The organism is Brevundimonas sp. Marseille-Q4549 (genome assembly GCF_976940555.1).
This window is the reverse complement of record NZ_CDRHXG010000001.1, coordinates 2,009,041-2,120,505: the sequence shown is the minus strand read 5'-3', so window position 1 is coordinate 2,120,505 and position 111,465 is coordinate 2,009,041. Positions and strand designations below refer to the sequence as shown.

At 65.2% G+C, this 111,465-nt stretch carries 111 protein-coding genes, 4 tRNA genes and 2 pseudogenes (2 of these 117 cut by a window edge); 33 read left to right on the top strand and 84 right to left on the bottom strand.

The genetic code is table 11. The features are described from left to right. Together trpC and lexA are read left to right on the top strand one after the other, a co-directional pair. Positions 1–21: the 3' end of an indole-3-glycerol phosphate synthase TrpC gene (gene trpC, locus ACWPV3_RS10385; RefSeq protein ID WP_453977809.1), read on the top strand. It extends 774 nt beyond the left edge of the window; the window shows 21 of its 795 coding nt (coding positions 775–795); its start codon lies off the left edge, out of view; it ends in the stop codon at positions 19–21. A gap of 121 nt (positions 22–142) precedes the next feature. Then, positions 143–841, top strand: coding sequence for a transcriptional repressor LexA (gene lexA, locus ACWPV3_RS10380; protein WP_292176535.1), 699 nt, complete (start codon positions 143–145; stop codon positions 839–841). Here the strand turns inward: lexA and ACWPV3_RS10375 are convergent. Beyond that, complete coding sequence (locus tag ACWPV3_RS10375) at positions 822–2,996, bottom strand: ComEC/Rec2 family competence protein (RefSeq protein WP_453978523.1); 2,175 nt, start codon at positions 2,994–2,996, stop codon at positions 822–824. The two genes, lexA and ACWPV3_RS10375, sit on opposite strands and share 20 nt — an antisense overlap. Here ACWPV3_RS10375 and gltX point away from each other — a divergent pair. Both gltX and gltA read left to right on the top strand, forming a co-directional pair. Continuing rightward, entirely contained in the window at positions 2,995–4,410 is a 1,416-nt protein-coding gene (gltX, locus tag ACWPV3_RS10370; RefSeq protein WP_453977808.1) for a glutamate--tRNA ligase, read from the top strand. The two genes, ACWPV3_RS10375 and gltX, sit on opposite strands and share 2 nt — an antisense overlap. A 67-nt stretch (positions 4,411–4,477) precedes the next feature. Further along, positions 4,478–5,779 carry a citrate synthase gene (gene gltA / locus ACWPV3_RS10365; protein WP_292087801.1) on the top strand — a complete coding sequence of 434 codons (1,302 nt, stop codon included), beginning with the start codon at positions 4,478–4,480 and terminating at the stop codon, positions 5,777–5,779. A gap of 64 nt (positions 5,780–5,843) precedes the next feature. Here the strand turns inward: gltA and ACWPV3_RS10360 are convergent, their stop codons facing one another. From ACWPV3_RS10360 to ACWPV3_RS10145, 44 genes are all read right to left on the bottom strand, one after another. After that, positions 5,844–6,836 carry an FUSC family protein gene (locus ACWPV3_RS10360; protein ID WP_453977807.1) on the bottom strand — a complete coding sequence of 331 codons (993 nt, stop codon included), beginning with the start codon at positions 6,834–6,836 and terminating at the stop codon, positions 5,844–5,846. A 4-nt stretch (positions 6,837–6,840) separates the two neighbouring features. Further along, complete coding sequence (gene lpxB, locus ACWPV3_RS10355; protein WP_453977806.1) at positions 6,841–8,010, bottom strand: lipid-A-disaccharide synthase; 1,170 nt, start codon at positions 8,008–8,010, stop codon at positions 6,841–6,843. Next, positions 8,007–8,849 carry a UDP-2,3-diacylglucosamine diphosphatase gene (gene lpxI / locus ACWPV3_RS10350; protein WP_453977805.1) on the bottom strand — a complete coding sequence of 281 codons (843 nt, stop codon included), beginning with the start codon at positions 8,847–8,849 and terminating at the stop codon, positions 8,007–8,009. Before lpxI ends, lpxB begins: the two co-directional genes overlap by 4 nt. Beyond that, positions 8,846–9,634 carry an acyl-ACP--UDP-N-acetylglucosamine O-acyltransferase gene (gene lpxA, locus ACWPV3_RS10345; RefSeq protein ID WP_453977804.1) on the bottom strand — a complete coding sequence of 263 codons (789 nt, stop codon included), beginning with the start codon at positions 9,632–9,634 and terminating at the stop codon, positions 8,846–8,848. Before lpxA ends, lpxI begins: the two co-directional genes overlap by 4 nt. After that, the gene (gene fabZ, locus ACWPV3_RS10340) at positions 9,634–10,116 is read right to left on the bottom strand and encodes a 3-hydroxyacyl-ACP dehydratase FabZ (RefSeq protein ID WP_409411733.1); all 483 of its coding nucleotides are present in this window, start codon (positions 10,114–10,116) and stop codon (positions 9,634–9,636) included. Before fabZ ends, lpxA begins: the two co-directional genes overlap by 1 nt. Next, on the bottom strand, positions 10,113–11,126 hold the full coding sequence (lpxD, locus tag ACWPV3_RS10335; protein WP_453977803.1) for a UDP-3-O-(3-hydroxymyristoyl)glucosamine N-acyltransferase: 1,014 nt from the start codon (positions 11,124–11,126) through the stop codon (positions 10,113–10,115). The genes fabZ and lpxD overlap by 4 nt, the downstream gene beginning before the upstream one ends. 7 nt (positions 11,127–11,133) lie before the next feature. Continuing rightward, positions 11,134–11,742 (bottom strand): OmpH family outer membrane protein, encoded by a 609-nt coding sequence (locus ACWPV3_RS10330; RefSeq protein ID WP_292087793.1) that lies wholly within the window; start codon positions 11,740–11,742, stop codon positions 11,134–11,136. A 39-nt stretch (positions 11,743–11,781) separates the two neighbouring features. After that, entirely contained in the window at positions 11,782–14,202 is a 2,421-nt protein-coding gene (gene bamA, locus ACWPV3_RS10325) for an outer membrane protein assembly factor BamA (RefSeq protein WP_453977802.1), read from the bottom strand. A 29-nt stretch (positions 14,203–14,231) separates the two neighbouring features. Next, positions 14,232–15,449, bottom strand: a complete 1,218-nt coding sequence (locus tag ACWPV3_RS10320; RefSeq protein ID WP_453977801.1) for a M50 family metallopeptidase — start codon at positions 15,447–15,449, stop codon at positions 14,232–14,234. Positions 15,450–15,473: 24 nt separating this feature from the next. Next, positions 15,474–16,670 (bottom strand): 1-deoxy-D-xylulose-5-phosphate reductoisomerase, encoded by a 1,197-nt coding sequence (gene dxr / locus ACWPV3_RS10315; protein WP_453977800.1) that lies wholly within the window; start codon positions 16,668–16,670, stop codon positions 15,474–15,476. Next, positions 16,667–17,485 carry a phosphatidate cytidylyltransferase gene (locus tag ACWPV3_RS10310; protein ID WP_292087789.1) on the bottom strand — a complete coding sequence of 273 codons (819 nt, stop codon included), beginning with the start codon at positions 17,483–17,485 and terminating at the stop codon, positions 16,667–16,669. Before ACWPV3_RS10310 ends, dxr begins: the two co-directional genes overlap by 4 nt. Next, positions 17,485–18,249: a polyprenyl diphosphate synthase gene (gene uppS, locus ACWPV3_RS10305; RefSeq protein ID WP_453977799.1), complete on the bottom strand. Its 765-nt coding sequence runs from the start codon at positions 18,247–18,249 to the stop codon at positions 17,485–17,487. The genes ACWPV3_RS10310 and uppS overlap by 1 nt, the downstream gene beginning before the upstream one ends. A gap of 37 nt (positions 18,250–18,286) precedes the next feature. After that, the gene (gene frr / locus ACWPV3_RS10300) at positions 18,287–18,844 is read right to left on the bottom strand and encodes a ribosome recycling factor (protein ID WP_292087787.1); all 558 of its coding nucleotides are present in this window, start codon (positions 18,842–18,844) and stop codon (positions 18,287–18,289) included. Between the two features lie 39 nt (positions 18,845–18,883). Next, the gene (gene pyrH / locus ACWPV3_RS10295) at positions 18,884–19,615 is read right to left on the bottom strand and encodes a UMP kinase (protein WP_292087786.1); all 732 of its coding nucleotides are present in this window, start codon (positions 19,613–19,615) and stop codon (positions 18,884–18,886) included. 127 nt (positions 19,616–19,742) lie between these two features. Beyond that, the gene (gene tsf, locus ACWPV3_RS10290) at positions 19,743–20,684 is read right to left on the bottom strand and encodes a translation elongation factor Ts (protein WP_292087785.1); all 942 of its coding nucleotides are present in this window, start codon (positions 20,682–20,684) and stop codon (positions 19,743–19,745) included. Between the two features lie 103 nt (positions 20,685–20,787). Then, entirely contained in the window at positions 20,788–21,639 is an 852-nt protein-coding gene (gene rpsB / locus ACWPV3_RS10285) for a 30S ribosomal protein S2 (protein WP_312735561.1), read from the bottom strand. A gap of 223 nt (positions 21,640–21,862) precedes the next feature. Then, the gene (locus ACWPV3_RS10280) at positions 21,863–22,459 is read right to left on the bottom strand and encodes a DUF4142 domain-containing protein (protein ID WP_313454591.1); all 597 of its coding nucleotides are present in this window, start codon (positions 22,457–22,459) and stop codon (positions 21,863–21,865) included. 95 nt (positions 22,460–22,554) lie between these two features. Next, positions 22,555–26,016 carry a DNA polymerase III subunit alpha gene (gene dnaE, locus ACWPV3_RS10275; protein ID WP_453977798.1) on the bottom strand — a complete coding sequence of 1,154 codons (3,462 nt, stop codon included), beginning with the start codon at positions 26,014–26,016 and terminating at the stop codon, positions 22,555–22,557. 229 nt (positions 26,017–26,245) lie between these two features. Further along, positions 26,246–26,899, bottom strand: coding sequence for a response regulator transcription factor (locus tag ACWPV3_RS10270; RefSeq protein WP_292176517.1), 654 nt, complete (start codon positions 26,897–26,899; stop codon positions 26,246–26,248). Positions 26,900–27,035: 136 nt separating this feature from the next. Continuing rightward, positions 27,036–27,743, bottom strand: coding sequence for an ABC transporter ATP-binding protein (locus ACWPV3_RS10265; protein WP_453977797.1), 708 nt, complete (start codon positions 27,741–27,743; stop codon positions 27,036–27,038). Beyond that, on the bottom strand, positions 27,736–29,022 hold the full coding sequence (locus ACWPV3_RS10260) for a lipoprotein-releasing ABC transporter permease subunit (protein ID WP_409411731.1): 1,287 nt from the start codon (positions 29,020–29,022) through the stop codon (positions 27,736–27,738). The genes ACWPV3_RS10265 and ACWPV3_RS10260 overlap by 8 nt, the downstream gene beginning before the upstream one ends. Beyond that, the gene (proS, locus tag ACWPV3_RS10255) at positions 29,019–30,335 is read right to left on the bottom strand and encodes a proline--tRNA ligase (RefSeq protein WP_453977796.1); all 1,317 of its coding nucleotides are present in this window, start codon (positions 30,333–30,335) and stop codon (positions 29,019–29,021) included. The genes ACWPV3_RS10260 and proS overlap by 4 nt, the downstream gene beginning before the upstream one ends. 78 nt (positions 30,336–30,413) lie before the next feature. Further along, positions 30,414–30,680 carry a DUF1467 family protein gene (locus tag ACWPV3_RS10250; RefSeq protein ID WP_453977795.1) on the bottom strand — a complete coding sequence of 89 codons (267 nt, stop codon included), beginning with the start codon at positions 30,678–30,680 and terminating at the stop codon, positions 30,414–30,416. Positions 30,681–30,689: 9 nt separating this feature from the next. Beyond that, entirely contained in the window at positions 30,690–31,028 is a 339-nt protein-coding gene (locus ACWPV3_RS10245) for a DUF3088 family protein (RefSeq protein WP_453977794.1), read from the bottom strand. Positions 31,029–31,037: 9 nt separating this feature from the next. Continuing rightward, positions 31,038–32,708, bottom strand: coding sequence for a ribonuclease J (locus ACWPV3_RS10240; RefSeq protein WP_453977793.1), 1,671 nt, complete (start codon positions 32,706–32,708; stop codon positions 31,038–31,040). Positions 32,709–32,954: 246 nt separating this feature from the next. Next, positions 32,955–33,743: a type III pantothenate kinase gene (locus ACWPV3_RS10235; protein ID WP_453978522.1), complete on the bottom strand. Its 789-nt coding sequence runs from the start codon at positions 33,741–33,743 to the stop codon at positions 32,955–32,957. Beyond that, positions 33,740–34,504 carry a biotin--[acetyl-CoA-carboxylase] ligase gene (locus ACWPV3_RS10230; RefSeq protein ID WP_453977792.1) on the bottom strand — a complete coding sequence of 255 codons (765 nt, stop codon included), beginning with the start codon at positions 34,502–34,504 and terminating at the stop codon, positions 33,740–33,742. The genes ACWPV3_RS10235 and ACWPV3_RS10230 overlap by 4 nt, the downstream gene beginning before the upstream one ends. A 4-nt stretch (positions 34,505–34,508) precedes the next feature. After that, complete coding sequence (nuoN, locus tag ACWPV3_RS10225; RefSeq protein ID WP_313454503.1) at positions 34,509–35,951, bottom strand: NADH-quinone oxidoreductase subunit NuoN; 1,443 nt, start codon at positions 35,949–35,951, stop codon at positions 34,509–34,511. Positions 35,952–35,959: 8 nt separating this feature from the next. After that, the gene (locus ACWPV3_RS10220) at positions 35,960–37,444 is read right to left on the bottom strand and encodes an NADH-quinone oxidoreductase subunit M (protein ID WP_453977791.1); all 1,485 of its coding nucleotides are present in this window, start codon (positions 37,442–37,444) and stop codon (positions 35,960–35,962) included. Between the two features lie 4 nt (positions 37,445–37,448). Beyond that, positions 37,449–39,554: an NADH-quinone oxidoreductase subunit L gene (nuoL, locus tag ACWPV3_RS10215; RefSeq protein ID WP_453977790.1), complete on the bottom strand. Its 2,106-nt coding sequence runs from the start codon at positions 39,552–39,554 to the stop codon at positions 37,449–37,451. Positions 39,555–39,556: 2 nt separating this feature from the next. Then, on the bottom strand, positions 39,557–39,865 hold the full coding sequence (gene nuoK / locus ACWPV3_RS10210; protein WP_292087768.1) for an NADH-quinone oxidoreductase subunit NuoK: 309 nt from the start codon (positions 39,863–39,865) through the stop codon (positions 39,557–39,559). Then, the gene (locus tag ACWPV3_RS10205; RefSeq protein ID WP_292087767.1) at positions 39,865–40,491 is read right to left on the bottom strand and encodes an NADH-quinone oxidoreductase subunit J; all 627 of its coding nucleotides are present in this window, start codon (positions 40,489–40,491) and stop codon (positions 39,865–39,867) included. Before ACWPV3_RS10205 ends, nuoK begins: the two co-directional genes overlap by 1 nt. Positions 40,492–40,562: 71 nt before the next feature. Next, positions 40,563–41,054: an NADH-quinone oxidoreductase subunit NuoI gene (gene nuoI / locus ACWPV3_RS10200; protein WP_292087766.1), complete on the bottom strand. Its 492-nt coding sequence runs from the start codon at positions 41,052–41,054 to the stop codon at positions 40,563–40,565. Beyond that, positions 41,054–41,242, bottom strand: a complete 189-nt coding sequence (locus ACWPV3_RS10195; protein ID WP_292087765.1) for a hypothetical protein — start codon at positions 41,240–41,242, stop codon at positions 41,054–41,056. Before ACWPV3_RS10195 ends, nuoI begins: the two co-directional genes overlap by 1 nt. After that, positions 41,242–42,315 carry an NADH-quinone oxidoreductase subunit NuoH gene (nuoH, locus tag ACWPV3_RS10190; protein WP_292087764.1) on the bottom strand — a complete coding sequence of 358 codons (1,074 nt, stop codon included), beginning with the start codon at positions 42,313–42,315 and terminating at the stop codon, positions 41,242–41,244. The genes ACWPV3_RS10195 and nuoH overlap by 1 nt, the downstream gene beginning before the upstream one ends. A 3-nt stretch (positions 42,316–42,318) precedes the next feature. Then, on the bottom strand, positions 42,319–44,364 hold the full coding sequence (nuoG, locus tag ACWPV3_RS10185) for an NADH-quinone oxidoreductase subunit NuoG (protein ID WP_453977789.1): 2,046 nt from the start codon (positions 44,362–44,364) through the stop codon (positions 42,319–42,321). Continuing rightward, positions 44,364–44,741 carry a hypothetical protein gene (locus ACWPV3_RS10180; protein ID WP_453977788.1) on the bottom strand — a complete coding sequence of 126 codons (378 nt, stop codon included), beginning with the start codon at positions 44,739–44,741 and terminating at the stop codon, positions 44,364–44,366. The genes nuoG and ACWPV3_RS10180 overlap by 1 nt, the downstream gene beginning before the upstream one ends. Before the next feature lie 2 nt (positions 44,742–44,743). After that, positions 44,744–46,057: an NADH-quinone oxidoreductase subunit NuoF gene (nuoF, locus tag ACWPV3_RS10175; protein WP_292087759.1), complete on the bottom strand. Its 1,314-nt coding sequence runs from the start codon at positions 46,055–46,057 to the stop codon at positions 44,744–44,746. A 5-nt stretch (positions 46,058–46,062) separates the two neighbouring features. After that, positions 46,063–46,326 (bottom strand): hypothetical protein, encoded by a 264-nt coding sequence (locus tag ACWPV3_RS10170; RefSeq protein WP_292087758.1) that lies wholly within the window; start codon positions 46,324–46,326, stop codon positions 46,063–46,065. Further along, positions 46,326–47,003, bottom strand: coding sequence for an NADH-quinone oxidoreductase subunit NuoE (gene nuoE / locus ACWPV3_RS10165; RefSeq protein WP_292087757.1), 678 nt, complete (start codon positions 47,001–47,003; stop codon positions 46,326–46,328). Before nuoE ends, ACWPV3_RS10170 begins: the two co-directional genes overlap by 1 nt. Then, the gene (locus tag ACWPV3_RS10160; protein ID WP_453977787.1) at positions 47,000–48,274 is read right to left on the bottom strand and encodes an NADH-quinone oxidoreductase subunit D; all 1,275 of its coding nucleotides are present in this window, start codon (positions 48,272–48,274) and stop codon (positions 47,000–47,002) included. The genes nuoE and ACWPV3_RS10160 overlap by 4 nt, the downstream gene beginning before the upstream one ends. Then, positions 48,274–48,903 (bottom strand): NADH-quinone oxidoreductase subunit C, encoded by a 630-nt coding sequence (locus ACWPV3_RS10155; protein ID WP_453977786.1) that lies wholly within the window; start codon positions 48,901–48,903, stop codon positions 48,274–48,276. The genes ACWPV3_RS10160 and ACWPV3_RS10155 overlap by 1 nt, the downstream gene beginning before the upstream one ends. Further along, a complete protein-coding gene (locus ACWPV3_RS10150; RefSeq protein WP_453977785.1) occupies positions 48,900–49,511 on the bottom strand; it encodes a NuoB/complex I 20 kDa subunit family protein in 612 nt (203 codons plus the stop codon). The genes ACWPV3_RS10155 and ACWPV3_RS10150 overlap by 4 nt, the downstream gene beginning before the upstream one ends. Beyond that, positions 49,481–49,858, bottom strand: coding sequence for an NADH-quinone oxidoreductase subunit A (locus ACWPV3_RS10145; protein ID WP_292087753.1), 378 nt, complete (start codon positions 49,856–49,858; stop codon positions 49,481–49,483). Before ACWPV3_RS10145 ends, ACWPV3_RS10150 begins: the two co-directional genes overlap by 31 nt. Positions 49,859–50,061: 203 nt before the next feature. Between ACWPV3_RS10145 and ACWPV3_RS10140 the strand changes: the two genes are divergently transcribed. The 3 genes from ACWPV3_RS10140 (at position 50,062) to ACWPV3_RS10130 (ending at position 52,023) form a co-directional block, all read left to right on the top strand. Then, positions 50,062–51,693: an AbgT family transporter gene (locus tag ACWPV3_RS10140; protein WP_453977784.1), complete on the top strand. Its 1,632-nt coding sequence runs from the start codon at positions 50,062–50,064 to the stop codon at positions 51,691–51,693. Between the two features lie 96 nt (positions 51,694–51,789). After that, a tRNA-Asp gene (locus ACWPV3_RS10135) sits at positions 51,790–51,866 on the top strand. An 80-nt stretch (positions 51,867–51,946) separates the two neighbouring features. Beyond that, positions 51,947–52,023 (top strand) — tRNA-Asp (locus ACWPV3_RS10130). A gap of 65 nt (positions 52,024–52,088) precedes the next feature. Here ACWPV3_RS10130 and ACWPV3_RS10125 read toward each other — a convergent pair. Next, positions 52,089–53,339, bottom strand: a complete 1,251-nt coding sequence (locus tag ACWPV3_RS10125; RefSeq protein ID WP_292087750.1) for a glycosyltransferase — start codon at positions 53,337–53,339, stop codon at positions 52,089–52,091. A 326-nt stretch (positions 53,340–53,665) separates the two neighbouring features. Here ACWPV3_RS10125 and ACWPV3_RS10120 point away from each other — a divergent pair, with 326 nt between their 5' ends. Further along, a complete protein-coding gene (locus tag ACWPV3_RS10120; RefSeq protein WP_453977783.1) occupies positions 53,666–56,965 on the top strand; it encodes an autotransporter outer membrane beta-barrel domain-containing protein in 3,300 nt (1,099 codons plus the stop codon). Between the two features lie 57 nt (positions 56,966–57,022). Here ACWPV3_RS10120 and ACWPV3_RS10115 read toward each other — a convergent pair. The 4 genes from ACWPV3_RS10115 to clpX all read right to left on the bottom strand — a co-directional run bounded on the left by ACWPV3_RS10115 (position 57,023) and on the right by clpX (position 61,425). Continuing rightward, positions 57,023–57,098: transfer RNA gene (locus ACWPV3_RS10115), tRNA-Val, on the bottom strand. Positions 57,099–57,129: 31 nt separating this feature from the next. Next, positions 57,130–57,405, bottom strand: a complete 276-nt coding sequence (locus ACWPV3_RS10110; RefSeq protein WP_292087676.1) for an HU family DNA-binding protein — start codon at positions 57,403–57,405, stop codon at positions 57,130–57,132. A 99-nt stretch (positions 57,406–57,504) separates the two neighbouring features. Beyond that, the gene (lon, locus tag ACWPV3_RS10105; protein WP_312735600.1) at positions 57,505–59,901 is read right to left on the bottom strand and encodes an endopeptidase La; all 2,397 of its coding nucleotides are present in this window, start codon (positions 59,899–59,901) and stop codon (positions 57,505–57,507) included. 255 nt (positions 59,902–60,156) lie between these two features. Beyond that, positions 60,157–61,425 carry an ATP-dependent Clp protease ATP-binding subunit ClpX gene (gene clpX, locus ACWPV3_RS10100; RefSeq protein WP_312735601.1) on the bottom strand — a complete coding sequence of 423 codons (1,269 nt, stop codon included), beginning with the start codon at positions 61,423–61,425 and terminating at the stop codon, positions 60,157–60,159. A gap of 194 nt (positions 61,426–61,619) precedes the next feature. Here clpX and ACWPV3_RS10095 point away from each other — a divergent pair, with 194 nt between their 5' ends. Beyond that, positions 61,620–62,267: an HAD-IB family hydrolase gene (locus ACWPV3_RS10095; RefSeq protein ID WP_453977782.1), complete on the top strand. Its 648-nt coding sequence runs from the start codon at positions 61,620–61,622 to the stop codon at positions 62,265–62,267. 3 nt (positions 62,268–62,270) lie between these two features. Here ACWPV3_RS10095 and ACWPV3_RS10090 read toward each other — a convergent pair whose 3' ends face one another. The 4 genes from ACWPV3_RS10090 to tig form a co-directional block, all read right to left on the bottom strand. Continuing rightward, the gene (locus tag ACWPV3_RS10090) at positions 62,271–62,591 is read right to left on the bottom strand and encodes a hypothetical protein (protein ID WP_292087671.1); all 321 of its coding nucleotides are present in this window, start codon (positions 62,589–62,591) and stop codon (positions 62,271–62,273) included. Between the two features lie 75 nt (positions 62,592–62,666). Next, a complete protein-coding gene (locus tag ACWPV3_RS10085; RefSeq protein ID WP_292176492.1) occupies positions 62,667–63,314 on the bottom strand; it encodes an ATP-dependent Clp protease proteolytic subunit in 648 nt (215 codons plus the stop codon). Between the two features lie 102 nt (positions 63,315–63,416). After that, entirely contained in the window at positions 63,417–64,370 is a 954-nt protein-coding gene (locus ACWPV3_RS10080; RefSeq protein ID WP_453977781.1) for a hypothetical protein, read from the bottom strand. A gap of 414 nt (positions 64,371–64,784) precedes the next feature. Continuing rightward, positions 64,785–66,128, bottom strand: coding sequence for a trigger factor (gene tig / locus ACWPV3_RS10075; RefSeq protein ID WP_453977780.1), 1,344 nt, complete (start codon positions 66,126–66,128; stop codon positions 64,785–64,787). 191 nt (positions 66,129–66,319) lie between these two features. On the opposite strand from tig, the gene ACWPV3_RS10070 reads away from it, so the two are divergent. Continuing rightward, positions 66,320–67,021 carry an MBL fold metallo-hydrolase gene (locus ACWPV3_RS10070; RefSeq protein ID WP_453977779.1) on the top strand — a complete coding sequence of 234 codons (702 nt, stop codon included), beginning with the start codon at positions 66,320–66,322 and terminating at the stop codon, positions 67,019–67,021. 3 nt (positions 67,022–67,024) lie between these two features. Here the strand turns inward: ACWPV3_RS10070 and ACWPV3_RS10065 are convergent, their stop codons facing one another. Then, complete coding sequence (locus ACWPV3_RS10065) at positions 67,025–67,315, bottom strand: hypothetical protein (protein WP_292087665.1); 291 nt, start codon at positions 67,313–67,315, stop codon at positions 67,025–67,027. 114 nt (positions 67,316–67,429) lie between these two features. Between ACWPV3_RS10065 and ACWPV3_RS10060 the strand changes: the two genes are divergently transcribed. After that, on the top strand, positions 67,430–67,585 hold the full coding sequence (locus ACWPV3_RS10060; protein ID WP_312735612.1) for a hypothetical protein: 156 nt from the start codon (positions 67,430–67,432) through the stop codon (positions 67,583–67,585). Between the two features lie 119 nt (positions 67,586–67,704). After that, positions 67,705–67,929: a con-10 family general stress protein gene (locus ACWPV3_RS10055; RefSeq protein WP_292087662.1), complete on the top strand. Its 225-nt coding sequence runs from the start codon at positions 67,705–67,707 to the stop codon at positions 67,927–67,929. 79 nt (positions 67,930–68,008) lie between these two features. Here ACWPV3_RS10055 and egtB read toward each other — a convergent pair whose 3' ends face one another. From egtB to ACWPV3_RS10035, 4 genes are all read right to left on the bottom strand, one after another. Further along, positions 68,009–70,189: an ergothioneine biosynthesis protein EgtB gene (gene egtB, locus ACWPV3_RS10050; RefSeq protein WP_453977778.1), complete on the bottom strand. Its 2,181-nt coding sequence runs from the start codon at positions 70,187–70,189 to the stop codon at positions 68,009–68,011. A 78-nt stretch (positions 70,190–70,267) separates the two neighbouring features. Further along, positions 70,268–71,479: an acyl-CoA dehydrogenase family protein gene (locus ACWPV3_RS10045; RefSeq protein ID WP_453977777.1), complete on the bottom strand. Its 1,212-nt coding sequence runs from the start codon at positions 71,477–71,479 to the stop codon at positions 70,268–70,270. Positions 71,480–71,583: 104 nt separating this feature from the next. Continuing rightward, positions 71,584–71,889, bottom strand: a complete 306-nt coding sequence (locus ACWPV3_RS10040; RefSeq protein WP_292176484.1) for an SCP2 sterol-binding domain-containing protein — start codon at positions 71,887–71,889, stop codon at positions 71,584–71,586. 259 nt (positions 71,890–72,148) lie between these two features. Further along, a complete protein-coding gene (locus ACWPV3_RS10035; RefSeq protein ID WP_453977776.1) occupies positions 72,149–74,386 on the bottom strand; it encodes a S9 family peptidase in 2,238 nt (745 codons plus the stop codon). 106 nt (positions 74,387–74,492) lie between these two features. Here ACWPV3_RS10035 and ACWPV3_RS10030 point away from each other — a divergent pair, with 106 nt between their 5' ends. Then, a complete protein-coding gene (locus tag ACWPV3_RS10030) occupies positions 74,493–75,308 on the top strand; it encodes a ferredoxin--NADP reductase (RefSeq protein WP_453977775.1) in 816 nt (271 codons plus the stop codon). A gap of 41 nt (positions 75,309–75,349) precedes the next feature. Beyond that, a complete protein-coding gene (locus tag ACWPV3_RS10025; protein ID WP_292087656.1) occupies positions 75,350–75,682 on the top strand; it encodes a chorismate mutase in 333 nt (110 codons plus the stop codon). Between the two features lie 532 nt (positions 75,683–76,214). Here ACWPV3_RS10025 and ACWPV3_RS10020 read toward each other — a convergent pair. Both ACWPV3_RS10020 and ACWPV3_RS10015 read right to left on the bottom strand, forming a co-directional pair. Continuing rightward, on the bottom strand, positions 76,215–76,568 hold the full coding sequence (locus tag ACWPV3_RS10020) for an Hpt domain-containing protein (protein WP_453977774.1): 354 nt from the start codon (positions 76,566–76,568) through the stop codon (positions 76,215–76,217). Then, entirely contained in the window at positions 76,568–77,980 is a 1,413-nt protein-coding gene (locus ACWPV3_RS10015; RefSeq protein WP_453977773.1) for an amino acid permease, read from the bottom strand. Before ACWPV3_RS10015 ends, ACWPV3_RS10020 begins: the two co-directional genes overlap by 1 nt. 160 nt (positions 77,981–78,140) lie before the next feature. On the opposite strand from ACWPV3_RS10015, the gene ACWPV3_RS10010 reads away from it, so the two are divergent. Both ACWPV3_RS10010 and ACWPV3_RS10005 read left to right on the top strand, forming a co-directional pair. Further along, a tRNA-Lys gene (locus ACWPV3_RS10010) sits at positions 78,141–78,216 on the top strand. Between the two features lie 307 nt (positions 78,217–78,523). After that, positions 78,524–78,784 (top strand): helix-turn-helix transcriptional regulator, encoded by a 261-nt coding sequence (locus tag ACWPV3_RS10005; RefSeq protein WP_248116238.1) that lies wholly within the window; start codon positions 78,524–78,526, stop codon positions 78,782–78,784. Positions 78,785–78,832: 48 nt separating this feature from the next. On the opposite strand, the gene ACWPV3_RS10000 is transcribed toward ACWPV3_RS10005, so the two are convergent. Both ACWPV3_RS10000 and ACWPV3_RS09995 read right to left on the bottom strand, forming a co-directional pair. Then, positions 78,833–79,141, bottom strand: coding sequence for a hypothetical protein (locus ACWPV3_RS10000; RefSeq protein WP_453977772.1), 309 nt, complete (start codon positions 79,139–79,141; stop codon positions 78,833–78,835). Then, a complete protein-coding gene (locus tag ACWPV3_RS09995; RefSeq protein WP_453977771.1) occupies positions 79,113–79,748 on the bottom strand; it encodes a LysR family transcriptional regulator in 636 nt (211 codons plus the stop codon). The genes ACWPV3_RS10000 and ACWPV3_RS09995 overlap by 29 nt, the downstream gene beginning before the upstream one ends. Before the next feature lie 107 nt (positions 79,749–79,855). On the opposite strand from ACWPV3_RS09995, the gene ACWPV3_RS09990 reads away from it, so the two are divergent. The 6 genes from ACWPV3_RS09990 to ACWPV3_RS09965 all read left to right on the top strand — a co-directional run bounded on the left by ACWPV3_RS09990 (position 79,856) and on the right by ACWPV3_RS09965 (position 86,040). Continuing rightward, entirely contained in the window at positions 79,856–81,046 is a 1,191-nt protein-coding gene (locus ACWPV3_RS09990) for an MFS transporter (RefSeq protein WP_191558962.1), read from the top strand. A gap of 23 nt (positions 81,047–81,069) precedes the next feature. Then, a complete protein-coding gene (locus tag ACWPV3_RS09985) occupies positions 81,070–82,134 on the top strand; it encodes an alpha/beta hydrolase (protein ID WP_453977770.1) in 1,065 nt (354 codons plus the stop codon). A 114-nt stretch (positions 82,135–82,248) separates the two neighbouring features. After that, positions 82,249–82,671: a (R)-mandelonitrile lyase gene (locus ACWPV3_RS09980; protein ID WP_191558967.1), complete on the top strand. Its 423-nt coding sequence runs from the start codon at positions 82,249–82,251 to the stop codon at positions 82,669–82,671. Between the two features lie 31 nt (positions 82,672–82,702). Further along, a complete protein-coding gene (locus ACWPV3_RS09975) occupies positions 82,703–83,158 on the top strand; it encodes a cyclophilin-like fold protein (protein WP_248116171.1) in 456 nt (151 codons plus the stop codon). Positions 83,159–83,174: 16 nt separating this feature from the next. Further along, positions 83,175–84,236 carry a zinc-dependent alcohol dehydrogenase family protein gene (locus ACWPV3_RS09970; RefSeq protein ID WP_248116169.1) on the top strand — a complete coding sequence of 354 codons (1,062 nt, stop codon included), beginning with the start codon at positions 83,175–83,177 and terminating at the stop codon, positions 84,234–84,236. Then, on the top strand, positions 84,169–86,040 hold the full coding sequence (locus tag ACWPV3_RS09965) for an ATP-binding protein (protein WP_453977769.1): 1,872 nt from the start codon (positions 84,169–84,171) through the stop codon (positions 86,038–86,040). The genes ACWPV3_RS09970 and ACWPV3_RS09965 overlap by 68 nt, the downstream gene beginning before the upstream one ends. Before the next feature lie 195 nt (positions 86,041–86,235). Here ACWPV3_RS09965 and ACWPV3_RS09960 read toward each other — a convergent pair whose 3' ends face one another. Continuing rightward, entirely contained in the window at positions 86,236–86,697 is a 462-nt protein-coding gene (locus ACWPV3_RS09960; protein ID WP_191558957.1) for a MarR family winged helix-turn-helix transcriptional regulator, read from the bottom strand. Between the two features lie 162 nt (positions 86,698–86,859). Between ACWPV3_RS09960 and ACWPV3_RS09955 the strand changes: the two genes are divergently transcribed. After that, a complete protein-coding gene (locus ACWPV3_RS09955) occupies positions 86,860–88,338 on the top strand; it encodes a methyl-accepting chemotaxis protein (RefSeq protein ID WP_224762270.1) in 1,479 nt (492 codons plus the stop codon). A 545-nt stretch (positions 88,339–88,883) separates the two neighbouring features. On the opposite strand, the gene ACWPV3_RS09950 is transcribed toward ACWPV3_RS09955, so the two are convergent. The 12 genes from ACWPV3_RS09950 to ACWPV3_RS09895 all read right to left on the bottom strand — a co-directional run bounded on the left by ACWPV3_RS09950 (position 88,884) and on the right by ACWPV3_RS09895 (position 99,195). Continuing rightward, positions 88,884–89,510, bottom strand: coding sequence for a tyrosine-type recombinase/integrase (locus tag ACWPV3_RS09950; RefSeq protein ID WP_191558956.1), 627 nt, complete (start codon positions 89,508–89,510; stop codon positions 88,884–88,886). Positions 89,511–89,655: 145 nt separating this feature from the next. Next, positions 89,656–90,845, bottom strand: a protein-coding gene (locus ACWPV3_RS09945) for an IS3 family transposase (protein ID WP_248116165.1) whose coding sequence is annotated in 2 segments (ribosomal slippage) — positions 89,656–90,593 and positions 90,593–90,845 — 1,191 coding nt in all. Because the reading frame shifts where the segments join, the coding sequence is not laid out codon by codon here. Between the two features lie 56 nt (positions 90,846–90,901). Then, entirely contained in the window at positions 90,902–91,456 is a 555-nt protein-coding gene (locus ACWPV3_RS09940; RefSeq protein ID WP_191559094.1) for an NADH dehydrogenase ubiquinone Fe-S protein 4, read from the bottom strand. 1 nt (position 91,457) lies between these two features. Further along, positions 91,458–92,078: a hypothetical protein gene (locus ACWPV3_RS09935; RefSeq protein ID WP_191559095.1), complete on the bottom strand. Its 621-nt coding sequence runs from the start codon at positions 92,076–92,078 to the stop codon at positions 91,458–91,460. Beyond that, a complete protein-coding gene (locus ACWPV3_RS09930) occupies positions 92,078–92,278 on the bottom strand; it encodes a hypothetical protein (protein ID WP_313454702.1) in 201 nt (66 codons plus the stop codon). Before ACWPV3_RS09930 ends, ACWPV3_RS09935 begins: the two co-directional genes overlap by 1 nt. 11 nt (positions 92,279–92,289) lie before the next feature. Continuing rightward, positions 92,290–92,937 carry an HdeD family acid-resistance protein gene (locus ACWPV3_RS09925; RefSeq protein ID WP_453977768.1) on the bottom strand — a complete coding sequence of 216 codons (648 nt, stop codon included), beginning with the start codon at positions 92,935–92,937 and terminating at the stop codon, positions 92,290–92,292. Positions 92,938–92,964: 27 nt separating this feature from the next. Next, on the bottom strand, positions 92,965–94,107 hold the full coding sequence (locus ACWPV3_RS09920; protein WP_453977767.1) for a sigma-70 family RNA polymerase sigma factor: 1,143 nt from the start codon (positions 94,105–94,107) through the stop codon (positions 92,965–92,967). 77 nt (positions 94,108–94,184) lie between these two features. Next, positions 94,185–96,998 (bottom strand): ATP-dependent Clp protease ATP-binding subunit, encoded by a 2,814-nt coding sequence (locus ACWPV3_RS09915; RefSeq protein WP_453977766.1) that lies wholly within the window; start codon positions 96,996–96,998, stop codon positions 94,185–94,187. After that, positions 96,901–98,055: an AAA family ATPase gene (locus ACWPV3_RS09910; protein ID WP_282438758.1), complete on the bottom strand. Its 1,155-nt coding sequence runs from the start codon at positions 98,053–98,055 to the stop codon at positions 96,901–96,903. Before ACWPV3_RS09910 ends, ACWPV3_RS09915 begins: the two co-directional genes overlap by 98 nt. An 8-nt stretch (positions 98,056–98,063) precedes the next feature. Beyond that, a complete protein-coding gene (locus ACWPV3_RS09905) occupies positions 98,064–98,279 on the bottom strand; it encodes an AAA family ATPase (RefSeq protein WP_263596091.1) in 216 nt (71 codons plus the stop codon). Then, a complete protein-coding gene (locus ACWPV3_RS09900) occupies positions 98,258–98,701 on the bottom strand; it encodes an ATP-dependent metallopeptidase FtsH/Yme1/Tma family protein (RefSeq protein WP_248116155.1) in 444 nt (147 codons plus the stop codon). The genes ACWPV3_RS09905 and ACWPV3_RS09900 overlap by 22 nt, the downstream gene beginning before the upstream one ends. A 65-nt stretch (positions 98,702–98,766) precedes the next feature. Next, complete coding sequence (locus tag ACWPV3_RS09895) at positions 98,767–99,195, bottom strand: MarR family winged helix-turn-helix transcriptional regulator (protein WP_191559099.1); 429 nt, start codon at positions 99,193–99,195, stop codon at positions 98,767–98,769. 107 nt (positions 99,196–99,302) lie between these two features. Between ACWPV3_RS09895 and ACWPV3_RS09890 the strand changes: the two genes are divergently transcribed. From ACWPV3_RS09890 to ACWPV3_RS09875, 4 genes and pseudogenes are all read left to right on the top strand, one after another. Beyond that, a complete protein-coding gene (locus tag ACWPV3_RS09890; protein WP_248117236.1) occupies positions 99,303–99,821 on the top strand; it encodes an Hsp20/alpha crystallin family protein in 519 nt (172 codons plus the stop codon). Between the two features lie 14 nt (positions 99,822–99,835). Beyond that, positions 99,836–100,233 (top strand): annotated as a pseudogene (locus ACWPV3_RS09885) (Hsp20/alpha crystallin family protein). A 20-nt stretch (positions 100,234–100,253) separates the two neighbouring features. After that, the gene (locus ACWPV3_RS09880) at positions 100,254–100,745 is read left to right on the top strand and encodes an Hsp20/alpha crystallin family protein (protein WP_191559100.1); all 492 of its coding nucleotides are present in this window, start codon (positions 100,254–100,256) and stop codon (positions 100,743–100,745) included. A gap of 115 nt (positions 100,746–100,860) precedes the next feature. After that, positions 100,861–101,340: a phosphate-starvation-inducible PsiE family protein gene (locus ACWPV3_RS09875; protein WP_453977765.1), complete on the top strand. Its 480-nt coding sequence runs from the start codon at positions 100,861–100,863 to the stop codon at positions 101,338–101,340. Positions 101,341–101,371: 31 nt separating this feature from the next. Here ACWPV3_RS09875 and ACWPV3_RS09870 read toward each other — a convergent pair whose 3' ends face one another. Beyond that, positions 101,372–101,632: a site-specific integrase gene (locus ACWPV3_RS09870; protein ID WP_191559104.1), complete on the bottom strand. Its 261-nt coding sequence runs from the start codon at positions 101,630–101,632 to the stop codon at positions 101,372–101,374. Between the two features lie 9 nt (positions 101,633–101,641). On the opposite strand from ACWPV3_RS09870, the gene ACWPV3_RS09865 reads away from it, so the two are divergent. Continuing rightward, complete coding sequence (locus ACWPV3_RS09865) at positions 101,642–101,830, top strand: hypothetical protein (protein ID WP_191559102.1); 189 nt, start codon at positions 101,642–101,644, stop codon at positions 101,828–101,830. A 489-nt stretch (positions 101,831–102,319) separates the two neighbouring features. Here ACWPV3_RS09865 and ACWPV3_RS09860 read toward each other — a convergent pair. From ACWPV3_RS09860 to ACWPV3_RS09840, 5 genes and pseudogenes are all read right to left on the bottom strand, one after another. Then, positions 102,320–102,544 (bottom strand): annotated as a pseudogene (locus tag ACWPV3_RS09860) (hypothetical protein); the annotation flags it as partial. 114 nt (positions 102,545–102,658) lie between these two features. Then, positions 102,659–103,222 carry a lipocalin family protein gene (locus ACWPV3_RS09855; RefSeq protein WP_312735628.1) on the bottom strand — a complete coding sequence of 188 codons (564 nt, stop codon included), beginning with the start codon at positions 103,220–103,222 and terminating at the stop codon, positions 102,659–102,661. A gap of 45 nt (positions 103,223–103,267) precedes the next feature. After that, positions 103,268–104,452 carry a class I SAM-dependent methyltransferase gene (locus tag ACWPV3_RS09850; RefSeq protein WP_453978521.1) on the bottom strand — a complete coding sequence of 395 codons (1,185 nt, stop codon included), beginning with the start codon at positions 104,450–104,452 and terminating at the stop codon, positions 103,268–103,270. 76 nt (positions 104,453–104,528) lie between these two features. Continuing rightward, on the bottom strand, positions 104,529–105,332 hold the full coding sequence (locus tag ACWPV3_RS09845; RefSeq protein ID WP_453977764.1) for a DUF1365 domain-containing protein: 804 nt from the start codon (positions 105,330–105,332) through the stop codon (positions 104,529–104,531). Beyond that, positions 105,329–106,666 (bottom strand): NAD(P)/FAD-dependent oxidoreductase, encoded by a 1,338-nt coding sequence (locus ACWPV3_RS09840; protein ID WP_453977763.1) that lies wholly within the window; start codon positions 106,664–106,666, stop codon positions 105,329–105,331. The genes ACWPV3_RS09845 and ACWPV3_RS09840 overlap by 4 nt, the downstream gene beginning before the upstream one ends. 163 nt (positions 106,667–106,829) lie before the next feature. On the opposite strand from ACWPV3_RS09840, the gene ACWPV3_RS09835 reads away from it, so the two are divergent. Genes ACWPV3_RS09835 through ACWPV3_RS09825 form a run of 3 tightly spaced genes read left to right on the top strand, consistent with a single transcriptional unit; the run spans position 106,830 to position 108,840 of the window. After that, on the top strand, positions 106,830–107,408 hold the full coding sequence (locus tag ACWPV3_RS09835; RefSeq protein WP_453977762.1) for a sigma-70 family RNA polymerase sigma factor: 579 nt from the start codon (positions 106,830–106,832) through the stop codon (positions 107,406–107,408). Then, complete coding sequence (gene chrR / locus ACWPV3_RS09830; protein ID WP_312735635.1) at positions 107,405–108,043, top strand: cadmium/peroxide/UV radiation responsive anti-sigma factor ChrR; 639 nt, start codon at positions 107,405–107,407, stop codon at positions 108,041–108,043. Before ACWPV3_RS09835 ends, chrR begins: the two co-directional genes overlap by 4 nt. After that, complete coding sequence (locus ACWPV3_RS09825; protein WP_292087645.1) at positions 108,040–108,840, top strand: DUF1295 domain-containing protein; 801 nt, start codon at positions 108,040–108,042, stop codon at positions 108,838–108,840. The genes chrR and ACWPV3_RS09825 overlap by 4 nt, the downstream gene beginning before the upstream one ends. On the opposite strand, the gene ACWPV3_RS09820 is transcribed toward ACWPV3_RS09825, so the two are convergent. Next, on the bottom strand, positions 108,837–109,244 hold the full coding sequence (locus ACWPV3_RS09820; protein WP_087139026.1) for a DUF2177 family protein: 408 nt from the start codon (positions 109,242–109,244) through the stop codon (positions 108,837–108,839). The genes ACWPV3_RS09825 and ACWPV3_RS09820 overlap by 4 nt on opposite strands. 223 nt (positions 109,245–109,467) lie before the next feature. On the opposite strand from ACWPV3_RS09820, the gene ACWPV3_RS09815 reads away from it, so the two are divergent. Together ACWPV3_RS09815 and ACWPV3_RS09810 are read left to right on the top strand one after the other, a co-directional pair. Next, a complete protein-coding gene (locus tag ACWPV3_RS09815; protein WP_319078794.1) occupies positions 109,468–110,022 on the top strand; it encodes a dihydrofolate reductase family protein in 555 nt (184 codons plus the stop codon). An 83-nt stretch (positions 110,023–110,105) separates the two neighbouring features. Further along, positions 110,106–110,348 (top strand): hypothetical protein, encoded by a 243-nt coding sequence (locus tag ACWPV3_RS09810; protein WP_319078793.1) that lies wholly within the window; start codon positions 110,106–110,108, stop codon positions 110,346–110,348. 53 nt (positions 110,349–110,401) lie between these two features. On the opposite strand, the gene ACWPV3_RS09805 is transcribed toward ACWPV3_RS09810, so the two are convergent. Continuing rightward, on the bottom strand, positions 110,402–111,465 hold the 3' portion of the coding sequence (locus ACWPV3_RS09805) for a cation:proton antiporter (RefSeq protein ID WP_185225699.1). 232 nt of this gene lie beyond the right edge of the window; 1,064 of the gene's 1,296 nt are visible here — the last part of the coding sequence; its start codon lies beyond the right edge, outside the window; it ends in the stop codon at positions 110,402–110,404.

Below are 111,465 nucleotides of genomic sequence, written 5' to 3'. Positions count from 1 at the left end.
CGCCGACTGCTGGCCGCCTGACATCCGCCTCGGCGGAGATCAGGGCCGCCGTTAAGTTGACATTAGGAAGGAACACTTACAGAACATCGTCAATGTTCACGGCTCGTTCCGATTCGTCGGTCGGGCGCATGAGGGGCCGGCGATGCTCACGCGCAAGCAGCACGAACTGCTGATGTTCATCCACGAACGAATTCAGGAAACGGGTGTTTCCCCGTCGTTCGACGAGATGAAGGAGGCGCTGGACCTGGCGTCCAAGTCGGGCATTCACCGGCTGATCACGGCGCTGGAGGAGCGCGGCTTCATCCGTCGCCTGGCCCACCGCGCCCGCGCGCTGGAAGTCACCAAACTGCCTGAACAGGCCACCGCCGGCGCCCCGCGGGGCCGGGCGGGCTTCAAACCCGACGTGATCGAAGGCGGCGGCGGCCTGTCGGCGTCCGTTTCCGCCCCCGCCAACGACACCCGCGAACTGCCGCTTCTGGGCAAGATCGCCGCCGGCACCCCCATCGCCGCCATCCAGCACGAGCAGGACCGTCTCCCCGTGCCGGAATCCCTGCTGGGCAAGGGCGATCACTATCTGCTGGAGATCGAAGGCGACTCCATGATCGAAGCGGGCATTCTGAACGGCGACCTGGTGGTCATCCGACGCGGCGACACGGCCAACAACGGCGAGATCGTCGTGGCCCTGGTCGAGGGCGAGGAAGCCACGCTGAAGCGTCTGCGCCGCAAGGGCGCCTCCATCGCGCTGGAGCCCGCCAATCGGCTGTATGAAACGCGCATTTTCGGACCGGATCAGGTCCAGGTTCAGGGCCGTCTGGTCGGCCTCATGCGGCGCTATCACTGACGTCGGGATCGGGCTGGCGGGTCCAGGGGCGCCGACCCCGGACCTGGATCGTCCAGACGGCGCGCCAGCCCTGCCCCTCCTGCCACAGTTCAACCGCCCCGCCCCGTGCATAATCGACGCCGTCCAGCACCAGCCGTCCCTCGCAGGCCGGCGGTAGAACTGGAACCGCCGCCCGCACGCTGACGATCGGCGCCGAACGGCACAGGGTTTCCATCTGATCGGCGTCCGGGCTGCGTTTGCCCCACCACAACGCCACAGGCCCTGACACAGGCGTGTCCGGCAGACAGGAGAAGCGCTTGCAGGTCCAGCCGTCTTGCGGCCGACCCGTCATCTCCAGACCCCTTCGGCGGGACCAGAGATCGACCGCGAATTCGCGTACGCCGGGCCGGACCACGACGGCCTGATCCGCCCGACGGAAGGCCGCATTGGTCCCGCCGTCTCCGATCCATAGATCCGGCGGGGCGGGCCGGGGCCACAGCAGAACCGCCGCCGCGAACGGCGCTCCCAGCCATCGGAGTCGACCGCGCCACAGACAGATGAACAGCACGCCCAGAAAGGCGATGGGCAGAACATAGTCTGGCGCACTGGCGATGGTGCGGACCGCGCCGGGCAGACCGGCCGCCCAACCGCCGATCCTCAGCATCACCTCCACGCCCCATCCCGCGACGGTCAGAAAAGGCGCGCCCAGGCCCAAGGGCTCCAGCGCCGCGCCCAGGGCCAGGGCCGGCATCAGGATGAAGTCCGCCACCGGCGCCGTGCCCAGATTTGCCAGCAGGCCGTACATGGCGGTGCGATTGAAATGCTGCATGGCGAAAGGACCTGTCGCCAGTCCGGCGACCAGACTGGCCGTCACCGCCGCGGTCAACCAGCCGCCGAAACGCTGAACGGCCGCGACCGGCCAGGGCACGGAAATCTCTCGCGTCCGTTTCGGCCAGGCCTCGACCAGCGCCACGAGAGCAGCGGTCGCCGCGAACGACATCTGAAACCCTGGCGTCACAACGGCCTCCGGCTGCAAGGCCAGGACCACAAAGGCCGCGACCGCCAGACCGTGCATCGTCACCGCCTGCCGATCCAGAAGGATGGCCAGGAAGGCGATGGCGGCGGTGATGGCCGCCCGTTCCGCCGGCGGCGGCGCGCCCGATACGACCAGATAGACCGCCAGCGCCGCCAGTCCCGCCGTCGCGGCGATCTTCTTGCCCGACACCCTCAGGGCCAGCCAAGGCCAGGCGGCAACGCCCAACCGCACGACGAAGAAGACGAAGCCGCCGACAATCGCCATGTGCAGGCCCGATACCGACAGGATATGCGCCAGTCCGGAATCGCGCATCAGGTCCAGATCCCTCTGGCTGATCCAGGTTTCGTGACTGGTGGTCATGGCGGCGGCGACCCCGCCGTTGCGCGGCCCCAACCGAGCCACGATCCGCTGGGCCAGGGCATAGCGCGCGCCGTTCACAGCCATGGTCAGCCGTAGTCGCCAGGGCGGCGGCGACAGTTCGGTGCGCCGTGTTTCGCCCAGGGCGAAGGCCACTCCGCCCATGCTCTGGAAGAAGGCGTTGCGGCCGAAGTCGTAGGCGCCAGGGCTGGCGGGCGCGGGCGGCGGGTTCAGAATGGCGAATAGTCTGATCGCATCGCCGGGACGCGGCGGCTGGCCGCGCACCGTGGCTCTCAGCCTGACCGGCGTCTGATCCGGCGCCAGTCCGCGAATCCGCACCGGCGCGATCACGACCCGCGCCCCGCGTTGGCCTGGACTATCCACGTCAACGACCCAGGCCTCGATGACAGTGGGACGGTTCAGCGCCGGGGCGATCGGAGCGGCGACCATCTCGGTCCGCATCTTGGCCGCCGCCAAACCGCCCGTCAGACAGGCGGCGATCAGCAACGACCAGGTCCAAACCCGCGCCACGCCCCGATGCCGCGCCCATAACCACGCAACGACTGTCGCAAGGGCCAGGATCAGCAGGGGCCACAACGGCGGCTCGAGCCGCAGTCCAAAATAGATCGCCGCACCGCCGCCAAAGGCCACCGGCGCCCATAACCGCCAGCGCGACGATTGGGCCGCGATCTCGCCCGTCCACCAGGCGTGCAAACGCGCGGCGGGGGTAGGTTTTGCCGTCCCGGGAGGTATAAGGGCCTCCCTCACGGACCCTTCCCCCATGACCTTGCCTTCCTCGACCGTCGTCACCCGCTTCGCTCCCTCGCCCACAGGCTATCTGCATATCGGCGGCGCGAGAACCGCCTTGTTCAACTGGCTGTACGCAAAGAGACACGCTGGACGTTTTCTGATCCGCATCGAGGACACCGATCGCGAGCGATCCACGGACGAAGCCGTGAAGGCGATCTTCGACGGTCTGAGCTGGCTGGAGCTGTTCGCCGACGAGGAACCAGTCTTCCAGTTCAGCCGCGCCGACCGGCACCGCGAGGTGGTCGACCAACTGCTGGAGAGCGGTCACGCCTACCGCGACTTCACCACGGCCGAGGAAACCGGCCGCCTGAGGGACGCGGCCAAGGCCGAGAGGCGTCCGTTCGAATCGCCTTGGCGTGACCGGGAACCGACGGTGGACGATCTGGCTCTGCCGCACGTCGTTCGCTTCCGGCGGCCGCAAGGAACGACCGTCACCGTGCCTGACGAAGTGCAGGGCGCCGTCAGCTGGTCAACCGACGATCTGGACGATCTGGTCCTGCTGCGCTCGGACGGCGCGCCGACCTACAATCTGGCGGTCGTCGTGGACGATCACGACATGGGCGTCACCCATGTCATTCGCGGCGACGACCACCTGAACAACGCCGCGCGCCAGAGTTTGATCTACGACGCCCTGGGTTGGACGCGGCCGATCTTCGCCCATATCCCGCTGATCCACGGCCCCGACGGCGCCAAGCTGTCCAAGCGTCACGGCGCCCAGGCGGTGCACGAATACGCCGAGATGGGCTATCTGCCCGAAGCCATGCGCAACTATCTGACCCGCCTGGGCTGGGCGCACGGCGACGACGAACTGTTCAGCGACGCCCAGGCCATCGAATGGTTCGATCTGGCCGGTATCGGCAAGGCGCCGGCGCGGCTGGACTTCGACAAGCTGGCCCACGTCAACGCCCACTGGCTGCGCCTGGCCGACGACGATCGCCTGGCCAAGATGGCGCTGGACGCACACCTTCAGCGCGGCCGCCTGCTCCAGCCGGACGATGAAGATCGGCTGCGTCGCGCCATGCCCTTTGTGAAGGATCGCGCCAAGACCATCCTGGAACTGGCGGATCAGACGCAGTTTGTGCTGAAGGCGCGTCCGCTGACGCTGGACGACAAGGCGCGCGCCCTGCTGTCCGGTGAAACCCTGGAACGACTGGGCCGTCTGCGCGATCGTCTGGCCCTGTTCCAATCCTGGGACGTCTTCGCCCTGGAAGCGGAGTTGAAAACCTTCGCCGAAGACGAAGGCGTCGGCTTCGGAAAGATCGGTCCCACCGCCCGCGCCGCCCTTACCGCAGGGTCAACTTCGCCCGATATCGCACGAATTTTGTCGGCCTTGGGCCGCGAGGAAAGCTTGGGGCGCTTGGATGATGCGCTGCAACAGACTAAGTGATCACCCACACACCCAAAAGCGCCCGACGCCTCTCCGCGACCGGACGTAACATGCGAAGGGGCAATTCATGACTGAACAACCCAAACCCGCCGGCTCGGCGAGCCTGTCCTTCGAGGGCAAGACCGTCGATCTGCCCGTCCTGTCGGGCTCTACCGGTCCTGACGTGATCGACATCCGCAAGCTTTACGGCGCCACCGGCGCCTTCACCTTCGACCCCGGCTTCACCTCGACCGCCGCCTGCGAGTCGGCCCTGACCTATATCGACGGCGACGCCGGCGTCTTGCTGCACCGCGGCTATCCGATCGATCAGTTGGCCTCAAAGTCCAACTTCGTCGAGGTCTGCTATCTCCTGCTGCACGGCGAACTGCCGACTGCGGCCCAGTACGAAAAGTTCGAGGAGAGCATCACGCGGCACACGATGCTGCACGCTCAGTTCGACCGCTTCTTCGAAGGCTTCCGCCGCGACGCCCACCCCATGTCGATCATGGTCGGCACGGTCGGCGCCCTGTCGGCCTTCTATCACGACAGCCTGGACATCCATGATCCGGTGCAGCGCGACATCTCGGCCATTCGCCTGATCGCCAAGATGCCGACCATTGCTGCCCGCGCGTACAAGTATCACATCGGCCAGCCCTTCATCTCGCCGCGCAACGACCTGTCGTACGCCGAGAACTTCCTGCGCATGTGCTTCGCCGTGCCGGCCGAGGATTATCACGTCGATCCGGCGCTGGTGCGCGCCATGGACCGCATCTTCATCCTGCACGCCGACCACGAGCAGAACGCCTCGACCTCGACCGTGCGTCTGGCCGGTTCGTCGGGCGCCAATCCGTTCGCCTGCATCGCCGCCGGCATCGCCTGCCTGTGGGGCCCGTCGCACGGCGGCGCCAACGAAGAGGCGCTGAACATGCTCAAGGAAATCGGCACACCCGACAAGATTCCCGAGTTCATTCAGGGCGTGAAGGACCGCAAGTACAAGCTGATGGGCTTTGGCCACCGCGTGTACAAGAACTACGATCCGCGCGCCAAGGTCATGCAGCAGTCGGCCTACGAAGTGCTGGCCGCCACGGGCCGCGAGAACGATCCGCTGTTCCAGGTCGCCAAGGAGCTGGAGAAGGTCGCCCTGTCGGACGAATACTTCACCTCGCGCAAGCTGTTCCCGAACGTGGACTTCTATTCGGGCATCACCCTGTCGGCGATGGGCTTCCCCACCACCATGTTCACCGTCCTGTTCGCCCTGGCCCGCACCGTGGGCTGGATCGCCCAGTGGCAGGAAATGATGGCCGATCCGTCGCAGAAGATCGGCCGCCCGCGTCAGCTGTACACCGGCCCGACCGAGCGCGACTATGTCGGGATCGATCAGCGCGGCTGATCGTTCACACGACGACGAGACGCCAAACGCCGGGGAGCCATCCCCGGCGTTTTCGTTTGGATGATCAAACCAGACGCAGATCCTGGAACCGACCGGCCAGGTCGTCCAGGTCGCGGTGCATGTGCGCCAGACCGATGGCCGCCGCGCCCAGGGCCATGTCGTCGCCCTCCACGGCCCGCGAAAGCGCCAGTGTCGCGTCGATGGGCCCCAGAGGTTCGACCGGTTTCCCGCGCGACAGGGCCTCTAGCCGCTGAACCGCACGCGACGCATCCTCGGCCCAGGGCGTCAGCCGCGCGGAGGCGCCTTCGGCCTGAAAGCCGCGCCCCAGAATGACGATGTCGCTGCGAACCCGCCAGAAGGCGCGCGTCAGCGCCTGCCGATCGGCTGTCTCGCGTTGCGGCCCAGGCAGATCGATGACGTTCTTCGCCGCCTTTCCCAGGTCGTCGAGCCGTCGCTTCAGGTCGGTATGGCGACGAGAAATCTCCGCCGCATTGGCTGGATCGCCCTGGCAGACAAGGGCCAGCAGCACCGCCGCCTCACCCGCCGCATCACGGGCCTGAAGACGAAACGCCTGACGCGCGTGGCGAGGAAACAGCGCAAGAATGGCGATCACGCCCACGCCGCTACCGACCAGGATCTCCATCAGGCGGTCGATCGCCAGGGACGCCGGCCCGTCGGCGCCCGATCCGCCGGCGATGACGATGGTCGCCGTTACAGGCGCGATCTTCAACCAGGGACGACCGGCGCCCAGAAACGCCAGCGTCGCCGTCGCCACCGCCACGGCAAGGGCCAGGCTCTCCAGCCCCGGCGGCCGAACGAAGGCGACCAGGGCTCCGACAAGGGCGCCCGTGGCCGTGCCGATGGCCCGATCCCGCGCCACCGTCAGAACTCCGCCGCCTACGCTGGTCTGAATGACCACGATGGCCGAGATCACGCTCCAATAGGGATGGGGCAGCCGCAACCAAGTCGCAAGATAAAGCGCCGCCGTCGCACCGGCCGCCATCTGCAGGGCTGCGCGAACCTCCGCCGCGCGTCTGGGGCTCAGAGCGCGCGCCATAGGCTCAATGTTCGGACGTTTCGGCGATGACGCGCAGCACCGCATCCGCCGCCAGCTCGGACGGATCGGGTCCTGCGCGTCCCATCAGATCCAGCGCCGCCGTCTGTCGATGCGCCTGGTCCGCCGCCGCCGCCGGGTCGTTCAGCAACCGCCCGACCGCCGCCGCCAGCAGGGTGGGCGTCGCCTCATTCTGAATGAACTCGGGCGCAATACGATCGTCGGCGGCGACGTTGAACAGGGTGATGTGCTTGGCCGTGACCATCCGCTTCATCAACTGATACGACAGGCTGTCGATCTTGTAGGCGATGACCATGGGCGCGCCGGCCAAAGCCAGTTCGGTCGAAACCGTGCCGCTGGTCGCCAGGGCGGCGGTCGCCGCGCGCATGGCGTCGTACTTCTCGGATTCCTCCACCAGATGAACGCGAAAAGGCCAGGCGGCGACCCGGCCGGCCACATCCTGAGCGACCGTGCCGGCGGCGACCACGGCGACCTCCAGTGTGGGATCGACGGCCTTCAGCTTGCGGATCGCCGCCTCGTAAACGGGCGTCATCCGGCGGATTTCACTGGGTCGGCTGCCGGGCAGAACCAGGAGCAGCCGGGCGTCCTGCGCGATGCCGCGTCGCGCCCGAAAGGCTGCGCCGTCCGCATGATCCATGTCCACATGCAGGGCCGAGGACCCGACCACGGTCGTCGCCAGACCTTCCTTTTCGAACCAAGGCGCGTCGAAGGCGTAGAGGGCCAGCAGGTGATCGACCGCTCCCGCCAGCGTTCGCGCCCGTCCAGGGCGAGAGGCCCAGACCTGGGGCCCCACATATTTGATCAGCGGCACGCTCGTACGCGCCGCTCGAATGGCCTTGGCCACACGAATGGTGAAGCCCCAGCTGTCGATCAGGACTACGGCGTCCGGCTGCTCGCGCTCGGCCAGGGCGGCCGTTTCCTGCACCCGCCGCTTGACCTTGCCATAGGCTTTCAGACCCTCGATCCAGCCCAGGATCGACAGTTCGGCGATGTCGAAGGGGCTGACCACGCCCTCGGCCGCCATGCGCGGGCCGCCCACGCCGACGAAAACGACCTGATCGCCCAGACGGCTCTTGAGCGCGCGGGCCAAGCCGGCGCCCAGGGCGTCGCCCGATGCTTCAGCCGCCACCAGCATGATCTTCAACGGGCGGCTCATGCGGTCGCTTCGCCCCAGACGAACAGCCCCAGGCGGTCAGCCGCCGCGATGATCGCGGGCCGGTCGATCAGAATCAGCCGGCCGGCCACGCCGCCGACGCCCGCCAGGCCCGCCTCTGCCGCCAGTTCCACCGTGCGTGGTCCGATCACGGGCATGTCGACCCTCAGGTCCTGGATCGGCTTGGGCGCCTTGCCCAGCGCGCCCTTGGGCGCCCCCGGTTCGCCCCTGAGATCGCCGGGCAGAGCCGCCACGCGCCGCAGCATGGCGTCGGTGCCTTCCTGCGCCTCGACCGCCAGGACCAGTCCGTCGCAGACGACGGCGCCCTGACCTATGTCCAGTTCACCTGACTTTTCCGCCACATGCAGCGCCTTTTTCAGGTCGTTCAGCTGCTCCGCCGTCGGCTCGACCGCCCCCAGCGCCCTCGCCGGCAGGGTCTCTCCGCCCAGGATGTCGTCCGCACCTTCGACCGCGAACCCCTCCCCCTCGAACACCGACAGAATTTTCCGCAGAAGGGCGTCGTCGCCCTTGGACGCGGCCGCGACGATGCCCGGCAGCAGGGTCGCACCCTTGAAATCGGGTTTCAACGTCTTGAAATCGGGGCGGTTGACGATGCCAGCCAGACAGACCGCCCGGCATCCGTTCGCCTTCAACGCTTTCAGGATGGCGCCGATCTGGGCCATGCCGAAGTCGTCGCCGGGCCACCGCGTTAGATGCGGATCGGCGAACCCACTCAGTCGCACGACATAGACAGGTCGCCCCTCAGCGTCGCACCGGCTGGCCACCGCCGCCGGCAGATCGCCGCCTCCGGCGATCAGGCCCAGCTTGGCGACCGGGCTCATTCCGCGTTCGGCAGGCACAGCGGCCGCCGCCCGCCGTCGCGGATGAAGGCGATGATTTCCACGATCTCTGGCAGGTCGGCGTACCGTTCGGCCACGCCATCGACACGCCCTGCGAACTCACCCTCGCCTTCGAAAAGCTCGCGATAGGCGGCCAGCAGGCGACGCACCTGATCCTTGCCGTAACCCTTGCGCTTCAGCCCGATCAGGTTCAGTCCGCGCAGTCGCGCATGATTGCCCCAGGCCGAGCCGTAAGGAATGACGTCGCGCGTCACCGCAGCCAGACCGCCGATGATGGCGCCCTGCCCCACGCGGCCGTTCTGATGCACGGCGCACAGCCCGCCCAGAAAGACCCTGTCGCCGATCCGGGCATGGCCGCCCAGGGTGGCGTTGTTGGCCATCACTACCTGATCGCCGACCACGCAGTCATGGCCGACGTGTGCGCCGGTCATGAAAAGGCTGTTCGAGCCTACGACGGTGACGCCCGCCCCCTGCGGCGTACCTCTGTTGAAGGTGCAGTGTTCGCGGATCACGTTGTTCGACCCGATCTCCAGCCGCACGCGCTCGCCCTTGTAGCCGTTGTGCTGAGGGTCGCCGCCGATGACCGCGAAAGGGTGGATGATCGTGCCTGCGCCGACCGTGGTGTCCTGCTGGACGACGACGTGGCTGACCAGGCGAACGCCCTGGCCCAGAACGACGTTCGGCCCGACCACGCACCACGGCCCGACCTCGACGTCCGCGTCCAGAACGGCGGTCGGATCGACGACGGCTGTGGAGTGAACAGCCATCAGGCGGCCGGGTCCGGCACGGTGACGACCATGGCCATGAACTCGGCCTCGGCCGCCAGCTTGCCGTCGATGAAGGTCTCGCCCCGGAACTTGTAGGCGTCGCCGCGCGCCCGGATCACCTTGACCTCCATGCGCAGTTGGTCGCCAGGCCGGGCCGGCTTTCTGAAGCGCACCCCGTCGATGGACATGAACATGATGACCTTGTCGGCCACCGCCACGTCCAACGTCTTGGACATCAGCAAGGCGCCCGTCTGGGCCATGGCCTCGACGATCAGCACGCCCGGCATGACCGGATCGATGGGGAAATGTCCGGGGAAGAAGGGTTCGTTGTGGGTGACGTTCTTGACGCCCACGATGGACGTCGCCGGCACGAAGGCCTCGGCCTTGTCCACCAGAAGGAAGGGATAGCGGTGCGGCAGCCGCCGCATCACCTCGGCGTAATCGATCTTGTCCTCGACGGCCGTCGTGTCGCTCATCCCTATGATTCCTTCGGAGCCTTCTTCGAAGAGGCCTGTTTGGCGAGCCAGACCGTCTCGCGCAAGAACTGTCGGATGGGACGGGCCGGATAACCCGACCAGGTCTCGCCGGCTGGAATGTCCGCCAGAACGCCGGCGCCGGCCGCGACACGCGCGCCCTCGCCGATGGTGATGTGGTCGCCGATTCCCGCCTTGCCGCCGAAAATGACGTTATCGCCCACCGTGACCGAGCCTGAGATGCCTGTATTCGCGACAAGCAGGCAGTTGCGGCCGATAACGCAGTTGTGGCCAACCATGACCAGATTATCGATCTTGGTGTTCTCGCCGATGACCGTGTCATCATAGGCGCCGCGGTCGATGCAACTGTTGGCGCCCACCGTCACCCCGTCCTGCAAGATGACACGGCCCAGCTGCGGAATGTCCATGACGCCTGCTGCGGTTCCAGTGGCGCCGAAACCAGCCTCGCCGATCCGCGCACCGGCGTACAACTTCACCCGGTCGCCGATCAGGGCGAAGCCGACGCTGACGTTCGGGCCGATGACGCAATCGCGGCCGATCTGGACGCCCGGCCCGACCACCGCATTGGCGCAGATGCGCGTTCCGCGCCCGATCCGGACGCCTTCGCCCAGGACCACGCCGGGTTCCACGACCACGCTTTCGTCTTCCGCGACCAGAGCCCGATCAACCGCCTTATCCAGCGTCAAGGGGCGGTGCAGGCGCAACGAAACCTTGGCCCAGGCGGCTTGGGGCGTGCGTGACACGATGACGGCTGCGGCGGCGGGCGCTGTCTGAACCGCTTCCGGCGGCACGATCACACAGCCTGCCTGGGTCTCCGCCAGGGCGTCGGCGAACTTGCGATCGCCCAGAAACGCGATCGCGCCACCGTCCGCAGAGGACAGGGGCGCGACCGATGCGATCAGCCGATCCCCGCCTCTCTCGACCTCGCCGCCGATCTCGACCGCCAGGGCGGCGACGGTCAGGGGTGACAGGGTCTCGAAGAAGCGGGCGTCGGGCATGTCGGCCTTAGTTGGCGGCGGCGGGCTGCTGACCTTGCTGGGCCGGAACCGGCATGCGGTTGAAGCTCAGGGTCGGCAGGGCCGTGTTCAGACGCTGGATGACCAGGTCGGTCACGTCCATGGCGGGGTTCATCATGAAGACGCTTTCGCGGTCCAGAAGCAGGCCGCAGCCCTTTTCCTGATAGATGGCGGTCAGGATCGGCGAGACGGCCGTGGTGATCGCCTGGCGCTGCATGGCCAGGGTGTAACGCAGTTCGTTCTCGCGCGTGGCTTCCAGCTGTTGGGCCTCCTGTACGCGCTGCTGCAGGGCCTGACGGCGTTGGTTGGCCTGGTCGGCCGGCAGGCTGGCGCCGGCCGATTGCAGTTGCTGAGCCTCGGTCTGGATGGCGGTGGCGTAGGGCTGCAGCTCGCCCTGAACTTCCTGGGCCAGTTGCTGCATGCGCGTTTCGACGGCCTGACCGGCCGAAGATTGGGCCAGCAGGCGGGCGTTGTAGTAGACGCAGACGCCGGGGATGACCGGACCGGGGTTGGCCGGAGCAGCGGCGGCTTGCTGGGCGTTGGCGCCCGTGGCCAGAAGCGAAGCGGCGGCCGCGGCCGCGATGATCAGAGCTTTCATTGGGTATTCCTCTGCGAGCGCCTTTTTTGCGTCGCTTCCTTAGAACTGAGTTGAGGTCGAGAAACGGAATGATTCCGTCTTGTCGTAGTCTTCCTTGGACAGGACCTTGGAGATGTCGAAACGGATCGGCCCCATCGGCGACTTCCAGTGGATGCTGACGCCGGCCGAGGCGCGCAGCGACAATTCGTCGGCGATATTGGTGTTGGGCGTACCGGTCGCCGTCAGCTTGTAGCGGTCGTCCAACACGCCCAGAGTGCCCACGTCGGCGAAGAGCGAGGTCTTGATGCCGTACTGCTCGGGCAGATAGTTCGGCACCGTCAGCTCCACCGTGCCGATGGCGTAGAAGTTGCCGCCCAGGGCGTCGGTCGTCGTCAGATCGCGCGGCCCCATGCCGGCGGTCTCGAAGCCACGGAAGCTGTTGCCGCCCTTGAAGAAGCGATCGTTGATGCGGATCGGATCGCCGTTCCAGCCGCTGACATAACCCGTGGAGCCCTGCAGGCTGACGACCCAGTCGGGCGTGATGCCGTAGTACCAACTGGCGTCCGCTTCGGTCTTCACATAGTGCACGTCGCCGCCAAGACCGGCCAGATCCTGACGTATCGACCCGGCCCAGCCCCTCGTCGGGCGGATCGGATCGTTGGTGTAGTTCATCTGCAGCGTATAGCCGATCGACGAGTTGATATAGCTGCCGATCTGATCGCACAGGGCCGACGACCCAGCGCCGGTTCCGCTGCAGTAGCCCGACGGCACGATGATCTCGTCCGACTTCAGGAAGTAGCGCGTGCTGAGCAGCATGTTGCCGTTCAGCGGGTAGGACAGGCGTAAACCGCCGCCGGTCGAACGGTAGTCGTAGGACGAATATTTGCTGAGGTCGTAGCGTGAGTGGAACAGGTCGAAGCCTGCGCGCAGGTCGCGCCCCAGGAACTTCGGCTCGGTGAAGCGGAAATCGACCTGCTGGCGCAACGAACCCCATTCCAGACGGGCGACGACGTTCTGGCCGCGTCCCCGGAAGTTCCGCTCCGAAATGCCCAGGTTAACGGTGAAGGAATCGACCGAGCTGAATCCCGCACCGACGGACAGTTCGCCGGTCGGCTGTTCCTGGACGTTGACGTTGATGACCGAACGGTCGGGCGCGCTGCCGCGCTCCTCTTCCACCTTCACATCCTTGAAGAAGCCCAGCGCCCGAAGGTTGTTGCGCGACCGCTCCATCAGGGCGCGGTTGTAGGCGTCGCCTTCCGTCAGCAGCAGTTCGCGGCGGATGACCGGGTCGATGGTGCGGGTGTTGCCGACCACATTGATGCGGTCGATGTAGACGCGCTGGCCTTCCGACACGTTGAAGGTCACATCGACCGTGTCCGTTTCAGGATTGGCGCGATAGGTCGGATTGATCTCGACGAATGCATAGCCGGCCGAACCGGCCGCGAACGTCAAGGCGTCGACCGCCTGCTCGATCTTGTCGCTCTCGTACAACTGACCTTCGCGGATCGGCACCAGCGCCTTCAGGAAATCGGCGTTCAGCCGGTCGTTCTGGGTGACGACGTTGATCTTGCCGAAGTTGTACTTGTCACCTTCGTTCAACGTCAGGGTGATCTCGAACGCCTGATTATCGGGTTGAAGCTCGGCCACCGACGAAATGATGCGGAAGTCGTAATAGCCGCGGTTGGTGTAGAACTTCCGCAGCTGTTCCTGATCGTATTCCAGCCGGTTGGGGTCGTAGTTGTCGTTGTTCGAGAAGAACTTCCACCACTGGGACTTCTCCGTGACCATCACGCCCCGCACGTCGCGATCCGAGAAGGCCTTGTTGCCCAGCACATTGATGGCGCTGATGCCGGTCTGCGGGCCTTCGTTGATCTCGAAGACCACGTCCACGCGGTTCTGTTCCAACTGGACCAGCTTGGGCGTGACCGTGGCCGAGATGCGACCCTGCAGACGATACAGTTCGATGATGGAGCCGACGTCTTCCTGAACCTTGGCGCGGGTGTAGATGCCGCGCGGCTTCAGCGTCACTTCCTTGTTCAGCTTGTCCTGCGACAGGGCGTGATTACCCTCGAACACCACCTGGTTGATGATCGGATTTTCCACGATCTGGACGACCAGGTCGCCGTTCTGCACGCCCAGTTGCACATCGGCGAACAGGCCCGTGCGCGACAGGGTGCGGACGGCGACGTCCAGGACAGAGGCGTCCACGGCGTCGCCCGGCCGGATCGGCAGGTAGGACAGGACCGTCGTCTGGTCGATACGCTGTGCGCCCTGCACGATGATGCGGTTGATGGTGATGGGCTGCGGCGCGGCCATCTGAACATGAGGCGTCGCCTCGGCCGGGGCCGCAGGCGCGGCGGTCGGCTGCGCGGGCGCGCTCTGCGCCAGGGCCGGGGCGGTGAAGCCCGCCGCGACGGCGAGGGCGAGCAGGCTGGAACGGGCGCCCAGTCGGACGGCGGCGCGAGAGGTCATGTCGTTCATTCTGAAAACCATCGGGGGCTGGCGTCGGCTCACGAGACGAGCCCGCCGAGGAATTGGAAGAGGTTGAGCTTCTGTAGGTCGTTCCACGTCGCGAACAACATAAATCCCGCCAGAAGCGCAAGACCTGCGCGATAGCCCATCTCCTGATACCGGGCCGACACGGGTCGTCTCGCCACGGCCTCGAAGCCGTAGAAAAGCAGATGGCCGCCGTCCAGCACCGGAATGGGCAACAGGTTTAGAAAGCCGATTCCGATCGAAAGTATGGCGGCAAGGCGGATCATTGTCACCGACAGGTTCAGCGCGAACGCACCGGCGTCCGGACTGGCCTCGGCCACCGCATTGGTCAGGGAGCCGCTGACCTTGGCGATGCCCAGGGGACCGCTGAGTTGATCGCCCGACTCCCGCCCCGTGATCATACGGCCCAGATAGGTCAGGGTCGCGCCGATCGTGTCCTTCACCTGCACGACCGCGCCGCCCACCGCATCGACGGGTCCGTAGCGGACATGGCGAATATCGCTGGCGGCGGGGCGCATCATCAGGCCGATCTGCGCCACCTTGATCCGACCCGCGATGGGGTCGTCCTGGATTCGCCGCTGGGGCGTGGCCGTCAGCACCACGGTCTCGGCTCCGCGCTCGACCGTGAAATGCAGGGGATCGCCCGCGCTCAGCATCACGGCGCGGCTGACTTCGGACCCATCCTCGATCATGCGGCCGTCGATGGCGATGATCAGGTCGCCGGGTCGAAAGCCCGCCGCGGCCGCCGGGGTGTTGGGCTGAACCTCGAACACCCGCGCGGGCAGGACCACCTTGCCCAGGGCCATCAGGCTGATCGAGAAGATGACGACGGCCAGGATGAAGTTCGCCGCCGGCCCCGCGACCACGATCAGGGCGCGCTGCCACACCGGCTTGAAATGGAAATAGTCGCGCTCGGCGCCCGGCCCATGTTCGGCGACGACGCGCTGTCGCAGTTCGGCCAAACCCGCCTGATCCGGCACGCTGGAAGCGTCCAGGTCGCCCGAGAATTTGACGTAGCCGCCCAAAGGCAACCAGCCCAGCCGCCATTCGATGCCGTGCCGGTCCGTGCGGCTGAACAGCGCCCTGCCGAAGCCGACGGCGAAACGATCGACCTTCACCCCGAAGGCGCGCGCGACCAGGAAGTGGCCCAGTTCATGTATGGTGACGATGAAGGTCAGCACCAGCAGGAACGGTACGATATAGATCAGGACCTGACCCAGGACGCCCAGCATTCGAAAGTCGTCTCCCCTGGCCGATCAGGCCGCGTTTGCGAGATTGGCGATGACGGCCCGGGCCATCCGGCGGGCCTCCGCATCGACCGACAGGGCCGCGTTGCAGGCGTCTCCGGAGCCGAAAGCCGTCTCCGCTTTCGTCGCACACTCAAGGGTTTCGGCGACGACTGCGGCAATATTGAGAAACGCCAGCTTGCGGTCAAGGAAGGCGAAGGCCGCCGTCTCGTTGGCGGCGTTGAACACCGCTGGCGCCGCCCCGCCCGCTGTCAGGGCCTGACGCGCCAGATCCAGCGCGGGAAAGCGATGCGCGTCCGGCGCCTCGAACGTCAGTCGCCCCAGAGCCGCCAGGTCCAGCTTGGGCGCAGGCCAGGCGATACGATCGGGCCAGGCCAGGGCGCAGGCGATGGGCGTACGCATGTCCGGCGGCCCCATCTGGGCCAGGGTCGAACCATCCACATATTCCACAAGGCTGTGGATGATCGATTCCGGATGAACCACGACATCGATCCGTTCTGCCGGCATGGTGAACAGATAGGCCGCCTCGATCATCTCGAGGCCCTTGTTGGCCATGGTGGCGCTGTCGACGGAAATCTTGGCCCCCATGCTCCAGTTCGGGTGGGCCACCGCCTGTTCGGGCGTGATGGCAGTCATCTGATCGCGGGGCGTCCGCCGGAACGGCCCGCCCGAGGCCGTCAGCACCAGTTTGGCCACACGCTCGGGGGCCTCGGCCGGAAACACCTGGAAAATGGCGGAATGCTCGGAATCGACGGGGATCAGCCGCCCGCCCGCCTGCGACACCCGGTCGATCAGGGCTGCGCCGCAGCACACCAGGCTTTCCTTGTTCGCCAGGGCCAGGATCGCACCGGTTCCAGCGGCCGCCCAGGCCGATTTCAGTCCGGCGGCGCCGACGATGGAGGCCATGATCCAGTCCGCCGGGCGCAGCGCGGCCTCGACTACGGCGTCCTCTCCCGCCGCCACGGCGATGTCGGTTCCCGCCAGGGCGTCGCGCAGATCGTCCAGACGCGCCGGGTCGGCCGTCACCGCCAGTCGAGGTTTCCAGCGCCGCGCCTGCTCGGCCAGTTTGGCGATGTTGGCCCCGCCTGTCAGGGCCTCGACCTCGAACACCCCCGTGCCCGTGGCCTCGGCCTGAGCCATCAGGTCAAGCGTCGAGGAGCCGACCGAGCCGGTCGATCCCAGAACCGTGACACGCCGACGGATCAAGCCGCCCGCTCCAGAATCAGAACGACCAGGCGGCCGGCCGCCACGACGACCACGGCGAACATCAGTCCGTCCACCCGGTCCAGAAGGCCGCCATGACCTGGAATGGTGTTGCCCGCGTCCTTGACCCCGAAACGGCGCTTCAGGCCCGATTCCCACAGGTCGCCGCCCATGGTCGCCAGCGCCCCGGCCAGGCCCATGACCGCGCCCCAGAATACGGTCAGCCGCCCCATATCCACCAAGACGGTCATGACCGCGCCGGCGACCGCGCCGGCCAGAATGCCGCCAATGAAACCCGACCAGGTCTTGTTCGGCGAAAAGCGCGGCCACAGCTTGGGTCCGCCCAGCGTCGATCCGACCAGATAGGCCAGGATGTCCGCCGACCAGGCCACCGCGAACACCAGCACCGTCCAGTGTAGGCCGACGGGATCGACACCATCGCGCAACCAGATCAGCAGCACCGACGGCCAGCCCAGGTAGAGCACCCCATAGGCGGCGTCCAACGCCTCCTGTCCTCGGCTTCGGGCGTAAACGCCAGCGGCGGCGGCCCCGAACACCAGCATGACGAAGGCCACGGACATGGCGCCGAAATAGGCGCTGAACACGGCCGCAACGATGCCGAAGGTGACGGCTCCGCCCATGACGCGCCGGGCGTGGGGCGCGCTCATCGCCGCCCATTCGAAGGCCAGGACCACGCTGGCGACCGTCATCAGGGCCAGAAACCAGACGCCCCCGACCCAGGTCGCGGCGACCGCCGCCGGCGCCAGCACGACCGCGGAAGCAGCCCGCAGAGCGATGTCGCGCGGCTTGACGGGCATCAGGCCGACACCGCCGACACCGTTGACTGACGGCCGCCATAACGCCGGTCGCGCTGGCGGAACGTCTCGACCGCCTCGGCCAGCGCCCTGGGGCCATAGTCGGGCCACAGGATGTCCTGGAACACCAGTTCGGCGTAGGCGGCTTCCCACAGCAGGAAATTGGAAAGCCGTTGCTCTCCCGAGGTGCGTACGATCAGGTCCAGCGGCGGCGATCCCGCCGTGGCCAGACCCGCCTCCAGCGCGGCCTCCGTCAGAGGGGCGTCGGTCTCGCCCGCCAGCATCCGGGCCATGTGGCGCTGCGCGGCGTCCACCAGATCGGCCCGACCGCCGTAGTTGAAGGCGACCTGAAGCAGAAACCGGTCATTGTGGGCCGTTTGCGCCTCGGCCTTGTCGATGATCCTGGCGATGTCGGCGGGCAGGCCTTCGCGGCGGCCCAGGATGCGCAGACGGACGCCGGCCTTCTCCAGTCGCGCCAGATCGCTGGCGACATAGGTCCGGACCAGGCCCATCAAGTCCGAGACTTCGTCCTCGGGCCGGCTCCAGTTCTCGGTCGAGAAGCCGAACACCGTCAGGCAGTCTATCCCCAGGTCCGGCGCAGCCTGAATGGTGCGTTTCAAGGCCTGAACGCCTTCACGGTGGCCCAGGGCGCGGGGCAGCCCCCTCGCCTTCGCCCAGCGGCCGTTGCCGTCCATGATGATGGCGACATGGCGCGGCCCCGCGACGCCCGAAGCGGGGCTGTCCGGGCTTGGGGCCGCGGCCGTCATCTGCTGGAATGTCCGTTCAGCGCCAAGCCGTTCCGCCTCAGACCTGCATGATTTCTTGTTCCTTGGTCTTCAAGGTCTCATCGATACGCTTGATGGCGGCGTCCGTTTCCTTCTGGACGTCGGTCTCCAGCCTCTTCTGTTCGTCCTGGCTGATGTCGCCGGCCTTTTCGGCCTTCTTGAAGTCGTCGTTGGCGTCACGGCGCACATTGCGCACGGCGATCTTCTGCTGCTCGGCGTATTTGCCGGCCAGTTTGACCAGATCCTTGCGGCGTTCTTCCGTCAGCGGCGGGATGGGAATGCGCAGGGTCTGGCCGTCCACGATGGGGTTCAGGCCCAGGTTTGCGTTGCGAATGGCTTTCTCGACCGAGACGACCATGCCCTTGTCCCAGACATTGACCGTGATCATGCGCGGCTCGGGCACGCTGATGGCCGCCACCGCCGTCAGGGGCGAGGTCGAGCCATACGCCTCGACACGCACGGGCTCCAGGAGGCCGGCGTTGGCGCGCCCGGTGCGCAGGCCGCTGAACTCTTCCTTCAAGGCGCCGACCGCCTTGTCCATGCGGTCGCGATAGGTGGTCACGTCAGGTTTCGCCATGGTCTCGTCTCTCTTGTCTTTCGGATCACATGAACGCGCTCAGGCGTCCTTGATGACCGTGAAGGTGCCTTCGCCTGTCAGGGTCCGGCGCAGTGAATTGTCTTCCCGGATGGAGAAGACCACGATCGGTATGCCCGTGTCGCGCATCATGGCGATGGCCGAGGCGTCCATGACGCGCAGATCCTTGGCCAGAACGTCCTGATAGGTCAGGGTCTCGTAGCGGGTCGCGGTCGGATCCTTCTTGGGGTCGGCGGTGTAGACGCCGTCGACGCTGGTGCCCTTCAGCAGGGCGTCGCAGCCCATTTCGGCGGCGCGCAGTGCGGCGCCCGAGTCCGTCGTGAAGAACGGTGCGCCCACGCCGGCGGCGAAGATCACCACCCGCCCCTTTTCCAGATGACGCAGCGCGCGACGCCGGATGTAGGGTTCGGCGATGGCGGCCATCGGAATGGCGCTCTGCACCCGGGTCGAGACGCCGATCTTCTCCAGCGCCGACTGCATGGCCAGGGCGTTCATGATGGTGGCCAGCATGCCCATATAGTCGGCCTGGGCGCGCTCCATGCCCGCCGCCGCCTTGGACAGGCCGCGGAAGATGTTGCCGCCGCCGATCACCAGGCAGATCTCGACGCCCTCGGCCGCCACGTCCGCGACCGCCTTGGCGACGGTGTCCACCGTCTTCATGTCCACGCCGAAGGCCTGATCGCCCATCAGCACCTCGCCGGAAACCTTCAGCAGCACGCGTTTGTAGCGGAAGTTCGAAGGGGCGTCGGGCATGGGCGGAGGGTCCGTTGGCTGCTGCGCCCTTGAATCAGGCGGCTTCTTATAGACGAAGGGCGCGCCGACCATCAAAGCCGAACGCGCCCTTCCGATACAAAACCCTCACGAATGAGGGGATAGGGTCTTAGTTGCCACCCATCATGGAGGCGACTTCCGACGCGAAGTCGGGGCCTTCGACCTTCTCGACGCCTTCACCCAGCGCCAGGCGGACGAAGCCGGCCAGATGCAGGTTGGAGGAGCCCAGTTCCTTGGCCGAGTTGGCGACCAGTTGTTCGATGGTCACGTCCGGATCCATGACGAACGGCTGCTTGGACAGCACCACGTCCTTTTGGAACTTGTTGATCTGACCTTCCACGATCTTTTCGATCATGTTTTCCGGACGGCCTTCTTCCTTGGCCTTTTCGATCAGAACGGTGCGTTCCTTCTCGATGGCGGCCGGATCCAGGTCGTCGGTGTTCAGCGACAGCGGCGCGGTGGCGGCGACGTGCATGGCGATCTTGCGACCCAGTTCGCGAAGCGCGGTCTTGTCGCCTTCGCCTTCCAGGGCCACCAGCACGCCGATGCGGCCCACGCCCGGCGAAACCGCGTTGTGGACGTAGGTCGAAACGACGCCTTCCGACACCGACAGGCGGGCGGCGCGGCGCAGCTGCATGTTCTCGCCGATGGTGGCGATCATGTTGGTCACTTCGTCCTGGACCGTCTTGCCGGATTCCAGTTCGGCGCCGTGCAGGGCCTCGACCGTGTGGTGCTCCAGGCCCAGTTGGGCGAACGACTTGGCGGCGTTCTGGAACAGCTCGTTACGGGCGACAAAGTCGGTTTCCGCATTGAACTCGATGGCGGCGGCGACTTCACCCTTGCCGTCTTCCTTGGACGCCACGGCGACCAGGCCTTCGGCGGCGACGCGGTCGGCCTTCTTGGCGGCCTTGGACAGGCCCTTGGCGCGCAGCCAGTCGATGGCGGCGTCGATGTCGCCGTTGTTCTCAACCAGCGCCTTCTTGCAGTCCATCATGCCGACGCCCGAACGCTCGCGAAGTTCCTTCACGAGGGCGGCAGTGATCTCGGCCATGTTCTTCTCCTTGGGGGATTCGTATGTGGGAACGGCCGGGCTGATTTAGCCCGGCCGTGTGTCAGTTCAACGCACGGCCCTCGACCTGAAGGCCGTCAGGCGATCAGCCTTCGGTCTTCTCGGCTTCGACAGCTTCCAGCTCGGCGGCGACGCCTTCGGCGCCGGCCGGAACGACTTCGACCTCGGCTTCGACGACGACCGGGGCTTCACGCAGCATCGGCTCGACCGGAGCTTCCGAAGCGCCCAGATCCACGCCCGAGGCCGAGGCGCCGGCGGCCAGACCGTCCAGAACCGCGTCTGCGATCAGGTCGCAGTAGGTCTGGATGGCGCGGGCGGCGTCGTCGTTGCCGGGGACCGGATAGGTGATGCCGTCCGGGTCGGAGTTGGTGTCCAGGATGGCGATGATCGGGATGTTCAGCTTGCGGGCTTCCTGGATCGCGATCGCTTCCTTGTTGGTGTCGATCACGAACATGATGTCCGGGATCGAACCCATGTCCTTGATGCCGCCCAGCGACAGTTCCAGCTTGTCCTTCTCGCGCTGCAGGGTCAGCAGTTCTTTCTTGTTCCGGCCTTCACCGCCGTTTTCCAGAATGCCTTCCAGCTCGCGCAGGCGGGCGATCGAACCCGAAACGGTGCGCCAGTTGGTCAGGGTGCCGCCCAGCCAGCGGTTGTTCATATAGTATTGGGCGCAGCGCTTGGCGGCTTCGGCGACCGGCTCGGCGGCCTGACGCTTGGTGCCCACGAACAGGACGCGGCCGCCCTTGGCGGCGACGTCGCGCACCGCCACCAGAGCCTGGTGGAACAGCGGCATCGTCTGCGACAGGTCAATGATGTGGATGTTCGAGCGCGAACCGAAGATGTAGCGGTCCATCTTCGGGTTCCAGCGGTGCGTCTGGTGGCCGAAGTGGGCGCCTGCTTCCAGCAGGGTGCGCATCGAGAATTCAGGCAGAGCCATGATCGTTCAGTCCTTTTTCCGATCAACGTGGCGCGGGGGATTAAAGGTCGGATGACCCTCGGAATGGTGCGTATCGGGATTTCTCCCCGAATCGCGCCTCACCCGCGTTGCGAAATGCGGGGGCCATGTAGGCGGGATGGCCCCAAATAGCAAGCCTTGCATCGCCCGCGCCAAAAAGGCGGCCTCTTTCGAGACCGCCTTTCGGATGGGACGACGATCAAGCCTACTTCATGGCGTCCAGCAAGGCTTGGGCGCGGTCGCGGTGCGTCGTGACGGTTGGGATCAGTTCGCGCGCCAGACCGGCCAAGGCCGGGGCGTCGGTCTTGTCCGAAAAGCCGTTCAGCAAGGTCAGGGTCTCGTTGTGCGCTGCGACCTGCTGTTCCAGATAGACCTTGTCGAAGTCGCCTGGGGTGGCGGCGTTCAGATTGTCGATCAGGCCCTTGCGACGCTCGTCCAGCGTCGTGGGGATGGTGACGTTCGGCGCGGCCGTCGGCGCAAGAGCGGCCAGTTTCTCACCGGCGGCGGTGTGGTCCTTGGTGATCATGGCGGCCAGCGCCCTGACGTCCGCGTTTTTGGACTTCGCCTCGGCGACCTTGGCGGCTTCCAATTCGTACATATTGCCGGTCGCCAGACCGGTGACGAAGCCATCGACCGTATTGGCGCCCATCGTGGCCGCCGAGGTCTGGCCGACGACGCCCGAGGCCGCATCCTGGGTGGCGTTAACCGCCTCGTTGGCGTTCTGACGGGCGCTGTCGCCGTTGTTGTTGCAGGCCGCCAGAAGCGCGAGCGACGCGACGCCGGCAAGGGTCAGAGTTTTCATTGGATCAGTCTCCCTATGGACTGCCCAAACCCATCACGCGGCCGTGAGGTTCCGAAATATCAAAAGCTTAGCCATACATCAGCGGCTGTAGCCCGTCAGGCGTCCTCCAGCATCACCACGCCGGGCGCCGACTTCAGCGCGCCGCGCAAGGCGCCGTCCAAGCGATAGCGGCCGGGCAGTTTGACCTCGACCTCCCGTCCCTGCTCCAGACCGGCGATCATCAGCGAAATCTCGCCCCCCTTGCCGATGGCGCCCGACCGCGCTCGCTCCAGCCGCGCCTTCAGGGCCTCGGCGTCGGCGGTGCGGGCGGAGACATGGACGCGCAGGCCCAGATTGGCGTCATCCAGCAGATTGTCCATCTGCGAGGCGTCGTCGCCGAAGAAGCGCACCTCGCCGTCCGAAGCCTTGGCGCGCACCCGCACCATGACCGAGGCGCCGGGCTCCAGCACCTCGCGGCATTTGCGCAGCTGTTCGGGCGGGAAAAGGCACTCGAACTCCCCGGTCGGATCCGAGAAGGTGACGAAGGCGAACTTCTCGCCCGTCCGCGCGCTGGCCCGCTCCTGCCTGCGCCGCACCACGCCGGCCATCTGGAACGCCTCGTGTCCTCCCTCGGCAAGAGGAATGGCCTCGGCGACGAAGGTGACGCGCTTGCGCTTCAACGCCGTAGTCATCTCGTCCAGCGGATGCCCCGACAGATAGAAGCCCACCGCCGCCAGTTCGTGGTCCAGACGCTCCGGCCCGACCCAGGGATCGACCGCCTTCAGCCGGGGACGCGCCGCATGCGCCTGATCGCCGCCGAACAGGCTGACCTGGGACGACGCCCGCTCGGCCGCCACGCTCTGGCAATAGGCCATCAGCACATCGGCCTGTTCGACCAACTGACGCCGGTTCGGATGAATGCTGTCGAACGCTCCGGCCTTGGCCAGCCCCTCCAGCGCCCGCTTGTTGACGCTGCGCGGATCGACCCGCTCCAGGAAGTCGAAGATGTCCGCGAACCGTCCGCCCGTCTCGCGCACCTCGATGACGTGCCGCATAGCTTCCAGGCCCACGTTGCGAATGGCGCCCAGGGCGTAGAGCACCGCCCCCTGCCCCTCGTCCCACGCCACGTCGAAGTCGGCCGATGAGCGGTTGATGTCAGGCGCCAGAACCTGCACCTCGAACCGCCGCGCATCCTGATAGAAGACCGCCAGCTTGTCCGTGTTCGACAGGTCCAGGCTCATGGAGGCGGCGAAGAATTCGACCGGATGATTGGCCTTCAGCCAGCCGGTCTGGAACGAGATCAGCGCATAGGCGGCCGCGTGAGACTTGTTGAAGCCATAGCCGGCGAACTTGGCCACCAGATCGAAGATGGAGCCGGACTGGGTCTCGGACACATCCTTTTCCAGCGCGCCCTTGATGAAGCGCGCCCGCTGGAAATCCATCTCCTCCTTCTTCTTCTTGCCCATGGCCCGACGCAGCAGGTCGGCCTCGCCAAGGCTGTAGCCCGCCAGGATCTGGGCGATCTTCATCACCTGTTCCTGGTAGATGATGACCCCATAGGTCTCGGTCAGAACCTCCTTCAGACTCGGGTGCAGATAGTCGACCTCGGCGCGGCCGAATTTGCGGTCGATATAGGTGTCGATCATCTCCATCGGCCCCGGCCGGTAGAGAGAGATCAGGGCGGTCACTTCCTCGATGGAGCCGCAGCGCATCTTGCGCAGGGTGTCGCGCATCCCCTGGGATTCCAGCTGGAACACCCCAACCGTCTGGCCCGAGGCCATCAACTCATAGGTCTTGGCGTCGTCCAGCGGCAGCTGGTTCCACACCGGCGCGGCGCCCCGCCGCGAGAGATAGCCGTGCGCCCGGTCCAGGGTGGTCAGGGTCTTCAGGCCCAGGAAGTCGAACTTCACCAGCCCCGCCGGTTCGACCCACTTCATGTTGAACTGGGAAGCGGGGATGGTGGAGCGCGGGTCCTGATACAGCGGCACCAGTTCGGTCAGCGGCCGGTCGCCGATCACGATGCCGGCCGCGTGGGTCGAGGCGTTGCGATACAGCCCCTCCAGCTCCAGCGCCGTCTCCAGCAGGGTCTGGACCGCCGGCTCGGCGTCGCGCGCCTCCTTCAGACGCGGTTCCAGCTCGATGGCCTGGGCCAGGGTGACGGGGTTGGCCGGATTGTTCGGCACCATCTTGCAGAGCCGGTCCACCTGCCCCAGCGGCATCTGCAGCACCCGCCCGACGTCGCGCAGCACAGCCCGCGCCTGCAGGGTGCCGAAGGTGATGATCTGGGCGACCCGGTCCTTGCCGTAGTGGGCCTGGACATAGTCGATCACCTCTTCGCGCCGCTCCTGGCAGAAGTCGATGTCGAAGTCGGGCATGGACACCCGTTCTGGGTTCAGGAACCGCTCGAACAGCAGACCGAACCGCAAGGGGTCCAGATCGGTGATGGTCAGGGACCAGGCGACCAGAGACCCGGCGCCCGAGCCCCGCCCCGGCCCCACGGGAATGCCGTGCTCCTTGGCCCATTTGATGAAGTCCGACACGATCAGGAAATAGCCGGGGAACCCCATCTGCTGGATGATCCCGACCTCCCATTCCAGGCGGGTCCAGTATTCTTCCTCCGGTACGGCCGGCGTCACCTGGGTCAGACGGACCTTCAGTCCCTCGCGCGCCTGGTGCGCCAGTTCGTCGGCCTCGGACCGTCCGGCGCCCGTGTCGAAGCGCGGAAGGATCGGCGCATGGGTCTTGACCAGGAAGGCGCAACGCCGGGCGATGTCGATGGTGTTGTCACAGGCCTCGGGCAGGTCGGCGAACAAAGTCCGCATCGTCTCGGCCGACTTGAACCAGTGTTCGCCGGTGATCCGACGGCGGTCCTCCTGGCCGGTAAAGGCGCCGTCGGCGATGCACAGCAAGGCGTCGTGCGACTTCGCCTGGGCGGCCTTGGCGTAATAGACGTCGTTGGTCGCCACCAGCGGCGCGTCATTGTCATAGGCCCAGCGGACCAGGCCGCCCTCGGCCACGCGCTCGTCGTTCAGATTGTGGCGTTGCAGTTCGACATAGAAGCGGTCGCCGAACGCCGCCTTCATCGCCTGCAAGGCTTCCGCAGCTTCGGCTGCCTTGCCCTGAACAAATAGAGGATCAACCGGCCCGTCCGGCCCACCCGACAACAGGATAAGCCCCTCGGCGCGCGCGGCGACCTGGGCCCACTCCACGCCCGGCTCGGCCATCTCGCCGGCTTCCAGATAGGCGGCGGACGACAGGGCGCACAGGTTCAGCCACCCGGCCTCGTTCTGCGCCAGCAAAACCACCGTCGGCGTCTTGGCCCAGCGCGCGTTGATCTGGCCGCCGATACCCCGCACCGGCAGGGCGCAGGCCACGATAGGCTGAACCCCCGCGTCCTTGGCCGTCTGGCTGAACTCCAAGGCGCCGAACAGATTGGCCCGGTCGGCGACGGCCACGGCCGGCATGCCGGCGTCGGCCGCCATCTTGCCGATCTTGCCCGCCTTGATGGCGCCTTCCAGCAGCGAATAGGCCGAGCGCACCCGCAGATGGACGAACCCCATGGCCCCTGCTGCGCTCATTCTTCGCTCCTTTACCTCGACCGCCGATCAGACGCCGACTCGGCGCGCCTGCCAACGGCCGAGCCGCCGCCTCAAACGCTCGTGGCCATCAGCGCCGCCTGCCAGACCATCCAGACGAAGCCGCCGCACGACGCAAGCGACAGCATATCCCTCATCAAACGCGGCATGGTCTTATCCCCAGATCACCTTGTGTGTTCCGGGATTGTTCTATGTTCCATATTTGTTCCCGTCAAGCGTCGGGCGCGTGAAATCCGATGCGGGTCAAGGCCGAGGCCAGGGCCGCCGAGTTCGGCGACTGGGTCTTGCGCAACAGGCTGGCGCGGAAGAACTCGACCGTGCGCGGGCTCAGGGCCAGGGCCTGGGCTATCTGTTTCGTCGTCTTGCCCGCCACGATGAACTCGGCCACCTGCCGCTCGCGCCGGGTGAAGGTCAAAACGTCCTGCCGCGGCATGGAGACCAGCACGTCCAAGGCGTGGCGCGCCGCGCCCAGCAGGGTCTCGGGCGACGTCGGTTTGGTCAGGACGTTGTCGACCCCCATCCGCATCGCGTCGACCGTTGTGATGACATCGACATAGGCGCTGACCAGGATGACAGCGTGCCGGCCGAAGGCGCAGAAGGCGCTGACCAGGTCCAACCCTTCCACGCCCGGGAGCTTCAGGTCGACGACGATGCAGGTCGGATCGGCGTCCGACACCCACATCAGGGCGTCCAGCGGATCGCTGAATCCGACGGCGTCGTAACCGGCCTCGCGGAAGGTGAGCAGGGTCATGGACAGGATGGCGGCGTCGTCGTCCACCACCACGATTTCCTGACCGCTTCGGGTTTCTGTCCGGCTCCGTGCCCGCCCGGCGTCGGAGACTGCAGCCTCGGCCTTCTGATTCATATTCCTCACGCCGCAGTACCATTCGCGGCGAGCCCACGCCTCTTCATCGACCCAGGATATAGGGCCGCCACGCGCAGCGACACCTCGTATTCCCACGCACTTGCCACCTGGGTCGCGATTCGAGCCTCCGGCCGCTTCAGTAGGCGTGGCTCTCGGCCGCCCGCTCTTCCAGCAGTCCGTCCTTCAAGGCGAAGACGCGGTCCATATGGCCGGCCAGCTCCATGTTGTGCGTGGCGATGAGGGCGCCGACGCCTGTCGTCTTGGCCAGAGATCTTAGGGATTCGAACACGGACTGGCTGGTCGTCGGATCCAGGTTGCCCGTCGGCTCGTCGGCCAGCAACAGCCGCGGTCCGTTGGCCAGGGCCCGGCCGATGGCGACCCGCTGCTGCTCTCCGCCCGATAGCTGCGCCGGCTGGTGCGTCAGTCGGTCGCCAAGGCCCAGGGCCTTCAGCGTCTCTTCCGCGCGACGACGAGCCTCGGTCTGCGACACGCCGGCGATCCGCATCGGCAGGGCGACGTTGTCGCGGGCGTCGAACTCAGGCAGCAGATGGTGGAACTGATAGACGAAGCCGATCCGGCTGAGGCGCAGGCGCGTGCGCGCTCGCTCGTCCAGATCGCCTACGGCCTCGCCGTCGATAGTCACGACCCCGGCCGTGGGACGCTCCAGCAGGCCCGCGGCGTGCAGCAGCGACGACTTGCCCGACCCCGAAGGCCCGATCAGGCCGACGATCTCTCCTGGATAGACATCCAGGTCCACGCCCCTCAGCACCGTCAGGCCGCCCTGGGCGGTGTCGTAGGTGCGCGTCAGGCCGCGCACGGACAGGATGGGGGCGGACTTACTCATAACGCAGCGCCTCGATCGGATCGATCCGGGTGGCCAGCCATGACGGGATCAGGCTGGCGACGCACGACATGAAGGTCGCCCAGACGGTGATCCAGATCACATCCACCGGATCGACCAGGGCCGGGATGGAATCCAGCATATAGACGTCCGAGTTGAACAGCTTGGTCTGAAACACCCACTCCAGGAAATGCTGGATGGAGCCGATGTTCAGGCAGAACAGAAGCCCCAGCACCAGACCCGCGATGGTGCCCGCAACCCCGATCATCGACCCCGCCATGAAGAAGACGCGCAGGATCGCCGACGGGCTGGCGCCGATGGTGCGCAGGATGGCGATGTCCTTGGTCTTGTTCTTCACCAGCATGACGATGCCGGAAATGATGTTCAGGGCGGCGATGGCCACCACCATGCCCAGGATGATGCTCATGGCCACCCGCTCTACCTTCAGGGCGCCATAGAAGGCGGCCTGGCGTTCGCGCCAGTCGGTCACGACCGCGCCAGGTCCGGCGGCCTTGCGGATGGCGTCGGTCATGGCGCCCACCTTGTCGGCATCGGCGACCTTGATCTCGATCACGTCCCAGACGCCCTCCTTGCCGAAGAACAGCTGCTGCTGCTCCAGCGGCATGAACATGAAGGCCCGGTCGTAGTCTGCGGCGCCCGAACGGAACAGCCCGCCCACGAAATAGGTCTTCTCCAGCCCGCCCAGATTGCCGAAGGCGCTGTCGGCGCCCGTCGGGGAATAGAGGGTGATCGGATCGCCGACCCGAACGCCCAGGCTGTTGGCCAGGGCCGCGCCGATCAGGATGCGGTCGCCGCCATAAGCGCCCTTGCCGAAGCTTTCGCGCTCGGCTGGCGTCAGGCTGTCGAACACGAATTTGGTGTCGGCCAGATCCTGCGGCCGCACGCCGCGCACCACGGCGCCCGTCGTATAGCCGCCGACGCGCACCAGGCTTTGCGCCTCGTTCAGAGGGCTGGCGCTGACCACGCCCGGCACGGCCGCGATCCGCTTCAGCGCGGCGTCCCGATCCGGCGAGGTCAGCACCGGTCCCTGCACATACATATGCCCGTTGAACGACAGCATCCGCCCCAGCAGTTCGGTGCGGAAGCCGGACATGATGCTCAACACCACGATCAGCGCCATCACCGCCAGCAGGATGCCGATGAAGCTGATGATGGCGATCAGGGCGACGCCGCCCTCCTTGCGCTTGGCGCGCAGATAACGAAGGGCCAGGCCGATCTCCCAGGAGGAGAAGGCGCCGGAAGAACGGGCGGGCAGGCTCAAGCCGTCAACCTTTCAATCGCTTCGGCCAGGGGGACGGAGACCTTCTCGCCGGTGGCGCGGCGCTTCAACTCGACCACGCCATCGGCCAAACCCTTGGGACCGATGGTCAGTTGCCAAGGCACGCCGATCAAATCCGCGGTGGCGAACTTTCCACCCGGACGCTCGTCGGTGTCGTCGTACAGCACGTCCTTGCCGCGCGCCTCCAACTGGGCCACCGCGTCTTCGCAGGCGGCCGAGACGGCTTCGTCGTTGGCGCGCAGATTGATCACGACCACGTCGAACGGCGCGACCGCGTCGGGCCAGATGATGCCGCCGGCGTCGTGGCTGGCCTCGATGATGGCGCCCAGCAGGCGCGACACGCCGACGCCATAGCTGCCCATGTGGACCTCGGCGTCCTGACCGTCCGGCCCGGCGACCTTGGCCTTCATCGGGGCCGAATATTTCGTGCCGAAATAGAAGATGTGGCCGACCTCGATGCCGCGCGCCGACAGGCGGTCGCCTTCGGCCGTCCTGGCCTCGAATTGCGACTGATCGTGCATCTCTTCGGTGGCGGCGTAGAGGGCGGTGCGTTCGTCGAACACGGCCTGGACGGCTTCCGGGCTGAAGTCGCCGCCGGGCGCGGGCATCTCGACCAGTTTGCGGTCGCAGAAGACCTCGCTCTCGCCGGTTTCGGCCAGGACGATGAACTCGTGGCTCAGATCGCCGCCGATGGGGCCGGTGTCGGCGCGCATCGGCACCGCCTTCAGGCCCATGCGGGCGAAGGTGTTCAGATAGGCGACGAACATGCGGTTGTAGGCGACGCGGGCGGCGGCCTCGTCCACATCGAACGAATAGGCGTCCTTCATCAGGAACTCGCGCCCGCGCATCACGCCGAAGCGCGGACGGCGCTCGTCGCGGAACTTCCACTGAATATGAAACAGGTTCAGCGGCAGCGACTTGTAGGACTTCACATAGGCCCGGAAGATGTCGGTGATCATCTCCTCGTTGGTCGGTCCGTACAGCAGCTCGCGCTCATGCCGATCGGTGATGCGCAGCATTTCGGGGCCGTAGGCGTCGTAACGCCCCGATTCCCGCCACAGATCGGCCAGTTGCAGCGTCGGCATCAGCAGTTCGACAGCCCCTGCCCGCATCTGCTCCTCGCGCACGATCTGCTCGATCTTGCGCAGCACCTTCAGCCCCAGCGGAAGCCAGGCGTAGATGCCGGCGGCCTCCTGCTTGATCATGCCGGCGCGCAGCATCAGCTGGTGCGAGACGATCTGGGCGTCCGAAGGGGCTTCCTTCAGCGTGGGCAGGAAAAAGCGCGACAGGCGCATGGTCGGGAATCCTAGGCGTCGAAACAGTCCCAAGGCTTTAGCCGGTGCAGCAGGGCGAAAGCTAGGCCGCCGTCACGTTTAGACCGCTGGCGCGCTGGAGAAGTCCGGCAGCGGCAGCCAACCGGTGAAGATCAGCACCATGATGAACACCCAGACCAGCGCCGACACCCAGGTGGTGGTCAGGAACTTCCTCTTCAGATTGGGCGTGCGCGGCGCGCCCCACTGCGCCCCGTCCGTCGGCGGCTCCTTGGTCTCTCCCGCCATGCCCAGCGGCAGGACCGCGAACAGCACCGTCCACCAGACGATGATGTAGATGCCGACCATGGTGAAGACGCCGATGGGCATGACGGACCTCTAGGGGTGCGGCAGGCCGATCCCGTACCGGGCGGCCAGATAGGGAATGATGGCCGCATCCTGCAGGAAGCGACGGCCGGTCGTCTGGCTGGTCTGCGCCTCCGGCCAGTCCAGTTCGCCGTCCAGAACCAGGACCGGACAGCTCTGATGGCCTTCGCCCACCTGTTCGATCACGGGCAGGCGCGGGCGCGGATGATCCAGGCGAACCACCTCCAGCTGTTCGCGGAGCCTGGGATACAGACCCAGCACCCCTTCGATCAGCGCGCCGGGCGGACAGAACCAGGGCCCGCCCAGTTCGTCGCGCCAGTCTGGGTTCAGCAGGAAGAGACGTTCGGCCATCCCTGCCTCTTACAGCCTCAGGACGATGGTTTCGACGATCGGTCGCCGATCCCAGATCTGCTGGCTGGCCTTCTTCAACACGCGCGCGACCGCCTGTTCGATGACCATCTCGTCGTCCAGCGCCTCGCCCTTCAGGCTCTTGACCACCTGTTCGACCCGTTCGGCCAGATCGTCCAGGGCGTCGCCCAGCGGCGTCTTCAGGTCGCCCGGCAGGCCGACGCTGCGGATGTCGATGTCGCTGACGATCCGCCCGCGCTTGTCCAGGCAGAAGCTGACGATCAGCACGCCGTTGGTCGAGGCGTGGCGACGCTCCTTCAGCGCCTCCCCCTGTTCCGTCACCAGCATGCCGCCGTCGACGTAGAGGCGGCCGTTCGGCACCTCGTCCACGATGGCGGCCGGGCCGGGCGCCAGGCGCACCATGTCGCCGTTGCGCGGGGTCACGGTTTCCGCAACGCCCATCTCCTGGGCCAGATTGGCGTGTTCCAGCAGGAAGCGGCGCACCCCGTGGGTCGGCACGGCGATCTGGGGCCGCGCCCACTGGTACATCTGCTTCAGTTCCTCGCGGCATGGGTGGCCAGAGACGTGAATGCCGGGATGGTCCTTCTCGGTGTAGAGGCGCACGCCCCGATCCGCCAACCGGTCCTGCAACCGGCCGATGGCCAGTTCGTTGCCCGGAATCTGGCGCGAGGAGAAGATACAGTGGTCGCCCAGGCCCAGCTTGACGGTGGGATGGGTGCCGTCCGCCACGCGTGACAGGGCCGCCCGCGCCTCCCCCTGGCTGCCGGTGCACAGATACAGGATCTGATCGGCCGGCCAGACGCGGGCTTCCTCATCGGACAGAAAGGGTTTCACCCCCTGCAACATGCCGACGTGCTTGGCCGCCGCCGTGATGCGGTGCATCGACCGACCGGCCAGGGCGACGCGGCGCCCGCAGGCCTCGGCCGCACGGATCACGCTGTCCATCCGCGCGACGTTGGAGGCGAAGCAGCCGACCGCCACCCTGCCCTTCAGGGTCGAGATCAGATCGGCCAGCGCAACCGCCACATCGCCCTCGGACCCGGCGACGCCCGGCACGAAGACATTAGTGGAATCGCACACCATCGCCAGAACGCCCTTGTCGCCCAGGGCGCGGATGGCGGGCGCGTCGGTCTGGCTGCCGATCACCGGCTGATCGTCGATCTTCCAGTCGCCGGTGTGGAACACCAGGCCCAGCGGCGTGTCGATGGCCAGGCCGTTCGGCTCGGCGATGGAGTGGGTCATGGTGACGAAGGTCACGCCGAACGGCCCCAGTTGGACCGATCCGCCCAGCGGCACCTCGATCAGTTCGACCTGGTCCAGCAGATTGCGCTCGCGCAGCTTGTCGCGGATCAGATAGGCGGTGAACGGCGTCGCATAGACCGGCGCCTTCAACTGCGGCCACAGCCAGCCCAGGGCGCCGATATGGTCCTCGTGCGCGTGAGTCAGGACGATGCCGCGAATGTTCTCACCCTGCAGGAAGGTGGGATCGGGCACGATCACGTCCACGCCGGGCGTGGACAGGTCGCCGAAGGTCACGCCCACATCGACGACCAGCCATTCACGGTTCGTCTCGGGGCCATAGCCATAGGCGTTCAGGTTCATACCGACCTCGTCCGAGCCGCCCAGGGGCAGGAAGACGAGTTCGTCTGATTGCTTTTTCATGATTTCACTTTGTCGGCGGGAGGCGCGCTCTTGGACGAGAATAAAGGATAGACGTCCGCTTCCAAGCACGTCTCGAACAACGCCGATGAGGCTTCGTGTTTCTCGAAGCACCGGGCGGCAGCATCTGCTAGAGCCGCTTTCCTTCGTCCCTCTGGCGTGCGTCCTTCAATTTCTCTGGGTAGCAGATAGATGACGAGCGCGGCTAAAAGAAGCCAAGGAAATATTCGCGCGGCTTTTCTGGACAAGTCAGACAGATGGGTCTCCCATTCGTGTGTTTCTCCTCCAAATTTCAAGGAGGCCGCGAATCGTCAGGTCGGAATCGAAGTGGTCGATGCTGTCCGTTGCGCCTTCGAACAGGCTGGCGACGCCGCCGGTGCCGATGACGGTCATGGGGGCGCCCCACTCCGTCTTGATGCGGCTGACCAGACCTTCGATCAGGGAGGTATAGCCCCAGAAGACGCCGGATTGCATGGCCTCGACCGTGCCCTTGCCGATGACCTTGTCGGGCCGCTGGATGGCGATACGCGGAAGCTTGGCCGCCGCCTCGTGCAGGGCCTGCAGCGACAGATTGATGCCCGGCGCGATCAGCCCGCCCTCGAAGGCGCCGTCCGCCGCGACGATGTCGAAGGTGGTCGCCGTGCCGCTGTCGATCACAATCAGGTCGCCGGAATAGAGCAGCTTGGCCCCGATGGCGTTGACCAGACGGTCCGCCCCGGCCTCGCTGGGCTTTGCAATCCGCACCTCGATGCCCAGTTCGACATTCTCGCCGATCACCAGGGGCTCAAGGTTCAGATAGCGCCGCGCCAGATTGCGCAGGTTAAAGATCGACTGCGGCACCACGCTGGAGATGATGCAGCCCGTCAGTTGCCCGAACTTCAGATCCTTCATGGCCAGCAGTTGTTGCAGCCAGACGGCGTATTCGTCGGCGGTGCGACTGGCCTCGGTCGCCGCCCGCCACTGGGCGATCCACTCTGCGCCGTCGTGAACCGCAAACAGCGTGTTCGTATTGCCCTGTTCGATCGCCAGCAGCATCAGACGCCCCCGCTCCGGGGCGTGGCGCCGAAGAACACATCGCCGGCGGAAATCAGGCGCGCAGAGCCATCGGCGAGACGCAGACGAAGCGCCCCGTCGGGCTCCACCCCTTCGGCCAAGCCCTCGATCGTCTCATGATCCAGCCGCACCGTGCAGGGACCGTTCAATCCCGTCAGACGGCTGGTCCAGGCGTCCAGCACCGGCTCGAACCCTAGGGTCTGCCAGCGCCCCCACCAGACGGCGAAGGTCTCCGCCAGGATTTCGGCGGCGGCCTCGACCGGCGGCGCGAAGGTCAGGTCGGCGCGCAGACTGTCGGCGATGGCGCCAGAGACGGATTCCGTGCCCTCGGGCGCATGGGTCAGATTGACGCCGATCCCGACCGCCAGCCACAGCCCTCCGGCCGGGTGCGGCCCGCTTTCGACCAGGATGCCCGACGCCTTTCGTCCATCCAGCAGCACGTCATTGGGCCATTTTATCGAGACCAGGGCCGGCGACACGAACACGTCCATCAGGTCAGCGACGGCCAGGGCGGCGATGAAGGTCGTCTGAGCGGCCTCGCGGGCCGTTCCCTGCACCCGGATCAGCAGAGTTGCGGCCAGATTGCCCGGCTTGTCGATCCAGGCCCGTCCGCGCCGTCCGCGCCCGGCCGTCTGGCGACGGGCCACGATCCATCTGGGCCCCAGCTCGCCGGCCTCGGCCAGACGCCGCGCCTCGGCGTTGGTCGAGTCGATCTCGTCGAGAATGACCAGGGGGGCGGGCGCCAACGCCCTAACCGTTCCCGAAGCCGGCGCTCGCGGCCTTGGTCAGCGGCTCCAGCCAGGTCAGACCGACGATCACCAGCGGGAAGGCGAAGGCCGCGCAGGCCCAGCCGATCCATTGGGCCTCGACCGGGGCCTTGTCGGCGACCACTTCGTCCACGGGCGCATCGAACCACATCAGCTTGATGATCCGCAGATAGTAGAAGGCGGCCACGACCGAGGCGACCAGACCGGCGGCCGCGACCGGCCACAGGCCGGCGTTGGCGGCGGCGCCGAACACATAGTACTTGCCCCAGAAGCCCGAGAACGGCGGCATCCCCAGGACCGACAGCGACAGGATGGTCAGGGCCACGGCCGTCACCGGCTTGTCCCTCTTCAGCCCCGCCAGATCCTGGATACGGCGGATGGGACGTCCCGAACGCGACAGCGACAGCAGGATGGCGAAGAAGCCCAACTGGTCGATGACATACAGGGTCATGAACATCAGCATGGCCTGAAGCCCCGCCGACGTGCCCGCCGCAATGCCCAACAGCGCATAACCGATGTTGGCGATCGACGAATAGGCCAGCAGGCGCTGGATGTCCTTTTGCACCAGACCGCCGAAGGCACCGACGACGAAGCTGATCAGGGAGATGGCGATCAGCACCTGCGACCACTGGGCGTGGGCGTCGCCGAAACCGGCTTCCAGCGCGCGCGCGATCAACACCATGGCCGCGACCTTCGGGGCCGTGGCGAACAGGGCCACGACCGGCGTCGGCGCGCCCTCGTAGACGTCGGGCGTCCACATGTGGAAGGGCGCGGCCGAAACCTTGAACGCCAGACCGCAGATCAGGAAGACCAGGCCGAACAGCAGGCCGGTCGACGGATGATCGACCGCGAATGCGGCGATGTCCTCGAACCGCATCGAGCCGGCGAAACCGTAGATCAGGCTGGCGCCATACAGCAGCAGGCCCGACGACAGGGCGCCCAGGACGAAATACTTCAGGCCCGCTTCCGACGCCTTGACGTCGTCGCGGTGGAAGGCGGCCAGAACATACAGCGCCAGCGAATGCAGCTCGATGCCCACATACATGGAGATCAGGTCGCCGGAAGACGCCATCATGCCCATGCCGACCGAAGCCAGCACGATCAGGACCGGATATTCGAACTTGGCGATCCGCGTCCGCTTCATCCAGCCGTCGCCCAGGATGATGGCGACCGCCGCCGACAGATAGATCAGGCTCTTGGCGTAGATGGCCAGCGGATCGGCCACATAGGCGCCGTTGAAGGCGACGCCCCAGGGACCGGTGACGGCGATCACCGCAGCGGCGATCAGCAGCAGCACCGACAGGATCGACACCAGGCGGGCGCTCTTGTCGCCCATGAAGGCGCCGACCATCAGCAGGACCAGGGCCCCGACCGCGAGGGTCAGTTCCGAAGCGGCGAGATGCAGGGCGGAGGAAAGATCAGGCATTGTTGGTCTCACCCGCCGATCGCGGCGCGATAGGCGCTGGTCAGGGCCTCGACGGCGGGCCCGGTGTAATCAAGGACGACGCCCGGCTGGACGCCCAGCCACAGAGTGCCGAGGATCAGCGGCACGAACAGCAGCAGTTCGCGCTTGTCGATGTCCTTGATCGTTTCAAGCTTGGGATTGGTGATCTCGCCGAACATCATCGCCCGATAGAGCGTCAGGGCGTAGACCGCCGAGAAGATGACGCCCGAGGCCGCCACCAGCGCCGCCCAGGTCGAGGCGCGATAAGCGCCCGTCATGGTCAGCACTTCGCCGATGAAGCCCGAGGTGCCGGGCAGGCCGACATTGGCCATGGTGAACATCAGGAAGATGGCCGCATACCACGGCATCTTGGACGTCAGGCCGCCGTACAGGGCGATCTCGCGGGTGTGCATACGGTCGTAGACCACGCCCACGCACAGGAACAGCGCGCCCGAGATCAGGCCGTGGCTGATCATCTGGAAGACGGCGCCCTGCATACCGATGTCGTTGCCCGAGAAGATGCCCAGGGTGACGAAACCCATGTGCGCGACCGACGAATAGGCGATCAGCTTCTTCATGTCCGTCTGACGCCAGGCGACCAGCGACGTATAGACGATGGCGATGACCGACAGAGTGAAGACCAGCGGTCGGACCATCTCCGACGCCTGCGGGAACATCGGCACGTTGAACAGGATGAAACCGTAGCCGCCCAGCTTCAGCAGAATGCCGGCCAAGATGACCGAACCGGCCGTCGGCGCCTGGACGTGGGCGTCCGGCAACCAGGTGTGGACCGGCCACATCGGCATCTTCACCGCGAACGAGGCGAAGAAGGCCAGCCACAGGATCGGCTGGACAGCCGGATCGAAGGCGAAACGCTTCAGCTCGGGAATGCTGGTGGTGCCTGCTTCATGCGCCATCCACAGCATGGCCAGCAGCATCAGGACGGACCCCAGCAGGGTGTAGAGGAAGAACTTGTAGGCCGCGTAGATGCGGTTCTGACCGCCCCAGATGCCGATGATCAGGAACATCGGGACCAGGGTGCCTTCGAAGAAGATGTAGAAGAGGAACAGGTCCAGTGAGGTGAACACCCCGATGACCAGCGTCTCCAGCACCAGGAAGGCGATCATATATTCGACGACGCGCTTCTCGACCGACTTCCAGCTGGCCAGGATGCAGATCGGCATCAGGAACGCCGTCAGCAGAACGAACAGGATCGAAATCCCGTCGACGCCCAGGTGATAGCTGGCGCCGGCGAACCAGGGCGCGAATTCCACGAACTGATAGGCCGGGTTCTTCGGATCGAAGCCGGCGACCAGCACGACGGACACGGCCAGCACGACCAGGGTCGTGATCAGGGCGATCCAGCGCGCGGCGGGCGCGGCGGCGTCCTGCGACTTGGACGACAACCGGGCGATCAGGATCGCCAGGGCGCCGGCCAGCGGCAGGAAGGTGACGAGGCTCAGGATGTAGGGCACGGGCTCAGGCTCCCCACGCGAGGATGGCGAAGGTGAGCAATCCAGCCACCCCGAGCAGCATCACGAAGGCATAGTGATAGACATAGCCGGACTGGAGCTTGCCCAGTCGCGCGGCGGATTTCAGCGACGCCCAGGCGGCGCCGTTCGGGCCGAGGCCGTCGATGATCTTCACGTCGCAGACCTTCCAGAAGAAGTTCCCGATGGCGCGCAAGCCGCGCACGAAGACGAAGTCGTACAGCTCGTCGAAATACCACTTGTTGTAGAGGAAGCGGTACACGACGCCGTCGCGTTCGGCCATGCGGCGCGCCATGCCCTGATGGACCACATAAATCCAGTAGGCGACGGCGGTGCCCAGCAGGGTCAGGATCAGCGGCGACCACTTCACCCAGGTGGGCACGTCATGGCTTTCATGCAGGACGTGGTTGTGCGCGCCGGTGAAGATCGCTCCGCGCCAGAACTCGCCCTCATGGTGGCCGATGAAGTGCGGCGCGAAGACGAAACCTGCGGCGACCGCCCCGACCGACAACAGGATCAGCGGGATCAGCATGACCGGCGGGCTTTCGTGCGGCTTCAGCGGGCCGTGGTGGCCATGATCGTCATGCGCGTGATCGTCGTGGGCATGGGCGTCCGTGACCGGCTCGGAATGGGTTTCCAGCTGGGCGTGCGAGGCGTGATCATCCGCGTGATGCGCGGCATGGTGCGCATCGCCCTCTTCCTTCCACACCGGCTTGTTGTGGAAGGTCATGAAGATCAGACGCCAGGAATAATAGGCCGTCAGACCGGCGGCGATGATGCCGACGAAGAAGGCGAACAGACCGACCGCGCTATGGCCCGAAGCCGCCGAGGCGTAGGCGCTCTCGATGATCGAATCCTTGGAATAGAAGCCGGCGAACCCACCGACACCGGGAATGCCCAGGCCGGTGATGGCGATGGTGCCGATGGTCATGACCGCATAGGTGACGGGCAGCAGCTTCCACAGACCGCCCATCTTCCGCATGTCCTGCTCATGGTGCATGCCATGGATCACCGAGCCGGCGCCCAGGAACAGCAGGGCCTTGAAGAAGGCGTGGGTGAACAGGTGGAACATGGCGGCCTGATAGGCGCCGACGCCCGCCGCGAAGAACATGTAGCCCAGTTGCGAACAGGTCGAATAGGCGATGACCCGCTTGATGTCGTTCTGCGTCAGGCCGACCGTCGCGGCGAACAGGGCCGTGATCGCGCCGATGATGGCGATGATCTGGGCCGCGCCAGGCGCGTGTTCGTAAATGGGGCTCAGCAGGCAGACCATATAGACGCCGGCCGTCACCATGGTCGCCGCGTGGATCAGGGCCGACACCGGCGTCGGCCCTTCCATCGCGTCCGGCAACCAGGTGTGCAGGAAGAACTGGGCCGACTTGCCCATGGCGCCGATGAACAGCAGGAAGCCGGCCAAATCCAGCGCCGACCAGTGGACGCCCAGGAACTCCCAGGTCGTGCCGGCCTTGGTGGCGATCAGCGGGAACAGTTCGGCGAAGTTGATGGTGCCGTACATCCAGAAGATCGTCATGATCCCCAGGACGAAGCCGAAGTCGCCGACGCGGTTGACGACGAAAGCCTTGATGGCGGCGGCGCTGGCCGTCGGCTTCTTGTACCAGAAGCCGATCAGCAGATAGGACGCCAGCCCCACCCCTTCCCAGCCGAAGAATATCTGCATGAAGTCGGCCGCCGTCACCAGCGCCAGCATCATGAAGGTGAACAAGGACAGATAGGCGAAGAAGCGCGGCCGGCTGTCGTCCTCGGCCATATAGCCCCAGGAATACAGGTGGACCAGCGACGACACGCTGGTCACGACGATCAGCATGGTCGCCGACAGGGCGTCGATGCGGATCGACCAGGCCGAGTGGAAGTCGCCCACGTTGATGAAGGGCGCCAGACGAATGGTGAAGGGCTCCAGATGGCCCCAGGTCCACTGGCCGAACACCGTCCAGGCGACGGCGCACGAGAAGAACAGCAGGCCGGTCGTGACCGCCTGCGACGGGATGTTTCCGATCCGGCGGCCGAAGAAGCCCGCGATGGCGGCGCCCAGCAGCGGGGCGAAGACGCCCAGGATGACGAGGGTATGGAGGTTCACGCTTAGCCCTTCATCACGGAAGCGTCGTCGACCGCGATGTCACCGCGGTTACGGAAGAAGGTCACGAGGATGGCCAGGCCGACGGCGGCCTCGGCCGCGGCGACGGTCAGGACGAACATGGCCATGATCTGCCCGCTGATGTCGTGCAGATAGGACGAGAAGGCCACGAAGTTGATGTTCACGGCCAGCAGGATCAGCTCGATCGACATCAGGATGATGATGACGTTCTTGCGGTTCACGAAGATGCCGAACACCCCGATGGTGAACAGGATGGCGGCGACCGTCAGATAGTGGGTTAGACCGATGGCCATCAGAGAAGCTCCTCGGGCGAGACGCCCTGCCCGGTTTGGACCGACTTGACTTCCATCGCCTTGGCGGCCGGGCGATTGACCTGGTCGGCGATGTTCTGGCGTTTGATATGCGGCTTGTGGCGCAGCGTCAGGGTGATGGCGCCGATCATGGCGATCAGCAGCACGATCCCGGCCGCCTGGAAGAAGTAGATATAGTCGGTGTAGAGCACCCGGCCGATCGCCTCGACATTGGTCATGCCGGCGCTGGGCGCCGCCAGGCTGGTTCCGTCGGCGGCCGCGCCGCCCCGGACCACGGCGAAGGAGACCATGATCATTTCGGCCAGCAGGATCGCGGCGATGATCGCTCCGATCGGCAGATACCGCGCATAGCCCTCGCGCAGTTTCAGGAAGTCGACGTCCAGCATCATGACGACGAACAGGAACAGCACCGCGACCGCGCCGACATAGACGACGACCAGCAGCATCGCCAGGAACTCCGCCCCCATCAGGACGAACAGGCCCGCCGCCGAGAAGAAGGTCAGGATCAACCACAGCACGCTGTGCACGGGGTTGCGCGCGGTGACGACCAGAAGGCCGGAAACCGTGGCGACCGTCGCCAGCAGGAAGAAGGCTATGCTTTGCAGCATGTCGGGACGAAGCCCCTTTCGTCTCGGCCGCGCCCCTTTCGGAATCGTCGGCCCGTTTAGCGAGAAGCGCCTTAGCGGTAAGGCGCGTCGAGTTCCAGATTCTTGGCGATCTCTCGTTCCCAGCGATCGCCGTTGTCGAGCAGGCGGGCCTTGTCGAACAGCAGCTCCTCGCGCGTTTCGACGGCGTATTCCGAGTTCGGTCCCTCGACGATCGCATCCACCGGGCAGGCCTCCTGGCACAGGCCGCAGTAGATGCATTTGACCATGTCGATGTCGTAGCGGGTCGTGCGGCGGCTGCCGTCGGCGCGGGGTTCGGCCTCGATGGTGATGGCCTGGGCCGGGCAGATGGCCTCGCACAGCTTGCAGGCGATGCAGCGTTCCTCGCCGTTCGGATAGCGACGCAGGGCGTGCTCGCCCCGGAAACGCGGCGACTGGGGGTTCCGCTCGAACGGATAGTTCACGGTCGCCTTGGGGCGCGCCATGTACTTCAGGGTCAGGCCGATGGCGCCGATGGCGTCGAGCATCATCGCGCCCTTCGCGGCTTGGGCGATACGGGTGAACATCAGGGCTTATCCTTCGCGGCGGGCGTCGGTGCAGGCGTTTGGGCGGCCTGACCGGCGCGCCAGTCGGCTTCGATCTGCGCCTGTCGACGCTCCCATTGATAGCTGGATTCCGGCATGCGGGTGTCGGGCGCGCACGCCATCACGACTGGCGCGGCGACCATCAGAAGGGCCAGCGAAAGAACCTTCATCACGCCCCCACCGCGAACACGCGCCAGGCCGAAGTGACGACCACGGCGATCAGCGAGGCCGGCAGGAAGACCTTCCAGCCCAGGCGCATCAGCTGGTCGTAGCGGTAGCGAGGCACGAAGGCCTTCACCAGGGCGAACGCCAGGAACCAGATCACCGTCTTCGTCACGAAGGTCAGCAGATAGATCGTATAGGCGACCCAGGTCGGCAGGCTGTCCAGGAAGGACTGCGACAGGAAGCCCGGGTTCCATCCGCCGAAGAACAGGATGCTGATGAACGCCGACATGAAGACGATGTTGACGTACTCGCCCATCATGAACAGCAGATAGGTCGTGGAGCTGTATTCGACCTGATAGCCGGCCACCAGTTCCGACTCGGCCTCCGGCAGGTCGAAGGGCGGGCGGTTGGTCTCGGCCAGGGCCGAGATGAAGAAGACGATCATCATCGGGAACATGACGACGATCAGGGGCCAGGTGTCCTTGCCCCCGCCGAAGGCATACCAGTTCCAGGCGTAGCCGCTCTGGCTGCTGACGATGTCCGACAGGTTCATCGTCCCGGCCAGCAGGATGACGTTGATGATGATCAGGCCCAGCGAGACTTCGTAGGACACCATCTGCGCGGCCGAACGCAGCGATCCCAGGAACGGATACTTCGAGTTCGAAGCCCAGCCGCCCATGATGATGCCGTACACGCCCAGCGACGAGACCGCGAAGATGTACAGGATGCCGACGTTCAGATTGGAGACGACCCAGCCCGGCGCGAACGGAATCACGGCCCAGGCCATGAAGGCCAGGATCACGGTGATGATCGGCGCGAGCAGGAAGACCGCCTTGTCCGCGCCGGAGGGAACGACCACCTCCTTCAGCACGAATTTCAGCATGTCGGCGAACGATTGCAGCAGGCCGAAAGGCCCCACGACGTTCGGACCTTTTCGCATCTGCACCGAGGCCCAGACCTTGCGGTCCGCCAGCAGCAGGAAGGCCACGCCGACCAGCACGCCCACGGTAATCAGCAGGATCTGACCGACGGTGATCAGCGTCCATCCCAGCGGAGAGAAGTTTGCAGCAGCGTCCATGACTTACTCCGCCGCCATCGCGACCGGGGCGATCCGCAGGGCGGACAGCTCGGCCATGGTCGCGCTGGCGCGCGCGATCGGATTGGAAAGATAGGGGTCGGCGACGGCCGAGACGAAGGTCCGGTCGCCCAGATCGCCCTTGGCGCCCAGCGACGCCACGTCGAACGAAACCGGCGCCGGCAGATAGTCGATCCGGCCGAAGGTCGGATGGTCGCCCATCAACTTGTCGCGCAGCTGCTCCAGCGTGTCATAGGGCAGCGTCTGGTCGAGGCGGGCCGACAGGGCGCGGATGATGGCCCAGTCTTCCTTGGCCTCGCCTTTCGGGAACACCACGCGCTCGGCCATCTGCACCCGGCCCTCCGTGTTGACGTACAGGCCCGATTTCTCGGTGTAGGCCGCGCCCGGCAGGATGACGTCGGCGCCGTGCGCGCCCCGGTCGCCATGGCTGCCCAGATAGACGCGGAAGGCGTTCGAGCCGGTCGGATCGACCTCGTCGGCGCCCAGCAGGAACAGCACGTCCAGCGCGCCCGGCTTCAGCATTTCCGAAACCGTCAGGCCGCCCTCAGCCGGGACGAAGCCCATGTCCAGACCGGCGACGCGGGCGGCGGCGTGGTGCAGGACGTTGAAACCGTTCCAGCCGTCGGTGACGACACCGACCTTCTTGGCCAGGGCGCCCAGGGCGTTCAGGACGGCCGCGCCGCCCTCCCCGCCCAGCGCGCCCGCGCCGACGATGATCGCCGGACGCTCGGCCTTGGTCAGGAAGTCCATCGCCGACTTGGGCAGCTTGGCCAGGGTCTTCGATCCGGCGCCCAGATAGGCGTAGTCGAACGTCAGGTCGGCCTGTTCGCCGATCAGGCCGATCTCCATGTCGCCCTTCAGCCAGGCCTTGCGCAGACGGGCGTTCAGCAGCGGCGCCTCGGTGCGCGGATTGGCGCCGACGATCAGAACGGCGTCAGCCTTTTCAATACCTTCCAGGCCGGAGTTGAACAGCCACCCCTCGCGCGGGCCGTAACCCAGGGCGGCGCCGTCCTGGCGGCAGTCGGTGTTTTTCGAGCCCAGGGCGCGGAACAGGTCCAGCGTCGCCTTCATCGACTCGGCGTCCTGAAGATCGCCCGCGATGACGCCGATACGGTCAGCCGATGCGGCCTTCAGCCTGGCGGCGACAGCGTCCAGCGCCTCGTTCCAGGTGGCGGGACGCAGCTTGCCGTTCTCGCGAATCCACGGCCGATCCAGACGACGCGCCGTCAGGCCGTCAACGACATAGCGACTCTTGTCCGACAGCCACTCCTCGTTGATCCCCTCGTTCACGCGCGGCAGCACCCGCATGACCTCGGACCCGCGATAGTCGGCGCGGATGTTCGATCCCAGGCCATCCATGACGTCGATGGTCTCAGTCTTCTTCAGTTCCCACGGACGATAGTGGTACTGCCACGGACGGTGCGTCAGCGCGCCGACCGGGCACAGGTCGTTGACGTTGCCCGACAGTTCCGAGGCGACCGACTTCTCAAGATAGGTGGTGATCTCGGCGTCTTCCCCGCGCGAGATCATGCCGATGTCGGGCACGCCTGCGACCTCGGTGATGAAGCGGACGCACCGCGTGCACTGGATGCAGCGCGTCATGAAGGTCTTGATCGTCGGCCCCATGTGCTTTTCTTCGACCGCACGCTTGTTCTCGGCGTAGCGAGAGCCGTCACGACCATAGCCGACCGACTGGTCCTGAAGATCGCATTCACCGCCCTGGTCGCAGATCGGGCAGTCCAGCGGGTGGTTGATGAGCAGGAACTCCATCACCCCTTCGCGGGCCTTCTTGACCATCGGCGTGTCGGTGAAGATTTCCTGGCCGTCGGCGGCCGGAAGCGCGCACGAGGCCTGCGGCTTCGGCGGTCCGGGCTTCACCTCGACCAGGCACATGCGGCAATTGCCGGCGATGGACAGGCGCTCATGGTAGCAGAAGCGCGGGATTTCCTGCCCCGCGAGCTCGGCGACCTGGAGCACGGTCATGCCGGGCTCGAATTCGGTTTCTACGCCGTTGACCTTGGCGACGGGCATCAGCGGGCCTCTTGTTTGGCGGCGGGAGCCGCCATCTGGACATCGACGGACATCTTGCGGCCGTCGCGGAACAGTCCCACGCGGTCGCCGTCGGTCCGGCATTCAAAACTCATCACCCCGCCGTCCACCGGCGCGGGCCACGACACCACGGCCTTGCCGTCACCGGCGGGCCTGTAGCTGACCACGCCGCCCGACTGGCCGAACAGGGTCTCGACCTCCTGGCGGCACGAGGCCTCCAGATCGGCAGAGGCCGCCGCGACAGGTGCAACCGGCGCAACGGCCTTGGGGGCTTCCGCCGCCTGGGGCGCAGCCTTGTCCGCCTCGCCGCAGGCGGCGAGGACGGGCAGGACCAGCATCAGGGTCGGAAAACGGCGCATCCCTACTCCGCCGCGATCGCGTGGCCGGCGAAGTTCGCGCGGCGGCTGCGATAGTTGGCGATCCGCTCTTCGATCTCGTGACGGAAGTGACGGATCAGCCCCTGAACCGGCCAGGCGGCCGCGTCGCCCAGGGCGCAGATGGTGTGGCCCTCGACCTGACTGGCGACATCCAGCAGCAGGTCGATTTCCGACGGATCGGCCTCCCCCACCGCCATCCGCTCCAGCACGCGCCACATCCAGCCTGTGCCTTCGCGGCACGGCGTGCACTGGCCGCAGCTCTCATGCTTGAAGAAGTAGCTGATGCGGGCGATCGCCTTCACGACGTCGGTGGACTGATCCATCACGGTCACGCCTGCCGTGCCCAGCGACGAGCGAACCTCGCGCATGGAATCGAAATCCATCAGGACCGTCTCGGCCTGTTCGCGCGTGATGACCGGGCAGGATGCGCCGCCGGGGATGATGGCTTTCAGGTTCTCCCAGCCGCCGCGCACGCCGCCGCCGTGATCCTCGATCAGCTGGCGCAGAGGGATCGACATGGCCTCCTCGACCACGCAGGGCGTGTTCACATGGCCCGACAGGGACATCAGCTTGGTGCCGGTGTTGTTCGGACGACCAAAGCTGGCGAACCAGTCGGCGCCGCGACGCAGGATGGTGCCGACGACGGCGATCGACTCGACGTTGTTCACCGTGGTCGGGCAGCCGTACAGGCCAGCGCCTGCCGGGAAAGGCGGCTTCAGGCGCGGCTGGCCCTTCTTGCCTTCCAGCGATTCCAGCAGGGCCGTCTCTTCGCCGCAGATGTAGGCGCCGCCGCCATGGTGGATATAGACGTCGAAGTCCCAGCCGTGGACGTTGTCCTTGCCGATCAGCCGGGCCTCATAGGCCTGCTTGACCGCCGCCTCCATGCGCTCGCGTTCCAGCACATATTCGCCGCGCAGATAGATGTAGCAGGCATGGGCCTGCATGGCGAAGCTAGCGATCAGGCAGCCTTCGATCAGCAGCTGCGGATCGTTACGCATGATCTCGCGGTCCTTGCAGGTCGCGGGTTCGGATTCGTCGGCGTTGACCACCAGATAGTGAGGGCGATCCTTCACTTCCTTGGGCATGAAGGACCACTTCAGGCCGGTGGAGAAACCCGCGCCGCCACGACCGCGCAGACCCGAGGCCTTGACGTTGTTGATGATCCAGTCGCGGCCAAGGTCCAGCATGTCCTTGGTGGCGTTCCAGGCGCCGCGCGCCTTCGCCCCGTCCAGCGTCCAGTCGTGGAAGCCGTACAGGTTGGTGAAGATGCGGTCCTTGTCTTCGAGGATTCCGACCATGGCCCTCAGAGTCCTTCCGCCAGACGGCGCTTGTGGTGACGGGTGCGCATCCAGATGGCCGCCAGGACCATCACCCAGCCGGCCGCCAGCATGAAGTAGGAGGCGTTGACCGCCCAGGCGCCCAGCGCGCCCTGACGCGTCATCAGGATCACGACGGCCGCGCCCACGACCAGGGCCAGGCCGCCCGCCCGCAGCGGACGCCCCACGGCGCGCAGCTCCTTGCGATAGGCGGCGCGCCCTTCTTCGGTGTTCAGGTCCGGCGCGGGCATCAGGCCGGCGCCTTCTCGGCCGGGGCCGGATCGCTGTTGGGCAGTTTCTTGATCGGCTTGGCGGCCGAGCCGTCATACAGTTTCGGGTCCAGCAGGGTCTTGGCCCCGCCGGCCGGCGCCGCATTGGTGCGACCGATGTAGGAGCCCGGCTTGGGCGTCTTGCCGGCGGCGAAGTCGTCGATGATCTGGGCCATCGTCTCCGGCGTCAGGTCTTCGTAATAGTAGTCGTTGATCTGGGCCATCGGCGCGTTGGAACAGGCGCCCAGGCATTCGACTTCCTGCCAGGTGAAGCGACCGTCGGCGGACAGATGGTCCTTGGGACCGATCTTCTCCTTGCAGACCCGCATCAGCTCGTTGGCGCCGCGCAGCATGCACGGCGTGGTGCCGCACACCTGGATCAGCGCGGTCGTGCCGACCGGCTCCAGCATGAACATGGTGTAGAAGGTCGCGACCTCCAGCACCCGGATGACGGGCATCCCCAGCAGTTCGGCGACCGCGCGGATGGCGGGTTCGCAGACCCAGCCTTCCTGCTTCTGCACCAGCCACAGGACCGGGATCACCGCCGACTGGCGACGGTTTTCCGGGTATTTCCTGATCCACCATTCGGCCTTGGCCATGGTGTCCTTCGAGAAGGCGAAGGAGGCCGGCTGGTCCTTGGCGAGACGACGAACGCTCATCGGTCCACTTCTCCGAAAACGATGTCGAGCGAGCCCAGGATGGCGGACACGTCGGCCAGCTGGTGGCCCCGGTTCATCCAGTCCATCGCCTGCAGGTGACGGAAGCCCGGCGCCGAGATCTTCACGCGATACGGTTTGTTGGTTCCATCCGACACCAGATAGATGCCGAACTCGCCCTTGGGCGCCTCGACGGCGGCATAGACCTCGCCCTCGGGGGTCTTGAAGCCTTCGGTGTACAGTTTGAAGTGATGGATCAGGGATTCCATCGACCGCTTCATCTCGCCGCGACGCGGCGGCACGATCTTGTTGTCCTCGATCATGACCGGTTCGCCGGGGCAGTTGCGCAGCTTGTGGATGCACTGCTCCATGATCCGCACCGACTGCTTCATCTCCTCGACGCGGCACAGGTAGCGGTCCCAGCAGTCGCCGTTCTTGCCGACCGGCACGTCGAACTCCAGTTCGGCGTAGCACTCATACGGCTGGGCCTTGCGCAGGTCCCATGCGATGTCCGACCCGCGCAGCATGACGCCGGTGAAGGCCCAGGCCAGGGCGTTCTCCTTGGACACCACGCCGATGTCGACGTTGCGCTGCTTGAAGATGCGGTTTTCCGTGACCAGGCTCTCGATGTCGGCCAGGGCCTTGGGGAAGGCTTCGCACCAGCGGCCGATGTCGTCGATCAGGTCCATCGGCAGGTCCTGGTGGACGCCGCCGGGACGGAAATAGTTGGCGTGCAGACGGGCGCCGCAGGCGCGCTCGTAGAACACCATCAGCTTTTCGCGCTCTTCGTGGCCCCACAGCGGGGGCGTCAGGGCGCCGACGTCCATGGCCTGCATGGTCGCGTTCAGCAGGTGGTTCCCGATCCGGCCGATTTCCGAATACAGCACCCGGATCAGCTGGGCGCGGTACGGAACCTCGATCCCCAGCAGTTTCTCGATGGCCAGACAGAAGGCGTGCTCCTGGTTCATCGGCGCGACATAGTCGAGGCGATCCAGATACGGCACGTTCTGCAGATAGGTGCGGGACTCCATCAGCTTTTCGGTGCCGCGGTGCAGCAGGCCGATGTGCGGATCGACGCGTTCCACGATCTCGCCGTCGAGCTCAAGCACCAGACGCAAGACGCCGTGCGCGGCCGGGTGTTGCGGACCGAAGTTGATGGTGAACTTGCGGTCGTCCATCGCCTTGGCATGGTCGGTGCGGTGATCGACCGGCATGTCCTCGAACGGATCGACGGCGCCGTTCACGGTCGCGGGGGTGTGCGCTCCGTCAGCCATCAGCCCTTCACTCCAGCCTTTTCGTCGCCCGGCAGAACCGGCGCCGGATACTCGGCGCCCTCCCACGGCGACAGGAAGTCGAACGTCCGGAATTCCTGGGTCAGCTTGACCGGCTCATAGACGACGCGCTTCTGTTCTTCGTCGTAACGGACCTCGACATAGCCCGTCATGGGGAAGTCCTTGCGCAGCGGATGTCCCTCGAACCCATAGTCGGTCAGCAGGCGGCGCATGTCCGGATGGCCGGCGAAGACGACGCCGTACATGTCGTAAGCTTCGCGCTCGAACCAACCGGCGGACGGATAGACGCCCGTGACGGTGTCGACGGGCTTGACCTCGTCGGTCGAGACCTTGACCCGCACCCGCGCGTTCCGGGTCAGCGATAGCAGATGATAGACCACCTCGAACCGCTCGACGCGGTCCGGATAGTCGGCGCCGCAGACGTCCAGCAGTTGCTGAAAGCCGAATTGGTCGCGAAGCGCCGTCATCACTTCGACGATGCGCTCTCGCGGCGCGACCAGCGTCAGCTCGCCATAGGCGACCTGAGCCTCGACGCCCAGCGCCGCGACCATCTCCGTGCCCAGCGGCGTCAGCGCCGCCTCGTATCGGGCCTGAACGGCAAGAGAGCTCATCGGTCGATGGTCCCCGTGCGGCGGATCTTTTTCTGCAGTTGCAGCAGGCCGTAAAGCAGCGCCTCCGCCGTCGGCGGGCAGCCGGGCACATAGACGTCCACCGGCACGACCCGGTCGCAGCCGCGCACGACGCTGTAACTATAGTGGTAGTAGCCGCCGCCGTTGGCGCAGCTGCCCATCGACACGACATAGCGCGGATCGGGCATCTGGTCGTAGACCTTCCGAATGGCGGGGGCCATCTTGTTGGTCAGGGTGCCGGCGACGATCATCAGGTCCGAGTGACGCGGGCTGCCGCGCGGGGCCATGCCGAAACGCTCGACGTCGAAACGCGGCATCGACATCTGGATCATTTCGACGGCGCAACAGGCCAGACCGAAAGTCATCCACATCAGCGAGCCGGTGCGGGCCCAGGTGATGACGTCGTCCAGCGAGGCGGTCAGGAAGCCGCGCTCGCCCAGTTCGGTGTTCACCGCCTCGAAGAATTTGTCGTGGATCTTGGGGTCGTACCCCTCCACGGTCGAGCGGGCGGCCGATCCGGCGGGCACAAGCGCGCCCGGAAGCGGCGAGGAAGGCGCGATTACTCCCATTCCAGGGCTCCCTTCTTCCATTCGTAAATGAAGCCGATGGTCAGGACGCCCAGGAAGACCATCATCGACCAGAAGGCGAAGACCATACCGGCGTGCGACAGGTCGAACATCGACACCGCCCACGGGAACAGGAAGGCCACTTCCAGATCGAAGATGATGAACAGGATCGACACCAGATAGAAGCGCACGTCGAACTTCATGCGCGCGTCGTCAAAGGCGTTGAACCCGCACTCGTAGGCCGACAGCTTCTCGGCGTCGGGGCTCTTCGGCGCCAGCACGAGCGGCAGCACGATGAAGAGGACGCCGATCACGGCGGCGAGGCCGGCGAAGATCAGAACCGGCAGATATTGGAGCAGGAATGCGTTCATTCGTAGAACCTCGTCCGCCGGGGAGAGGCGGATTCGGCGCTTCTTAGACCCATAGACGCCGGGGTTCAAACCCCTGCGGTCATTGGATTTTTGTTGCGAACGGATCGCAACTCTACGCGCCATATGTCGCAGGCCAGGCGCTTGCGCGCAGCCGACGCCGAACGCCCTATTGCGGCCCTAGACTGTAACCGAAAGTCATCTGCATGAGCGTCGCCAGCCGCGCCCTGAACGCCGTGGAACGCGTGGGCAACCGCCTGCCGGATCCCGTCTTCCTGTTCCTCTGGCTGATCGGCGGCCTGATCGTTCTCAGCCTGATCGGGGCGGGTCTGGGCTGGTCGGCCGTAAATCCCGTGACCGGCGACCGACTGGCTGCGCAAAGCCTCCTGTCGCCAGAGAACCTGGAGCGACTGATCATCGGCATGCCTCGAACCCTGGCGGACTTTCCGCCGCTGGGCATCGTCATCACCATCATCTACGGCGCCTCGGTCGCCGAACGCGCCGGCTTGTTCTCGACGGCTATTCGCGGCGCCCTGCTGAATGCGCCGCGCGCCATTCTGACGCCGGTGGTGGTGATCACCGGCATGGTTTCCCACCATGCTTCCGACGCTTCCTATGTGGTCGTCATCCCGTTGGCGGCGGTCATCTTCGCGGCTGCGGGCCGTCATCCGCTGGCGGGGCTGGCGGCCGGATTCGCGGCCGTCTCGGGCGGTTACGCCGGCAATCTGTTTCCGGGCGCCAGCGACGCCCTGATCCTGGGCATCACCGAGCCCGCCGCCCATCTGATCGACCCGTCCTATTCGGTGAACATCGCGGGCAACTGGTTCTTCATCGTCGGGGTGGTGATCGTCTTCACCCCCATCGTCTGGTTCCTGACCGACCGGGTGATCGAGCCCCGCCTGGGCCCTTGGACGCCGATCGCGGGCGTGGCGCCGCCCAAGACGCCCGAGAAGGAACCTCTGACCGCCGACGAGAAGCGCGGCCTGGCCTTCGCCGGCCTGTCGCTTCTGGCCATGATCGCGCTCTGGGCGCTGATCACCGTCCTGCCCGGCTCCCCCTTCGTCGATCCGACCGCCGAGCCCGAGCAGAAGTTCAATCCGCTCTACAGGTCCTTGGTCGCCTTCTTCGCCGTGACCTTCTTCGTGACCGGGGCGGCCTATGGCGTGGGATCGCGGTCCGTCCGCTCGCACCGGGATCTGGTCGTCATGATGCGCGACGGCATCGCCCAGCTGGCGCCCTATATCGTCCTGGCCTTCTTCGCCGCCCATTTCGTGGCCATGTTCAACTGGTCGGGCCTTGGACCGATCCTGGCCGTCAATGCGGCGGCCGGACTGAAGAGCCTGGCCCTGCCCGCACCGCTGCTGCTGATCTGCGTCGTCTTCGTCTCCTGCTTCTTCGACCTGTTCATCGGCTCGGCCTCGGCCAAGTGGTCCGCCCTCGCGCCCATCGTGGTGCCCATGTTCATGCTGCTGGGCATTTCGCCCGAGATGACGACCGCCGCCTATCGCATGGGCGATTCGGTGACGAACATCGCCACGCCGCTGATGAGCTATTTCCCGCTGATCCTGACCTTCGCCCAGCGCTGGGATCCGCGATTCGGCCTGGGGTCGCTGATGGCCACCATGCTGCCCTACGCCGGGGCCTTCCTGATCGCGGGGCTCTGCATGGTGGCGGCCTGGGTCGCATTCGACCTGCCCCTGGGGCCGGGCGTCGGCGTCCACTACCAGCCGCCTGCCCCGGCCGTCGCCGCTCAGGAGCCCGTCAGCGGCGGCGTGGCCGGCCCGCACAGCCCGCCTCAGGCGGCCGTGGTCGTCCCGTCCACAGCCCCGTCGCGCTGACGGCGACGTTTCTGGGAAAAGGTCGCTTGACGCGCTTAATAAGCCCGCCTAAACGACGCCCCTCGCCGGGGCGCACAGCCGCTTCGGCCGGGAAACGCGGGTGTAGCTCAGTTGGTTAGAGTGCCGGCCTGTCACGCCGGAGGTCGCGGGTTCGAGCCCCGTCACTCGCGCCACTCTCTCTAGAGATAGAAAGAGTGGCGCAACCGCCCTTCCCAAGGCTTTCGAGACAGCTTCAAAGTTTCGACCCAGGTACGCGGGTGTAGCTCAGTTGGTTAGAGTGCCGGCCTGTCACGCCGGAGGTCGCGGGTTCGAGCCCCGTCACTCGCGCCACTTCTTTCAAACGACATCGATGAAGAAGTGGCGCGCCCCGCCTGCGCGGGCAGATCGCCTCGCGCTCAGTGCAGATGCAGTTCCGCATCGGCGGCCATGAAGGCCGCCTCGCCCGTCAGGTCGCCATACAGGTGGCACAGGTCCGCGAACACGCGGTTCCAGGCGAACTGGCTGACCGCCTTTTCACGCGCCGCACGACCGATAGCTTCGATATCGCGAGCGAACAGGGCCTCGACCGCCTCGGCGTAGTCCGCCGCCTCGGCGCGCGCGGCCAGCTGGCCCACGCTGTTGTCGACGGTCTCGGCCACGCCGCCCGCGTTGACGCCCACGACCGGACGTCCGCAGGCCATGGCTTCCAGCACGATCAGGCCGAACGGCTCCTTGTCGTTGGCGTGGACGAAGGCGTCGCAGCTGGCGATGATCTTCGCCACCGCCCTGGGGTCCTTCTCATAGGGCATGGAGATCACGCGATCCTCGGCCGGCATGCCGGCCCCCGCCCCGACCAACACCAGATAATAGGGCGCGCCCAGCTTCTGGACCGCTTCGATCAGCACATCGACGTTCTTTTCCTTGGCCGGTCGCCCCGCGAAGCACAGCAGGCGGGCATCCGCCTCCAGACCCAGTTCGTTCAACAGCCATTTCCGATCACGCCGGTCTGGACGGAAGGTGTCGATCTCCACGCCCAGCGGGCGGATGACGATATTGTCCACGCCCGCCTCTTCCAGGCGGCGGGCGATGAAACGGCTGGGCGACACCACGCGGTCGAACTGGGAGAACAGCCGGGCCCAGCGCTTCTCGACCGGCTTCTTGGCCCATTCGCCGAAATGCAGCGCCGCCAATCCAGCGGGATCGGAATGACAGAAGCCGACGACCGGGCATCCGACCCGCTGACCGGCCTCCAGCGCGCCCTGCCCCGGCGTATAGGGATCGCCCGCCTCGATGATCGACGGCTTCATGGCCGCCACCCAGGCGCTCCAGCGCTTGACCGAGGTGGGCCAACGATAGCCGTCGCCGAACGGCAGCTTGGTCGCCCTCAGTTGGACGATGCCGTCGGGCCTGGCCTTGTGCCGTGCGCCGGGAACGATCAACGAATGACTGACGCCAGGGCGGTTGGCCTCGATCCAGGCCTTCTTCGACAGCAGATACCGCTTCACCCCGCCTGAACGCGGCGCATACAACATGGTGGTGTCGACCAGCCGTGGCCGTTCGTCCAGCGACGCCGTCTTCAGCGCTCGCAGCGTTTCCGCCACCTCGATATCCAGCCCGGGAATCAGCCGAAGTTCGCTTTCCTGGACATCGAGGTCGGTCATGCTCATGCGGTAAGGTCTCGCCGGGTCGGAGCTGACGAACGCCGAATGGCGCCGTTTGGATGCGTCGCGTCGGAGCGCGCCTGACCGTCGCCCGCCCCCTAAACCCGACGATGGCAAAGCTCAATAGCGTCACGCGCAAATCCGTCCGTGGGCGGCTGGAACCCACGTATCGTCCCGACCTCCAGCGAACGCCGGTCCAGACATCGGGCCGGCGTGGCGGCCATATGGCCTTGCATTCGCCTCAAATTCGATAAACTTGGGGAACGCTGGCGCGGACCCTGCTATGGGTCCGCCGTATTGTGATCGCGTGGCCACCCAGGGGTTCTTTCCGAATGCGTAAACTGCTTGCGACCGCCGTTGCGATCGCCCCCATGCTGGTCGCGACTGGAGCCCAGGCCGAGATCGTCATCTCGAACGCCCGCACCACGCCGATCCAGACGTCCAACGCGACCGGAACCGGTCCCGACAACATCCGCCTGGCCAGCGGCGGCAGCATCGCCGTCACGTCGGGAACTGCCGTGACGGTGGATTCCAGCCATTCGATCGACCTCGATTCCGGCAGCTCGATCACGATGGAGAAGTCGGCTGATGGCTCCACCGGCATCCTGGTGAACGGCGGCAACACCGGCTCGGTCACGGTCGGCGGCGCCATCACCGTCAACGACCTGCAAGAGACCGCCGACATCAAGGACACGGACGGCGACGGCGATCTGGACGGTCCCTTCGCCACGGGGACGAACCGCTACGGCGTCCGTCTGGTCGGCGGCTCGCCCTTCACCGGAAACGTGCTGGTCGAATCCACCGGATCGATCACGGTCGAGGGCAACAACTCCTACGGCCTGTCCGTAGAATCCGCGCTGAACGGCAAGCTGCAAAGCTTTGGGACCGTGCGCGTCACCGGCGATAACAGCGCCGCCATCCGCACGACGGGTCCGATTTCCGGCAACGTCGATCTCGCCGGCACGATCTCGGCCCTGGGCGCCAACGCAACCGGCGTGTCCATCGAGGGCGACGTCGGCGGCGCACTGAAGATTCATTCCAACGTCGTCGCCACGGGATACCGTTATACGACCCCGCCGCCGGCTCGCCCCGCCACTGGAACATACGACAACGCGACGACCCTGTTCCTCGACGAACTGGACGCCGACGATCTGCTTCAGGGCGGGCCGGCCGTCCGGATCGCCGCCAACGTCGCAGGCGGCGTCCTGCTGGACACCGGTCCCACCTATTCGGCGGCCGGCATCGATGGCGACGACGACAACAACGGCGTCAAGAACGGCGACGAGGACGACGACGGCGACGGCATCAAGAACCGCGATGATCCTGATCGCGACGGCGACGGCATTCCAGACGCCAGCGAATCGACGGCCTCCCTCACGTCCTATGGCGGCGCACCCGCTCTCCTTATCGGCTCGACGACCAATAGCGTGACGCTAGGCGCGGTCGGAACGGGAGACGCGGCTTATGGCCTCATCAATCGTGGCACGATCACCGGCTCGGGAGTGTACGCCGGAGTCGAGTCCCGCGCGCTTCAGCTGGGCGTGGATGGCGGTCAAGCGGTCACAGTTGCTGGTGGAGTTCGCAACGAAGGCGGCGTCACCTCGACCGCGCTTGGCGCAAACGCCACCGCCGTCTGGGTCGGATCGGGCGTCAACGCTCCCGCCATCGTCAACACAGGAAACATTCAATCCGTCGCTTCCGGCAGCGGAACCCAATCCTCAACCGCCATCCTGCTCGGCCTGGGCGCCAATGTTCAAAGCCTGGCGAACACCGGCAACATCGTCGCATCCTTCGGCGGCAATCACGGCTCAGCCGCCGCCATCCGCGACCAATCCGGTACGTTGAACCAGCTGTCGAACGCGGGCTCGATCATCGCCTCCCTGGTCGCCGACAACACCGACACGACCGCCGTCGACGGCAAGGTCGCAGCGATCGATCTGTCCGCCAACACCACCGGCGTCACCTTGCGTCAGTACGGCATCACGGCCGCCTCCGGCAGTACCGAAACGGATACCGACGGTGACGGCGTACCCGACACGAAAGAGCCCGCGATCGTCGGCTCCATCCTGCTAGGTTCGGGCGCGGACACCGTCAATATCGAGAACGGCGTCGTCTTGGGCGATATCGACTTTGGCGCCGGCGCCGACCGGCTCAACATCTCGGGAGGCGCTTCCGTAACGGGGGCGATCAAGAACAGCGACGGCCTGCTCGACATCAACCTGTCGAAAGGTACGCTAAACGCCACGCAAACGACCACGACCAACATCTCGAACCTGAACGTCAGCGCAGACGGCACGTTGATCGTCACCGTCGATCCCAACGCCAACAGTGCAGGCGGCTTCAACGTCAGCGGCACGGCCACACTGGCGACAGGCGCGAACTTGGGGGTGCGCTTCGCCTCTCTGCTCGACGGCCCGGAGCGGTTCAACGTCATCACTGCCGGCACGCTGAACGTCGGCCAAATTGATCAGTCGTTGCTCTCGAAGAATTCGCCCTATCTGTACGTCGTTCAAAGCGGCGTCGATCAGGCCGCGGGGACGGTTTACGTCGATGCGCGGCGCCGCACCGCCTCCGAAGCCGGCATGATCAAGGTTGAGGCCTCCGCCTTCGACGCTGTCTACGCGGCACTCGGAGCCAACGAAACGGTCCGCAACCTTTTCCTGCGCCAGACCGACCGCGACGACTTTATGGACGCCTATGAGCAGATGCTGCCCGACCATTCGGGCGGTCCGCTGATGTCTCTGTCCGCAGGCGTCGACGCCGTGACCCGCGCCTTGACGGGACGTAACGCCACGGCCGCGCCGGGCGAGACCAGCGCCTGGGTTCAGGAAATCAACTTCTACGCCGACAAGGACAAGACGGATTCCTACGGTTTCCGCTCCGAAGGCTTCGGCGTGGCCGGCGGCGTCGAAAAGGGCACGAGCCTGGGCGCCATCGGCGTCTCGGCCGCCTTCACCTCGTCCGACATCAAGGACCCCGAGGCCGAAGCCGAAGAGGTGCTGTCGGCCAATCTTCTGGAGTTGGGCCTCTACTGGCGCGCCCAAGGCCAGTACTGGACGACCTGGGCCCGCGCGGCGGGCGGTTACGCCAGCTTCAGCGCCGACAGGTCCCTGGTCGCCGACGGCGTCTATCTGAACAACAAGTCCGACTGGCACGGCTGGACAGCCGCCGCCGCGGGCGGCGCGTCGTATGAGCGCAATTTCGGCCGTCTGAACGTCCGGCCCGAGGTTTACGCCGAGTACTTCCGCCTGTCGGAAGGCGCGCGCTCCGAAAAGGGCGGCGGCGACGGCTTCGACCTCGACATCGATTCGCGCGACAGCCACATCTTTTCGGCGGTCGCGGCGATGAACATCGGCTATGGCTTCGGCCGCAACGGCTGGCTGCGGCCCGAGTTGCGCATCGGTTATCGCCAGAACATCTCGGTCGACGCCGGCGAAACCATCGCCCGCTTCGCCAGCGGCGGCCAGGCCTTCACCCTGACGCCGGACGCCATCGAGGGCGGCGGCCCGATCCTGGGCTTCCGCCTGAACTTCGGCAACGAACTGGGCATGTTGTCGCTGACCGGCGACGCGGAACTGCTCGAGGACTATGTCCGCTATTCGCTGCTGCTGCGGGCCAGCTTCCGCTTCTGATCCGCCCGGGATCGAAACAGACAAAGGCCGCCGGATCGCTCCGGCGGCCTTTTGTCTTGGTAGGCGGCGACGGGTTCGAACCGCCGACCCTCTCGGTGTAAACGAGATGCTCTTCCAGCTGAGCTAGCCGCCCCAAGGCGAGCCGCGCTTATGCCCGCGCGGCGTCAGGCGTTCAAGGCGCTTTTCAAGCCTTCGCCAGGGCGAAAGCGCGCGGTGCGCGACGCGGGCCTTGCGACAGCCTCGCCCGTCTGGGGATTGCGGGCGACGCCGGCCTTGCGGTCCACCGAAACAAAACTGCCGAAACCGATCAGCTTCACATCCCTGCCCTGCGCCAGGGCCTCGGCCACGCCATCGGTGAAGGCGTCCAGAGCCGCCTTGGCTTGATCGCGGCTGATATTGGCCTGTCGCGCCATACGCCCGATCAGTTCTGTCTTGGTCATGGCGTCCCTCGCTGTCCCCACTTAAGGGCGAAATCGCCACAACGTCAAAAAGAAGACGCCGCCGGCCAGCGGCCGGCGGCGTTTCTCAGGTGGTCAGTGTCAGTGGCTGACGGTCGGCGTCGTACCGTCGACGGACGGCGCGGGCGTCGGCAACGGTTCGGCCGCCTCGTCCCACTCCACCGGGGTCAGGGTGCCGACCAGGGCCCACTTCAGCGCCTCGTCCGCCGTGGAGATCGGCACGATCTCCAGCGCCGACTTCACATTGTCGGGCACGTCGGCCAGGTCCTTCTCGTTCTCCTGCGGGATCAGCACGGTCTTGACGCCGGAGCGCAGGGCCGCGAGCAGCTTTTCCTTCAGGCCGCCGATGGCAGTGACGCGGCCGCGCAGGGTGATCTCGCCGGTCATGGCGATGTCTTTCCTGATCGGGATGCCGGTCAGGACCGACACCATGGCCACCGTCATGGCGACGCCGGCGGAGGGGCCATCCTTGGGCGTGGCGCCGTCCGGCACGTGGACGTGGATGTCGGTCTTCTCGAACACCGGCGGCTTGACGCCGAAGGCCAGGGCCCGCGAGCGGACATAGGAGGCCGCCGCCGAGATCGACTCCTTCATCACGTCCTTCAGATTGCCGGTCACGGTCATGCGACCGCGCCCCGGCATCTTGATCGCCTCGATGGTCAGGATGTCGCCGCCGAACTCGGTCCAGGCCAGGCCGGTGACGATGCCGACCTGATCCTCCTCGTCCGTCTCGCCATAGCGGAACTTCTTGACGCCCGCATAGTCGGCCAGCTTGGCCTCGTCGACGGTGATCGACCTGGCGCCGGTCTTGGCCATTTCGCGCACCGCCTTGCGCGCCAGTCCGCCCAGAGCGCGTTCCAGCGAACGCACCCCGGCCTCGCGGGTGTAATAGCGGATCAGGTCGCGGATCGTGTCGTCAGGCACGATCAGTTCGCCGTCCTTCAGCCCGTGGTCCTGAAGCTGTTTGGGCAGGACGTGACGCTTGGCGATCTCGACCTTCTCGTCCTCGGTGTAGCCCGACACCCGGATGATCTCCATCCGGTCCATCAGCGGCTGCGGCATGTTCAGGCTGTTGGCGGTCGTCACGAACATGACCTGCGACAGGTCGTAGTCCACCTCCAGATAGTGGTCGCCGAAGGTCGAGTTCTGGGCCGGGTCCAGCACCTCCAGCAGGGCCGAGGACGGATCGCCGCGCCAGTCGGAACCCAGCTTGTCGATCTCGTCCAGCAGGACGAAGGCGTTGGTGGTCTTGGCCTTCTTCATCGACTGGATGATCTTGCCGGGCATGGAGCCGATGTAGGTCCGGCGGTGGCCGCGAATCTCGCTCTCGTCGCGCACGCCGCCCAGCGACATGCGGACGTATTCACGCCCGGTCGCCTTGGCGATGGACTTGGCCAGCGAGGTCTTGCCGACGCCGGGAGGGCCGACCAGGCACAGGATCGGCCCCTTCAGGCTGCCGGTGCGGGCCTGCACCGCCAGATATTCGATGATCCGTTCCTTGACCTTCTCAAGACCGAAGTGATCCTCTTCCAGGATGTCCTCGGCCTTCTGCAGGTCGATCGGCTTCTGCTTGGCCTTGCCCCACGGCACGGACAACAGCCAGTCGAGATAGTTGCGGACCACGGTCGATTCCGCCGACATCGGCGACATGTTGCGCAGCTTCTTGACCTCGGCCTCGGCCTTGGTGCGGGCCTCCTTGGACAGGCGCGTCTTACGGATACGCTTCTCCAGGTCCATGATCTCGTCGCGCGCGTCGTCGGTCTCGCCCAGCTCGCGCTGGATCGCCTTCATCTGCTCGTTCAGATAATATTCGCGCTGGGTCTTCTCCATCTGGCGCTTCACGCGCGAGCGGATCTTCTTCTCGACCTGCAGGACCGAGATTTCGCCCTCCATCAGCCCATAGACCTTCTCCAGCCGCTTGGGCACGTCGAAGGTTTCCAGCAGGCCCTGTTTGTCGGTGATCTTGACCGACAGATGGGCGGCGACCGAGTCCGCCAGCTTGGAGGCGTCGGTGATCTGGGGGATGGAGCTGAGGGCCTCTGGCGGCACCTTCTTGTTCAGCTTCACATAGTTTTCGAACTGCTCGACCACGGCGCGCAGCATGGCCTCGGCCTGCGAGGCCTCGCCCGGCTCGTCGGCGATCTCGACAGCCTCGGCCTCGAAATAGTCCTCGCGGTCGGTGAAGCGGGTCAGGCGCGCGCGGCCCTTGCCCTCGACCAGCACCTTGACCGTGCCGTCGGGCAGTTTCAGCAGCTGAAGCACGCTGGCCAGCACGCCGATGGGATAGATGGCGTCGGGCGACGGGTCGTCGTCCACGCTGTTCTTCTGGGTCGCCAGAAGAATCTGCTTCTCGCCCTTCATGATCTCGTCGAGCGCCTTCACCGACTTCTCTCGGCCGACGAACAGCGGCACGACCATGTGCGGAAAGACGACGATGTCCCGCAGCGGCAGGACGGGCAGGGTCTTGGTTTCAGTCATGATGCACATACTCCCGGGCCATTGCGTATCTCCGGCCCGCCGCCACGGTCGCCCGGACAACAGGCCCGGCCAGCGCGTGACGACCCGTCGATTCCGACGGCGTTCGGATGAGTATGTGGTTTACGGATGACGCGGTTCAAGCGTAACCGCAGAACCACCCACATCTGCGTGGTTTCAGGGGCGCCGATGGGCGCCTCAAGCAAAAGGGCCGGAACGGTCGCCCGCCCGGCCCTCGTCTCGCAAAAATCGCCCTGGTCAGGCGGCGCCGTCGGCCTTCTTCTTGGAGGCTTCCGAATAGATCAGCAGGGGCTGGGCCTTGCCGTCGATGACTTCGGCGTTGACCACAACCTCTTCGACGCCCTCGAACGTCGGCAGTTCGAACATGGTCTCCAGCAGGATGCCTTCCAGGATGGAGCGCAGCCCGCGCGCGCCGGTCTTGCGCTTGATCGCCTTGGCCGCCACCGCCGACAGGGCGTCGTCGGTGAAGGTCAGTTCGACATTCTCCATCTCGAACAGGCGCTTGTACTGTTTGACCAGGGCGTTCTTCGGCTCGGTCAGGATCGTGACCAGGGCCGCCTCGTCCAGATCCTCCAGCGTCGCCAGAACCGGCAGACGGCCGATGAACTCGGGGATCAGGCCGAACCGCATCAGGTCGTCCGGCTCGACGCCCTTCAGGATGTCACCGGTGCGGCGCTCGTCGATCTCCTTGACCTGGGCGCCGAAGCCGATGGACGCCCCCGCACCGCGCGCAGAGATCACCTTCTCAAGCCCGGCGAAGGCGCCGCCGACGATGAACAGGATATTGGCCGTGTCGACCTGCAGGAACTCCTGCTGCGGATGCTTGCGCCCGCCCTGCGGCGGCACGGAGGCGACGGTGCCTTCCATGATCTTCAGCAGGGCCTGCTGCACGCCCTCCCCCGACACGTCGCGGGTGATCGAGGGGTTGTCGGACTTGCGCGAAATCTTGTCGATCTCGTCGATATAGACGATGCCGCGTTGCGCCCGCTCGACGTTGTAGTCGGACGCCTGAAGCAGTTTCAGGATGATGTTCTCGACGTCCTCGCCCACATAACCGGCTTCGGTCAGGGTCGTGGCGTCGGCCATGGTGAAGGGCACGTCGATGATGCGCGCCAGCGTCTGGGCCAGCAGCGTCTTGCCCGAGCCGGTCGGCCCGATCAGCATGATGTTGGACTTGGCCAGTTCGACGTCGTTGTTCTTCGTCGCGTGATTCAGGCGCTTGTAGTGGTTGTGCACCGCGACCGACAGCACCTTCTTGGCGTGGGCCTGGCCGATGACATAGTCGTCCAGAACGTCGCGGATTTCCTTGGGCGTCGGCACGCCATCGGACGTCTTCTTGAAGCCGATCTTGTGCTCTTCGCGGATGATGTCCATGCACAGTTCGACGCATTCATCGCAGATGAACACGGTCGGGCCCGCGATGAGTTTGCGCACCTCGTGCTGGCTCTTTCCGCAGAACGAGCAGTACAGAGTGCTTTTGGCGTCAGAGCCGGCGGCTTTGGTCATGGACCCTTATCTCACTCCCGCGGTGCGGACCGAAATGGCCCGAAACGCGCTTCCTTCACGCTGATTCCACTATCGTGGACGCAAAGGTCTTCAAAAAATGACAATCACCCATCGCACGTTCCACGACAACCCCGAAGGCGGAAGGGGATTGTCGCAGCGCGTGGATGGTTCAGCATCCCAGGGGATCGCGGCGAATGTCTGACATGGGAAGCCTGCACGATTTGCGCCAGTCCGACGCCGCCGGCCGCCCCATCGTCGCCTTCGACTTCGACGGCACCCTGACGATTCGCGACAGTTTCACCGAATTCCTGCGCTGGCGGGCCGGACCCGGCGGCTGGGCCCTGGGCCTGGTCAAACTGGCGCCGGCGGTGGCGGCCTATGCGCGCGACCGCGACCGGGGACGAATCAAGGCGGCCTCGGTGCGCGAATTTCTGCTGGGCGTGGACCGGGCGACGCTGAAAGCCGACGCCGCGCGATTTGCCGACGAAATCTGGCCCCGTTTCATGCGGCCCGACGCGCTGGCGGTCTGGCACGACTGGGGCGTCCGGGGCGCGCACCGGGTGATCGTGACCGCCTCCCCCACCATCACCGTCGCCCCGTTCGCCCGCCGCTTGGGCGCCGAAGCCTTGCTGGGCACCGAAATGGCCTTCGACGACCAGGACCGCGTCACCGGCGCCTTCGTCGGACCGAACTGCCGCGGCGAGGAGAAGGTGCGTCGGCTCAAGGCCGCCCATGGCCAGGACATGGTCCTGACCGCCGCCTATGGCGACACCTCGGGCGACGCCGAAATGCTGGCCATGGCTAGGGAGGCGGGCTTTCGGGTATTTCGCCGCAAGCCGTAAGGCTCAGCGGCCGTCGGCGTCCACGTCGAAGACGACCGGCTTGCCGCGCGATGTCGGATTCCACCCGGCCTCGATGGCCGCGGCGACGGCGTTGCGCACGGCGTCCACATTGACCCGCTGTTTCTCCAGATCCGGCCGTCCGTTCGCGCGCATGGGCATGGGGAACTGGACAATGGCCTCGCGCTTGAAGTCCTGATGACGCAGCGAGACGGCGATGCCGTCCCACTGTCCGCCGCCCTTCGGCTGGGGCTGGCGGCGCAACTCCCATTCGTAGGTCTCGCCATCGACCTCGACGACGCCGCGCTGATCTCTCGTGTGCTGCATGACCGGCCTGTTAGCACAAAAGAAAAGAGGCGCACCGTTTCCGATGCGCCTCGCTTCTGGACCGAAAGGCCTGGATCAGTTGCCCGGCGTCTTGACGCCGTCGGCGTCGGCCTGTTCGCGGCGGTCATAGACGTGGTCCACGATGCCCCAGGCCTTGGCCTCCTCGGCCGACATGAAGTGGTCGCGATCCAGCGTCTTCTCGACCTCCTCGTACGTCCGGCCGGTGTGGTGGACATAGATCTCGTTCAGGCGACGCTTGGTGTAGCGGATGTCGGCGGCGTGCAGTTCGATGTCCGACGCCTGGCCCCGGAACCCGCCCGACGGCTGGTGGACCATGACCCGCGCGTTCGGCAGGGCGATCCGCTGACCCGCAGCGCCCGCAGTCAGGATCAGCGAGCCGGCCGAGGCCGCCATGCCCATCACCACGGTCGACACCGGCGACTTGATGTATTGCATGGTATCATAGATCGCGAGCGCCGACGTCACCTGACCGCCAGGGCTGTTGATATACATGCTGATTTCCTTCTTCGGATTTTCCGATTCCAGGAACAACAGCTGGGCGCAGATCAGCGACGCCATGCCGTCCTCGAACGGCCCCGTCAGGAAGATGATCCGCTCGCGCAGCAGGCGCGAAAAGATGTCGAAGGACCGTTCGCCGCGGCTGGATTGCTCCACCACCATCGGAACGAGGTTGGATTGCAGATAGTCGATCGGATCGCGCATTAGGGCCTTCTCGAGATGCCGTGGGCGCGATTCAGGCCGCGCCCTTCGTCCCTAGCATATCGCGTCGGCAAGCCCAGGACGCAAGGCGCACCGCAGGCGCTCCTATCGCGGCGCGTCGGTCGCGGCTTGATTAGCAGCCGAAATCTCTTCGGACCCAGCATGTTGCCGCCTAGCCATGGCGCGGATTAAGCCATTCACCTGCTGCCCCGCAGACGCGCGATCGTTCGGCGCCGCATAGAGGCCGGCCAGGTAGTCCTTATCCCATTGGCTGAGTCCTCTGACCTGCCCCGGCGCCTCGAAAAGATTCATCACCGTCGACTGACCAGTAAGATCCGCATCCGCATCGATCTGCGCCAGAGAAACCATGGAGATATAATCGGCCAACGTACCGAACGGGACGCCGTCAGTCTTGCTCATGTCCACAATGACGATGGTCCAGGCCATGTCGTAACGGATGTTCGAGCGGATGTGCGATCCGTCGCGGACGCGTGTCATGGCGAATTTATCACCGTCGACGATACTATCGCCACGCAGGGTGATGGCGACATCGCCGGTATCGGTCATGACCGGCATAACGACGTTCCACCATCTGACAGGCGCATCGGAGTTCTGGAAGTCCGCCAGGGCATCACGCGTCAAGTTCGTATGGTTGATCGCCGGCCGGAAGCCCAAGCCGACTTCCTTGACCAGCTTCTTGGCCAGAGCGGATCCGTCGGTGGTCGCAAAGATGATCACGTTGGGACGACACCCGGGCTCGCCGACATCGGCGCCCGCCTCCAAAGCATTGACGGCGATCCGGTCGATGACGAACTGGGCGTACCGAGGTTGCATATTGGTCATGCTGACGCAGACAGGACGGTTCCAGCGCGCCAGCCGAGTTCCTCGCGGCGGGGCGCCGACCTGCTCTATATAGGCGCGTGCCGCCTCCTCGAACCGTCGTCCATCGACAATGATCGATTCGAGTTCGGTCGTAGAAAGGTCGTCCGGCGCCGGCGCCACGGACTGAGGCCCATTGGACGCCAACAAGGCGGCGAAAACTATTGCGACGATATTCATAAACTTGTCCGCACAACCAGCGGGAAGTGAAAACACTCCCTCAACGCCACATTCAGGCTACACACATTTTGCGACGAATGAACAGTGAGGTTCGTCGCCCCCTTTGATCGACCTCCCCAAAAAGGATCGCCATTGCGGAGCGTCTCGACCGGAGGTTCCTCGCTTAGCACCCGACTGCAGGATCAGGCTGCGAATGGTGATGCATCCCTGACGACACCGTTCGCACGAGCTGAGGGAACGCACTCGATAGCCGTCAAATAGTCCTTTCCCGTTGGCTGATTTCGGCGAGCGAGACGGGTTTCAAACGAGCTTTAGCCGGCCCCTAAAAAGGCAAAAAGGGGGGTCGCGATGCGCCCCCCCTTCGATATCTGACCCACAAGGGCAAATTGAACGATCACACGACCATGTCGTGAATTACGCCTCGTCCTCTTCCTTCAGCAGCTCTTCCTTGGTGATCGGCTTGTCGGTGACGTCGGCGACGCCGACGATCAGGTCGACGACCTTCTCTTCATAGATCGGCGCGCGCATCTGGGCGGCGGCGTTCGGGTTCTGGCGATAGAAGTTCAGGACGGCCTGTTCCTGGCCCGGATAGTTGCGGGCTTCCTGCAGGATGGCGGCGTTCAGCTCCTGGTCCGTGACCTGGACGTTGTTGGCGCGGCCGATCTCGGCCAGCACCAGACCCAGGCGCACACGGCGCTCGGCGATCTTGCGGTATTCGGCCTTCAGCTCGTCGTCGGACTTCTTGGCGTCGTCTTCCGGCAGGCGGCCGGCGGCCTTGTCGGCCTCGACCTGTTGCCAGATGCCGTCGAACTCGGCGTCCACCATCTTGGGCGGCAGCGGGAAGTCGTGGGCTTCGTCCAGCTGATCCAGCAGGGCGCGCTTCAGCTTGAAGCGGGCGGCGCCGGCGTATTGCTGGTCCAGGTTGGACTTCAGCAGTTCCTTCAGCTTGTCTAGCGATTCCAGGCCGATGCGGGTAGCGAAGTCGTCGTCGATCTTGGCTTCGGCCTCGGCCTTGATGGCCTTCACCTTGATGTCGAAGGTGGCCAGTTTTCCGGCCAGATGGGCGGCCTGGTAGTTCTCGGGGAAGGTGACTTCGATGGTCTTTTCCTCGCCGACCTTGGCGCCCGTCAGCTGCTCTTCGAAGCCGGGGATGAAGCGGCCCGAGCCGATCACGAGGTCCGCGTCCTCGGCGGCGCCGCCTTCGAAGGGTTCGCCGTCCAGCTTGCCCAGGAAGTCGATCGTCAGCTGGTCGCCCTCGGCGGCCTTGACGGCCTTGCCCTTCTTGTCCTCGTAAGTCTTGGCCTGACCGGCCAGTTCCGTCAGGGCCTCGTCCAGATCGGCGTCCGACGCCTCATAGGTCGGGCGTTCCAGCTTCAGGGTCTTGGGATCGACCGGGGTGAAGTCCGGCATGATCTCCAGCGACATTTCATAGGCCAGGTCTTCCTGACCGGCGATGACCTTGTCCATGTCGGAGGTCAGCTTCATCTCGGCCGGGGCGGCGGGACGAATCTTGGCTTCGTCCAGCGCCTTCTGGCTGGACTCGTTCAGCTCGGCGTTGATGATCTCGCCCATGAACTCACGGCCGAAGGTCTTCTTGACGTGGGCGACCGGCACCTTGCCCGGACGGAAGCCCTTCAGCTTCACCTGCGGGGCGACTTCCTTGACGCGGGCTTCGAGCTTCTCGTTCAGCTCCGCGACGGGAATAGTGACCGCGATCACGCGGCTGAGGCCTTCGTTCGACTTTTCGACGACTTGCATGGTCGGGATTCTGACGCTCTGGGGCGCATGAGCCGTCGAGACGGCCGGCGCGGAATGGATAAAGCAAGAAGGCCGCCCCGTGTGGAGCGGCGCCTCGAAGCCCGCCCTTATGTCGAGAAGGGCCCCAAAGGTCAACGCGAGCGTGATCGCGACCGGTGGTTTCGCGCATCGACCGGCCCTATGTTGGCCCGATGACCCAACCCGCCTCCCCCATCGGCGTCTTCGTCACGCCCGTCACCCCGCTTCAACAGAACTGCACGACCGTCTGGTGCACGGCGACGAACAAGGCCGCCGTCATCGATCCCGGCGGATCAGTCGATGCGGTTCTGGGCGAAGTCCAACGGCGCGGCCTGACGCTGGATCAGATCTGGATCACCCATGGCCATCTCGATCACGCCGGCGGCGCCGCCGAGATGCAGGAGAAGACGGGCGTTCGGATCGTCGGCCCGCAGAAGGCCGATCAGTTCTGGATCGACCGCATCGTCGAGAGCGGCCGGATGTACGGCCTGCCCGACGCCCGCCCGTTCACGCCCGACCGCTGGCTGGAGGACGGCGACACGGTCAGCCTGGGCGAAACGGAATGGGAGGTGCGCCACTGTCCCGGCCATACGCCCGGCCATGTGATCTTCTTCAACCGGGCGGCGCGATTCGCCCAGGTCGGCGATGTGCTGTTCAAGGGCTCGGTCGGGCGCACCGACTTCCCCATGAGCGATCCGCCCGCCCTGATCCGGTCGGTGGTGGACAAGCTGTGGCCGCTGGGCGACGACGTGACCTTCGTGCCGGGCCACGGACCGATCTCGACCTTCGGCGAGGAACGCCGCACCAATCCGTTCGTGTCCGATGCGGCGATCAGGCAGGCGCCGATCCGGCGCGAGCCCATCGGCCCCGCCTGACGATCAGCGACGCAGCAGCATTCCGATAAGGACGCCGAGGCCCAGGGCGTAAAGCGTGGTGCGCATCGGCTCCTCGCGGATGCCGTCACGCGCCTGGGCGACGCGCTGGTTCACCCTTTCGCGAACCTGCGCCGCATCCTCGCGCACGGCCTGGCGAACCGAGGACACGCGGGCGGAGGCGCGATCTCCCCTGGCCAGCAAGGCGTCGGCCTCTCGGTCGAGACGCTGGGTCAGGCCTTCGTCTTCCAGAACAATGTCGTCGGGCGAAGGCGGTGCGATGGGCGACGAGGTCATTTCGGCGGACTCTCTGCAAGGTGATGAACTTGCGCCATCAACCGCTGGGCCGGAGACCGGTTCCTCTGAACGACGACACGTGCGACGCGTTGGTCCTCCGTAAGGAGAAACTTCATGTCCCACGTCGAACCGCAGCCGACACCGCAAACCCCGCCACCCGAGATCCCGACCGAGCCCGCGCCCGGTCCGGAACTGGACCCTTCAAACGCACCGAACGAGATGCCGCCCTGGTCTCCGGAGGAGCCGTCGTCGCCGGAAAACGACCGCTGACAAGGCCGCGACAAATGGGCGCCGTTCGGACGGTAAAAAGCAGCGGTTGGTGCGGAACCCTGCGGGATTCATCGTGTTGATCACGCAAGCGAAACGGCAAATCGGAAAGGACGAACCCCATGGCGGAAGGTCAGCCCACCCGCGGTTCCGGCGTCTCCAAGAGAGGATTCGCCTCCATGGACCCCGAACGTCAACGTGAGATCGCCCGCAAGGGCGGCGCCAGCGTTCCCAGCGAGAAGAGAAGCTTCTCTCAGGACCGAAGTCTGGCCGCACAGGCCGGTCGAAAGGGCGGCGAGGCGTCGCACGGCTCTCGCAAGGACGAGACCAGCAACCCGACGACCTGAACAGTCTGTCGACGATCCGCCGGCTAAACGATCAGGGCGGCGAACTTCGGTTCGCCGCCCTTTTCATGTGTCCCTCTCGTCAGGCCGACATCAGCACCAGGGCCACGGATGGCGCTGGCGAAACGTCGAATCGAACCACCCGCCAACCGGCCGCCTCGGCCATGTCCGTAACCGCGGCCTCGGTGAACTTGCGCGAGTTTTCGGTATGGAGGGTTTCGCCCGCCGCGAACTGGAACCGACGCCCTTGGATGTGCGCCACGCTCGGACGCACCGCTTCCAGATGCATCTCCATCCGCGACTTCTCGGCGTTCCACACCGCCCGGTGCCGGAAGGCGTCCAGGTCGAAGTCGGCGCCCAGTTCGGCGTTGGCGCGAACCAGAAGGTTGCGGTTGAACGCCGCCGTCACGCCGCTGACGTCGTCATAGGCGGCCACCAGAACCTCCGGCGCCTTGACCAGGTCCACACCCAGGATGAACAGGGCGTCCTCTCCTAGCAGACCCTTGGCGGAAGTCAGGAACCGCACGGCCTCCGCCGGCTCGAGATTGCCGATGGTCGATCCGGGAAAGAAGCCGATCCTGCGGCCCTTGGGCAGATCATCGGGCAAGGGCGCCAAATTCTCGAAGTCGCCGAGCACCGGCTGCACGCGCAGCGCCGGATAGGCAACCCTAAGGCGGTCCGCCGCCTCCGACAGGGCCGTCTCGCTGATGTCCAGCGGCACATAGGCGCCCAGGTCCGGCGCAGCGTCCAACAGAAGGCGCGTCTTCTCGCTGGCGCCGGAACCGAATTCCACCAGAACGGCGTCCGGGCCGAACTCGGCCGTCAGGGCCGCCGCCTGGGTTCGCAACAGGGCCGTCTCCTGGCGGGTCGGATAGTATTCATGCAGCTCCGTGATGTTCTCGAACAGGCGCGAGCCTTCCGCGTCATAGAACCACTTGGGCGGCACGGCCTTGTGCGCCCGCGACAGGCCCTCGATCAGGTCTTGGCGGAAGGCGGCCGTGGGATCCTCGTCCGTGGCGGCGCGTCCTTCCATGACGTCGGCCGCCAGCCTTACACCCGCAAACGCCCAGCGCTGGTCCGGATAGAAGAAGTTGCGATAGGTCACGCGCGCATGGCCTTCCGGCGTGGCGAATGAACCACCGCGCAGAACCATCTGATTGGCCATGAATTTCCCGTTGTATTCGGCGGCCGTGCCCGGCGTGGGTCGAAAACCGGGATAGGGGGCGTAGGCGCTGGCCGTCCACTGCCAGGCTTCTCCGGTCAGGTTGGAGAAAGCTTCCGCGTTCGCGCGCGCCGCGTGTTCCCATTCCGCCTCGCTGGGCAGACGCTTCCCCGCCCAGCGCGCAAAGGCGTCCGCCTCGTAGAAGCTGACGTGGCGAACCGGTTCGGCAGGATCGACGGCGATCCGGCCGGTCAGGCCCATCGTCGTCCAGCCGTCGTCGTCCCGGCGCCAATACAGCGGCGCGGTCCACCCTTCCGACTTCACGACGGCCCAACCGTCCGACAGCCAGAACTCGGCCCGGGCGTAGCCGCCGTCTTCGATGAAGGCGATCCATTCGCCGTTCGTGGTCAAATCCGCCGCCAGGGCGAACGGCTCCAGCCATACCTTGTGCGCCGGCCCCTCGTTGTCGAAGCCGAACGCCGGTCCGTCATGGCCTATGGTCGTCAAACCGCCGTCGAACGACAGCATCCCGCCACGCGCTGCCTGACGCGGTGTCGCGCGCGGCTCCTCGGCATAGGCGGCGGGATCGAGCGGCGAACGGGCCATCAGGTTCAGCATATCCATCAGGAACAGTTCCTGGTGCTGCTGGTCGTGATGCAGGCCCAGTTCGAACAGATAGAGCAGGCGTGCATCCGTCGGCTCGCGCCCAAGCCAGTCGACCATGCGTCGGTCGATCTCTCGACGATAGGTCAGCACCTCATTCAAGGACGGCCGGGTCATCAAGCCGCGTTCGTGCCGGGCCACCCGTTCGCCCAGCGCCTCATAGTAGGAGTTGAAAATCTGCTGGAACCGCGCATCGACCGGCTGATAGCCCGGCTCGGTCGCCAGAATCATGGCTTCGAAGAACCAGCTCGTGTGCGCCAGATGCCATTTCCCCGGACTGCAATCAGGCATGGACTGCGCCGCCAGGTCTTCCGGCGACAAGCTCTGAGCCAGACGCGGCATAACGGCCCGCACCCGCCTGTAGCGGTCGGCGTTCGTAAGGTTGGAAGAGATCGCCCGGCCAGGCGCGTCCTTGTCCGGCAGTCCGTCACGCGCCATCGCCAGTTCCTTGTTTATGACCACCAAACGTCAAAACAAGATCAAGGTTCCCAAAGACTTGTGTACGGATTCAGGTCTTTAGCGTCTGGCGCCTCCGCCATGCTTGGCGTATTCCAGCCGGGCGATGGTGCGGTTGTGAACCTCGTCCGGGCCATCCGCGATCCGCAGCGTCCGAACCCCGGCGTACAGTTCGGCCAGGGGCGTATCGCCCGACACGCCCGCGCCGCCGAACGCCTGGATCGCGTCGTCGATGACCTTCAGCGCCATCTTGGGCGCCGCGACCTTGATCTGGGCAATTTCGGAACGGGCGTTCTTGGCCCCGACCTCGTCCATCATCCAGGCGGCCTTCAGCACCAGCAGGCGGCACATCTCGATATTGGTGCGGGCTTCGGCGACGCGCTGCTCCCACACCGAATGTTCGGACAGGTGTTTGCGGAAGGCCGTGCGGCTCAGCAGGCGTTCGACCATCAGGTCCAGGGCCCGCTCGGCCGCGCCGATGGTGCGCATGCAATGGTGGATGCGGCCCGGCCCCAGGCGCCCTTGCGCGATCTCGAAGCCCCGGCCCTCGCCCGCGATCAGGTTCTCGACCGGCACGCGGACGTTTTCCAGCACCACCTCGGCATGGCCGATGGGCTTCTCGTCATAGCCGAAGACCGACAGCATCCGCTCGACACGGAAGCCGGGCGCGTCCACCGGCACGATGATCTGGGACTGCTGGGCGTGGGTGGCGGCGTCCGGGTCGGTCTTGCCCATGACGATGGTCATGGCGACGTTCGGATGGCCCATATTGGTCGACCACCATTTGCGGCCGTTGATGACATAGTGATCGCCGTCGCGCTCGATCCGGGTCTGGATGTTGGTGGCGTCCGACGAGGCGACCTCCGGCTCGGTCATCAGGAAGGCCGAACGGATTTCACCGGCCATCAGCGGCTTCAGCCAGCGGTCCTGCTGGGCCGCGTCGCCGTACATGTGCAGCACTTCCATATTGCCGGTGTCAGGGGCGTTGCAGTTGAACACCTCGGCCGACCACAGATGCCGGCCCATCATCTCGGCCAGCGGCGCATATTCCAGATTGGTCAGGCCCGCGCCGTGGTCTCCGGGCAGGAACATGTTCCACAGGCCCGCCTCGCGCGCCTTGGCCTTCATCGCCTCCATGACCGGAGGTTGGCGCGTCGAATCCTCGCGCACCTGGGCGAAGTACAACGCCTCGTTCGGAACGACCTCGGCGTCCAGGAAATGGCGAACGCGATCTTGCCATTCAAGAGCCCGGGCGGAATGATTGAAATCCATAGTGTTTCCTCTTGCCGTTCGCGCCTCTTGCCGGGCGCCCGATACGAAAACGGCGCGGCCCCGATCAGGAGCCGCGCCGCCATAACTGGTCGTTCAGACCGGCATCAGCGCTTCAACAGCGGCGCCAGCTTCTGCGCGATCATCATGTCGCCGGCGATCTTCAGCTTGCCCTGCATGAAGGCCATCATCGGGTCCAGCTTGCCTTCCGACAGGGCCAGGAAGTCGTCCCACTTGATCGAGACGGTGGCGTCGGCGGGCTTGTCCTCGTTCGTCACCGTGTTCGGCGTGGAGGCGCCGTCGATGAAGATCTTGCCTTCGTCGCCCAGGTCCAGCTTCACGGTCTTGCCCAGACCGGAGTTGTCGCCGACGGCGCTGCGGATGTGTTCGGTAACTTGAGCCAGATCAGGCATAGGGGCGTCTCCCATAGGACGGTTGAACCCCAGCCCTACCCCGCCCTTGCCGGGGCGCCAAGATCACGTCGGGTAAAGCTGGCGTCACTTCTCGTCCGACGAACCGCTGTAGAGGCTGGCCGCCCCCACAGCGATCATGAAGAAGGCGAAGGCCGCGACGATGGCGGCGACGAAAGGCACGGCGGCTTGGGGCATGGAGGTTCTCCTTCGCCCCTTGCTGCGCCCTATCGCCGCGCCGCGCCTTGATGCGGATCAAATTTTACGGCGCCCGTTTGCCGATGGTGCGGTCCAGGAAGTCCAGATAGGTGCGCCATTGCTGCAGCTGGCGCGGATCGCCGCGCACGCCGTGGCGCTGGCCGGGATAGAGCATCATCTCGAACGGCACGCTCTTGGCCTGCAGCGCGTCGATGACGCGCGTGGCGTTGCCGAAAATGACGTTGTCGTCGGCCATGCCGTGCAGGATCAGCAGCCGCCCGGTCATGTCGTTCAGGCGCGGCAGGATGTCGGTGGCGGCATAGCCTTCCGGGTTGTCCTGCGGCGTCGACATATAGCGTTCGGTGTAGTGGGTGTCGTACAGGCTCCACTGCGTCGGCGCCGCGCCCGCCAGGGCCGCCGCCAAGTTCGCGTCCTTGTCCGTCAGGGTCAGCAGGCTGAGGAAGCCGCCGAAGCTCCAGCCCATCACCGCGATATGGTCGGCGTCGACGTAAGGCAGGGTCTTCAACCATTGCGCGGCCTGGGCCTGATCCTCGACCGCCGGAATGCCCAGGCGGCGATAGATGCTGGTCTCGAACGCCTGCGACCGATCGCCCTCGCCGCGATTGTCGATGCGGAAGACGATATAGCCCGCCTCGGTCAGCAACTGGTTGGTCAGGGGCTGCCAGCTCTTCTGCACGCCCGCCCCGGTGCCGGGGCCGCCATAGACCTGCATCACCACCGGATATTTCTTGGACGGATCGAAGCCGGGCGGCGTGGTCATGCGCCACACCAGGGTCTGGCCGTGGCTCTGCATCGTGCCGAACTCGGGCGTGCGCAGGCGCGAGACATAGGGGGCGAACGGATGGCTGGCGTCCAGCCTGTTCTCCTCGATCCAGCGCACCCGCGTGCCGTCGATGCGGTACAGGGCCGACTGCGGCGGGGTCGCTGGATCGGAATAGTTGCCGACATAGGCGGTCGCAGGCCCGTTGACCGACACGGTCCACCAGCCGCCGCCCGGCGTCACCGCGACCGGATCGACCGTGCGGTTCAGATTGGCGCGGAACATCTGCTGCTCGATCGGCAGTTCCTTGCCGTCGCGCATCGAAGCGGTGAAATAGACGTCGCCGGTCTGTTCGTTGACCCCGTCCAGATGTTTGACCGGATAGTCGCCGCGCGTGATGGCCCGGATGCGCCGCCCGTTGCGGTCGTACAGATACAGGTGCCGCCAGCCCGAATCCTCGTTCGACCAGATGAAGCGGCCGTCGGCCAGGACGCGGAAATCGTCGTTCAGATCGACCCAGGCCGACGCCTTCTGGCTCAGGATCACGCGCGAGGCGCCGGTGGTCGGATCGACGCTCAACAGGTCCAGCGTCTTCTGGTCGCGCGACTGGCGCTGCACGTACAGGGTCTTGCCGTCGCCCGACCAGTTGACCCGCGCCAGATAGATGTCGGTGTTGGCGCCCAGGTCCACCTTGACCCGCGCCCCGCTCTGCAGGTCGCGGACATACAGTTCCACCACCGCATTGGGTCGGCCCGCGCGGGGATAGCGCTGCTCCACCATCGTCGCGCCGCCGCCGGTGATCTCAAAGCGCGGCACGATATCGACCGGGCTTTCGTCCACGCGGGTCAGGGCGATGTAGCGCTCGTCGGGGCTCCACCAGTAGCCGGTGTCGCGATCCATCTCCTCCTGGGCGATGAACTCGGCCGTCCCCCAGCTGATCAGGCCCGCGCCGTCGTCCGTGATCGGCGTTTCCTTGCCGCTGGCCAGGTCATAGACGATCAGGTTCTGGTCGCGGACATAGGAGACATAGCTGCCCTTGGGCGACACCTTGGCGTCGATCTCGTCGGCGGGCGTCTCGGTCAGGCGGCGCACCTTGCCGTCGGCCCGATTGGCCAGGAAGATGTCGCCTTCCAGCGGCGCCAGGATATAGCGCCCCTGCTGGTCCCACGAATATTCGACCACGCCGCGCGCGCTGATCCGCATCCGCTCGCGCCGGGCCTTTTCGGCCTCCGACAGTTCGCCGGCGTCGGGAACCAGCGCCCGCGCGTCGATCAGCTTATAGGGTTCGCCCGGCCCCGTGGGCGCGGCCCACAGGTCCTGCACATCCACATTGTCCTCGCGCGAGCGCAGGAAAGCGACCAGTTGACCGTCGGGCGACAGGCTGACCCCCTTGGCCACCGGCCCGTTCAGGCTGGGGCTGGAGAACACCCGCTCGGGCGTCAGGATGTTGGAGGGCGCCTCCTGTGCAAGCGCCGATGTGGCGGACAGGAGAATGGTCGAAGCAAGGAGAACAGTGCGCATGGCGCCGGACGCTAATCGCGCTTGATCGACCCGTCACGCGGAAAGTCGCGCGCCGCGATGCTGCTTGTCCTTCCCTGCGAAGGGTTCTCATATTAGATAGCGCGCAATGACCGACGTCTCCCTCTCCCCTGCCCCCGTCAAGGCCAGCCCGTTCAACGAACTGGAGGTTCTGTGGGTCCGCCACTGGACCGACAGCCTGTTCAGCTTCGGCGTCAAACGGCCCGACGACTTCCGTTTCCGCTCGGGCGAGTTCGTCATGATCGGCCTGCCGGGCGAAGACGGCGGCAAGCCGGTGCTGCGCGCCTATTCCATCGCCAGCCCCGGCTGGGCCGAGGAGTTGGAGTTCTTCTCCATCAAGGTCGCCGACGGCCCCCTGACCTCGCGCCTGCAAAAGATTCAGCCGGGCGACACGGTGCTGATGGGCAAGAAGCCGACCGGCACCCTGGTCCTGGACGCCCTGACCGGCGGCGAGCGACTGTTTCTGATCGGCACCGGCACGGGTCTGGCCCCCTGGCTCAGCGTGGCGCGCGACCCGGAGACCTATTCCCGCTTCGGCCATGTCTATGTGATCCACACGGTGCGCGAGGTCGCCGACCTGGCCTACCGCGACTTCTTCACCCGCGAGATTCACGACGATCCCCTGATCGGCGACGAGGCCAGGGCCCAGCTGACCTACTACCCCACCGTGACCCGCGAGACGTTCGAAACGCCGGGCAGGATTACCGACCGCATCAAGTCCGGCGACTTCTTCCGCGACCTGGGCCTGCCCGAAGGCTTCGACCCCGCCCGTGACCGCGCGATGCTGTGCGGCTCCATGGCCATGATCAAGGAAGCTGGCGAACTGCTGGAGACCTATGGCCTGAAGGAAGGCTCCAACGCCGAACCCGCCGACTACGTCCTTGAACGCGCCTTCGTCGGTTGAACGTCTTGGCTTGAACGGTCTGACCCGCTAACCCCACGGCCATGTCGAAGCCCGCTCCTGTCGCCGTCGATCCCCGCGTCGATCCCGCCGAATGCCAGTCGATGACCGAGGTCCGCCAGGGCGTCGACGCCCTGGACCGCGCCCTGGTCGCCCTGCTGGCCGAACGTCAGCGCTACATGGACGCCGCCGCCCGCATCAAACCCCACCGCGACGCCGTCTTCGACCAGGCCCGCATCGACGACGTGGTGGCCAAGGTGCTGGTCGCCGCCGAGGCCCACCACCTGTCGCCCGACATCGCCGAACCCGTCTGGCGTCTGTTGATCGACCGCTGCATCGCCCACGAGTTCGCGACCTGGGACCGGACGCGCGACTAGCCTTAGCCTAATTATGTCCGCTCATCCCGGCGAAAGCCGGGACCCAGACCTTTGGGCGAAAATCGCATGAGATTGAGGCTCGGTGGTCATCCCAGGCGCCACCTATGCGAAAGTACTGGGTCCCGGCTTTCGCCGGGATGAGCGGGAGGAAAAACTCGAACGACGCTCAGAAGATCGGTCGCATACGAGCGCCAGCCATCCGATCTGCGTAAAGAATCCAATTCGAAAACAACGCCTTGCCTCACCGCAGCGTCAATCGACCTCCCGGGCCTCCCATTGCGAACATAGTGGGCGCCCGGTCTTTGACATCGCCGCCTTCCCTTGAGGCGCCCGCCAAGCGAAAGAGAATTCGGACTGTTCGGACTCTTCGGACTCTTCGGACTCTTCGGACTCTTCGGACTCTTCGGACTCTTCGGACTCTTCGGACTCTTCGGACTCTTCGGACTCTTCGGACTCTTCGGACTCTTCGGACTCTTCGGACTCTGTTTTTTCCTGGCCCCGCCGTCCAGCCTTCAACGCGGTATAAGTCCGCCTAGCCTTTCAGGCCCCGCAACATCAGTTCGTGGCGATAGGCGGCGACATCCGCCAGGGCGGCGTCCATCGCCGTCCGCACCCGGTCCAGGGCGGCGGGAGCCAGAGGCTGTTCGATCTTCTCCGCCTCGGCGCAGACCGCCGCCAGTTCGCCCGCGCCGATGCCCGCCGACGCCCCCCGAATGGTGTGGACCGCGTCGCGCCAGCCTTCGGCCCTGGAGTCCAGCATCGCGGACCATAGGCCGGCCTGCTGCACGAACAGGCCCAGCACCTCCTCGTTGATGGCGTCGTCTCCGCCCGTCATGTTCTCAAGCACGGCGAAATCGACCGCCCCGCTCAGATCTCGCCGCGCCATCAGGCCGCCGTCTCCTCGCCCCTGGCCAGGCGCGAGTTCCGCGACGACCACAGCAGATAGATCGCCACCCCGATCACGTTCCAGATCAGGAAACCGATCTGCGTCACCGGCTTCAGGCTCAAGAAGAAGACGATGCAGCCGATCACTGTGATCGCCCCGACCAGCGGCCACAGCGGCGCCTTGAACACCCGTTTGCGTCCCGGCTCGCGCATCCGCAGCACGATCAGGCTGACGCCCACCGAGCAGAAGGCCGCCAGCGTGCCGGCGTTGGCCAGGGACGCCAGTTCGTCCAGCGGCAGCAGACCCGCCAGGATCGCCACCACCACGGCGGTGAACACCGTCACCACCGCCGGCACGCCCCGGCTGGACACCTTGGCCAGACGGCGCGGCAACAGGCCGTCGCGCGCCATGCCCAGGAAGATGCGGCTCTGTCCGAACAGGAAGGCCAGCAGCACGGTCGGCAGGGCCACCACCGCCGCCGCCGCGATCCACTGGGCCGCCGTCCCCTGCCCCATCTGGCGCAGGATCAGGGCCAGGGGCTCGGGGCTGCTGGCGAAGGTCGCGACCGGTCGCGCGCCGATCGCCGCCGCCGCCACGACCAGATACAAGGCCGTGCAGATCAGCATGGAGCCCACGATGCCGATGGCCAGGTCGCGCTCGGGCTTCTTGGTCTCCTCCGCCGCCGTCGAGATGGCGTCGAACCCGTAGAAGGCGAAGAAGATGATCGCCGCCGCCGCCATCACGCCCGTCTGGACGAAGGGCGCGCCGAACCCGTTGGGCATGAAGGGGGTGAAATGCTCTGGCTTGAACGCCGGCAGGGCGATGGCGACGAACACCGCCAGAGCCGCGATCTTGATCAGCACCAGGACGGCGTTCAGCGTCGCGCTCTCCTTGGTGCCCAGAAGCAGCAGACCCGTGATCACGCCGATGATCGCCACGCCCGGCAGGTTGACGATCCCGCCCGCATGAGGTCCCGCCGTCAGGACCGTCGGCAGATCGATCCCCAGACCCGTCAGGAAGCCGACCGCATAGCCGGACCACCCCACCGCCACGGCGCTGACCACCAGCGAATACTCCAGGATCAGGCTCCACCCCACGATCCAGGCGATCATCTCGCCCAGCACCGCATAGGAATAGGTATAGGCGCTGCCCGCCGTCGGCATCATGGTCGACAGTTCGGCATAGGCCAGGGCCGCGCAGGCGCACACCAGGCCCGCCAGCCCAAAGCTGATCAGAACCGCCGGTCCCGCCAGACCCGCGCCCACACCGATCAACGTCAGAATGCCGGTGCCGACGATGGCCCCGACCCCCAGGGCCAACAGATGCGGCCAGCTCAACGTCGGCTTCAGTCGCGGCCCTTCGTGCGGCGCCAGCATGGCGTCGATGGATCGACGTCGGTTCCAGAAGGTCATGGCGTTCACTCCCCCGCCGCTGACACGCGGCTGATTCCGCGTGAACCATAGCCCGCCCAAGAAAGTTTGCGAAAGGCGCTTGCCAACCCCGCCTCCGCTGGGTAGTAGGAGCGCCCTTCGGCAAGGGCGCTCGCCCCGCCGAAGACATGACGATCGGTGTGGGTGATTAGCTCAGTCGGTAGAGCAGCTGACTCTTAATCAGCGGGTCCACAGTTCGAACCTGTGATCACCCACCATCGTTCTCATTGAAATCGCTGATGATTTCCTCTTCGGAGGCAGTCTCACCGTTTCAGCCAATCCAGAAAAACGGTGAGAAAAACGGTGGGCGCTAGCCGCGCTGAAATGAGCCGTGGGCGCAGGCCGAGGCGGGTCCCGTCGATAACCTGAACTTATGAGCGGGAGCGCATCGTAGCAGCGCGTCATGCCCGTCAGCACCGCGCCGGGGTGGAGACCGACGGCCCGTCATTTCGCCACCGGGATCTACCGGGTGTCCCTCCCGAGCCAAGCGCGGAAGAATCTCGATGTCAGCGATGAGAGAGCACGATGGCAGAGACGCGAGATCTGATGAACCGCTTCGTTCGAACACCTGAGGCCGGCAGACTTCTGGGGCTCTCAGGCCGTACGCTCGAGAAACATCGCACCAGCGGCACCGGTCCCATCTACCGCAAACTGGGAGGCCGGGTCGTCTACTCTGTCACTGACCTCCGCGCCTGGGCGGACACGGATGTGAGAACCTCCACTACCCAATCTGCGAAGCCGGTTCCGAACGTCTCAGGAGAGGCGGACGCTCGAGCAGCCCTTTGATCCGTTTCCAGAGCGCTACGCCCCGCACGCTATCTCCGGAGCGTTCCGCTAGTCGAATGCCGCCTCAAGCTGCTCAAGCTTGCGTGCGAACGGCGCGAACAGTTGGAGAAGCACATAGGTCTGCGCCCGATCCGCGGGCTTGCCGATCGCGTGGCCGGCCTCGTTCCGAGACGTCCGGATCACCGACTGGATGAAGTTCAAATTGACCTCCAGATCTTCTCCCGCTGCGCCGAGCCCCTTCCGATGGGGCGCCAGCAGATTCTGGAAGCGGTTGATCTTGCGCAGGAGCGAGCGCTCCTCGTCGACCGGTTTAAAGACCGAGCCCAGGTTAGAACTGCGAACGGCCACGTCGAGCATGTGCAGGAACCGCGCTTCGGCCGCGACGCCCAGCATCACGACACTGGAGAGCAGGCAGTTGGCGTACACCCGCCCGTCTGGTCCGGTCCTGACCCTGCTGAGCACCCTGGCCGACGAAGGGGCGATCGAGACCCTCTCGAACGCGGCGCGGCTTTTCGCAGGTGTCCATCCCGCCGCCGCAGCGGAAACCCTCCTCGACAATGTTGCGTAAGCTGCTGTCCAGCAGCAGTTCGACGCTGATGTCCGGATAGGCCTGGAGCACGGGCTTCAGCTTGGGCCAGACTACGGTCTGCAGGGCATGGTCGGACAGGGTCAGCCGGATTGAGCCGGACGGTTTGTCGCGAAACGCCGTAAGCGCCGCGATCTCCTCCTCGATCTCGCTCATGCGCGGGGCGACGGTCTGCAGCAGCCGCTCGCCCGCGACGGTCGTGGCGACGTTGCGTGTGGTCCGCGTCAGCAGACGAATGCCCATCCGGGCTTCAAGCTGCTTGATCGCATGACTGAGCGTCGACTGCGCCACGCCGAGCCGCGCCGCCGCCTTGGTGAAGCTGCGCTCCTCGGCGACAGCCTGGAACCAGGTCAGTTGATTGAAGTCGGTCCGTTCCACGGGCGGTCTCCTCCTCGGCGCTGCGTCAGACTATTCGTTCATATCGATTAGTTCATGCCGATTAGGACGACTAATCGCTTTGTGCGTTCGCCGATAGAAGTTCGGCCATGATCGAAGTCGCCCTCACTACCGATACGACCGTCAAGCCCGCCGCCGCCTGGGGCGCGGTCCTGTCTATGGCCCTGTGCGTGGCGATGCTGATCGCCTCGGAATTCATGCCAGTCAGCCTGCTGACGCCGATGGCCGAAGGCCTCGGCGCAACCCAGGGCCAGACCGGGCAGGCGATTTCGATCAGCGGCCTGTTCGCGGTCGCAGCCAGCCTGCTCATCACCACGGCGGCCGGACGGCTGAACCGCAAGTGGGTCCTAGTCGCCATGACCGCCCTGATGCTGGCGTCGCTGGTGCTGGTCGCGGCCGCGCCGAACTTTGCGGTGCTGATGATCGGCCGCGCCTTGCTGGGCATCTGCATCGGCGGCTTCTGGGCCCTGGCCACAGCCGTCATCATGCGCCTGGTTCCCAAAGACGACGTGCCGCGCGCCCTGGCCCTGATGTACGGCGGCCAAGCCATCGCTGCGGCTTTCGCCGCGCCGGTCGGCAGCTATCTCGGCGACCTGTTCGGGTGGCGCGAGGTGTTCTGGGCGCTGACGCCCATCGTCGCCGTCAACCTGATCTGGCACGTTGTGGCCCTACCCTCCCTGCCTGCGGGCCAGCGGCAGGACTTCCGGGCCATGTTCAGCCTGCTGAAGCGGCCGTATTTCCTGATCGGCATCATCGCCTCGATGCTGTCCTGGGGTTCGGCTTTCACCATGTTCACCTATCTGCGCCCCTTCCTGGAGCGGGTGACGGGGGCGAACGTGACGGTGCTGTCGGTCCTGCTGCTGGTGCTGGGCTGCGCGGGCTTCGTCGGCACCTGGGCCTCCGGCCGTTTCCTGAAAGGCGATGTCGCCCGCCTTCTGCGGCTGCCAGCCCTGCTGATGGGCGGCTGCACGCTCGGACTTCTGTTCCTGGGCGGATCACCGTTCGCGGCCGGCGTGCTGCTGGCGCTGTGGGGCGCAAATAACACCGCCATGTCGGTGATCTGGATGACCTGGATGTCCCAGAACGCCGACGACGCGCCGGAAGCCGCAGGCAGCTTGATGGTCGCCGCCGTCCAGGCCTCGATCCTGCTCGGCGCTGTGGCGGGCGGCTGGCTGCTGGACGGCTTTTCGATCCGGGCGACCTTCATCGGCAGCGTGGTCCTGGCCGGGGCAGCGCTGGTCCTGATCGGCAACGGCCGCAGGCTGCTGAAACCCCGATGACCGACATGAACGAGGAGATAGCCATGACCACCTCAGACACGAGCCGACGCAACCTTATGAAACTGACCAGCGCCGGCGTCGTCGCCGCAGCCGCCGGGTCGCTCTTCAACACGTCCAATGCAAAGGCGCAGACCATGCCCGACGACTGGGACAAGCTTTTCCCCAAAAGCGAAATCGTCGACCACCAGAAGGTCACGTTCAGGAACCGCTACGGCCTCACGCTTTCGGGCGACCTCTATCTGCCCAAGGCTCGCAGCGATCAGCGCCTGGCCGCGCTGGTCGTCGGCGGGCCGTTCGGCGCGGTGAAGGAACAGTCATCGGGCCTCTATGCCCAGACCATGGCGGAGCGCGGCTTCGCGACCCTGGCCTTCGATCCGTCCTTCACGGGGGAAAGCGGCGGAGAGCCGCGCAACATCGCTTCGCCCGACATCAACACCGAGGACTTCAGCGCAGCGGTCGATTTCCTCGGCCTGCATCCGTCCGTCGACCGCGAGCGCATCGGCGTCATCGGCATCTGCGGTTGGGGCGGCATGGCCCTGAACGCCGTCGCCGTGGACAAGCGGGTCAAGGCCGTCGTGGCCAGCACCATGTATGACATGACCCGCGTCATGTCCCGGGGCTACAATGACAGCGTGACCGCCGAAGAGCGCGCGCAAACCCTGGAGCAACTGAGCCGGCAGCGCTGGCAGGATGCAGAAAACGGCGCGCCCGCTTATGGCCCGGCCATGAACGAGCTGAAGGGCGGCGAAGCCCAGTTCCTGGTCGACTATCACGACTATTACAGGACGCCGCGCGGCTTCCACCCGCGCGCGGTCAACTCGAACGGCTCGTGGACGGTCACCAACCCGCTGTCCTTCATGAACATGCCGCTCCTGACCTACATCAAGGAAATCTCGCCGCGCCCGATCCTGCTGATCCACGGCGGAAAGGCCCACTCGCGCTACTTCAGCGAGACCGCCTATGCCGCTGCGGCTGAGCCGAAGGAACTGATGATCATTCCCGGCGCCAGTCACATCGATCTCTACGACCGCCTGGACGAGATCCCGTTCGACAAACTCCAGTCCTTCTTCGAGCAGCATCTTGTCTAAGGGCGCGGCGTTATGATCACGCGTCGTCCAATCCGGCTCGTGATCGGCCTGACGATCGCCGCACTGTTCCTGCCCGTCGCGCCGACGGCCGCACAGTCGATCAAGGAGGCCCCTATGATACTCCACCGCAACGGAACCCAGCCCTCACAGAAGGGGCCGGCCGAGTGGTTCACCGGCACGGTTCGTATTGATCCGCTCAACACCGCGCCTGCCCCCGCGCGTCACGGCGCCGCCAGCGTGACCTTCGAGCCCGGCGCGCGTTCCGCCTGGCACACCCATCCGCTGGGTCAGACCCTGGTCGTGACGTCCGGCGTCGGCTGGACCCAGTGCGAAGGCGAACCGATCGTCGAAATCCGCGCCGGCGACGTCGTCTGGTGTCCGCCCGGCCATCGCCATTGGCACGGCGCGTCACCGACCACAGCCATGACGCACATCGCCATCCAGGAGGCCCTGGACGGCAAGATGGTCGAGTGGATGGAGCATGTGACCGACGACCAATACCTAGCTGGACCGCCAACAGCGGACGGCGGGCGCTGAAATCATGCGGGCCTGGAGACAGCCGCTCGCCTTGCTGGCCGTCGCCGTTCTCGCCGCCGCCTGCAGCGGGCCGACGTCCGACGCCTCGGCCGGTGAGCCGAGCCGTTCGGAGCAAACCGTGGATGAGCCGATGAAGATCAGAATTATCGCCGCCGATCAGACGTTCACGGCCGTGCTGGATGACAGCGAGGCGGCGCGGGACCTCGCCGCCCTCCTGCCGATCGAACTGACGCTGAGCGACTACAACCGCACGGAGAAGATCGCCGACCTGCCGCGCGCGCTTTCCACGGCTGGCGCGCCCGAGGGCGTCGCCCCCGTAGCCGGCGACATCGCCTACTACGCCCCCTGGGGCAATCTCGCGATCTTCTATCGCGACTTCGGCTACTCGCGCGGCCTGGTCCGCCTGGGCCGCCTCGAAGGCCACATCGAGGCGCTGGCCAAGATCGACGCGCCCGTCCGCATCGAACTTATTCCTCCCCGAACCTGATCAGAAGGCGAAACCCATGCTTGCCACTGTCCTTCACGGCCCCGGCGACGTCCGCTTCGAAGATGTCGCCGAACCCCAAAACCTCAAGCCCACCGACGCCATCATCAAGCTGACGGCCACCTGCATTTGCGGTTCTGACCTCTGGCCCTATCGCGGCCTCCAACCGCTGGAAGGCCCCATGCACATGGGCCATGAATACTGCGGCGTCGTGGTCGAGGTCGGCGCCGACGTGAAGACCGTCCGCCCCGGCCAGTTCGTGGTCGGCTCCTTCTGCATCTCGGACAACACCTGCCCGCATTGCCGCCACGGCTTCCAGTCCTCCTGCGAGCAGCGCGAGTTCATGTCGGGCGCGCAGGCATCCTACGCCCGCGTGCCGCTGGCCGACGGCACCCTGGTCGCCACCGAGACCATCCCCGACGACGATCTGATCCCCAGCCTTCTGGCCGTGTCGGACGTTCTGGGCACGGGCTGGTACGCCGCCGACGCTGCACGCGTTCAGCCCGGCTCGACGGTCGCGGTCGTCGGCGACGGCGCGGTCGGACTGATGGGCGTTCTGGCGGCCAAGCAGATGGGCGCCGAGCGGATCATCGCCATGAGCCGCCACAAGAGCCGCCAGAACCTGGCGCTGGAATACGGGGCGACCGACATCGTCTCCGAGCGCGGCGACGACGGCGTCGCCCGCATCAAGGAACTGACCAAGGGCGTCGGGGCGGATTCGGTTCTTGAATGCGTGGGCACCAACGAATCCATGCACCAGGCGATCAACTGCGCCCGACCCGGCGGCGCTGTCGGCTTCGTCGGCGTCCCCCACGGCGTCGAACTGAACGGCGAGTTCCTATTCTTCGCCCAGAAGAGCCTGATGGGTGGCCCGGCCCCGGTGCGCCGCTTCCTGCCCCACCTGATGGACCTCGTCCTCAGCCGCAAGATCAATCCCGGCAAGGTCTTCGACCTGACCTTGCCGATTGAGGACGTGGCCGAGGGCATAGCGGACGTTAGCTGCCAAGCAGCCGATGACCACGGCCAAGTCGGCAAATATCATTTTGACATTTTTCGGACACGTTCACGGCCAGTCAACTAAACGCTCTCATCTTGCCTGGATGCGAGATGAAGACTGGACCGATATTGCACGCCGCCGCGTCCGGGAGTTTCCCATCCGGCTGTTATTCAGCGTGGGAATCGCGGCAGCCGTCTTTCTACATGACGCGGCAGCGTGGCCGGTCATTTGGTTGATTGCGACAGTCGCCGCGCAACTCGCCACGTCCTGGATAAGCGCGCCGATGCGTAGGGAGGGGTTTGTCGCACCCCACTGGCGTAAACAGCTTTTTGTCGCGTCTGTCGTTGTCAGCACCACCGTGTTTGCGAGCGTCGCGCCGTTGGCATGGTTCATGGAAGGTTGGCAGGGGCGAGTGCTCGCCGTCACTGTGCTTGCGGGTGGGGTGATGAATGTGCGGTTGCACGCCAGTTCCTCCGCCGCAATGGTTTGGGCTGCTACGGCGCCGTTTGGCCTGCTGCTTGTGGCCTTGCCTCTGATTTCGCTGGTGACCGAGCCGGGCAAACCGACCGCTGCCTTCGTCTGTCTCGCCAATTTCATGTACTTGGCTCATCTCGCTGCGGCGACGCGACGGGGACTGGCGGACAGCAGGGCCGTATCGGCATCGCTGGATCTCGCGGAAAAGACGTCTGAAGCGTTGAAGGCCGCAGCTGAAAAAGCGGGGGCCGCTAACCAGGCCAAGTCGGAATTCTTGGCGAACATGAGCCATGAGATACGCACGCCCCTTAACGGGGTCATGGGGGTGGCCGGCGCACTGGCGCGTACGAATCTTGATTCAAATCAGCGTGAAATGGTCCACTTGATCGAGGGGTCCGCGAAAACTCTAGAGACGCTTCTCACGGATATTCTCGATCTTGCGAGGGTCGAAGCGGGAAAGCTCACCGTCTTGGCCGAGCCCTTCAACGTGGCTGACGCCGTCAATACCTGTGCGGCGTTGTTCGACCCTCAGGCCCAGGCAAAGGGGCTGGACCTTCAAGTCGTCGTCCATCCCGACGCTGCTGGCGCTTACATAGGCGACGCCGTGAGGGTCAGGCAGATCATTGCCAATCTGCTGAGCAACGCCGTCAAGTTCACACGCAGCGGGAGCATCCACCTGACAGTGGCCGCGAAACCTGACGCCTCTCACACCCGCTTCACCATTAAGGTTCGAGACAGCGGCATCGGGTTCGATGCGACCGCGCAAGGAAAGCTGTTTTCCAGGTTCGAGCAGATTGATGGGTCAATCACCCGGAGCTTTGGCGGGTCAGGCCTGGGTCTGTCGATTTCCCATGCACTGGCGGGTGCTATGGGAGGGCAGCTGACCGCAGATGGGGCTCCCGGACAGGGGGCGACCTTCACGTTGATCCTGGATTTAGCCAAGGCCCCTTCAAATACTCAGGCCGTTCGAGCCGACGAGGAAGATCAAATCGAAGCTGCGCCTTTACAAGGCGTCCGCATTCTTTTGGCCGAAGATCATCCCGTCAATCGCCGTGTCGTCAAGCTTATCCTGGGCGCGGCCGGGGCCAGTCTGACGTCCGTCGAGAATGGCGCCGACGCCGTCAATACGGCAAAATGCGAGACCTTCGATCTGATCCTTATGGATATGCAGATGCCGGTTATGGACGGCCTCACTGCCATCACCAAAATCAGGGCGTTAGAGGCAACGGGCGAGGTCCTCACCACACCGATCTACGTGCTTTCGGCGAACGCAATGCCAGAAGATGTCGCGAAGTCTATGGCAGCTGGAGCCGACGGGCATATCTCCAAGCCGATAGAGGCGACACGTCTATTGGACCAAGTGTGTCAGGCGATCACGGCAGTTCGGTCAACTGAGCTCGCCAACGTCGCCTGACAACCCCTGGCTGACGTCGACCGCAACTGCTTTCCGGACTGGGGCCAACGTCCGCTTTCGGCCTCTGGACTGAAATCGACCCTAAGCAGACATATTCCGCCAGGGACCACGGCGGCGCAACCCAAGCGGAAGTCGCCAAGACACTATTCCACGATCCTGACGTCGGCTTCGAACCTCGGCGGGATAGTCGGGTGGTTACGACAGCGCTTCGTTCATGTCTTGCAGCAGCCGTGTGAGGGCTGCGATCTGGTCTGGTCTGATTGGAAGTTGCCGGACGACTTCGCGTCGTACCGAGAGTAGCTCCTGACGAAGTCCCCCCGCCTTTGTTGTCGCCTGGACCCACACCCGTCTCTTATCGCGATCGTCGCGTTTACGGGTGACAAGCTCTGCATTCTCCATGCGTTTAATGAGGGGGGTCAATGATCCCGTCTCCAACGAGATCCGATCTCCCAAGTCGCCCATGGTCGTCGGGCCGTCGAGTTCCCATAGCGCGATAAGGACCAGATACTGCGGGTGCGTGAGGCCAAGCGGAGCCAGGAGCTTTCGGTAAAGCCGCGTAATGAGACTACTGCTCGTTTGGAGCGCCAGGCAGAGCTGTTGATCGACATGAAGCTCCGACAAATCGTCGGGTTCTGCAAACTGTCGCGTTGAGCTCATCAGGCCGATCCGAGAGGGAAAGGGTCAACGCTAACACTGCGGCCCGCAATTAAATCAAGTTTGATACCATCACTGTTAAGGTTCTTGTCTGAATATGAGATCGGCCCTCTCGGGAGCCGATTGGAGATGATGATGTTCGGCTTCGGATCAAAGACTCGCACAGTGCAGCAGGCTGTTGAGGCGGAACGGCGCAGCATGGTGGACGCCTTGCATCGCTCCCAGGCGGTGATCCAGTTCGATCTGGATGGAACGGTACGCGAGGCGAACCAGAACTTTCTGTCGTTCATCGGCTATGAGCTCAGCGAGATCGTCGGACGCCATCACCGGATGTTCGTCGATCCGGCCGAGGCGCAGACGCCGGCCTATGCCGAGTTCTGGCGTCGATTGAACGCCGGCGAGTTCGTGGCGGACAAGTTCGTACGCTTCGGCAAGGGCGGCCATCGGGTGGTGATCGAGGCCAGCTACAATCCGATCCTGGACAGCGACGGGCGTCCCTACAAGGTGGTCAAGTTCGCCACGGACGTGACCGCCGTCGAAGAGGAGCGCGAACGCCGGGCCGAGGCGGACCGTCAGGCCGCGCAAGTTCAGGCCGCCGTAGTCGAAGGCACAGCCAGGGGGCTGTCGGCCATGGCGGCCGGCGACCTTTCCTATCGCATCCAGGACGACTTTCCGAGCGACTACGCCGTCCTGCGCGACAACTTCAACCAAGCCATGGCGACGCTGGATCAGGCGCTGGGCGTAATCGGCGTCAACGCCGGGTCGATGCAGTCGGGCGCACAGGAGATCGGCAGCGCCGCCGAGGATCTGTCACGCCGCACCGAGCAGCAGGCCGCCAGTCTGGAAGAGACGGCCGCCGCGTTGGACCAGATAACCGCCACCGTGCGCAAGACGGCTGAGAACGCCCAGGCTGCCGACACTGTCGTGACCCAAGGCCGGACCCAGGCCGAGACCGGCGGCGTGGTGGTCCAGAAGGCCGTCGCCGCCATAGGCGAGATCGAACGCTCGTCCAATGAGATCAGCCAGATCATCGGCGTGATCGACGAGATCGCCTTCCAGACCAATCTCCTGGCCCTGAACGCCGGAGTCGAGGCCGCCCGTGCGGGCGAGGCCGGTCGTGGCTTCGCCGTCGTCGCGTCCGAAGTACGGGCCCTGGCGCAGCGTTCGGCGGAATCGGCCAAGGAGATCAAGACGCTGATCTCGGCCAGTTCCAGCCAGGTCAAGGACGGGGTGGTTCTGGTGCGTCAGTCGGGCGAGGCTCTGACCGGCATTGCGGGGCGGATCGAAGAGATCACGACCCTGATGAGCGAAATCCGCGCCTCGACTCAGGAGCAGGCGGTGGGTCTGGCCGAGGTCAACACCGCCGTGAACCAGATGGATCAGGTCACTCAACAGAACGCGGCCATGGTCGAGCAATCGACCGCCGCCAGCCTGAGCCTGAGCCGCGAAGCCGCCGAACTGGCCGAACTCGTCGGCCGCTTCGAAACCAGCCAAGTCGCCAAGGCGCCGACGCCGATCCACAAGGCCCAGGCTCGCGTCGAAAGCTTCGCCCGCGCTCATACCGCCCCTTCGCGCGCCCGTATGGCGCCAGGGCGTAATGGCCCGGCGCTGGCGGTCGTGGCGTCGAGTTGGGAGGAGTTCTAAGAAAAAAGCCGCTTCCGGCATAGATCGAGCCCTTACCTCCATAATGTGCCGCACATTGAATGAATGCCCTGGGTCAGCGGAGGACTGACCGCAAGCCATAGCCAATGGCCGCTTCCCACCCGTTGCAGACGCTCACGGCGTCTGCTTGTGTAACGGCTAGCTGGCAAGGAAATCCAGATGTCGTCCGCACTCCCCGACGTAGATCGGTGGGCCAAGGCACCCGCAGTTTTCTCGATAGTGGCCACGGCGTTAGGGGGAGTGTTGGCTACGTTCTGGTGCTTGATCGCCGGGTTATGGACATTCAGCACGGCTGAATACGGTGCATTTGCCGGAATAACGACCATCACAGCTGTTCTGCTCGGAACCCCAGTATTGGGTTTCCAATTGGCTTCGAGAGGCAGGATGATGTGGTCGTCGGTTGCGACCCTGCCAGCCCTCTTCCTCTATTGTGCTACGCTGATCGCCGTCGTTTGGTGGTGACGTCCGCTTTCCACAGTTCTGAGACATAGGGCAGTCCGCTTTACGGCGGGCCGCCCCAAGCCTGCTCAGAGGTCGATCTGCTCTGAAATCTCCAGCGCGTCGTCGACTTCGATGCCGAGATACCTAACGGTGCTCTCGAGCTTTCCGTGCCCGAGAAGGAGCTGGCAGGCGCGTAGGTTTCCGGTCTTCTTATAGATCAAGGCCACCTTGGTCCGTCTAAGGCTATGGGTGCCATAGGCGCTGGGATTCAGGTCGATCATTCTCACCCAGGTATCGACCAGCCGGGCGTACTGCCTGGTGCATATGTGCTCTCCATCCCGGCTGCGGCTGGGGAACAGCCAGTCGTCACGCCGTCTTCCTCGGCGCTCCAACCAGTGAGCCAGAGCTTCCCTCGCGGCCTCCGTGATCTCGAACGGCACGGGCCGACCGGTCTTCTGCTGGATGATCGTCGACCGCTGCCGAATGACGCCGCCTTGAGCAATATCGCCCAGACGGAGTTTTACCAGATCACAGCCCCGCAGCTTGGCGTCCAATGCGATGTTGAACATCGCGAGATCTCGTGTCGATCCAACGGACTTCAGGTGCTGACGGATCGCCCAGATGTGCTTTGGCTTAAGTGGGGCCTTCGCACCGGTCATTCGACCAGCGTTCCAGGGTTTGCGGGGTAAACGAAACAGATCGGGCTGGCTCATGGCCACCTCCCACGATCAACACCCCCCTCCTCAAGATACGCTCCAAACAACGCTGATGCGCCAGAAGCGGCCACTGTCGGCGTTGCAAGAACGCGACTTAGAAGCTCGACGTGGGTTTGGTTACTGGTGACGTGACCCCCGTTTCTCATCCAGCCATAACGAGAGTCCTGGGTTGATCTGAACTGGGGTTGTCGGGGTTGGCAAGAGGCCGGTCAGCGCAGCCCCCAACCAGCGCAGCGGACCGGCCGATCTGTCCGCTGAGCGCTTCTGCATAAGCCTGTGGCGTCAACCACCCGAGCTTCGAGTGCGGACGCCGTTCGTTATAATCGCGTCGCCACGCCTCCAGCACTGCGCGGGCGTGCGGCAGGGATCGGAACAGCGTCTCGTTCAGCAACTCGTCGCGCAGGCGTCCGTTGAAGCTATCGTTGAAGCCGTTCTGCTGGGGCTTGCCGGGCGCGATATAATGCCAGCCGACGCCGGTGTCGTCGGACCAGGCCAGGACCGCGTTCGAGGTGTATTCCGTCCCGTTGTCGCTGACGATGGTGTCGGGCCGGCCCCGCTGCCGGATGACGGCGTCCAACTCCCGCACGACCCGCGCGCCCGACAGCGAGGTGTCGGCCACCAGCGCCAGGCACTCGCGGGTGCAGTTGTCGATCACCGTCAGAATGCGGAAGCGCCGCCCGTCAGTCATCTGGTCGGCCACGAAGTCCAGCGACCAGCGCTGGTTCGCCGCCAGTGGCAGCTCCAGCGGTCGCCGCGTCCCCATCGCTCGCTTCCGACCGCCGCGTCGACGGACCGTCAGTCGCTCCTCGCGATAGATCCGCTGGACCCGCTTCCTGTTGACCGCATGACCCTCGCGCCGCAGCAGGACGTGCAGGCGGCGATAGCCGAACCGGCGTCGCTCCTGGGCCAGGGCCTTCAGCCGGTCGCGCAGGGCGCCGTCGTCCGGGCGCGTCGCCTGATAGCGCACGCTCGTCCGATCGACGCCCAGCACACGGCATGCCCGCCGCTCGCTCATCTCGTAGGCGGCCTGCAGATGACCAGCCGCCTCGCGATAGCCGGCGGGCGTCACCACTTTTTTCCCAGCAGGTCCTTCAGCGCCACGTTGTCCAGCATCGCGTCCGCCAGCATCCGCTTGAGCCGAGCATTCTCGTCCTCGAGCGCCTTCAACCGCCGAGCCTCCGACACGTCGAGCCCGCCGAACTTGGCCTTCCATTTGTAAAAGGTCGCCGAACTGACCCCATGACGCCGGCACACCTCCGCCGTCGCCACACCGGCCTCCTGCTCCCGCAGGATCCCAATGATCTGCTCTTCCGTGAACCTTGATCGCTTCATTCTGTCCGTCCTTCGTTAGGGCGGACTCTAGCTATTCCTGGAGGAGTTTCAGGGGGTCACGTCACCGTCCACGCCGGAGGATCAGAGGCCGGGAAGGATTCAAGACTGGCTTCGATAACTGGATCGAATTCCGCCTGTTCTTGCGACGGCAGGTCCACCGAGCCTTCCTGATCGACTGCGCGTCGGAGTCGGTGGTCCGTGCGATCCCGATCCAGGCGGGACGGTATGCGAAAGGCGTTCGGGGCGTCGGCTCCCTTGTAGAGGCGATGCCGCTCCTCTCCCCGCCAGCGGTCAGGCGCATGCCGGTGAGCCACGTCCTCACGCACGAAATAGCGCCAGTTCTGCCGCTCCGCGAATTCCACAGCGCTTTCGCGGTCGGGAAATTTCAGCCGGATCGAACGATAGGGATCGTTGCTGGAGGTATATCCCATCAGCGGCTCGACCTGCGGCGGCCGGGACGGCTCGAACTCGAGAACCCAGTAGTTGGGCCGAGGCGCCGATGTCATCGCGGAACGGGCAGGACGGTAGATGATTGCCGTCGGCACGTCCCAGGATGGCTGATCGGTTCCGGGAATTTTCGGCGGGAATGGTGGGCGATTATGGCCGCGCATATCAGTTCTCCCGGGTGTCGGTGGATACGAGAAGTTGACGTTCGAGATCGTCGAGTTTTTCCATTCGCCTCGAATTCAGGCGAACGGCGCGTTCGGTGTTCTGCGAAGGAAAGGCAGCAGCGTGCAGGACGTCCGACCGCATCGCTATCGTGAGATCGGCGACGGCATTCATCACGCCCTCTCCGTCCCCGTCCGAGAGCGTGCCGTCAGCAAAACCGGACTGCAAGCTCTCCAGTACCTGCTCGAAGCTGGACACGACCCCTGCACTCGCGACCACAGCCAGCTTGTGGCTGAGAACACGCAGTTCATCGATCAGCTTCGCATCGTGCCTTGCGGTTTCCACGATCTCTGCGACCTTTTCGATACAGGCCATGTAAATGTCGCATTGCTGCTGGAGGATGATGACCCTTCCTTCCTTGCGAAGCTCGAGATCGGTCTGGCGATTGAGAAGCGCCGCGGTCAGAATGATCGTCACGACAGCGCCGAGGAAGATGAGCGTCATCTCCTGCGCGAAAGGCAGTATGTCTTCGGCAAGATACATCGAACGAAAAACGAAAACGATTCCGATGCCCAAGGCAGCGGCCGCAGCAGCAAATGCCAAGTCAGGCAGGCGGTTCGACATCAGCACCCCGCATTTTCGGTGTCAGGTGGCATGCACGGCTTTGCATCGGCGTCCGGCGCCTCTGCGTCCCGGTGCCGCGGGAAGATTGGCGTCGGACCGCTGCCGAACGGATTGAAGCCGGTGCTCAGGCAACGGTCGAAGATCGTTTCGTCCCATCGGGTGAAATCGTGCTCCTCGCCGGCAAGTCGCTCGTCATCCACCACAGGGCACCTCACGCCTTTGCCGATGGGGGAGCGTCATCGAAGGCCGCACCGTCCGAACGATCCGCCTTGCGAAGCCGTAGCCCGAGGAGGATCATCATCACCCCGAAGACCGCGGCGTAGAAGCCGATCAGCCAGCCGAGCGCGAGGAAGCTTTCGACCGGGCGCGTCAGCAGCATCCAGGTCACGACGACACCGAGAACGACCGAGAGAAGGCCGCTTAGGATGAGCCAGATTTCGCCCTTGATTTCCTTGCGCAGGCGAATCGCCGCCACGATTTCCAGGACGCCGGAGAACACGGACCAGAATGCGATGCTGGCCCAGAGGAATGTCGCAAGCACGAGCGTCGCGACAAAGGGCGAGACAACCACGACGACGCCGGTGGCGATCCCCAGGAGGCCGCTGAACATCAGCCAGCCCCAGCGTTTGCCCTTGCGGATGTTACGTATCGCGGCGACGAGGCCGAACACGCCGTCGGCAAAGGCGAACGCGCCGAAGACCAGCGTGAGCGCCAGAAGCGATTCAGCAGGCATGACGAAGGCCAGCACCGCGATGATCAATGCGAGCACGCCGCGCAACACGAATGCCCACCAATTCCGGGACAGGCTGCACAGCATGTCTTGCATCTTGTCGGTCGGGTTTTCAGAGGCTGTTCTCATTGGTCCATCTCCTGTTCCTGTTTCAACTCAGTTTTCTGCGTTTGTCTCCACGCCGGCGAGCGCGGCAGCCACGCGGCGCCGGTGCTCGACTGGCTGGGGCAGGCGCTGCGTCAGGGCAATTTCCCGTTCGATGGGCGCGCGCCCCGATGCCTCGCTGATCAACCCCGCTTCGACAAGCTTTCTGCGCAGTGTCTCGCCCGCCTTCTCGGCGATTTCTTCGACCTCTGCTTCGGAAAGGCCGAGGAGGTCCGCCGTCTCCGCAAGCGTGGCGTCGTCTAGGTGGAGCCGATAGAGAACGCGGCGTTCGACCGACGGAAGATCGGCGATTGCCCGGTGCAGCGTCACGGCGATATCATGACGACTCATTTCTGTCTCAGGGTCCGTGCCGCCGTCGTCGGCGATGAGTTCCTCCAGCCTCAACACGTCGTCGGGCTGGTAGAACTCGAACATCTCCTCATCAGACTCGGTAAGCTCTCCGCTAGGCGCCTGGGGCGCTTCGTAGATCGAGGCGGCATCCTCGGGCACCGCGCGGCGCGCAGCCTGCGCCTCGGCCTCAACGGTCTCGAAGGCCAGCTGCGTCAGCCAGTCCCGGACGGAGAATTCGGTCGGCCGCCGCTCGAAGCGGTCGAGCCCCTTGAGGATCGTCGCATCGACGATATCGCCAACGCTCAGGTAGCCAGCCGGTACCGATCCGCTACACTCGAGATAGGTCAACTCGCGCCTGACTGTATCGTAGACCGTATCGAGATGATCCTCGATCAGGTCGAAGAAGAGTTGGCGCCGGTCCGCTTCCGCCGCATCCCGCGCGGGCGGCAGCGGGGCGCCGATCCGGCGCCGGCGGGCGGGACGCTTGTATTCAGACTCGTGCTTGAGCCGCGCCACATGCCGGTCAACCCGCTGGCGCAGGTCGGCAAAGGCCTTGCGCAGGACAGGCTCGATCTCGAATCCATCTTCCCGCGCCGCGATCACGCCCGACGGAAGTTGCAGGCGCAGGCTGACCTGGATGCGCGTCTTGACGCTCGTCTGGGAGGCGACGACTTCGAGCCGGACGAGATCCTCGCGGAAGCGTACAAGATGCGGTTCAAGTTGCCGCACCTCTTCCTCGATGACCTCAGGCGCGCGCTGTTGGCCGTGCCGGTCGAGATTGCGGAATGATCTGATGACGTTCATGCCGTGGACCTTCCTATAACTCTCCGAAGAGATGGTCCGGCGCGACCGATATCGCGCCGGGCCAGTCTTTTGTGCTGTCACTCGGCGGACTTGTCGTCCTTGGACTGCACCTCATCCCCAACGCTGGGCGTCGGAACGTCCGTCTTGTCTTCGGCGACTGCGCTGGACTCGCCGATCCCGGCTTGGGCCGGATCGTCCGGGCTGTCTTCACCGGTGTCCCTTGCGATCTTTTCGAACACGACCTTCTGATCGTCCGCTGACCAGGCGACGCGGACCTTGTCGCCATCCACGATCCGCCCCGAGAGCAGTTCGCGAGCCAACTCGGTCTCCAGCTCCGACCGGATCAGCCGGCGTAGCTCGCGGGCACCGAATTCGGGACGGAAGCCGACCGCGCCGAAGTGATCCACGACGCTCACATCGGGTTCGAGTTCGACGCCCTGGGTGAGGGCGGTCCGCTTCACCCGGTTGAGCTGCAACTCGACGATCTGGCGGATCTCCGACTGATTCAGCGAATGAAAGACGATGATCTCGTCGATCCGGTTGATGAACTCTGGCCGGAAATGACCGCGCAACACCTCCATCAGTTCGGATTTCTGCTTGGCCTCGTCGAACTCCCTGCTGCCGCGTTTCGTGAGGTTGCGCTGGATGATGTCCGAACCGAGGTTCGAGGTGGCGATGATGATGGTGTTGGTGAAGTCCACCACGCGGCCCTTGCCATCGGTCAGGCGGCCATCGTCGAACACCTGAAGCAGGATGTTGTAGACATCGGGATGCGCCTTTTCGATCTCGTCGAAGAGCACGACCGAGTAGGGCCGACGGCGCACCTTCTCCGTCAGCTGCCCGCCTTCGTCGTATCCGACGTAGCCCGGAGGTGCGCCAACCAACCGGGCAACCGAGTGGCGCTCGCCATACTCCGACATGTCGATACGGATCATCGCATCCTGGTCGCCGAAGATCACCTCGGCGAGCGTCTTGGCCAGTTCCGTCTTGCCAACCCCGGTTGGCCCGAGAAACAGGAAGGTCGCAGTCGGACCGGAACCTTCCCGCAGACCCGCACGCGCCAGGCGCACCGCATCGGCCACGGCGCGGATCGCTTCTTCCTGGCCGATGACGCGCTCGTGCAGCTTCTCCTCGAGCTTGAGGAGTTTGTCCTTCTCCTCGGTGGTCAGCTCCGTGACCGGAACGCCGGTGATCTTGGAGACGATCTGCGCGACGTGATCGGCGCGCACCTCGGCGGTCGCCGAAGCCTGGTCGCGCTTCCAGATTTCCAGAAGCTCGTCCAGCTCCTTCTGCTTCTGCTCCAGCTCCTTCTTCAGTTCTGCTGCCCGGTCGAATTGCTTGCGGGCTGCGGCATAGTCCTGCTCGCGCTTGATCTGCGCGGCTTCGGCCTCCAACTCCTGGACGTCCACAGGGCGCGCTGTGGCGCTGATCTTCACCCGTGCGGCTGCCTGATCGATCAGGTCGATCGCCTTGTCGGGCATGAAGCGGCCAGTGATGTAGCGATCAGAAAGCTCGGCTGCCGCGACGATGGCCTCGTCGGTGATCGTCACCTTGTGGTGCGCCTCCAGCGTGTCGCGCAGGCCGCGCAGGATCATGATGACCTGAGCTACCGTGGGTTCCTCGACATAAACCGGCTGGAACCGTCGCTCGAGCGCCGCGTCCTTCTCGATGTATTTCTGGTACTCGTTGAGCGTCGTCGCGCCGATCAGGTTCAGCTCGCCCCGCGCCAGTGCCGGCTTGAAGGTGTTGGCGATGTCGAGACCACCTTCGCCGCCGCCCTGGCCGGCGCCGACGATGGTGTGGATCTCGTCGATGAACAGGACCAGGCTGTCCTTCTCCTCGGTGATCTCCTTGAGGATCTTCTGGACTCGCTCCTCGAACTCGCCGCGATACTTCGACCCGGCCACCATCGAGTTGATGTTGAGCTCGACCAGCCGCTTGTCGCGCAGCGCCTCGGGCACTTCACCCGCGACGATCCGTTGTGCAAGTCCCTCGACGATGGCGGTCTTGCCCACGCCGGGCTCGCCGATCAGCACCGGGTTGTTCTTTTTGCGGCGGGCCAGCACTTCGATCGTCGTCTCGATCTCGCGGGCGCGGCCGATGACGGGATCGAGCTTGCCTTCGCGGGCGAGCTTCGTCAGGTCACGGCTGAACTGGTCGAGATCGGGCGTGCTGGAAGGCGCCCCCACGCGGCCCTCCTCGGCTCCCTTGCCCACGACCTTGGTCACCTGCTGGCGAAGCGCCTGCGGCGTCAATCCGTATTTGCGCAGGATCGACGCGGCCAGGCCTTCACCTTCCTCGGCAAGGCCGATCAGCAGGTGCTCGGGACCGACATAGGAATGGCCGAGTTCGTTCGAGGCGATGAAGGCCCGGTTCAGCGCGTCCTTCAGGCGAGGACTGACGCCGACTTCGCCTTCCGTCTCGGCCTCTCCACGCTTCGCTTCCTTCTCGATCTGGCGCCGCAGATCGTCCACATCGACCTTGAACTGTTCCAGGATCGTCTTGACTACGTCAGACGAGGTCAATGCCAGAAGCAGATGTTCGGTATCGACCTCGCTGCGCCCGAATTCCCCGGCCTTCTGTGCGGCATCCTGCAGCAGCTTGTTGCCCTGTTCGCTCAGCCGGTCGGCGATGGTGCGTCCGCCGCCGCGCCGCGATCCACGCCGCGGCGCGCCCTCGCCGAAAGTGGCGTCGACGACAGCGTCATCGCCATCACCCATAGAGCCGAGCGTGCCGCCTCGCAGCGGACTGTCACCAAAGAGGCTGCCGAAACTGCTCTCGCCGAAGAACTCGTCAAGAAGGGAACGCCGTCCGAACAGGGACTCCAGTGGCGAGGCGCTGCGCCCCGACCGGCGCGCCATTTCGCTGTAATGCTGGTCGCAAAGCTCCATGTTCTGAACCCTGCCGTTCACCGAGGCGCGCACACGCGCCGTCGCCGGGCGACCGCAAATATCGCAAGCTCCTTTTGCCATTCGTCTTCTCCGCCTTCATTATCCAGTCAGGCGCCAGTGACAGTGTCACGCAGCGACCTGTTGCTCGTTGCAGGAGATCCTGCGCCGATTGCTCGAGAAGATCCAGATTGGTTTCAAGAAAGGTGAGGGTGCGCTTGAACACGCCATCCACAATGTCGCGCACCTTCGCGTCCATCCGCTCAGCAGTGGCGTCGCTGTAGCGGCGGTTAAGCCAGGACGACTGGTCGCCGGTGCCGAGAAAGCCGGGCCGATCGGTGTCGTAGCTGACATGCCCGAGGTCTTCGTCCATCCCGTACCGCGCGACCATGGCGCGGGCGATGTCGGTCGCCTTGACCAGATCGTCCGCCGCCCCGGTCGAGACATGATCGTAGATGATCTTCTCTGCTGCGCGCCCGCCAAGCAGGACTGCGATCTTGGTTTCGAGTTCCTCCCGCGTCATCAGGAAGCGGTCCTCGGTCGGGCGCTGGATGGTGTAGCCGAGCGCGCCAATCCCGCGCGGTATGATCGAGACCTTGTGCACCGGGTCCACCCCCGGCAGAGCCATCGCCACCAGCGCGTGCCCCATCTCGTGGTGCGCCACGATCTCGCGTTCGCGCGGATTGAGCACGCGGTTCTTCTTTTCCAACCCGGCGATGATGCGTTCCACCGCATTGTTGAAGTCGTCCATCGTCACCGCATCAGCCTTGCGGCGCGTGGCGAGCAATGCTGCCTCGTTGACGAGATTGGCAAGATCCGCGCCGGAAGAGCCGGGAGTAAGAGCTGCGACCTTCTCGGCATCGACGTCTGGGGCGAGCGTCACTTTCTTCATGTGCACGTTCAAGATCTGCACACGCCCCGTCTTGTCGGGCCGATCCACCAGCATCTGACGGTCGAAGCGTCCCGCACGCAGCAGCGCGGGGTCGAGAATCTCGGGTCGGTTGGTGGCGGCCAGGAGCACGATGCCCTCTGAAGGGTCGAAGCCGTCGAGCTCGGTCAGAAGCTGGTTCAGCGTCTGCTCACGCTTATCATGGCCACCGGCGATCTAGCCGGAGGAGCGCGCCATCCAAGAGCGTCGAGTTCGTCGATGAAGATGATTGCCGGGGCCGATTTCCGGGCCTGCTCGAACAGGTCGCGCACCCGTGCGGTACCGACGCCCACGAACATCTCGACGAACTCTGATCGCGAGATCGAAAAGAAGGTCACGCCGGTCTCGCCTGCCACCGCGCGCGCCAGAAGCGTCTTGCCGGTTCCCGGCGGCCCGACGAGCAATATGCCTTTGGGGATATGAAGCCGCCAAAACCCTGCTTGTCGGCGAACTTGCGGAACAGCAGCATCCAGATTTCGAAGAAGACAAGCGCTGGCGCCACCCAGGAAATTAGTGTGCCGAAAAAAGTATTCTGAGGAACGCCCGTGATCTCGACGCCGGAGCGGTCGATCCGCTGCAGGATCCCGGGATCCACGACCGTCGTCACGAACTGGCTCTTGCCGTCGACGAGTTCGGTGAAGGCGCCGGTGATGGTGTCTGACCCGACCGCGACCGACGCGATCCTGCCGTCCTCGAGATAGGTTTCGAATTGGCTGTAGCTGATGGGAGCCACGGATTGCCAGCCGGCGATCAGATCCTGGATGAAGATCACGGCCATGAAAGCCATCACCCAGTATCAGATGTTGTATTCGGTCTTCTTTTCCATACGGCTTTTCCTTTTCCCTAGCGCCCGAGCCGCGCCCTGATCCGCTCGAGCAGCGCCAGCAGAATGCGCCTCTCGTCCGCCGTCAGATCCTGCAGGATCTCATCTTCGAGCGCCGATTGCCGCGGTGTGAGTTCCTCCAGCATCGCCCTGGCCTTTGGCGTTGCCGTGACGATCTGCGCCCGTCGGTCGTCGGGTGACGCCCCCCGCTCTACCCAACCGCCCCGTACCATGCGATCGACGAGCTGGCCCGCAGTGGCCCGGCCCACCTCCAGCCGCCCGGCCAGATCGCCGATGGTCAGCCCGGGCGAATCCTCGACATGTGCCGCCCCCATCCAGGACAGGCGGGTCAGGCCGCTGTCGCTGATCTCGTTGTCGATCCGCTGCTGGATGAGCTGCGCGACCCGGTGGATCGTCGTCCCGATCAGGGCAAGATCAGAAGTGATCAAGGGAATCTTTCCTCCGTCTGCATGAGCAACAGGATAGACTGCGGTCCACCCAAAGTGCAATGCAAGCATCATATCTGCTTGCATAATAAATGGATCCGCCTATCTTGATGGGCGGTCTCCGAACCGACATCCAGCCGGCACCGTTGCCCGGTCGGACCATGCCGCGGTTCGGGGGCATCGATCAGCAACAGGAGGCCAGCAATGCTCTTCCGACATATCTGCGCCGCAGCGATCCCTTCGCGCTGATGCGCTCCATGATGCGCGATCTCGACCGCGGCTTCTGGCCCCCGTCCCGCGCGGCGTTCCCGGCGGTGAATGTGTGGCAAGGCTCCGAGGCCGTTGCCGTCACCGCTGAACTTCCCGGCATCGAACCGGGCGACATTGAAATTTCGGTCAAGGACAACGTCCTGACGCTGTCGGGCGAACGCAAGCTGCCCGAGGTTCCCGAAGGTGCGCGCTGGCACCGCAACGAACGCGGTTATGGCAAGTTTTCCCGCGCTATCCGCCTGCCATTCACCGCTTCGGATGACAAGGTCGAGGCGAAGATGACGAACGGCGTATTGCGGATCGTCATCTCCCGGCCCGAGGCAGAAAAGCCTAAGAAAATCGAGATCAAGGCAGCCTGAGAGGAGCTGGAACGATGAGCACCGACATCACGCAAGCCACCGAAAAGACGCCGACCGACACGCCCGAGACCATCGGTGGCGGCCGCGTCTACCGCCCGCTGACCGATATCGTCGAAACCGATCAGGGCGTCTCCATGATGCTGGAAATGCCGGGCGTCGGATCGGATGACGTCGAGATCACGCTTGAAAACCGCGTGCTGACGATCCGCGGCAAGGTTGAGCCGATGCGGCCAGAAAACCTGGAACTTGCCTATGCCGAATATGGCGAGGGGGATTTCGAGAGGGCTTCACGCTTTCCGAGGGTTTCGACCCCGACAGGATCGAGGCCGAGATGCGCGGAGGCGTCCTCACTTTGACGCTCCCCCGAGCCCCTGAAGCGCAGCCAAAAAGGATCGCCGTCAAAGGCGCCTGAAAATCGAAGGAGACACCATCATGCAGATCAAGGACCTGATCCCCTGGGCGCGCAAGGACGGCGCGCCAGACGCCAAGAGCAGCGAAGACAACCCGATCGCGACGCTCCAGTGCGAAATGAACCATGTGTTCGAGAACTTCTGGAACCGGGTCGGTCAGTTCGAATGGCCCTGGGGCAGCGGCGAAGCCAAATCTGACATGGTTGAGACCGACAAGGCGATCGAAGTGTCGATCGAGCTGCCCGGCATGGAGATGAAGGACATCGAGGTGACGGTCAACGATGACATGTTGACTGTGAAGGGGGAGAAGAAGATCGAGCGCCAAGAGGAGAAGAAGGGATACTATCTCTCCGAGCGCAGCTACGGCGCGATCTACCGGACAATTCCGCTTCCCCCCGGTGTGGATGGCGAAAAGGCGCAAGCATCGTTCAAGAACGGGGTTCTGACGATCAAGCTGCCCCAGACTCCCGAGGCGCAGGCCAAGGTCAAGCGCATCGAGGTCAAGAACGGCTGATTTGCCACATTGGGTGTCGCCGGTTTGCGGCGTCCCCTCCGCTCCGTGCGATATCGCACCGTCTGGCGAAGCCCCGGGGAGCTTGTCTCTCCGGGGCGGCTTTCGAGGGGCAATCATGAAAGACTTGCAACGATCCGGGCTGACCCGTGAACAATGGTCGGCGATGACGCTCTACGAGAAGTTCGAGCAAGGTGTCATCTTCGTCCTCAGCGTCATCATTGCGGCGATCGTCGTGGCGTCGGTCTGGGCGCTGATGCGCGAAGTCGTGAACCGCTTGGTTCTCGGGGCATTCGACACTCTCGATTACGCCACCTTCCAGGTGGTGTTCGGCATGATCTTCACCGTGGTGATCGCGCTCGAGTTCAAGCGCTCCCTTCTTGTTGCGACCGAACGCAGCTTCGGGATCCTCCAGGTCCGCACGATCGTGCTGATCGCGCTCCTCGCCATCGCGCGCAAATTCATCATCCTGGACCTCGGCGAGACGGAAACATCCAGGATTGCCGCACTCGCGGGCGCGGCGCTTGCGCTCGGCGCTGTCCACTGGCTGGTGCGCGATCAGGACCGGCGCGAACTCGGAGGCGACGAGACGCGATGACCGCGGCCTCCGCCAGCCCCCGCCTGGTGGGTCAGCCGATGCGTTTCATGGCGCCGTCAGCGAGGCCACGACGGTTGGCTTCGCGCGTGTAGCGTTCGACTTCTTTCAGGCTCTGATGGCCCGTGATCGACATGATTTCATGTGGAGAGCAGCCCGCTTCGGCCAGGCGCTTGGCCGCCGCCTTGCGCAGTCCGTGCGCCGAGCAGTGCGGCAAGCCTGCGATCATCGCAGCTTTCTTGATCCAGTTTCCGAAGCCTTTTTCCGAGTAGGGTTTGCCGTCCTGCGTGGTCAGAACAACTAGGTGTCCGAGCTTGTGGACGGCAAGCGACGCCTGAAGCTGTGGATGCTACGGAATGTCCACGGGCTGGCCGGTCTTGTCCTGGCGCACGATCACCCGGTCGCCGGCGATCTGGTGGACGGTCATCTGCCGCACGTCGCCGGATCTCTGTGCGGTGTAGAGCAGGAGGTCGAAGCCAAGGCGTTGTTTTGAACCGATCGGCCACCCGGACCCTACCCTTCGCATCGATCTCCAGGCAGTGGCAGTGAACCTTCACTAGCAGGCCGGTCTTGGTCACGGCATCGCGTTCAACCAAGCCCTTTCGCGGGCGCTCAGTGGTCCAGCTACAAGCGGATATTCCGGACCGCCGCTTTGAGTCAAATATGGACCTCACCGCCCGATCGCTAGGGGGCCAGCGCATCGCCGATCATGTCGCCCAGAGGCTCGGCCAACTGGTGGGCGTCGCCAATGCGCGACAGCGACGGCTTGCCCGTTCCCACCACCATGGCGTCGCGGCGCCAGACTATGGCGGCCGCCTGACGACCGTCCGGCGCCAGGAGTTCCGCCTCTGCGCCAAGGCCGCCCGTGCCTCCCGGCGTCCTTACCTTGATCCGCCCGGGGATGAAGAAGTTGGCGACGGCTGCGGCCGCCGAACCGGCCTGATGCGTCGGCCGGATGTAGGCGACCCCCCACCCTCACGGTCCCGACCAGGGGCTCAGGCTGCTCGGCGATGTCGAAACGTTCGCTCAGTTCATAGCAGACTTGACGATCCACCTCGGCCAGGACCGCTTGCCGGTCGCTGTCGGACAGGATGGGTTCCGAAACGCCGAACACATCGGCCGGCGCCACCCAGAGCGGGGTGATGGTCGAGGCCAGCCCCTCGTCGCGGCGCTGCGCAACCGCAGCGCGCACCACGTCCGTTCGCGGCGTAAGCCCCTGAAGCCAGCGCCAGGGTCATCGCCCCCAGCCCCCGAAACATCTTGCCCGCCATGGCTTCTCTCCTCTTTTGACAGGAGATACGCACGACGGCAGCCAGCAGATTTACGGGCGATGCCGAGTTTGATGCAACAGCGCGAGATCATAACCAAGCTCTGCCGCCCGGCTCAGGATGGTGGCGCGAACCTCTTGGGAAGGTTTCGCCGTCCGGCTCATCAGCCAGAGATATCGGCCGGAGGGTTCGCCGACGATGGACCAGGAATAGTCGTCGGCATGGTCCAGCACCCAGTAGTCGCCGAGGTAGAAGGGTCCAAAGAAGGAGACTTTCAGCCGTGCATCGCCGCTGTCGGGCACCACCCGGGCCCTGCCCTCGACCGTTTTCACCGGGCCGTCGACGCCACCCTGACGACAGGTGTTGAGCACGCCGACAAGACCATCGTCGCGTCTTGTGTATTCCGCCGTCACCCCCTCGCATCCCCGCTCGAACCCGTTTTCGTAGCGGCCGATCTCGTACCAGAGCCCGGCATATCGGCTCAGGTCGACCATCCTGGTCGGCAGGTGAACATTCGGATTGCCGATTGGGCCACGCTGAAACGTGGCGCAGGCCGATAGTCCAAGGCCGCAGGTGGCTGCGGCGATAAGAATGACTGAAAGGCGTTTCAGGCTCATCGGCATATCCGTCATCAACAGGTCAGGGTCAGCAAGGCGCGTTCGTTAGTCGCGACTCAGGCTCATCTGGATCACATCGGTCCGGGCCGACCGGAAACCGGCCTCGCAGTAGGCGAGATAGAAGCGCCAGAGACGGCGGAAGCGCTCGTCGAAGCCTGCGTTCCTTCGAGCGATATCGGTCCAGGCGCTCTCGAAACCTCGCGCCCATTCAGCCAGGGTGACGGCGTAATTGTCGCCGAAACGCTCGACACCCGTTTTTTTCAGGCCGGTCTGCGCCAGCACGGGCGCCAGCCTCGCCTCGGAAGGCAGGCACCCACCGGGAAAGACATACTTCTGGATGAAGTCGGTACGCGCATCATATTCGTCGAACAGGTCGTCCTGGATGGTGATGATCTGCAGGCCCGCACGTCCTCCCGCCTCCAGGACGTCGTGGACCTTCTGGAAGTATACGGGCCAGTATTCGCGCCCCACCGCCTCGAGCATCTCGATCGAGGCGACGCGGTCGAAGCGGCCCTCCACGTCGCGGTAGTCGACCAGCTGGATATCCGCTCGCTCCGCCAGCCCCGCCTCGAACAGGCGGCGACGCGCATAGTCGTGCTGTTCGCGAGAGATGGTGACACCCGTGACCACGGCCCCGACCTCTCGCGCCGCGAACTCGGCGAACCCGCCCCAGCCGCAGCCGATCTCCAGCACGCTATGCCCCGGCTGAAGGTCCATCATCCGCGCCAAAGCGGCGTACTTGGCGCGCTGGGCGTCCTGCAGCAGCTGTCCCGGCGCCTCGAAACGCGCCGAGGAATAGGTCATCGAGGGGTCCAGCCAGGCGCCATAGAAGGCGTTGCCCAGGTCATAGTGGGCGTGGATATTGCGGCGCGATCCCCGGCGGCTGTTGCGGTTCAGCCGGTGTCCGATCCCGTTGACCAACTTCATCAGAGGGTTGCCGTCGAACAGGCGACGAATGTGGTCGTAGTTGTTGACCAGGGTCTCCAACAGGACCGCCAGGTCAGGCGTGTCCCACTCCCCCGCCATATAGCCTTCCGCAAAGCCGATATCCCCGTTCTTCAGCACACGGGCTGCGCAGCGAGGATCCCGGATGGTCAGGACGGCGGCTTGGCCGGATGTCCGGCCCATCAGCTGATGACGGGCGCCGTCCGGTAGAACGAGGGTGAGCCGCCCCCAGGTCCAGTTGGCGGACAGCAGGTGCACAAGCAGGCCCAGAACCGGAGCCCCCATCCGCTGATCGTTTCGCTCGCCATAGAAGGTGGTGGTCATGTCGTCGGGCGGCCTTTTATTCGGGGACGGCGGATGTTCAACGCGCGACACGGCTCTCTCGAGCCCGCCGCTGGACTGTGACTGCCTCACGGGCCGGCAGCGGCTGGCGCGTCAGGCGAACGCCCTTGAGCCAGAGTTTCAGGGCCTCCCAGTGGATGGCGGCCACGACCTTGAGGGTCATCAGCGGCAGGACCAGCGCCGCGGTCCACAAGGCCCTGTCGTCTAGCGGACGGCGCTCGCCACACATGACGGCGGTGATCAAGAGCCCCTGGGCGTCCACGCCGTCGATGGTCATGTCCAGCCGGGCGCCCGGCGCGTGACCGCGAAAAATGTAGTCCATCTCCATCCCCATGAAGGGCGAGACATAGAGGGCCTTAGCCGCGCCCTGACGGATCAGGCCCGCCGTCTGGTCCGTTTCCGGCACCGGAATGACATAGGCGTGGCGCACGCCGAAGGTGCTGGTCACCTCATAGACCATGGCCGCCAGCCGACCGTCACCGTGATGGCAGTAGTAGAGGCTGATCGGATTGAAGACGTAGCCGAGCACACGCGGCATGGTCAGCAAGCGCACCGCCCCTTCGCCGATGTCGATCCCTGCACGACCGAGGAAGGCCTCGATCTGGGGGCGCAACGCCGCGCCGGAACCGTCGCCGTGATCTCGATCGTGAAAGGACAGCAGGTTGAAACGGTTGCGCGAAAACCAGCTCAGGCTGCGGTCCAGTTCGTCGATCTCCGCCAGATCCAGCAGCAGCCAGAAGACGCGATAGTAAAACCGATGCGCCCTTGGCCGCAGCCGCCGATGCATGACGTCTCCGCGATAGAGGGCGGAGGCCCGGGTCACGCCGCCCTCTCCAGGACAGTGGCCGAAGACGGCGACAGGTGGATGCGGCCGCTCTCGTTCTTTACCGACCAGGGGCGTCGCACGCCGCCCAGTTGCTCGGCCACGGCGAGACCGGACTGCAGGCCATCCTCATGAAAGCCCGCGCCGAAGTGGGCGCCGCAGAACCAGACACCGCCCTGCCCCTGCAGGCTCCACAGCTGTTTCTGGGCCTGAAGGGCGGCGGGGTTGAAGACGGGGTGCTCATAGAGCTCGCTGCGCAACAAGGTGTCGGGCTTGGGCGGACGCGGCGGGTTCAGGGTGACGAAAAGGTCCTGCCCTGGCAGGCCCTGAAGCCTGTTCATCCAGTAGGTGACGCACAGGTCTTCGTCAGCGCCGATATAGTTCCAACTGGCCCACGCGCGGCGGCGATGCGGCATCAGGCCAGCGTCGGTGTGCAGCACCGTCAGGTTGCGGCTGTAGCTGAAGGCGCCCAGCACCTCCTTTTCCTGCGCGGTTGGCTCGTCCAGCATGGCCAGGGCCTGATCGGCATGGGCGCCGATGACGACCTGGTCGAAGCGCTCGACGCCGCCCTGGATGTCGTGGATCATGACGCCCTGGCCTGTGCGCCGCACCGCCGTCACGCCGTGGTTCAGCCGTACGTCGCCTATGGCCCGGGCCAGCCGTTCGACATAGGTCCGGCTTCCACCCTCAACCGTCCGCCACAGCGGTCGGCCGATCAGCTTGAGCAGGCCATGGTTGCCGCAGAAGCGGATGAAGGCCTCTGCCGGATAGTCCAGCAGCGTGTGGGCTGGCGAGGACCAAATCGCCGCCGCCATCGGCAGCAGATGGTCGTCACGGAAGGCCTCGCTGAAGCCTTCGCGCTTCAGATAGTCGCCCAGCGTCAGGTTTGGGTCGCTCAACCCGCCCAGATCAATCGGCGCCTCACGATAGAAGCGCAGGATCTCGCCCAGCATTGACCAGAAGCGCGGGCGAAGGACATTGCGGCGCTGGGCGAACAGACCGGGTGCCGCGTATTCAAACCGGCCGTCGTCCAGCGACACGGCGAAAGACATGTCGGTCGCGCGGGCCTGCACGCCCAGGTGCTCGAACAGGGCGATCAGATTGGGATAGGTGGCGTCGTTGAAGCAGATGAAGCCGGTGTCGACGGCGACATCTCCGGTCGCCGCCCCTGCGGTCACGGTATGGGAATGCCCGCCCAGACGATCCGCTTTTTCATAGAGCGTCACCCTGTGGCGCTGCGACAGCAACCAGGCCGACGACAGGGCGGCCACGCCCGATCCGACCACGGCGATCTTGAGCGGGCCATCGGAAGGACGAGCGGACGAATGCGACATGACGGCTCCGAAACGCGCCCGCGCAATCGCTGCAGGCCTGATCGGATTACGCAGCGGCGTCGCAATCGGATTACGAATGATCCAGACATTTTGCCGAAGCGTATTAGGCTGCATGCATGTCGAGGCCGCCTCTTTCAAATCGTCTGACAGGACCCTGCGGCGCATGAGCGCGGACGGATCCTCGCCGGACGCCTTTGCGCATGACCGCCTGATCGAGGCGGTGGCGTTGCGGCGGGATCGCGAAGCCTTCGCTAAACTGTTCAGCCATTATGCGCCGCGCCTGAAGGCCTGGCTGATCAAGTCAGGCGCGCCCCCTGCCGCCGCAGAAGACTTCGCCCAGGACGCCATGCTGACGGTCTGGCGCAAGGCGGACCTGTTCGACGCGCGCAAGGCCCGGGCCGCGACCTGGATCTTCACCATCGCTCGCAACCGCCGGCTCGACATGCTGCGCCGCGACGCCCGCCCCCTGCCGACGCCCGAAATCGATCTGGCCGAGACCGAGGTGCAGCAACCGGATGACATCCTGTCCGCTTCACAGGACGCCGAACGCATTCGCGACGCCCTGTCGCGCCTCAAGCCCGATCAGGTCGAGGTTCTGCGCCTCGCCTTCTTCCTGGACAGCCCTCATTCCGAAATCGCCCGGCGGCTCGACCTGCCTCTGGGCACCGTCAAATCCCGCATCCGCAACGCCATGATCAAACTTCGCCTCATCCTCGAACCGTCCGAGGAGGCGCCACGATGAACCCCAACCGCAACCCATCCGAAGAACGGCTGCTCGCCTATGCCGCCGGATCGCTCAGCCCGCCCGAGGCCGTGGTCGTCGCCGCCCATCTGGCCTTGCGCCCCGCCAACGACGCCTGGGTTCGCCGCCTTCAGGCCGTGGGCGGTGAGTTTCTGGAGGAGGCCGCGCCGGTGGACCTGTCCGACCACGCCCTGGCGCACGCCATGGCGCTCATCGAAACCGATGCAGGCGAAGCCAGGCCGCCGGCACCGCTCAACGACATGCCCGAACTGCCCGAGCCGCTGCGGCGCTACGCCCTCGGGCCCTGGCGCTGGATCGGCCCCGGCATCCGCGCCCGCGACGTCCACGCCCCGCGCGACGGCGCCTGCCGGGTCATCCTGCTGAAGATCGATCCGGGTCGCGAGACGCCGCGTCACACCCATGGCGGGATCGAACTGACCTGCGTCCTGTCCGGCGCCTACGCCACCGAGACCGAACGCTTCGACGTCGGCGATCTGGAGGAAGCCGACCACGACGTGCTGCACCAGCCGCGCGTGGTGTCGGACAGTCCCTGCCTCTGCGTCGTCGCCCTGGATGGAGAAATCCAGATCGACGGCTGGCTGGGGCGGCTGATGCAGCCCTTCGTACGGCTGTGATCGCCCTGCTGCCGCTCTGGTTTGCGGCGGCCCTGTTTCTCGTTCTGGTCATGAGCGCGGCCTGGGCGGTTCAGCGCCGCACCGGCCAAGGCGGATGGGCCGACGCCTTCTGGTCATTCGGCCTCGGTATGGCTGGCGTCGGCGTCGCCCTGTTTCCTCTCGGCGGCGTGGCGCCGTCATACCGCCAATGGCTGATCGCCAGCCTGATCGGGCTCTGGGGCCTGCGGCTGGGCCTGCATATCGCACGCCGCGCCGCCGGCGAAAACGAGGACGCGCGCTACGCCCGGCTGCGCACCGAATGGGGCGACAGATTCCAGGCCCGGATGTTCGGCTTCCTGATGCTTCAGTCCGGGGCCGCCGCCTTCCTGGCGCTCAGCGTACTGCTGGCGGCGCGCAACCCGATGCCCGGGCTGACCCTGCAAGATGGTTTCGCGACCCTGATCTTCATGTCCGCCCTGCTGGGCGAAGGTGTGGCCGACCGTGAGCTGGCCGCCTTCAAGGCTGATCCCGCCCATCGAGGCCGCGTCTGCGACACCGGCCTCTGGGCCTGGTCACGGCACCCCAACTATTTCTTCGAGTGGCTGGGCTGGTGCGCCTGGCCGGTGTTCGCCATCGACGTCAGCGGCGCCTGGCCCTGGGGCTGGCTGGCACTGACGGGTCCTGCCTACATCTACTGGCTGCTGAACCATGTGTCGGGCGTCCCCTTGCTGGAGGCCCATATGCGCCGTTCGCGACCCGACGCATTCGCCGCCTACGCCGCCCGCACCAGCCGCTTCTTCCTTCGGAAACCGCGTTAGACGACGCGCAGCAGGCGCATGGCCAGGGCGCAGGCGATCGATGACGAAACGGCGCTGACGCAGACGCCCCAAGCCATGTCGATCAGCGACAGTTTCAGACTCCAGGTCTTGAGCGTGGCCAGATTGGTCAGGTCGTAGGTCCCATATGCGAACAGGCCGAACAGTCCGCCCCACAGCAGCGCCTTCTTCCACCCGCCTTCGGCAAGGCCTGGCAGTACCGCGAAGAGCGTCAGGCCCCCAGCATAGAGCGCATAGAAGGCCACCGCCGGCGCCAGCCTGAAGTTGTCCGCCAGCATCGAGCCGATCAGGGGGCGGTAAAGCCGGTTCCCCATGCTGCCGAGCCAGGCCGAGTCGATCACGGCGAAGACGAGGAGGGTCAAAATGTAGGGGGCAGCTATATTCACGGCTCAGCTCCATAAGCTCCTCACCGATACGCCCCGAATGCGCTGACGGATCGATCTTCGGGATATGAATGTCTGAATTGCGCCAGGAGCGGTCATGCGGACCATGCCGGAAAGACGACATTCCGTGCGTGGATCAGAGGTCCTCTTTCGGGGGCGATGCCTGCTTCGCAAACCAACCCGTTGCGGACGTTGAGCTCGAGCCAAGATCGCATAGGCTAGCCTCATGGGACTTCTGACCTTCAGCATCAACCTCACTCTAGATGGCTGCGTCGACCATCAGGAAGGCATCGCCGACGACGAGACGCACGCCTTTTTTACCCGCTTGATGGACGAGAGCGGCGCGATGCCCTGGGGTCGTGTGACCTACGAGATGATGGAGAGATACTGGCCTACCGTCGCTAGTGGCGAGGTGGATGCACCTGCGGCGATCCGCGAGTGGGCGGTCAAGCTGGAAGACAAACCAAAGTATGTGGCGTCAACGACGCGTACGACGTTCCCGTGGACAAACAGCCACCATCTTGGCAGCGACTTACATGCGGCGGTGCAAGCGCTGAAGGACGCTACGCCGGCTGGCGTGCTCCTCGGCAGCGGCAAGCTGGCGACGGAACTAGATCGGTCGAATCTGATCGACGAATACAAGCTCGTCGTTCATCCAAGGATAGCAGGGCACGGTCCGACCCTTTGTCACGCCGGCTTGTCCGCAACACGCAGACTAGAACTGCTCTCGACCAAGCCTTTCAGTAACGGCGCGGTCGCTATGCATTACCGAGCTCATTGATTGAAAGTTGGGACGATGTCCGCTTCCCACCCGAGGCGGACATCGGCCCAGCCGATTAGGCTAGTGCGATCTGGGGTATTCGCATGTCAAAGTCGCCTGCTGGATCGTTCGAACTGACCATGGGCAGTGATGTCCAGCGTGACGGCATGTTCCTCGAACTGTCGGATGGGGTGATCGAACACGCGCCCTTGGCAGAGGTTTTCTACGCTGACGCAAACGGTCAGATGACCTTGGCGACGTTTGATAACGGAAGCATCCCCCTTGAAGTCGTGGAGTGGCTCATCTCGGAAGCTAAGCGAAGGCTACCGCCAGTCGATGACCGCTAACCACCCGTAGCGGACATTTGAGGTGCCTGATCCAATCGGCCTTGGTCACAAAGTCAGGCTGACGTTCCTCGCCCCGACGTTTCGGCCTGCACCCCATCCGCCTCTGCATCCGGATCGCGGCCTTCGCTGCGGTCAAACCATCGCATCACCGGCGTGACCGTGATCCCGTGCAGCAGGATCGACATCAGGCAGATCAGCCCCACGATGGCCCACAGCCGGTCGTCGCTCTCGAACGGCGCGGCGTTCAGCCCATAGGCCAGATAGTAGAAGGACCCCACGCCCCGGATCCCGAAGAAGGCCAGAATCAGCTTCTCGCGCATCGGCTGCCTCCAGCCGATGAAGCCGATCATCCCGGTCAGAGGCCGCACCACCAGCACGATCGCCAACGCCACCATCGCATCCAGCGGCCGCAGCGGCGCCAGCAGGCCCGACGCCAGCGCCCCGCCGAACAGCACCAGCACCACCATCATCGCCATACGCTCGATCTGCTCGATGAAGTCGTGCATCTCGACTTGGAAATCGTGGTCCCGGTCGGCGTGCCGGAACGCCAGCGCCGTGATGAACACCGCCAGAAAGCCGTAGCAGTGCAGCATCTCCGTCACCGAGTATGAGATGAAGGTCGCCGCCAGGGCGATGAACCCGTCGCGCGTCGCGGCCAGTCGCGTGCTGACCGGAATGGTGAAGGTCAGCCAGCCGAACAGCCAGCCGATCGCCCAGCCGATGCCCAGCCCGGCGCCGATTTCCCACAGCACGCTGACGGTCAGCCACTCTACGAACCAGTCGTCCTTCTGGCCCTCCGCCACCAGGGCCAGGGCGATGGCCAGGTTCACGAACGGGAACGCCAACCCGTCATTCAGCCCCGCCTCGGACGTCAGGCCGAACCGCACCTCGTCTTCACGCCCTTCGCCCGGCGCCGCCACCTGGATGTCCGACGCCAGCACAGGATCGGTCGGCGCCAGCGTGCCGGCCAGCAGGATCGCCCCCGCCAGGCCCAGCCCCAGGACCGTCCATCCCAGCAGCACGATCGCCACGATCGACAGCATCATGGTGACGCCCAGCAACCGCCAGGTCACGCCCCATCGCCTCGGATTGAAGATCCGGTCGATCTTCAGCCCTG

Coding starts and splice junctions, on each gene's coding strand:
- lexA (WP_292176535.1), top strand. CDS start 143: ATGCTCACGCGCAAGCAGCACGAACTGCTGATGTTCATCCACGAACGA.
- gltX (WP_453977808.1), top strand. CDS start 2,995: ATGACCTTGCCTTCCTCGACCGTCGTCACCCGCTTCGCTCCCTCGCCC.
- ACWPV3_RS10375 (WP_453978523.1), bottom strand. CDS start 2,996: ATGGGGGAAGGGTCCGTGAGGGAGGCCCTTATACCTCCCGGGACGGCA.
- gltA (WP_292087801.1), top strand. CDS start 4,478: ATGACTGAACAACCCAAACCCGCCGGCTCGGCGAGCCTGTCCTTCGAG.
- ACWPV3_RS10360 (WP_453977807.1), bottom strand. CDS start 6,836: ATGGCGCGCGCTCTGAGCCCCAGACGCGCGGCGGAGGTTCGCGCAGCC.
- lpxB (WP_453977806.1), bottom strand. CDS start 8,010: ATGAGCCGCCCGTTGAAGATCATGCTGGTGGCGGCTGAAGCATCGGGC.
- lpxI (WP_453977805.1), bottom strand. CDS start 8,849: ATGAGCCCGGTCGCCAAGCTGGGCCTGATCGCCGGAGGCGGCGATCTG.
- lpxA (WP_453977804.1), bottom strand. CDS start 9,634: ATGGCTGTTCACTCCACAGCCGTCGTCGATCCGACCGCCGTTCTGGAC.
- lpxD (WP_453977803.1), bottom strand. CDS start 11,126: ATGCCCGACGCCCGCTTCTTCGAGACCCTGTCACCCCTGACCGTCGCC.
- ACWPV3_RS10330 (WP_292087793.1), bottom strand. CDS start 11,742: ATGAAAGCTCTGATCATCGCGGCCGCGGCCGCCGCTTCGCTTCTGGCC.
- bamA (WP_453977802.1), bottom strand. CDS start 14,202: ATGAACGACATGACCTCTCGCGCCGCCGTCCGACTGGGCGCCCGTTCC.
- ACWPV3_RS10320 (WP_453977801.1), bottom strand. CDS start 15,449: ATGCTGGGCGTCCTGGGTCAGGTCCTGATCTATATCGTACCGTTCCTG.
- ACWPV3_RS10310 (WP_292087789.1), bottom strand. CDS start 17,485: ATGCCCGTCAAGCCGCGCGACATCGCTCTGCGGGCTGCTTCCGCGGTC.
- uppS (WP_453977799.1), bottom strand. CDS start 18,249: ATGACGGCCGCGGCCCCAAGCCCGGACAGCCCCGCTTCGGGCGTCGCG.
- frr (WP_292087787.1), bottom strand. CDS start 18,844: ATGGCGAAACCTGACGTGACCACCTATCGCGACCGCATGGACAAGGCG.
- pyrH (WP_292087786.1), bottom strand. CDS start 19,615: ATGCCCGACGCCCCTTCGAACTTCCGCTACAAACGCGTGCTGCTGAAG.
- tsf (WP_292087785.1), bottom strand. CDS start 20,684: ATGGCCGAGATCACTGCCGCCCTCGTGAAGGAACTTCGCGAGCGTTCG.
- rpsB (WP_312735561.1), bottom strand. CDS start 21,639: ATGGCTCTGCCTGAATTCTCGATGCGCACCCTGCTGGAAGCAGGCGCC.
- ACWPV3_RS10280 (WP_313454591.1), bottom strand. CDS start 22,459: ATGAAAACTCTGACCCTTGCCGGCGTCGCGTCGCTCGCGCTTCTGGCG.
- dnaE (WP_453977798.1), bottom strand. CDS start 26,016: ATGAGCGCAGCAGGGGCCATGGGGTTCGTCCATCTGCGGGTGCGCTCG.
- ACWPV3_RS10270 (WP_292176517.1), bottom strand. CDS start 26,899: ATGAATCAGAAGGCCGAGGCTGCAGTCTCCGACGCCGGGCGGGCACGG.
- ACWPV3_RS10265 (WP_453977797.1), bottom strand. CDS start 27,743: ATGAGTAAGTCCGCCCCCATCCTGTCCGTGCGCGGCCTGACGCGCACC.
- proS (WP_453977796.1), bottom strand. CDS start 30,335: ATGCGCCTGTCGCGCTTTTTCCTGCCCACGCTGAAGGAAGCCCCTTCG.
- ACWPV3_RS10250 (WP_453977795.1), bottom strand. CDS start 30,680: ATGCCCATCGGCGTCTTCACCATGGTCGGCATCTACATCATCGTCTGG.
- ACWPV3_RS10245 (WP_453977794.1), bottom strand. CDS start 31,028: ATGGCCGAACGTCTCTTCCTGCTGAACCCAGACTGGCGCGACGAACTG.
- ACWPV3_RS10240 (WP_453977793.1), bottom strand. CDS start 32,708: ATGAAAAAGCAATCAGACGAACTCGTCTTCCTGCCCCTGGGCGGCTCG.
- nuoN (WP_313454503.1), bottom strand. CDS start 35,951: ATGCCTGATCTTTCCTCCGCCCTGCATCTCGCCGCTTCGGAACTGACC.
- nuoK (WP_292087768.1), bottom strand. CDS start 39,865: ATGGCCATCGGTCTAACCCACTATCTGACGGTCGCCGCCATCCTGTTC.
- ACWPV3_RS10205 (WP_292087767.1), bottom strand. CDS start 40,491: ATGCTGCAAAGCATAGCCTTCTTCCTGCTGGCGACGGTCGCCACGGTT.
- nuoI (WP_292087766.1), bottom strand. CDS start 41,054: ATGTTCACCCGTATCGCCCAAGCCGCGAAGGGCGCGATGATGCTCGAC.
- ACWPV3_RS10195 (WP_292087765.1), bottom strand. CDS start 41,242: ATGAAGGTTCTTTCGCTGGCCCTTCTGATGGTCGCCGCGCCAGTCGTG.
- nuoH (WP_292087764.1), bottom strand. CDS start 42,315: ATGGACGCTGCTGCAAACTTCTCTCCGCTGGGATGGACGCTGATCACC.
- nuoG (WP_453977789.1), bottom strand. CDS start 44,364: ATGCCCGTCGCCAAGGTCAACGGCGTAGAAACCGAATTCGAGCCCGGC.
- ACWPV3_RS10180 (WP_453977788.1), bottom strand. CDS start 44,741: ATGCGCCGTTTTCCGACCCTGATGCTGGTCCTGCCCGTCCTCGCCGCC.
- nuoF (WP_292087759.1), bottom strand. CDS start 46,057: ATGGTCGGAATCCTCGAAGACAAGGACCGCATCTTCACCAACCTGTAC.
- ACWPV3_RS10170 (WP_292087758.1), bottom strand. CDS start 46,326: ATGCCCGCGCCGGACCTGAACACCGAAGAAGGGCGCGCCGCCTATCGC.
- nuoE (WP_292087757.1), bottom strand. CDS start 47,003: ATGAGCGTTCGTCGTCTCGCCAAGGACCAGCCGGCCTCCTTCGCCTTC.
- ACWPV3_RS10160 (WP_453977787.1), bottom strand. CDS start 48,274: ATGGCTGACGGAGCGCACACCCCCGCGACCGTGAACGGCGCCGTCGAT.
- ACWPV3_RS10155 (WP_453977786.1), bottom strand. CDS start 48,903: ATGAGCTCTCTTGCCGTTCAGGCCCGATACGAGGCGGCGCTGACGCCG.
- ACWPV3_RS10150 (WP_453977785.1), bottom strand. CDS start 49,511: ATGGAAGAAGGGAGCCCTGGAATGGGAGTAATCGCGCCTTCCTCGCCG.
- ACWPV3_RS10145 (WP_292087753.1), bottom strand. CDS start 49,858: ATGAACGCATTCCTGCTCCAATATCTGCCGGTTCTGATCTTCGCCGGC.
- ACWPV3_RS10140 (WP_453977784.1), top strand. CDS start 50,062: ATGAGCGTCGCCAGCCGCGCCCTGAACGCCGTGGAACGCGTGGGCAAC.
- ACWPV3_RS10125 (WP_292087750.1), bottom strand. CDS start 53,339: ATGAGCATGACCGACCTCGATGTCCAGGAAAGCGAACTTCGGCTGATT.
- ACWPV3_RS10120 (WP_453977783.1), top strand. CDS start 53,666: ATGCGTAAACTGCTTGCGACCGCCGTTGCGATCGCCCCCATGCTGGTC.
- ACWPV3_RS10110 (WP_292087676.1), bottom strand. CDS start 57,405: ATGACCAAGACAGAACTGATCGGGCGTATGGCGCGACAGGCCAATATC.
- lon (WP_312735600.1), bottom strand. CDS start 59,901: ATGACTGAAACCAAGACCCTGCCCGTCCTGCCGCTGCGGGACATCGTC.
- clpX (WP_312735601.1), bottom strand. CDS start 61,425: ATGACCAAAGCCGCCGGCTCTGACGCCAAAAGCACTCTGTACTGCTCG.
- ACWPV3_RS10095 (WP_453977782.1), top strand. CDS start 61,620: ATGTCTGACATGGGAAGCCTGCACGATTTGCGCCAGTCCGACGCCGCC.
- ACWPV3_RS10090 (WP_292087671.1), bottom strand. CDS start 62,591: ATGCAGCACACGAGAGATCAGCGCGGCGTCGTCGAGGTCGATGGCGAG.
- ACWPV3_RS10085 (WP_292176492.1), bottom strand. CDS start 63,314: ATGCGCGATCCGATCGACTATCTGCAATCCAACCTCGTTCCGATGGTG.
- ACWPV3_RS10080 (WP_453977781.1), bottom strand. CDS start 64,370: ATGAATATCGTCGCAATAGTTTTCGCCGCCTTGTTGGCGTCCAATGGG.
- tig (WP_453977780.1), bottom strand. CDS start 66,128: ATGCAAGTCGTCGAAAAGTCGAACGAAGGCCTCAGCCGCGTGATCGCG.
- ACWPV3_RS10070 (WP_453977779.1), top strand. CDS start 66,320: ATGACCCAACCCGCCTCCCCCATCGGCGTCTTCGTCACGCCCGTCACC.
- ACWPV3_RS10065 (WP_292087665.1), bottom strand. CDS start 67,315: ATGACCTCGTCGCCCATCGCACCGCCTTCGCCCGACGACATTGTTCTG.
- ACWPV3_RS10060 (WP_312735612.1), top strand. CDS start 67,430: ATGTCCCACGTCGAACCGCAGCCGACACCGCAAACCCCGCCACCCGAG.
- ACWPV3_RS10055 (WP_292087662.1), top strand. CDS start 67,705: ATGGCGGAAGGTCAGCCCACCCGCGGTTCCGGCGTCTCCAAGAGAGGA.
- egtB (WP_453977778.1), bottom strand. CDS start 70,189: ATGGCGCGTGACGGACTGCCGGACAAGGACGCGCCTGGCCGGGCGATC.
- ACWPV3_RS10045 (WP_453977777.1), bottom strand. CDS start 71,479: ATGGATTTCAATCATTCCGCCCGGGCTCTTGAATGGCAAGATCGCGTT.
- ACWPV3_RS10040 (WP_292176484.1), bottom strand. CDS start 71,889: ATGCCTGATCTGGCTCAAGTTACCGAACACATCCGCAGCGCCGTCGGC.
- ACWPV3_RS10035 (WP_453977776.1), bottom strand. CDS start 74,386: ATGCGCACTGTTCTCCTTGCTTCGACCATTCTCCTGTCCGCCACATCG.
- ACWPV3_RS10030 (WP_453977775.1), top strand. CDS start 74,493: ATGACCGACGTCTCCCTCTCCCCTGCCCCCGTCAAGGCCAGCCCGTTC.
- ACWPV3_RS10025 (WP_292087656.1), top strand. CDS start 75,350: ATGTCGAAGCCCGCTCCTGTCGCCGTCGATCCCCGCGTCGATCCCGCC.
- ACWPV3_RS10020 (WP_453977774.1), bottom strand. CDS start 76,568: ATGGCGCGGCGAGATCTGAGCGGGGCGGTCGATTTCGCCGTGCTTGAG.
- ACWPV3_RS10015 (WP_453977773.1), bottom strand. CDS start 77,980: ATGACCTTCTGGAACCGACGTCGATCCATCGACGCCATGCTGGCGCCG.
- ACWPV3_RS10005 (WP_248116238.1), top strand. CDS start 78,524: ATGGCAGAGACGCGAGATCTGATGAACCGCTTCGTTCGAACACCTGAG.
- ACWPV3_RS10000 (WP_453977772.1), bottom strand. CDS start 79,141: ATGCTCGACGTGGCCGTTCGCAGTTCTAACCTGGGCTCGGTCTTTAAA.
- ACWPV3_RS09990 (WP_191558962.1), top strand. CDS start 79,856: ATGATCGAAGTCGCCCTCACTACCGATACGACCGTCAAGCCCGCCGCC.
- ACWPV3_RS09985 (WP_453977770.1), top strand. CDS start 81,070: ATGACCACCTCAGACACGAGCCGACGCAACCTTATGAAACTGACCAGC.
- ACWPV3_RS09980 (WP_191558967.1), top strand. CDS start 82,249: ATGATACTCCACCGCAACGGAACCCAGCCCTCACAGAAGGGGCCGGCC.
- ACWPV3_RS09970 (WP_248116169.1), top strand. CDS start 83,175: ATGCTTGCCACTGTCCTTCACGGCCCCGGCGACGTCCGCTTCGAAGAT.
- ACWPV3_RS09965 (WP_453977769.1), top strand. CDS start 84,169: ATGACCACGGCCAAGTCGGCAAATATCATTTTGACATTTTTCGGACAC.
- ACWPV3_RS09960 (WP_191558957.1), bottom strand. CDS start 86,697: ATGAGCTCAACGCGACAGTTTGCAGAACCCGACGATTTGTCGGAGCTT.
- ACWPV3_RS09950 (WP_191558956.1), bottom strand. CDS start 89,510: ATGAGCCAGCCCGATCTGTTTCGTTTACCCCGCAAACCCTGGAACGCT.
- ACWPV3_RS09940 (WP_191559094.1), bottom strand. CDS start 91,456: ATGCGCGGCCATAATCGCCCACCATTCCCGCCGAAAATTCCCGGAACC.
- ACWPV3_RS09935 (WP_191559095.1), bottom strand. CDS start 92,078: ATGTCGAACCGCCTGCCTGACTTGGCATTTGCTGCTGCGGCCGCTGCC.
- ACWPV3_RS09925 (WP_453977768.1), bottom strand. CDS start 92,937: ATGAGAACAGCCTCTGAAAACCCGACCGACAAGATGCAAGACATGCTG.
- ACWPV3_RS09920 (WP_453977767.1), bottom strand. CDS start 94,107: ATGAACGTCATCAGATCATTCCGCAATCTCGACCGGCACGGCCAACAG.
- ACWPV3_RS09915 (WP_453977766.1), bottom strand. CDS start 96,998: ATGGAGCTTTGCGACCAGCATTACAGCGAAATGGCGCGCCGGTCGGGG.
- ACWPV3_RS09900 (WP_248116155.1), bottom strand. CDS start 98,701: ATGGCCGTGATCTTCATCCAGGATCTGATCGCCGGCTGGCAATCCGTG.
- ACWPV3_RS09890 (WP_248117236.1), top strand. CDS start 99,303: ATGGGCGGTCTCCGAACCGACATCCAGCCGGCACCGTTGCCCGGTCGG.
- ACWPV3_RS09880 (WP_191559100.1), top strand. CDS start 100,254: ATGCAGATCAAGGACCTGATCCCCTGGGCGCGCAAGGACGGCGCGCCA.
- ACWPV3_RS09875 (WP_453977765.1), top strand. CDS start 100,861: ATGAAAGACTTGCAACGATCCGGGCTGACCCGTGAACAATGGTCGGCG.
- ACWPV3_RS09855 (WP_312735628.1), bottom strand. CDS start 103,222: ATGAGCCTGAAACGCCTTTCAGTCATTCTTATCGCCGCAGCCACCTGC.
- ACWPV3_RS09850 (WP_453978521.1), bottom strand. CDS start 104,452: ATGGGGGCTCCGGTTCTGGGCCTGCTTGTGCACCTGCTGTCCGCCAAC.
- ACWPV3_RS09840 (WP_453977763.1), bottom strand. CDS start 106,666: ATGTCGCATTCGTCCGCTCGTCCTTCCGATGGCCCGCTCAAGATCGCC.
- ACWPV3_RS09835 (WP_453977762.1), top strand. CDS start 106,830: ATGAGCGCGGACGGATCCTCGCCGGACGCCTTTGCGCATGACCGCCTG.
- chrR (WP_312735635.1), top strand. CDS start 107,405: ATGAACCCCAACCGCAACCCATCCGAAGAACGGCTGCTCGCCTATGCC.
- ACWPV3_RS09815 (WP_319078794.1), top strand. CDS start 109,468: ATGGGACTTCTGACCTTCAGCATCAACCTCACTCTAGATGGCTGCGTC.
- ACWPV3_RS09810 (WP_319078793.1), top strand. CDS start 110,106: ATGTCAAAGTCGCCTGCTGGATCGTTCGAACTGACCATGGGCAGTGAT.